Annotated in this window: 103 protein-coding genes, 1 rRNA gene and 1 pseudogene (1 of these 105 running past the window's edge); 41 read left to right on the top strand and 64 right to left on the bottom strand. The window is 59.7% G+C overall.

The window, feature by feature from the left end:
• The 3 genes from CAF73_RS25460 to CAF73_RS25450 all read left to right on the top strand — a co-directional run.
• Positions 1–1738: the 3' portion of a terminase large subunit domain-containing protein gene (locus tag CAF73_RS25460; RefSeq protein ID WP_085704618.1), read on the top strand. Its footprint begins 305 nt before the window's first position; only the last 1738 of its 2043 coding nucleotides appear in the window; its start codon lies off the left edge, out of view; it ends in the stop codon at positions 1736–1738.
• Positions 1665–2519 carry a phage portal protein gene (locus CAF73_RS25455; RefSeq protein ID WP_256574809.1) on the top strand — a complete coding sequence of 285 codons (855 nt, stop codon included), beginning with the start codon at positions 1665–1667 and terminating at the stop codon, positions 2517–2519. The genes CAF73_RS25460 and CAF73_RS25455 overlap by 74 nt, the downstream gene beginning before the upstream one ends.
• A gap of 75 nt (positions 2520–2594) precedes the next feature.
• Complete coding sequence (locus CAF73_RS25450) at positions 2595–2852, top strand: ogr/Delta-like zinc finger family protein (protein ID WP_047293252.1); 258 nt, start codon at positions 2595–2597, stop codon at positions 2850–2852.
• A 55-nt stretch (positions 2853–2907) separates the two neighbouring features.
• On the opposite strand, the gene CAF73_RS25445 is transcribed toward CAF73_RS25450, so the two are convergent.
• Entirely contained in the window at positions 2908–3093 is a 186-nt protein-coding gene (locus CAF73_RS25445; RefSeq protein WP_085704616.1) for a hypothetical protein, read from the bottom strand.
• A 102-nt stretch (positions 3094–3195) separates the two neighbouring features.
• The gene (locus CAF73_RS25440) at positions 3196–3543 is read right to left on the bottom strand and encodes a helix-turn-helix domain-containing protein (protein WP_176247772.1); all 348 of its coding nucleotides are present in this window, start codon (positions 3541–3543) and stop codon (positions 3196–3198) included.
• 91 nt (positions 3544–3634) lie between these two features.
• Here CAF73_RS25440 and CAF73_RS25435 point away from each other — a divergent pair, with 91 nt between their 5' ends.
• The 8 genes from CAF73_RS25435 to CAF73_RS25400 all read left to right on the top strand — a co-directional run bounded on the left by CAF73_RS25435 (position 3635) and on the right by CAF73_RS25400 (position 8751).
• The gene (locus CAF73_RS25435; protein WP_085704612.1) at positions 3635–3835 is read left to right on the top strand and encodes a DNA-binding protein; all 201 of its coding nucleotides are present in this window, start codon (positions 3635–3637) and stop codon (positions 3833–3835) included.
• A gap of 29 nt (positions 3836–3864) precedes the next feature.
• Entirely contained in the window at positions 3865–4338 is a 474-nt protein-coding gene (locus tag CAF73_RS25430; RefSeq protein WP_085704610.1) for a YmfL family putative regulatory protein, read from the top strand.
• The gene (locus CAF73_RS25425) at positions 4335–4700 is read left to right on the top strand and encodes a hypothetical protein (RefSeq protein ID WP_085704607.1); all 366 of its coding nucleotides are present in this window, start codon (positions 4335–4337) and stop codon (positions 4698–4700) included. Before CAF73_RS25430 ends, CAF73_RS25425 begins: the two co-directional genes overlap by 4 nt.
• 76 nt (positions 4701–4776) lie before the next feature.
• Positions 4777–5010: a hypothetical protein gene (locus CAF73_RS25420; RefSeq protein ID WP_047293115.1), complete on the top strand. Its 234-nt coding sequence runs from the start codon at positions 4777–4779 to the stop codon at positions 5008–5010.
• Between the two features lie 2 nt (positions 5011–5012).
• Complete coding sequence (locus CAF73_RS25415) at positions 5013–7808, top strand: toprim domain-containing protein (RefSeq protein ID WP_085704605.1); 2796 nt, start codon at positions 5013–5015, stop codon at positions 7806–7808.
• A 16-nt stretch (positions 7809–7824) separates the two neighbouring features.
• Positions 7825–8118, top strand: coding sequence for a hypothetical protein (locus CAF73_RS25410; protein ID WP_085704603.1), 294 nt, complete (start codon positions 7825–7827; stop codon positions 8116–8118).
• Positions 8119–8182: 64 nt separating this feature from the next.
• Complete coding sequence (locus tag CAF73_RS25405) at positions 8183–8479, top strand: hypothetical protein (RefSeq protein WP_085704601.1); 297 nt, start codon at positions 8183–8185, stop codon at positions 8477–8479.
• On the top strand, positions 8476–8751 hold the full coding sequence (locus tag CAF73_RS25400) for a pyocin activator PrtN family protein (RefSeq protein WP_025111104.1): 276 nt from the start codon (positions 8476–8478) through the stop codon (positions 8749–8751). Before CAF73_RS25405 ends, CAF73_RS25400 begins: the two co-directional genes overlap by 4 nt.
• 1 nt (position 8752) lies before the next feature.
• Here CAF73_RS25400 and CAF73_RS25395 read toward each other — a convergent pair whose 3' ends face one another.
• Positions 8753–9877 (bottom strand): site-specific integrase, encoded by a 1125-nt coding sequence (locus CAF73_RS25395; protein WP_085704670.1) that lies wholly within the window; start codon positions 9875–9877, stop codon positions 8753–8755.
• 102 nt (positions 9878–9979) lie between these two features.
• Between CAF73_RS25395 and dusA the strand changes: the two genes are divergently transcribed.
• On the top strand, positions 9980–10990 hold the full coding sequence (gene dusA, locus CAF73_RS25390; RefSeq protein ID WP_085704599.1) for a tRNA dihydrouridine(20/20a) synthase DusA: 1011 nt from the start codon (positions 9980–9982) through the stop codon (positions 10988–10990).
• A gap of 23 nt (positions 10991–11013) precedes the next feature.
• Here the strand turns inward: dusA and CAF73_RS25385 are convergent, their stop codons facing one another.
• The gene (locus tag CAF73_RS25385) at positions 11014–11847 is read right to left on the bottom strand and encodes an undecaprenyl-diphosphate phosphatase (protein WP_085700470.1); all 834 of its coding nucleotides are present in this window, start codon (positions 11845–11847) and stop codon (positions 11014–11016) included.
• 507 nt (positions 11848–12354) lie between these two features.
• On the opposite strand from CAF73_RS25385, the gene CAF73_RS25380 reads away from it, so the two are divergent.
• The 3 genes from CAF73_RS25380 to CAF73_RS25370 all read left to right on the top strand — a co-directional run bounded on the left by CAF73_RS25380 (position 12355) and on the right by CAF73_RS25370 (position 15826).
• Positions 12355–13095: a winged helix-turn-helix domain-containing protein gene (locus tag CAF73_RS25380; protein WP_085700471.1), complete on the top strand. Its 741-nt coding sequence runs from the start codon at positions 12355–12357 to the stop codon at positions 13093–13095.
• Positions 13096–13389: 294 nt separating this feature from the next.
• Positions 13390–14049: a helix-turn-helix domain-containing protein gene (locus CAF73_RS25375; RefSeq protein ID WP_085704598.1), complete on the top strand. Its 660-nt coding sequence runs from the start codon at positions 13390–13392 to the stop codon at positions 14047–14049.
• Positions 14050–14431: 382 nt separating this feature from the next.
• The gene (locus tag CAF73_RS25370) at positions 14432–15826 is read left to right on the top strand and encodes an undecaprenyl-phosphate glucose phosphotransferase (protein WP_085700473.1); all 1395 of its coding nucleotides are present in this window, start codon (positions 14432–14434) and stop codon (positions 15824–15826) included.
• 158 nt (positions 15827–15984) lie between these two features.
• Here the strand turns inward: CAF73_RS25370 and CAF73_RS25365 are convergent, their stop codons facing one another.
• From CAF73_RS25365 to galE, 6 genes are all read right to left on the bottom strand, one after another.
• Positions 15985–18063 (bottom strand): YjbH domain-containing protein, encoded by a 2079-nt coding sequence (locus CAF73_RS25365; protein WP_085704596.1) that lies wholly within the window; start codon positions 18061–18063, stop codon positions 15985–15987.
• Complete coding sequence (locus tag CAF73_RS25360) at positions 18060–18791, bottom strand: capsule biosynthesis GfcC family protein (RefSeq protein WP_085700475.1); 732 nt, start codon at positions 18789–18791, stop codon at positions 18060–18062. Before CAF73_RS25360 ends, CAF73_RS25365 begins: the two co-directional genes overlap by 4 nt.
• Positions 18792–18820: 29 nt before the next feature.
• Positions 18821–19486 (bottom strand): YjbF family lipoprotein, encoded by a 666-nt coding sequence (locus CAF73_RS25355; protein ID WP_085704594.1) that lies wholly within the window; start codon positions 19484–19486, stop codon positions 18821–18823.
• Positions 19487–19497: 11 nt separating this feature from the next.
• Positions 19498–20613 (bottom strand): polysaccharide biosynthesis/export family protein, encoded by a 1116-nt coding sequence (locus CAF73_RS25350; RefSeq protein ID WP_176247771.1) that lies wholly within the window; start codon positions 20611–20613, stop codon positions 19498–19500.
• 89 nt (positions 20614–20702) lie between these two features.
• On the bottom strand, positions 20703–20939 hold the full coding sequence (locus CAF73_RS25345; protein WP_003226528.1) for a hypothetical protein: 237 nt from the start codon (positions 20937–20939) through the stop codon (positions 20703–20705).
• 227 nt (positions 20940–21166) lie between these two features.
• Positions 21167–22183 carry a UDP-glucose 4-epimerase GalE gene (galE, locus tag CAF73_RS25340; RefSeq protein WP_085700478.1) on the bottom strand — a complete coding sequence of 339 codons (1017 nt, stop codon included), beginning with the start codon at positions 22181–22183 and terminating at the stop codon, positions 21167–21169.
• 379 nt (positions 22184–22562) lie between these two features.
• Here galE and galU point away from each other — a divergent pair, with 379 nt between their 5' ends.
• Both galU and CAF73_RS25330 read left to right on the top strand, forming a co-directional pair.
• Positions 22563–23396: a UTP--glucose-1-phosphate uridylyltransferase GalU gene (gene galU, locus CAF73_RS25335; protein ID WP_085700479.1), complete on the top strand. Its 834-nt coding sequence runs from the start codon at positions 22563–22565 to the stop codon at positions 23394–23396.
• A gap of 47 nt (positions 23397–23443) precedes the next feature.
• Positions 23444–23851 (top strand): mannose-1-phosphate guanylyltransferase, encoded by a 408-nt coding sequence (locus CAF73_RS25330; RefSeq protein WP_085704592.1) that lies wholly within the window; start codon positions 23444–23446, stop codon positions 23849–23851.
• Between the two features lie 3 nt (positions 23852–23854).
• On the opposite strand, the gene CAF73_RS25325 is transcribed toward CAF73_RS25330, so the two are convergent.
• The 8 genes from CAF73_RS25325 to CAF73_RS25290 are packed head-to-tail and all read right to left on the bottom strand — an operon-like array spanning position 23855 to position 33341.
• Positions 23855–25003: an SGNH/GDSL hydrolase family protein gene (locus CAF73_RS25325; RefSeq protein WP_085704590.1), complete on the bottom strand. Its 1149-nt coding sequence runs from the start codon at positions 25001–25003 to the stop codon at positions 23855–23857.
• Between the two features lie 12 nt (positions 25004–25015).
• Positions 25016–26059, bottom strand: coding sequence for an acyltransferase family protein (locus tag CAF73_RS25320; protein ID WP_085704588.1), 1044 nt, complete (start codon positions 26057–26059; stop codon positions 25016–25018).
• A gap of 12 nt (positions 26060–26071) precedes the next feature.
• Entirely contained in the window at positions 26072–27175 is a 1104-nt protein-coding gene (locus tag CAF73_RS25315; protein WP_085704586.1) for a hypothetical protein, read from the bottom strand.
• Entirely contained in the window at positions 27166–28398 is a 1233-nt protein-coding gene (locus CAF73_RS25310) for a polysaccharide biosynthesis C-terminal domain-containing protein (protein ID WP_085704584.1), read from the bottom strand. The genes CAF73_RS25315 and CAF73_RS25310 overlap by 10 nt, the downstream gene beginning before the upstream one ends.
• Positions 28395–29507: a polysaccharide pyruvyl transferase family protein gene (locus CAF73_RS25305; RefSeq protein WP_085704582.1), complete on the bottom strand. Its 1113-nt coding sequence runs from the start codon at positions 29505–29507 to the stop codon at positions 28395–28397. Before CAF73_RS25305 ends, CAF73_RS25310 begins: the two co-directional genes overlap by 4 nt.
• Before the next feature lie 14 nt (positions 29508–29521).
• On the bottom strand, positions 29522–30598 hold the full coding sequence (locus tag CAF73_RS25300; protein WP_085704580.1) for a glycosyltransferase: 1077 nt from the start codon (positions 30596–30598) through the stop codon (positions 29522–29524).
• Positions 30599–30639: 41 nt separating this feature from the next.
• The gene (locus CAF73_RS25295; protein ID WP_085700487.1) at positions 30640–32862 is read right to left on the bottom strand and encodes a polysaccharide biosynthesis tyrosine autokinase; all 2223 of its coding nucleotides are present in this window, start codon (positions 32860–32862) and stop codon (positions 30640–30642) included.
• 38 nt (positions 32863–32900) lie between these two features.
• Positions 32901–33341 (bottom strand): low molecular weight protein-tyrosine-phosphatase, encoded by a 441-nt coding sequence (locus CAF73_RS25290; RefSeq protein WP_011335170.1) that lies wholly within the window; start codon positions 33339–33341, stop codon positions 32901–32903.
• Between the two features lie 291 nt (positions 33342–33632).
• On the opposite strand from CAF73_RS25290, the gene CAF73_RS25285 reads away from it, so the two are divergent.
• Positions 33633–34574 carry a glycosyl hydrolase family 5 gene (locus CAF73_RS25285; protein ID WP_085704578.1) on the top strand — a complete coding sequence of 314 codons (942 nt, stop codon included), beginning with the start codon at positions 33633–33635 and terminating at the stop codon, positions 34572–34574.
• 188 nt (positions 34575–34762) lie between these two features.
• A complete protein-coding gene (gene tal / locus CAF73_RS25280; protein ID WP_085686791.1) occupies positions 34763–35689 on the top strand; it encodes a transaldolase in 927 nt (308 codons plus the stop codon).
• Between the two features lie 73 nt (positions 35690–35762).
• Here the strand turns inward: tal and rssC are convergent, their stop codons facing one another.
• The 3 genes from rssC to CAF73_RS25265 form a co-directional block, all read right to left on the bottom strand.
• Complete coding sequence (gene rssC, locus CAF73_RS25275; protein WP_024013621.1) at positions 35763–36245, bottom strand: anti-sigma factor antagonist RssC; 483 nt, start codon at positions 36243–36245, stop codon at positions 35763–35765.
• Complete coding sequence (rssB, locus tag CAF73_RS25270; protein WP_085700490.1) at positions 36245–37426, bottom strand: two-component system response regulator RssB; 1182 nt, start codon at positions 37424–37426, stop codon at positions 36245–36247. The genes rssC and rssB overlap by 1 nt, the downstream gene beginning before the upstream one ends.
• 322 nt (positions 37427–37748) lie before the next feature.
• Positions 37749–38438: a VacJ family lipoprotein gene (locus CAF73_RS25265; RefSeq protein ID WP_085700491.1), complete on the bottom strand. Its 690-nt coding sequence runs from the start codon at positions 38436–38438 to the stop codon at positions 37749–37751.
• Positions 38439–38623: 185 nt separating this feature from the next.
• Here CAF73_RS25265 and CAF73_RS25260 point away from each other — a divergent pair, with 185 nt between their 5' ends.
• Positions 38624–39244: a phosphatase gene (locus CAF73_RS25260; protein WP_085704576.1), complete on the top strand. Its 621-nt coding sequence runs from the start codon at positions 38624–38626 to the stop codon at positions 39242–39244.
• A 108-nt stretch (positions 39245–39352) separates the two neighbouring features.
• Entirely contained in the window at positions 39353–39616 is a 264-nt protein-coding gene (locus CAF73_RS25255) for a DUF4404 family protein (RefSeq protein WP_085700493.1), read from the top strand.
• 63 nt (positions 39617–39679) lie between these two features.
• Here the strand turns inward: CAF73_RS25255 and queF are convergent, their stop codons facing one another.
• Positions 39680–40510: an NADPH-dependent 7-cyano-7-deazaguanine reductase QueF gene (gene queF, locus CAF73_RS25250; RefSeq protein ID WP_085704574.1), complete on the bottom strand. Its 831-nt coding sequence runs from the start codon at positions 40508–40510 to the stop codon at positions 39680–39682.
• A gap of 61 nt (positions 40511–40571) precedes the next feature.
• Complete coding sequence (locus tag CAF73_RS25245) at positions 40572–41105, bottom strand: plastocyanin/azurin family copper-binding protein (RefSeq protein WP_085704572.1); 534 nt, start codon at positions 41103–41105, stop codon at positions 40572–40574.
• Positions 41106–41259: 154 nt separating this feature from the next.
• Here CAF73_RS25245 and CAF73_RS25240 point away from each other — a divergent pair, with 154 nt between their 5' ends.
• Positions 41260–41940 (top strand): heavy metal response regulator transcription factor, encoded by a 681-nt coding sequence (locus CAF73_RS25240; RefSeq protein WP_011335179.1) that lies wholly within the window; start codon positions 41260–41262, stop codon positions 41938–41940.
• Positions 41940–43277, top strand: a complete 1338-nt coding sequence (locus tag CAF73_RS25235; protein ID WP_085704570.1) for a heavy metal sensor histidine kinase — start codon at positions 41940–41942, stop codon at positions 43275–43277. Before CAF73_RS25240 ends, CAF73_RS25235 begins: the two co-directional genes overlap by 1 nt.
• 123 nt (positions 43278–43400) lie before the next feature.
• Here CAF73_RS25235 and CAF73_RS25230 read toward each other — a convergent pair whose 3' ends face one another.
• The 3 genes from CAF73_RS25230 to CAF73_RS25220 all read right to left on the bottom strand — a co-directional run bounded on the left by CAF73_RS25230 (position 43401) and on the right by CAF73_RS25220 (position 46650).
• A complete protein-coding gene (locus tag CAF73_RS25230) occupies positions 43401–44645 on the bottom strand; it encodes a lipoprotein-releasing ABC transporter permease subunit (RefSeq protein ID WP_085704568.1) in 1245 nt (414 codons plus the stop codon).
• 63 nt (positions 44646–44708) lie between these two features.
• Positions 44709–45392 (bottom strand): lipoprotein-releasing ABC transporter ATP-binding protein LolD, encoded by a 684-nt coding sequence (lolD, locus tag CAF73_RS25225; RefSeq protein ID WP_170929775.1) that lies wholly within the window; start codon positions 45390–45392, stop codon positions 44709–44711.
• A gap of 7 nt (positions 45393–45399) precedes the next feature.
• The gene (locus tag CAF73_RS25220) at positions 45400–46650 is read right to left on the bottom strand and encodes a lipoprotein-releasing ABC transporter permease subunit (protein WP_085704566.1); all 1251 of its coding nucleotides are present in this window, start codon (positions 46648–46650) and stop codon (positions 45400–45402) included.
• A gap of 94 nt (positions 46651–46744) precedes the next feature.
• Here CAF73_RS25220 and CAF73_RS25215 point away from each other — a divergent pair, with 94 nt between their 5' ends.
• Positions 46745–47326, top strand: a complete 582-nt coding sequence (locus CAF73_RS25215) for a PilZ domain-containing protein (RefSeq protein ID WP_085704564.1) — start codon at positions 46745–46747, stop codon at positions 47324–47326.
• A gap of 13 nt (positions 47327–47339) precedes the next feature.
• A complete protein-coding gene (locus CAF73_RS25210; RefSeq protein ID WP_085704562.1) occupies positions 47340–48062 on the top strand; it encodes a glycerophosphodiester phosphodiesterase in 723 nt (240 codons plus the stop codon).
• A gap of 42 nt (positions 48063–48104) precedes the next feature.
• On the opposite strand, the gene sthA is transcribed toward CAF73_RS25210, so the two are convergent.
• Together sthA and CAF73_RS25200 are read right to left on the bottom strand one after the other, a co-directional pair.
• Complete coding sequence (sthA, locus tag CAF73_RS25205; RefSeq protein ID WP_007953019.1) at positions 48105–49499, bottom strand: Si-specific NAD(P)(+) transhydrogenase; 1395 nt, start codon at positions 49497–49499, stop codon at positions 48105–48107.
• A gap of 197 nt (positions 49500–49696) precedes the next feature.
• The gene (locus tag CAF73_RS25200; RefSeq protein WP_176247770.1) at positions 49697–50746 is read right to left on the bottom strand and encodes an FAD:protein FMN transferase; all 1050 of its coding nucleotides are present in this window, start codon (positions 50744–50746) and stop codon (positions 49697–49699) included.
• A gap of 53 nt (positions 50747–50799) precedes the next feature.
• On the opposite strand from CAF73_RS25200, the gene CAF73_RS25195 reads away from it, so the two are divergent.
• Positions 50800–52092, top strand: coding sequence for an MFS transporter (locus CAF73_RS25195; protein ID WP_085704560.1), 1293 nt, complete (start codon positions 50800–50802; stop codon positions 52090–52092).
• A 65-nt stretch (positions 52093–52157) separates the two neighbouring features.
• Here the strand turns inward: CAF73_RS25195 and CAF73_RS25190 are convergent, their stop codons facing one another.
• Positions 52158–53621 (bottom strand): glyceraldehyde-3-phosphate dehydrogenase, encoded by a 1464-nt coding sequence (locus CAF73_RS25190; protein WP_085700501.1) that lies wholly within the window; start codon positions 53619–53621, stop codon positions 52158–52160.
• Between the two features lie 354 nt (positions 53622–53975).
• On the opposite strand from CAF73_RS25190, the gene mfd reads away from it, so the two are divergent.
• Genes mfd through CAF73_RS25175 form a run of 3 tightly spaced genes read left to right on the top strand, consistent with a single transcriptional unit; the run spans position 53976 to position 60704 of the window.
• The gene (gene mfd, locus CAF73_RS25185) at positions 53976–57425 is read left to right on the top strand and encodes a transcription-repair coupling factor (protein ID WP_085700502.1); all 3450 of its coding nucleotides are present in this window, start codon (positions 53976–53978) and stop codon (positions 57423–57425) included.
• A 10-nt stretch (positions 57426–57435) separates the two neighbouring features.
• On the top strand, positions 57436–58002 hold the full coding sequence (locus CAF73_RS25180; protein ID WP_085700503.1) for a CsiV family protein: 567 nt from the start codon (positions 57436–57438) through the stop codon (positions 58000–58002).
• 11 nt (positions 58003–58013) lie between these two features.
• On the top strand, positions 58014–60704 hold the full coding sequence (locus CAF73_RS25175) for a DEAD/DEAH box helicase (protein ID WP_085704558.1): 2691 nt from the start codon (positions 58014–58016) through the stop codon (positions 60702–60704).
• Positions 60705–60818: 114 nt separating this feature from the next.
• Here CAF73_RS25175 and CAF73_RS25170 read toward each other — a convergent pair whose 3' ends face one another.
• The 3 genes from CAF73_RS25170 to CAF73_RS25160 form a co-directional block, all read right to left on the bottom strand.
• The gene (locus CAF73_RS25170) at positions 60819–61556 is read right to left on the bottom strand and encodes an S-methyl-5'-thioinosine phosphorylase (protein ID WP_085704556.1); all 738 of its coding nucleotides are present in this window, start codon (positions 61554–61556) and stop codon (positions 60819–60821) included.
• Between the two features lie 13 nt (positions 61557–61569).
• Positions 61570–62580: a beta-N-acetylhexosaminidase gene (nagZ, locus tag CAF73_RS25165; RefSeq protein ID WP_085704554.1), complete on the bottom strand. Its 1011-nt coding sequence runs from the start codon at positions 62578–62580 to the stop codon at positions 61570–61572.
• A gap of 158 nt (positions 62581–62738) precedes the next feature.
• A complete protein-coding gene (locus CAF73_RS25160) occupies positions 62739–63446 on the bottom strand; it encodes a TetR/AcrR family transcriptional regulator (protein ID WP_085686822.1) in 708 nt (235 codons plus the stop codon).
• Positions 63447–63676: 230 nt separating this feature from the next.
• On the opposite strand from CAF73_RS25160, the gene lexA reads away from it, so the two are divergent.
• Complete coding sequence (gene lexA, locus CAF73_RS25155; RefSeq protein WP_007953044.1) at positions 63677–64285, top strand: transcriptional repressor LexA; 609 nt, start codon at positions 63677–63679, stop codon at positions 64283–64285.
• A gap of 10 nt (positions 64286–64295) precedes the next feature.
• Positions 64296–64769, top strand: a complete 474-nt coding sequence (gene sulA, locus CAF73_RS25150) for an SOS-induced cell division inhibitor SulA (RefSeq protein ID WP_085704552.1) — start codon at positions 64296–64298, stop codon at positions 64767–64769.
• Between the two features lie 86 nt (positions 64770–64855).
• Here sulA and CAF73_RS25145 read toward each other — a convergent pair whose 3' ends face one another.
• The 7 genes from CAF73_RS25145 to CAF73_RS25110 form a co-directional block, all read right to left on the bottom strand.
• On the bottom strand, positions 64856–65089 hold the full coding sequence (locus tag CAF73_RS25145) for a hypothetical protein (protein ID WP_007953047.1): 234 nt from the start codon (positions 65087–65089) through the stop codon (positions 64856–64858).
• A gap of 106 nt (positions 65090–65195) precedes the next feature.
• On the bottom strand, positions 65196–65720 hold the full coding sequence (locus tag CAF73_RS25140; protein ID WP_085700508.1) for a DUF6586 family protein: 525 nt from the start codon (positions 65718–65720) through the stop codon (positions 65196–65198).
• A 171-nt stretch (positions 65721–65891) separates the two neighbouring features.
• Positions 65892–68522, bottom strand: coding sequence for a type I DNA topoisomerase (gene topA / locus CAF73_RS25135; protein WP_007953057.1), 2631 nt, complete (start codon positions 68520–68522; stop codon positions 65892–65894).
• Between the two features lie 114 nt (positions 68523–68636).
• The gene (locus tag CAF73_RS25130; RefSeq protein ID WP_007953059.1) at positions 68637–68873 is read right to left on the bottom strand and encodes a DUF1653 domain-containing protein; all 237 of its coding nucleotides are present in this window, start codon (positions 68871–68873) and stop codon (positions 68637–68639) included.
• 99 nt (positions 68874–68972) lie between these two features.
• Entirely contained in the window at positions 68973–70148 is a 1176-nt protein-coding gene (gene fadA, locus CAF73_RS25125; protein WP_085700510.1) for an acetyl-CoA C-acyltransferase FadA, read from the bottom strand.
• Between the two features lie 29 nt (positions 70149–70177).
• A complete protein-coding gene (gene fadB / locus CAF73_RS25120) occupies positions 70178–72325 on the bottom strand; it encodes a fatty acid oxidation complex subunit alpha FadB (RefSeq protein WP_085700511.1) in 2148 nt (715 codons plus the stop codon).
• Between the two features lie 540 nt (positions 72326–72865).
• Complete coding sequence (locus tag CAF73_RS25110) at positions 72866–73303, bottom strand: hypothetical protein (protein ID WP_085700512.1); 438 nt, start codon at positions 73301–73303, stop codon at positions 72866–72868.
• 103 nt (positions 73304–73406) lie between these two features.
• On the opposite strand from CAF73_RS25110, the gene CAF73_RS25105 reads away from it, so the two are divergent.
• A complete protein-coding gene (locus tag CAF73_RS25105; protein WP_085700513.1) occupies positions 73407–73844 on the top strand; it encodes a universal stress protein in 438 nt (145 codons plus the stop codon).
• Between the two features lie 76 nt (positions 73845–73920).
• On the opposite strand, the gene CAF73_RS25100 is transcribed toward CAF73_RS25105, so the two are convergent.
• A complete protein-coding gene (locus CAF73_RS25100) occupies positions 73921–75843 on the bottom strand; it encodes an ATP-binding cassette domain-containing protein (protein WP_085704550.1) in 1923 nt (640 codons plus the stop codon).
• A 215-nt stretch (positions 75844–76058) separates the two neighbouring features.
• Here CAF73_RS25100 and CAF73_RS25095 point away from each other — a divergent pair, with 215 nt between their 5' ends.
• Entirely contained in the window at positions 76059–77987 is a 1929-nt protein-coding gene (locus CAF73_RS25095) for a transglycosylase SLT domain-containing protein (RefSeq protein WP_085704548.1), read from the top strand.
• A gap of 89 nt (positions 77988–78076) precedes the next feature.
• Here the strand turns inward: CAF73_RS25095 and CAF73_RS25090 are convergent.
• Both CAF73_RS25090 and CAF73_RS25085 read right to left on the bottom strand, forming a co-directional pair.
• A pseudogene (locus CAF73_RS25090) lies at positions 78077–79090 on the bottom strand (Fic family protein).
• A 65-nt stretch (positions 79091–79155) separates the two neighbouring features.
• Positions 79156–80931, bottom strand: a complete 1776-nt coding sequence (locus CAF73_RS25085) for an ABC transporter transmembrane domain-containing protein (RefSeq protein WP_170929777.1) — start codon at positions 80929–80931, stop codon at positions 79156–79158.
• A gap of 259 nt (positions 80932–81190) precedes the next feature.
• Between CAF73_RS25085 and CAF73_RS25080 the strand changes: the two genes are divergently transcribed.
• A complete protein-coding gene (locus CAF73_RS25080; RefSeq protein ID WP_085613114.1) occupies positions 81191–81370 on the top strand; it encodes a PA1571 family protein in 180 nt (59 codons plus the stop codon).
• Between the two features lie 57 nt (positions 81371–81427).
• On the opposite strand, the gene pdxB is transcribed toward CAF73_RS25080, so the two are convergent.
• On the bottom strand, positions 81428–82570 hold the full coding sequence (pdxB, locus tag CAF73_RS25075; protein WP_085700517.1) for a 4-phosphoerythronate dehydrogenase PdxB: 1143 nt from the start codon (positions 82568–82570) through the stop codon (positions 81428–81430).
• 179 nt (positions 82571–82749) lie between these two features.
• Here pdxB and CAF73_RS25070 point away from each other — a divergent pair, with 179 nt between their 5' ends.
• The gene (locus CAF73_RS25070; RefSeq protein WP_085700518.1) at positions 82750–84159 is read left to right on the top strand and encodes an MATE family efflux transporter; all 1410 of its coding nucleotides are present in this window, start codon (positions 82750–82752) and stop codon (positions 84157–84159) included.
• A 48-nt stretch (positions 84160–84207) separates the two neighbouring features.
• Here CAF73_RS25070 and tusA read toward each other — a convergent pair whose 3' ends face one another.
• A complete protein-coding gene (gene tusA, locus CAF73_RS25065; RefSeq protein WP_085700519.1) occupies positions 84208–84459 on the bottom strand; it encodes a sulfurtransferase TusA in 252 nt (83 codons plus the stop codon).
• A gap of 65 nt (positions 84460–84524) precedes the next feature.
• Entirely contained in the window at positions 84525–85598 is a 1074-nt protein-coding gene (gene rlmM, locus CAF73_RS25060) for a 23S rRNA (cytidine(2498)-2'-O)-methyltransferase RlmM (RefSeq protein WP_085700520.1), read from the bottom strand.
• A 222-nt stretch (positions 85599–85820) separates the two neighbouring features.
• On the opposite strand from rlmM, the gene acnA reads away from it, so the two are divergent.
• The gene (gene acnA / locus CAF73_RS25055) at positions 85821–88562 is read left to right on the top strand and encodes an aconitate hydratase AcnA (RefSeq protein ID WP_085704546.1); all 2742 of its coding nucleotides are present in this window, start codon (positions 85821–85823) and stop codon (positions 88560–88562) included.
• 290 nt (positions 88563–88852) lie between these two features.
• Here acnA and CAF73_RS25050 read toward each other — a convergent pair whose 3' ends face one another.
• Positions 88853–89014, bottom strand: a complete 162-nt coding sequence (locus CAF73_RS25050; RefSeq protein ID WP_227233070.1) for a hypothetical protein — start codon at positions 89012–89014, stop codon at positions 88853–88855.
• Entirely contained in the window at positions 89001–89489 is a 489-nt protein-coding gene (locus tag CAF73_RS25045) for an SRPBCC family protein (RefSeq protein ID WP_085704544.1), read from the bottom strand. Before CAF73_RS25045 ends, CAF73_RS25050 begins: the two co-directional genes overlap by 14 nt.
• A 195-nt stretch (positions 89490–89684) precedes the next feature.
• Between CAF73_RS25045 and CAF73_RS25040 the strand changes: the two genes are divergently transcribed.
• Both CAF73_RS25040 and CAF73_RS25035 read left to right on the top strand, forming a co-directional pair.
• Positions 89685–90605, top strand: a complete 921-nt coding sequence (locus CAF73_RS25040; protein WP_085704542.1) for an ADP-ribosylglycohydrolase family protein — start codon at positions 89685–89687, stop codon at positions 90603–90605.
• 55 nt (positions 90606–90660) lie between these two features.
• Positions 90661–91065 (top strand): lysozyme inhibitor LprI family protein, encoded by a 405-nt coding sequence (locus tag CAF73_RS25035; protein WP_085704540.1) that lies wholly within the window; start codon positions 90661–90663, stop codon positions 91063–91065.
• 112 nt (positions 91066–91177) lie between these two features.
• On the opposite strand, the gene peaD is transcribed toward CAF73_RS25035, so the two are convergent.
• From peaD to CAF73_RS25010, 5 genes are all read right to left on the bottom strand, one after another.
• On the bottom strand, positions 91178–92299 hold the full coding sequence (gene peaD, locus CAF73_RS25030; RefSeq protein WP_085704538.1) for a quinohemoprotein amine dehydrogenase subunit beta: 1122 nt from the start codon (positions 92297–92299) through the stop codon (positions 91178–91180).
• Positions 92300–92327: 28 nt separating this feature from the next.
• Entirely contained in the window at positions 92328–92651 is a 324-nt protein-coding gene (gene qhpC, locus CAF73_RS25025; RefSeq protein WP_008016081.1) for a quinohemoprotein amine dehydrogenase subunit gamma, read from the bottom strand.
• A gap of 1 nt (position 92652) precedes the next feature.
• Positions 92653–94083, bottom strand: a complete 1431-nt coding sequence (gene peaB / locus CAF73_RS25020; protein WP_085704536.1) for a quinohemoprotein amine dehydrogenase maturation protein — start codon at positions 94081–94083, stop codon at positions 92653–92655.
• Between the two features lie 98 nt (positions 94084–94181).
• Positions 94182–95762: a quinohemoprotein amine dehydrogenase subunit alpha gene (peaA, locus tag CAF73_RS25015; protein WP_085700528.1), complete on the bottom strand. Its 1581-nt coding sequence runs from the start codon at positions 95760–95762 to the stop codon at positions 94182–94184.
• A gap of 582 nt (positions 95763–96344) precedes the next feature.
• Entirely contained in the window at positions 96345–96545 is a 201-nt protein-coding gene (locus CAF73_RS25010; protein WP_085686895.1) for a hypothetical protein, read from the bottom strand.
• Between the two features lie 357 nt (positions 96546–96902).
• Between CAF73_RS25010 and CAF73_RS25005 the strand changes: the two genes are divergently transcribed.
• The gene (locus CAF73_RS25005; protein WP_085704534.1) at positions 96903–98393 is read left to right on the top strand and encodes an aldehyde dehydrogenase; all 1491 of its coding nucleotides are present in this window, start codon (positions 96903–96905) and stop codon (positions 98391–98393) included.
• Positions 98394–98409: 16 nt separating this feature from the next.
• On the opposite strand, the gene CAF73_RS25000 is transcribed toward CAF73_RS25005, so the two are convergent.
• From CAF73_RS25000 to CAF73_RS24970, 7 genes are all read right to left on the bottom strand, one after another.
• Entirely contained in the window at positions 98410–99705 is a 1296-nt protein-coding gene (locus tag CAF73_RS25000; protein ID WP_085704532.1) for an FAD-dependent monooxygenase, read from the bottom strand.
• Positions 99702–100379: a S8 family serine peptidase gene (locus CAF73_RS24995; protein ID WP_085704530.1), complete on the bottom strand. Its 678-nt coding sequence runs from the start codon at positions 100377–100379 to the stop codon at positions 99702–99704. The genes CAF73_RS25000 and CAF73_RS24995 overlap by 4 nt, the downstream gene beginning before the upstream one ends.
• Complete coding sequence (locus tag CAF73_RS24990; RefSeq protein WP_085704528.1) at positions 100369–102087, bottom strand: ABC transporter ATP-binding protein; 1719 nt, start codon at positions 102085–102087, stop codon at positions 100369–100371. Before CAF73_RS24990 ends, CAF73_RS24995 begins: the two co-directional genes overlap by 11 nt.
• On the bottom strand, positions 102087–103991 hold the full coding sequence (locus CAF73_RS24985) for a sigma-54-dependent Fis family transcriptional regulator (protein WP_085704526.1): 1905 nt from the start codon (positions 103989–103991) through the stop codon (positions 102087–102089). Before CAF73_RS24985 ends, CAF73_RS24990 begins: the two co-directional genes overlap by 1 nt.
• A 248-nt stretch (positions 103992–104239) precedes the next feature.
• Positions 104240–105265: a histone deacetylase family protein gene (locus CAF73_RS24980; protein ID WP_085704524.1), complete on the bottom strand. Its 1026-nt coding sequence runs from the start codon at positions 105263–105265 to the stop codon at positions 104240–104242.
• Between the two features lie 135 nt (positions 105266–105400).
• Positions 105401–106630: a Zn-dependent hydrolase gene (locus CAF73_RS24975; RefSeq protein ID WP_085704522.1), complete on the bottom strand. Its 1230-nt coding sequence runs from the start codon at positions 106628–106630 to the stop codon at positions 105401–105403.
• A gap of 22 nt (positions 106631–106652) precedes the next feature.
• Entirely contained in the window at positions 106653–107963 is a 1311-nt protein-coding gene (locus tag CAF73_RS24970; RefSeq protein WP_085704520.1) for an MFS transporter, read from the bottom strand.
• 163 nt (positions 107964–108126) lie between these two features.
• Between CAF73_RS24970 and CAF73_RS24965 the strand changes: the two genes are divergently transcribed.
• Entirely contained in the window at positions 108127–109062 is a 936-nt protein-coding gene (locus tag CAF73_RS24965) for a LysR family transcriptional regulator (protein ID WP_085704518.1), read from the top strand.
• On the opposite strand, the gene CAF73_RS24960 is transcribed toward CAF73_RS24965, so the two are convergent.
• Genes CAF73_RS24960 through CAF73_RS24950 form a run of 3 tightly spaced genes read right to left on the bottom strand, consistent with a single transcriptional unit; the run spans position 109056 to position 112035 of the window.
• A complete protein-coding gene (locus CAF73_RS24960) occupies positions 109056–109985 on the bottom strand; it encodes a glyoxylate/hydroxypyruvate reductase A (RefSeq protein WP_085704516.1) in 930 nt (309 codons plus the stop codon). The genes CAF73_RS24965 and CAF73_RS24960 overlap by 7 nt on opposite strands.
• Positions 109982–110737, bottom strand: a complete 756-nt coding sequence (locus CAF73_RS24955; RefSeq protein ID WP_011335215.1) for a class II aldolase/adducin family protein — start codon at positions 110735–110737, stop codon at positions 109982–109984. Before CAF73_RS24955 ends, CAF73_RS24960 begins: the two co-directional genes overlap by 4 nt.
• The gene (locus CAF73_RS24950) at positions 110734–112035 is read right to left on the bottom strand and encodes an MFS transporter (protein ID WP_085704514.1); all 1302 of its coding nucleotides are present in this window, start codon (positions 112033–112035) and stop codon (positions 110734–110736) included. The genes CAF73_RS24955 and CAF73_RS24950 overlap by 4 nt, the downstream gene beginning before the upstream one ends.
• 144 nt (positions 112036–112179) lie before the next feature.
• Between CAF73_RS24950 and CAF73_RS24945 the strand changes: the two genes are divergently transcribed.
• Positions 112180–113139 carry a LysR family transcriptional regulator gene (locus tag CAF73_RS24945; protein WP_085704512.1) on the top strand — a complete coding sequence of 320 codons (960 nt, stop codon included), beginning with the start codon at positions 112180–112182 and terminating at the stop codon, positions 113137–113139.
• A 12-nt stretch (positions 113140–113151) separates the two neighbouring features.
• On the opposite strand, the gene mrdA is transcribed toward CAF73_RS24945, so the two are convergent.
• Together mrdA and rrf are read right to left on the bottom strand one after the other, a co-directional pair.
• Positions 113152–115044 (bottom strand): penicillin-binding protein 2, encoded by a 1893-nt coding sequence (gene mrdA / locus CAF73_RS24940; RefSeq protein ID WP_085704510.1) that lies wholly within the window; start codon positions 115042–115044, stop codon positions 113152–113154.
• A gap of 202 nt (positions 115045–115246) precedes the next feature.
• A 5S ribosomal RNA gene (gene rrf, locus CAF73_RS24935) occupies positions 115247–115343 on the bottom strand; the annotation flags it as partial.

Genomic DNA, 115343 nt, shown 5'->3' with positions numbered 1-115343 from the left:
TGCTGACCGTCCGGACGAGCCTGACGAACGCCAGCCAAGCCAACGCCGTGAGCGGCGCGAGGGCGGCGGCAAGAAGCGCGAAAAGAAGGCGAAGAACGACGTCAGCGGCCTGACCGAAGTGGACTTCTTGGATAAGTTCATCTCGAAAATGTACGGCTACCAGAAAGAGCTGTTCGAGGCGAAACAGAATCCACTGACCCGCCGTGTCCGGAACATCCTCAAAAGCCGTCAGGTCGGCCTGACCTACTACTTCGCTGGCGAAGCGTTCATGGACGCGGTGTTGAGCGGTGATAACCAAGTGTTCCTGTCGGCCAGTCGATCGCAGTCGGAGATCTTCCGCAGCTACATCATCCAGTTCGCCCAGCAGTGGTTCGGCATCGAGCTGACCGGTAACCCGATCACCCTGAGCAACGGCGCCGAGCTGCGCTTTCTCAGCACCAACAGCAGCACCGCTCAGGGCTACCACGGCCACGTCTACGTCGACGAATACTTCTGGATTCGCGACTTCGAAAAACTCAGCACAGTCGCCAGCGCCATGGGCACCCACAAGAAATGGCGCAAAACCTATTTCTCGACGCCCAGCGCCGTGTCGCACCAGGCGTACCCATTCTGGTCGGGCGACGAGTTCCGCAACAGCAAACGCGGCAAAAAGGCCGGCGGCGAATGGCCGAGCGAAGCGGCTTACACGCAGGGCGCGCTGTGTCCGGACGGTCAGTGGCGCAAGACGATCACCCTGGACGATGCGATCGCCGGCGGCTGCGATTTGTTCGACCTCGAGCAGCTGCAGCTGGAGTACGACGAAGACAAATTCCAGCAGCTGTTCTATTGCAAGTTCATCGACAGCACGCAAAGCGCATTCAGCCTCAAGGATCTGGAGCGCTGCTATTCGGATCTGTCGTTGTGGGAGGACTACAACCCGGATCTGGATCGTCCGTTTGGCAACAGCCCGGTCTGGCTGGGCTACGACCCGAGCCGAACACGCGACGACGCCACCTGCGTGGTCATCGCGCCGCCGCTCGAACCCGGGGCGAAGTTCCGGATTCTGGAGAAGCACAGCTGGCGGGGCCACTCGTTCACTTACCAGGCCGCGCAAGTCAAGAAGCTGACCGAGCGCTTCAACGTGCAGCACATCGGAATCGATGTCACCGGCGTGGGTTACGGCGTATTCGACCTGGTGCGCGACTTCTACGCCAAGGCAACGCCGATTCACTACAGCCTGGAGGCGAAAAACGCCCTGGTGCTGAAAGCCCAGGACACGATCCAGGGCAGTCGCATCGAGTGGGACGCCGGTTGGACGGACATTGCCCAGGCATTCCTGACCATCAAGCGCGGCGCCACCAACAGCGGCCAGATCACCTACAGCGCATCCCGTACCGAAGCCACCGGTCACGCCGACATTGCCTGGGCGGTGATGCACGCCCTGTCCAACGAACCTTTGAACACCAACAAGCGGCGCCGTAGCCGCTACGTCACGAGTAACCAGAGCAGCCATGGCCAACCGCAAACGCAGAAAGCACCACGTAGCCCAACCACAGCAGCAACCGATGCGCTCGTTTACGTTCGGGGAGCCGGAACAGGTGCTGTCCGGCAACATCGGCGAGTACGTGGGCGTGTTTCCGAGCGACGACGGAAAAATCTACAAGCCACCAGTATCGCGGGCCGGCTTGGCGAAGCTGTTGCGCGCCAACGCGCACCACGGCGCTATTCCGAAGTTCAAGCGCAACCTGCTGTTGCGTGAGTTCATCGCCTCGGCTGGCTGCAGCACTGAGACGATGGGACGCGCCGGACTGGACTACATGGTGTTTGGCGAAGCGTACTTCTACAACGACACCAACGCATTCGGCCAGGTGCTGGAGCTGCAGCACCTGCCGGCGATCAACATGCGCGTAAAGGTCGACGGCGGCTACGTGATGCTGCTGCCGGACAACAAGGAAATGGAGTTCGAGGCGCACGAAATCTCCCACGTCCTGGACTACGACGTGGAACAGAACATTTACGGGATTCCGGACTACCTGGGGGGCTTGCAGGCGTTGCTGCTGAATGAGGCCGCCACCCTCTTTCGCCGGCGCTACTACAGCAACGGCGCGCACGCCGGCTACATCTTCTACACCAACGACCCGGATCTGACAGAAGAGGACGAAGACGAGCTGCGCGCCCAAATCAGCGCCAGCAAAGGTGTGGGCAACTTCCGCTCGATGTTCGTCAACATCCCCAACGGCAAAGAGAACGCGATCCAGATCATCCCGGTGGGCGACTTCCAGGCGAAAGACGAGCTGGAGAAGGTGAAGAACATCACCCGAAACGACGTCATCGCGGCCTGGCGGATGAACCCCGCGCTGGCCGGCATCATCCCGGAGAACACTGGCGGGTTTGGCGACATTGAAAAGATCGATCGCGTGTACACCAGCAACGAAATTCGACCGATTTGCCAGCTGTTCGATCAGCTCAATGACCGGTTACGCGAAGACAGGCGTTTTAGCTGGAAGCCAGCGACAGAAGCAGTTGATACCACTGCATGAAACACCTTTCGGAGCGAATGCCACTACAAATTGTGGCAATATGGTGGCGATCAGCTGCCCCTGGGGAGGGACACTATGAGAGTTGTTTGCAAGTGCGGCCACAAGGGCCGAATTGCTTCACGGGAAGAGGTAACAACGGAGTTCGTGAAGCTGTATTGCCAATGCCTGGACGCAAGGTGCGGGCATACGTGGGTGTCGAACCTGACGTTCTCACACACGCTCAGTCCGTCTTCGCAGACCTTCGAACGCATGTTGATCGATCGGTTTCGCGAGTTGCCCAGGGCAAAGCAGCGGGAGCTTTTCGAGCAGTTGGGATCGCAGGCGGTGGCGTAGGTACAAACCGCCGGGGCTACAGCGCCGGCGATCGGGATCATTCAAAGAATGACGTTCAGCCCCCTATTTTCTCCCTTGGGTTGATTGCCAGTATCTCGGCCAAGCGGCGGACTTGTTGCTGTTCAACGCTGCTTAGCCTGCGATACAGAGCGACCAACCGACGCTCGATGTTGGTGAGCCCGACTAAATCTGGCTCGTTGTAATCGAACGCGGCATGATCGTTCTTCTTGCGATCCAACATGCTTACTACTCCATAAAGTGCATTGCTGAAGCGACTTTATGGGGCGTAAAAAAAGGCGATGGAATGAGAGCTTTCCCGATATTTGTGTTCTTTTGTCGCGGTTTAAGAGCGACGTCGAGCAGCGTCATCTGCCATGGCTTCAAGGAAACGACAAATTGCTCGCTGATCTTCATCAGAAATAGTTCGGAATTGTTTTATCAATTCTTCTTCTGCAGCGCTGAACAGTTGACCCAACGGAGTCGATCGGCGACCGGTTAGCACATAGGCCGCATCTATGCCGCGCTCTTCAAGTGCAGATACGTATCGAAGATCGAGCGAACTTGCGCCCAATTCGTAGTTTTTCTGCGTGCCTCTGCTAACGCCTAGCAGCACACCAAAATCAGTTTGATTCAACCCCAAGCGCTCGCGCTCTTCCCTGAGGCGTTCACCCACTCGATCCGCTATGAGCATTTTTTTAACCATCACCATTGACCTGGTCATTTTTTGACCAAAAATCACCACAGACAAACGCAAACAAACAGAAACGAACAAGGGGTGCACTATGCCCGCCACCGTTACGCACGAGCAAGCCCGGGCTGCGCTTGATCGAAAAGGCGTCAGCATCGCGGAATTCAGCCGCAGACATGGCTTGAACAAAAATTTAGTCAGCGACCTTTTAAACGGTCGGATCAAAGGTCGCCGTGGGGAGGCACATCGAGCAGCCGTCCTACTTGGAATTAAAGACGGCGTGATTGAACAGTAGTGCCACGGAAAGACAGGGAAAAGTAGAAGATGAAAAGTCTGATCCTAGATACCCGCAAGGAAGTCACCAGCGAGATTATTCGAACCTACGCCGGTGGCCGCGAGGCTGCAGCCAACCGCTTGGGAATGAAGTTAAAAAAGTTCGATAACCATGCTTACGAAAACGCTGGCTGCTCGCCCCTCAGTGACGCGCAGATATTCATGCTCGAGCAGGAAAGCGGCACATACCACTTGGCGAACTACGTCGCCTCGATGTACGGGGGGCGCTTCATTCCAGTCGCCGACCCGGAAACACTGGATAACGTCGAACTCTATGCCCGCTCTTTGCAAGTCGCAGCCAAACGCGGCTGCGTTGACCAAGCTATTGCTCAAGCACTTGAGGACGGATCAATCAGCGAAGAAGAAGCCGAACTGATTCTGGACGCCAACAACCTGCATTTGGCAGCACGTCACGCCGAAGTGCTGGCGGCGATCGCACTTTACCGTGAGGGTAGAACTCAATGATTAACGCGCCTGCAGTAAAGGAATATCAGGACATGCTCAAGACCGCAGCGTTGGTCTTTCTTGAACGTCACAAATGCGAACACCTGAGCGACGATCAGCAGCTGCTAAAACGCGCAGTCCAACACCTGGTTGCCGACTTTGACGTGCTGACACCCACCGCAGAAAAAATGGTTCACCTGGCCTACAGCGACCTGTCTGCAGCCAGCGATCGGCAGCGGCTGGATGTTCTGAACAGCACGTCTACACACACTGTTATCACGGACACAGGCACCGGTCAGATTTGGGCCATCCCCGTCAGCCTGATCTATGAACGAATTCTGAACGCACCGGACAACGGGCGCTTCCGCATCACCACTCCGTAATACCCAACCAACAAACCCTCCCGATCCCCCATTCCCGTGGGTTTGGGTGAGCTGCGCCCGAAATTGAGGTTTGACGATGGAAAACGCTCTGAACATCCACGCAAAGCTGCCGCCGGAACAAGCTCAGGCGCTCTTGGCCAACCTGCGTGAACAGTACCGTCTCAGCCTCAATGACCTTTGGTACGCAGACCAATACCGATTCATTCCCGAAGGCCTGCGTCACGGATCGATCCTCGCTAATTGCCCTGTGATGGCCGCCCAGAAACACCTGATCGGCGCCCTCTCCCTCTGCCTTAAGAAAGTGAAGTAACGATGAAAGAGAAACTGCGTAGCGACGTGATCGAGCGCCTGACAAGCGATTACGGCCTCAAGCACCGGGCAAACACCGACTATATGCGCGGCGGCACCTGTCCGAAATGCCGGCAGAAGACGTTGTACACCCGCTTTGACGCTCCTTGGTTGGTGATCTGCGGCAGACCTGAAAAATGCGCTCATACCCTGCATGTAAAGGAACTGTACGAAGACCTGTTTGAAGACTGGAGCAAACGCGCGCCGGCGACAGATCAACACCCCAATGCAACCGCCCGCGCCTATCTGGAATTTGCCCGGGGTTTTCGCCTAGAGCTAATCCAGGGATGGTTCACACAGGAAAGCTATTACTCGGCAGAACACAATGCTGGCAGCGCCACCGTGCGCTTTGCCTTGGAGAAAGGCGGCTGGTGGGAAAGGCTGATCGACCGACCCCACCGTTTTGGAAAGATGAAGGCTCGCTTCAAATCCAAGGACAGCTATCGCGGCGTCTGGTGGTGCCCGCCCTGCGTCGACCTGCTCGAAGCCAAAGAAATCTGGATCGTAGAAGGCATCTTCGACGCGATCGCTTTGGTGCATAACGAAATCGCAGCCGTATCCGCCATGTCTTCGAATGCGTTCCCGGAGGAATCCTTACGGGCGCTCGTTCGTGACCGTGAGGGGAAGCTGCCGAAGCTGGTCTGGGCGCTGGACAACGAACCAGGTGCACATACCTACACCAAACGCTGGGCCAAGCAGGCGCGGGCGCTCGGGTTCGTTTGTGAGGCCGCGCAGATCCCTCTCCGTGACGGGAGGAAGACCGACTGGAACGACCTGCATCAACGTTGGAGTTTCATCGAAGACGAGAGCCAACGCGCCGACCAGATCGCGGCTGACCTGAAACAGGCGCGGCACCTGGGTGCGCTGCTGCTGGCGGAGAGCGCCGCCGAAAAAGCGCTGCTCATGTACGACTGGAACAAGCGCGGTGAATTCCACCTGGGCTTCGGCAGCCGCCTCTACTGGTTCAAGTTGGACATGGAGAAATTCAACCGGGCGATGCAGGACATCGAGGACAGCGAGAACCACGACGACCAGTTGCTCAACCAAGCCCAGCAGCGTGAGAAAGCGCTGCAGCAATCGGGCAGCGTGGTCGAGATTGCCAATTGCTACCCGCAAGCCCTGTATTTCCAGCGCAACGAAGTCACGGACGAGTCCTGGTATTACCTGCGCGTCGATTTCCCGCACGACTCCGAAAGCGTGAAAAACACCTTCACCAGCGGCCAGCTGTCCGCCGCCAGTGAATTCAAAAAGCGCCTGCTCGGCATGGCCGCCGGCGCTATGTTCACCGGCAGCGGGCAGCAGCTCGACAAGCTAATGAAGGACCAACTGTTCGGCATCAAAACCGTATCAACCATCGACTATGTCGGCTACAGCAAGGAATACGCCTGCTACGTCTACGGCGATATCGCGATCAAGGACGGCATTACCTATAAGGTCAACAGCGAAGACTATTTCGAGTTCGGCAAGCTGCGCCTGAAAACCCTGCAGAAGGGTGTGCCGATCAAGCTGCAGCGGGACGGCAAAGACTTCAACGAACAGTGGGTACGGTTGCTATGGACCTGCTTCGGCGCCCAGGGCTTCGTTGCGCTGTTGTTCTTCTTCGGCTCGCTGTTCTGCGAGCAGATCCGCGCCCGTTACCAGTCCTTCCCGTTTCTGGAAGCCACCGGCGAGGCCGGCGCCGGCAAGACCACCCTGCTCAACCTGCTGTGGAAGTTGCTGGGCCGCGAAGGCTATGAAGGGTTCGACCCTATGAAGTCGACCAAAGCGGGTCGCTCGCGCCTGATGGGGCAGGTCTCCGGCATGCCGGTGGTGTTTCTTGAGGCCGATCGCCACAGTGACGATCGGGCGCACGCGAAAACCTTTGAATGGGATGAACTGAAAGACTTCTACGGCGGCGGCACGTTGGCCACCAAAGGCGTCAAAACCGCGGGCAACGAAACGTACGAACCGCCTTTTCGCGGGACCATCGCCATCAGCCAAAACGCCGCCGTGGTGGCTCACGAAGCGATCATGACCCGGATCGTCAAGCTGCACTTTGTACGCCCGAACGTCACCCCGGAAAGCCGCGCTGCAGCGGACAAGCTGAACGCCCTGGACGGAGGCACACTCAGCCATTTCCTGATTCGGGCCGTCAGTAAAGAGTCGGCCGTCCTCGAGCTTTTCGCCCAGCGCATGCCCGAACACGAAGCCAAGTTGCGCCGGCTGCACACCCACTGCTTCGACTGCGGAACCGAGTTTCCAAGCGAACAAGGTAACTGCCGCAGTTGCGGATCCGACCTGCGCGGATACATCCGTGTGGAGCGGATCAGCAAGAACCACGCGCAGTTGCTTTCGCTGCTCGATGCCCTGCGCCTGGTTCTGAAACTGGACGAGCCTCAGGTAGCCGCGACCCAGCGGCAGATCGTCCGAATGGCGATCGAGCGCCAGGCCTCAATCAGCTCCGACCACCCGGCCGTTGCCGAATTCTGGGAAGTCTACGACTACCTCGAATCGCTCAATGATGACCCATTGGTCGATCACAGCAGCGACCCGAGCGTCATCGCGATCAACCTCAACGAATTCAGCGAACGAGCCGCCGAACACAAACAGAAGCTGGCCGACGTGGCCACCCTGCGCGACCTGCTGAAAGAGTCCCGCTCGCACAAGTTTCTGGAAGCAAACAAAGCCGTACACAGCGCAGTCCGCGCAGCGATGAACAGCAGAACACCCTTGGCGCCGAGCCGTCCCACAACGGTCAAGTGCTGGATCTTCAAAGCGTGAAAAGGAGGCTACACCGATGCAAATCCAAGTTTTTATGGGGAATGCCGGCGACGGCAACACGAACAAGCTGCAGGAGATCATTGATCGCCTGAGTGCACTGGGCAAGAGCCAGCCGGTGATTCAAGCCGGGGCTTACGGCGAGGACGGGCTGCTGCAGATTCTTGAAGTTCGTGCGGCAGGTGGCCAGCGCGAAGTCCTGGTGGACTCATGCAGCCCACAGCAGATTTTGAGCGTACTGGAATGGCAATCCTGTACCGAGGAAGACCCGAATTACGCTGACCTGGTTATTCACCTGGCCTGTCGGGACTGACGGAATAGAAGCGATGTCGAGGAGTTGCAGCTCCCCGACATCAACCACCACTGAGGGCAACACCATGGAAGCAAGGCACCAAAGCAGCAGTGATTTAAAGGCTAACACACTCAACAACAGTGACCCGCATGCACGGCATCTGATGGCTATCAGAATCGTAGGTACAGCGCTGTTTGATTATCGCGTACGGAAAACTGAAGCAGCGCGGATCCGGCTTGAATGCCTTACCAATTTCGCTAAGGAGTTGGGCGACATCGATGCGGCAGAGTTCGCTGTCGTCGCTCAACTACTGGCAGGCAAATCAACAACCGACCGCCCCCCAACTGATCGAACTTACTCACTCGAAGGAATCGCACTATGAAAACGCTCTTTGTACTGATGGCCCAATACAATGGCCAAGTGGTAATTCCCTTGGATCGAGTGTGCCAGGATTATTTCACGCACCTGACAACGGATATGTTTCAACGCAAGGTTGGTGCCGGGCAGATAAAGCTCCCGATTACTCGCATGGAGCCGAGCCAGAAAAGTGCGAAAGGTGTTCATATTGCAGACCTGTCGGCCTACCTGGATGAACAGCGCGCTGCAGCAGTCAAAGAAAGCAATCAACTGAACAGCGCGCCGCGCAGCAGCTAATTCACTTCAACGTTTTGGCGCCCAGTTTTACGGGCGCCTGCAGGATGCGCTCGAACCATTCCCAAGTTGCATATACGTCCCCTCGCCCGCGCAAGTGGGTATAACGGCGCATTGAGTTCCAGTCTCGATGGCCCGACACGCTCGCCACTCGCGGAATATCCCAATCCATTTCAAAAAGACGACTGACGCCTTCGTGGCGCAGATCGTGAAAATGCAGATCTTCAATGCCCAAGATTTTGCAGGCCCTTGTCCAGGACGTCGACACGGATTCAGCGCTGTAAGGAAAGATCTCAGGCAACACTTTAGGCATTGTCTGAAGGATCTCCCATGCTTCTGGCGGCAAATGACACCAGACGTCGTTACCGATTTTTTGCCCAGGGTTCTTCATGTCGCGAACCAGAACCCGATGGCCTGCTTCATCCAAGTCATCCCACCGGATCCGGGTAATCTCTTCTTGCCTACGTGTGGAAAACAACGCGAAGCCCGTCAGCTTTAGCATGTTGATAGAAGCCGGACGACGGCTTTGAATACTTCCAAAGTGCGTCAGCAGTTTGTCGAGCTCTCCCAAGGAAGGCCGGCGATCGCGCTCGCGGCTTTTCATGTTGTAACCGAGCTTTTTCAACACTCGGCGGGCGTCCGCCATTGCGTGCGGATCCACCTCATACCCCCATGCGGGCCGGGCGATCGAGAGAACCGCGCCCAGGTGTGCAAGATCGTTACCGGCGGTTTGAGGCTGAACGCCCCCGCCCTCCTTGCCCATGCGCCACAACGCATATTCGACCAGGTGCTGGCTGCTTACATCTCTGTCGTTCAACCTCCCCAGGTAGGATTCGCTGATCGCCTTCAACGTGCCGAGCTTCGTCTTCCCGAGAGGTCGCGCCTTGGTCATCTCGGCCAAGTACCGATCGATCATTTCCTTGACCGTCGCACCAGGTCGGTTTGCCCGCTCGATCGCACCTGGTTCGTCCAGTTCGGTTTCTCTTTTACGCACCCAAGCCTGTGCGGCCTGTTTTCGGGCGAAGGTCTGGCTCTCTTGGTAAACTTGCGCCCCATCGCGAAACAGGCGTATCTGTGCCGTGTAACTGGTGCTGCCGTCGGTGCGTTTCCGTGCTCTGATCGTGGCCATAGTCAACTGGTACAATTTGGAAAGTGATTGGTACATTGTACCAACCGACCTCAGAAAACGCCTATTTACCCCCTGAAACCGGCTTAAAACACGTAGAGCAAAATGGTACAGAATTCAGCTACATACCCAACAAACACCGGCTCTACGCTGTCTAGAAGGTTCTCCGTTGCGCCCATGATGGATTGGACTGACCGTCACTGCCGGTACTTCCTACGCCTGCTGTCGAAAAACGCCCTGCTCTACACCGAAATGGTCACCACTGGCGCTTTGCTCAACGGAGATCACGAACGTTTCCTCCGTCACAACGAAGCCGAGCATCCTCTGGCGTTGCAGTTGGGCGGTAGTGTTCCGCTGGACCTGGCCGCTTGCGCGCGTATGGCGCAGGAGCACGGTTACGACGAGGTGAATCTGAACGTTGGCTGCCCGAGTGATCGGGTGCAGAACAATATGATCGGTGCGTGCCTGATGGGGCATCCGCAGTTGGTGGCGGATTGTGTGAAGGCGATGCGGGATGCGGTGTCGATTCCGGTGACGGTGAAGCATCGGATCGGGATCAATGGGCGGGACAGTTATGAGCAGCTGTGCGATTTCGTCGGCACGGTGCGGGATGCCGGGTGCACCAGTTTTACGGTGCATGCGCGGATTGCGATTCTGGAGGGGTTGTCGCCGAAGGAGAACCGGGACATTCCGCCGTTGCGTTATGACGTGGCGGCGCGGTTGAAGGCTGATTTTCCGGAGCTGGAGATCATTCTGAACGGCGGGATCAAGACGATGGAGGCCTGCCATGAGCATTTGCAGACCTTTGACGGGGTGATGCTGGGGCGCGAGGCGTATCACAATCCTTATCTGCTGGCCGAGGTGGATCAGCAGTTGTTCGGCAGTTCGGCGCCGGTGATTTCTCGGGCCGAGGCGCTGGCGCAGTTGCGGCCTTATATAGCCGAGCATTTGCTGGCCGGCGGCGCGATGCATCACATCACCCGGCATGTGCTGGGCCTGGGCACCGGGTTCCCGGGGGCGCGCAAGTTTCGTCAGTTGTTGTCGGTGGATATCCACAAGGCCAAGGACCCGCTGGCGTTGCTGGATCAGGCGGCGGAGTTGCTGGCCGGGCGTTGAGGCCCGGCCTGAGCGGCTGAGGGTCAGGCGGCTGCGGCCGCCGTCCAGTTGACCCAGCCAAATTGCCAGGTCGCGAGGATCAGCAAGCCGAAGGCGATGCGGTACCAGGCGAAAGTGGCGTAGCTGTGGTTGGCAATGAACTTCAGCAGGCCGCGCACGGCGATCATTGCGAAGATGAACGCTACGACGAACCCCAGGGCGAAGACCGGCAGGTCGCTGCTCTGGAACAGTTCGCGGTACTTGTAGCCGGAATACACCGCAGCGCCGACCATGGTCGGCATCGCCAGGAAGAATGAGAACTCCGTGGCGGCCTTGCGTGACAGGCCGAACAGCAGACCGCCGATGATAGTGGAACCGGAGCGCGACGTGCCCGGAATCATCGCCAGACATTGCACGCAACCGATCTTCAGCGCATCAGCCCATTTCATGTCGTCTACATGGTCGACACTCACTGCATGATCGCGCTGCTCGGCCCACAACATCACGATACCGCCCACGACCAGGGCAACGGCAACGGTGATCGGGTTGAACAGGTATTCATGAATCGTGTCGGCGAATAACACGCCGAGAATGACCGCCGGGAAAAAGGCGATCAGCAGATTGCGAGTAAAACGTTGCGCATTATTCTGGGTCGGCAGGCCTTTGACGATCTCGAAGATCTTCGGGCGAAATTCCCAGACCACGGCCAGAATAGCGCCCAGTTGAATAATGATGTTGAACGCCATGGCGCGTTCGCCGCCGAACTCCAGCAAATCGGCAACAATAATCTGGTGGCCCGTACTGGAAATGGGCAGGAACTCGGTCAGGCCTTCTACCGCCCCGAGTATCAGCACCTTGAACAAGGTCAGTAAATCCATTAATCCTCCGTCGGCACGCTCTTTTACGGCGCGCCGTTAAATGCATTCAGGCATTGAGTATCTGAAGTAAAACAATTGGCAGATGCATACCCATTGCCCGACTCGGGGACGGAGAATATGTCTTATCAAAAGCCACACTCAAGGCATGTTAATAAACGTCCGTATGTGAACTTGTCGACGTTATAGCCAAAAGACGGGCCGCCACATAAAATGTGACCCAGCTCACACTGCTCTGATACGTATGCAGTTGAGTGGTGGCCAAGGGACATAAAAACAGGTCGCGATAATTACAAAATAGTGGCACCATTCCATATTGCCACCATCTAAAGCCCCCAATTTCGTTAGTTAACAGCCCCGAAAAAATCAACTAAAAGCTTGAATCGCTTAATTATTGTTAGAAAACTCGGGAGCCACGTCTAAAATCCGCGCAAATGTTACCAATTGTCAGTCACAGACGAGAACCGGTGCTTTAACATCCCGATGTCAGCACCTTATTCGAGTCAATGCATGATGCTCACAGGTAACTTAGCGACTAGAAGCCCGCGCCGCACAAGCGACGAACCAGGTGTTCTCACTCTGGGTCGTACCCGTGGCGTGGCTGAACACTTTAGCGCGCTAATCGCCAAGCACGTGCAGTCTGATCTGGCCATTGAGGCCGACTCTTACGCTAGTTCATATCAACAAAATGAATATCACGGCTTGTATCGGGCCATATTCATTGTCATCGACAGCCCTCAGGCGCTTGAAGACAACCTGGCATTGGTGGAAAGCCTGCGCAGCGATAACTTGAAGCCGATCATTTGTGCGGTGATCACCGGGCGCGGCGCGTTCAACAAGATCAAGTATTTCCTGGCCGGCGCCGACTTCTGTATCAAACTCAATACCTTGTCCGATGAAAGCGGTGACCTGCTGGGCGAATTCTTCAACAGTGAAGAATGGCAACGCGATACCAGCCTGGTGCTGGACCCTACCCGCATTTGCCTCTCGGACACCAACAAGAAACTCGATATTTCCTTTGCCGAAATGAAGATCCTGCAAGCCTTTGCGCAGACCGGCAATCACATTCTCAGCCATGATGAAATCGCCAGCATCATGGGGCTCAACACCCATTTCTACGATCCTCGGGCGCTGGAAAAATCCATCAGCCGCTTGCGTGGGAAAATCAAGGACGTGTACGGTACGAACGCCATACAGAGCATTCGCGGGTATGGCTATCGTCTGATGCGGGGGTTGATCTCGACCGCCTGATTCAGGGAATCACTCTTTTTGCAGCTTACGAGGGAACGTCTGATGCAACGCACTAAAAATCCGATGTCTCACTGTTTTAACTGCGTCACATATCTAATAAAAAGCTGTCAATTGCATGAGCGCTGCAACACTTAAACATAACAATAAACCATTACTCTAAAAGCAGACCGAGTGGAACTTATCGAGGGCCATCATTGGGCCCAGACCCTGCCTATCGATTATTTCCGAGGAAAACATTGCTCGCCTGCCCATTATTTTTTTCGCCAAATTTGGTGTGTACTTTAGGAGAGAGACATGGAAACCAGCACAACCCTCCCAAGAAAATACTTTGTTGTCGTGACTAATAGCTCGGCGTCGCAACGTGAACTTGAGAACATCCTCTCCAGCGAGCGTTTCAATTCGTTTGGCACGTCTCAGGCACAAATGTTTATTGAAGGTGTTGCTTCGCCCTCTTCCACTCCGATGCTGATGGAGTTCACTTACCCACGCGGCACAAGGAAGCATGTCGCACGCAGCATCGAACATGATACCCAGCGCATATTGGCCACCCTCGAATCGGAATGGCTGGCCGCACAATCGGCGCATTCATTCCACAGTTCCACGGCCATGTCCGAAAACCCCACCGATACTTCCCGCACGATCGAATCCGACACGCCGTGCACCGAAGCCTGGCATCTGGACAATGATCAGGGTGCATTGACGAAAGAAGGCGTCGAAATCAGTCTCACCGGGCTTGAAACCGCACTGGTCCGCAAGATGCTGCACCATGAAGAGCGTGTTGTCAGTCGGGACGATCTGATCCTCAGCATCGGCCGCGAGCCGGAACAATACCGGGGACTGGAAATGTGCCTGAGCCGTCTTCAAGACAAGTTCAAGAACGCCAGCAACGGTGAACGTTTGTTTCGCGCCGTGCGCAATCGCGGTTACTGCCTGATCCAGGAAGTTGTTGCCTAAACAATATTCCTCACGCCAAGACAAACAGATACAAGTGCGATTACAAAAATAAAAAAGCACTCTGTTTGGTTTCACCCCTCCCTGGTTATACCCGCCGCCTGACCCCACCTACGATAGCAAACACAAGATTGATTATTCACCCCCTGCCTTTCGACCTTTTCTAACGTTTGAATATTGAAATTTCAAATAAGTTGGCACTGTGCCATCTTGTTAGAACTCGTCAGACAGCATCCCCGGCAATAACTTAGTCTATTGACTGATGACAGTTCCGCATACCGGCGTTGTTACCTCAGGACACTGGCTCAAACAACAATAACAAGTCTGCTTAACAACTCGGCTTTCTACTGTCGAAACCTGAATGGACGTCTTTTGGGGATATCGTATGGATCTTTCTCTTCGTATCAATCGAAACACCGGCCTCAAGGGACTGACCTTTTGGGGCCAATGGGCGCTGGCACAGAGTTTCATTGTTTCACTGTTGTTCTTTCTGGCTGAACAGCACACCGGAACCGTCGAGTTCTATTACCGGATGTGCACGATCCTCGCGGTACTGGCGTCGGTTCCGGCCTATACATTCAGCGGCGCGTATCGAAAACGAGACAACTATCTGACCGGGCTGGGACGGCTGTTCATGGGTTGGTTCATGACCATGGCCGGGCTGGCGTTCATCGCCTTCATCTGCAAGGCCGATGCACTGTTCTCCCGCCAGGTCATCCTTGAATGGGCGGTGTACGGTTTCCTTGGCCAGGCGCTGCTTTACGCACCGCTGCATGCGTTCTCGAAGTTCTACCAGCGTTCGCGCAAAAGCGAACACAAGACCCTGATCGTCGGCACCGGCGAACTGGCTCTGGGCCTGGCGAAGAAGTTGAGCCAGCACGAAAACCTGCCGCTGGTCGGCCTGGTCAGCAACGGCGATACCCCTGGCCTGGAAGCGGATGCCCCACGCGTCGTCGGCGCTCAGGACGAACTGCTCGAACTGATCCAGGCTCACGACATCCGCCGCTTGTACATCACATTGCCGCTGTCGGAAGCCGCCAAAATCGAAGCGATGTATGTCGACCTGCTGGATGCCAACGTTGACGTGGTCTGGGTGCCAGACCTGAACAGCCTGACGCTGCTCAACCATTCGGTGAAAGTCGTGGACGGTCTGCCGGCGATCTACCTCAACGAAAGCCCGCTGACCAGCCGCCCGACCGCCGCGCTGAGCAAGAGCCTGGTGGAAAAAGCCGTCGCCCTGTTGGCCATCATTCTGTTGAGCCCGGTGCTGCTGGCCGTGGCGCTGGCGGTGAAGCTCACTTCGCCCGGCCCGGTGTTCTTCAAGCAGGATCGCCACGGCTGGAACGGCAAGGTGATCAAGGTCTGGAAATTCCGCTCGATGCGCGTGCACGATGACCGTGAAGTCAAACAGGCCAGCCGCAACGATTCGCGCATCACTCCGGTCGGTCGCTTCATCCGTCGCACGTCACTGGACGAGCTGCCGCAACTGTTCAACGTGCTGCAAGGCCACATGGCACTGGTCGGCCCACGTCCGCATGCCGTGGCGCACAACAACTACTACTCGGGCAAAATCCTCGCCTACATGGCCCGTCACCGAATCAAACCGGGCATCACTGGTCTGGCGCAGATCAGCGGTTGCCGGGGTGAGACAGATACCCTCGACAAGATGGAAAAGCGCGTCGAGATCGATCTGAAGTACATCAACAACTGGTCGCTGTGGCTGGATGTGAAGATCCTGGTGAAGACGCCGTTCACCCTGCTATCGAAGGATATTTACTGAGACGCAGGGCTTGAGAAGGCAACACCGCAAGGGGACGAGAGTCCCCTTTTTTGTGGGCGGGATTTGGGGGTTGGTCGTGGCTGTATCAAGATTCCCCTTCACCACAAACAAAAACGGGAGCCTACAGGCTCCCGCTTTGACTCCACACCCTCCCGAACCTACTCGGTAATCTTCCCGAAGTTGCGGTAGAACATGTCCCCTTCCCGACTGTCCGTCATCGAATGCAGCTGGAAGCTGCGGTTGAGCCGCGCACCACCGTCACGGGTCAGCGGTGCCCACACCAGGTTGGCGCGGCGCATCGTCGACATGCTCATCATTTCGTCGAACGGGATCGACAGGTACAGCCCCTTGTCGAAACTACCCTCGCCATACTCGGCGCTGCCAGCCGTGGTGATGGTCGCCCAGGCGCCAAAGCGCACGCCGTTGAAGAACTCGCGGGAGATATCCACCGTGCCGCCAAAGTCGCCGGCCAGATAACGCCCGACGCTGACGGCCGCCAGCGTGTCGAACGGCAGATCGGTGTAGCCGGTGATATGGCCGGTCCAGACCGAGTAATCACGCAGGCCGAAACCCTGGTCGAACTCACGCTGACGCACGTAGTTCAGGTCCGCACCGATCGACCAGCGCTTGCCGGTCGGACGAAACAGCACCTCGCCCCCGACCCCGGCGAACATCGACTCCAGATAACCGCCGTAGACCATGCCGTACAAATCCTTGTCCAGTTGCTCGGCGTGGCTGACCTGGAACAGCGGCATGGTGGTGTCCGACGTGGTCAGGTACTGACGCAAGTCGGTGCGCACACGGGGCAGGCCGCTGGGTGCGTCGTATTTGAACTTGTCGAAGTTGTTGATCAGGTTCTGACTGAGCAAACCGTTCCACCAGGTGTTGCGGTTGAAGCGGTACTCGGCGTCCAGATCCGCTGTGAACTGATAGAGCAAGCCATCGGGGCCGCCGACGTTCTGTTTGAAGCCCAGGCCGACGCCGTAATTGAAGTGCTGCGGCGCTTCGGTGTAGAGGGTTTTCTCGTTGCGCGGCATCGCCGGGTTGATCTCGGTGGTGCGGTGCAGCGATTCCAGCGGCTCTTCGTTGTTGATCACTTCGCGGAAGGTCTGCCGGGGCACGCTGGTTTCTTCCAGCGGCAGGTCGTAGCGCTTGTTGACCACGGTGAACCAGTCGATGTCGTCGTTGACGCTGTTGTCGAGAATCCGGCTCGCGCGGCCGACGGCCTTGGGCGAATGGAAATAACGCTGCTGCTCGCCGTAGACGATCAGTTCGGAATCGCGCTGGGTGATGCGCTCGACCTTGTAGCCGGCGTTCTGCTGCAAGCGGCGCGACACGTCGGCCCAGTTGACCTCCTCCATCGTCGTGCTCGGGGCCTTCGCCGGCAGCGGTTCGGCCGGCGGATCGAAGGTTTTGGCCGGGGCCTTGCGACTGACGAAATTGGTGTGGAACGTGATGCCGAACATCGCCGTGTTACCCCGCTCCCAGGCCGCGCTCACATCGACGGAATCGGTCACCTTGAACACCGCGCCAAGGTTGATCGGCGAGTCCTGCTTGATGATGTTGTCCTTGGGCTCGTGCTTGTAGTCGTTGCCATCGTATTCGAGTTTCAGGCTGAGGCGGTCCCAGGGTGTCTGGTAACTCACGCCGCCGAAAAAACCAGGTTTGCCGCGAAAGTACGACCCGGCGTTGACGTCACCGGTGCCTTCCAGGTCTGGTCTGGTTTTGAAGCGATCACTGGCCCAACCCAGCGGGTTGTCGAAATCGCCGCGATTACCGATGTAACCCCAGGCGATGCCGGCGCTGAAATCGAAATTGTCATAGCGTTTGTTGGCGACGAAGAATTCACTGGCAAACAAACCGGTACCACCGATGTCTCGAAAGCCCAGCGCCACTTCCGGCGCCCAGTGGCCTTCCTGCCACAGCCGGACCTTGGCGTCGACCGCCTTGTCCTTATAGCTCTGGCTGCCGCTCAGCGCTTCGGAACCGTACGGACGGTTGGTGATGGCGGTGTAGCGAAACGAACCTTCCAGCCAGTCGAGCGGCTGCAACGAAACGCTGTATCGGCTGTACGGTTCGGTGCGGTTGGCGTTGACACTCAACTCACCGGCGGGCGACATGCGCGCGGTCGGGGTCTGGAACAGACCGGCGCCGCCGAAGTCATTCTGGGTAATGCGTGGCTCGGCATGCACCAGGCCACACGGCAGTAACAACACAGCTGCAAAACGCAAATTCAACGAACCACCTCAGCCAACTGCGTGGCAATCAATTCGGCCAACTGCTGATTCAGTTCAGGGACAGGCGGATCCAGATCATCGTTTTTCACCGGCACCAGAATCTTGCTGCCGGCCACGGGCATCTGCCCGCTCTCGCGGTTCCAGTGGGCGATACCGACCCGCCGCGATTCACCGTTGGGCTGGATCAGCCACAGATAATCAGCATCGGCGTCGGCCTCCAGCAACGTGCAGCCCTGCAGATATTCGCGGGCCTCCTGCAACGGCTGATAAGGCAAGCGGCACGGCTCGGCGACGGCGCCCAGCACTTCGACTTCATCGACCCGTTTCGGATAGATCAGTTGATCGCCATCGTCGAGACGGATGTTGCGGGCGAAGCCGACTTCCACCGCCACCGGATCGAGATCGGCGATCTGCCGTCCGGTCACTGGCATCTGTCGGACCTGCTCGGTCAGGCGCTGGGCCAGCGCCGCACGACTCGGCTTGTCAAACAGCATCGCCATTCGATGCAACACATCCAGATCGAACAGCACGCCGACCTTGAGTCGCGTCTGTTCTTCGAGCAGCGACTGACGCAACAGAACGCCCGCCAGCCAGTAGCCTTCGGCGTTCGGTACGGCCTCGCCGATCACATCGCGCAAACGCCCGCCCGCTGGCAATTCGATCGGACCCGGGTTGGCGACATCACCGCTGACGATGACCGCTGCCTCGCTGATCCCGGTGAGCAACATCAGGCACGCCGAAAGCGCTCTGAGCCGCTTCACGGGACATGCCTGCGGTCAGGGGTCAGTTGCACGATCCTGACCCGCAACTGCGAGGTCAGTTGCTGTTCACTCTGCACAATGAAGCCGTCCACCGGATCGACCCAGTAACGATTGGTCGCGCGCAGGCCGATGGCCGGCGCATCAATCTGCTCGTCGACACGCAGCACGGTGTATTGCTTGTCGAGAATCTCGAGGGTTTCCAGGGACTTTCGGGAGAAGCGGCTGTTGAGGATGATCCCGACTTCCTGGCCCTTGTAGAGGTCGATCCAGCGGCGGCTGGTGTAGCCGTCGGTGACTTGGTGCAGACCCCGTTTGAACGGCGAGTCATCGGACAGGCGCGTGCCGTCCAGATCGCCCTCCACGCCCAGGCCGATGCTGCGCATCGCCAGGCCGTCGCGCATCAGCAGCACCTGCTTGCCGGAGGCGACCCAGAACTGCAGATCCTCGCGCTCACGCACCAGCGCCAGCACCCCGGAACCGGACGGCGTGGTCAGTTTGAGCTGGGGATACTTGACCCCGGCCACCTGCTGCGCCGACACATCGAGTTCATCCGGTCCGATGACCGACGCCTTGAGGTTGTTCAACGAAGCGCTCATCAACGGATTGCAGCCACTCAATAAGACGGCCGCCATCAGGCACACGCCCACTTTCAACGTTTTCACAGTCGGCGGCCTTATTTGCTGTTGTTACTGTATTCGCTCCAGTTCTTCGCAGCGGAAGCCCCCGTCCCGACAATCGATGCCGACGGCACCAACTGGCTGATCAGGCGATTCCAGCGAGTCACGTTGGCAGGCCCGACATAGACCACGTCCTGAGGCCGGACTTCGAAGTGCGAAGCGAGCGCCATGGCGGTCGGCGATTCGGCTTCCAGCTGGTAGATTTTCGCCGGCTCCACGTCGAGGTTTTCCACCCCGCGAATCACATACACGGCGTTGCCGTTGGAGGTGGTCTGGCTCAAGCCGCCGACCGACCCGAGCACGTCGGACAGGTTCATGGTGGCGGTCTTGAAACTCAGCGCACGGGGCTGGTTGACCTCGCCCATCACGTAGATGCGCTTGTTGTCGTTGTACGGCAGATACAGCTGATCGCCTCCCTTGAGGTAGACGTTCTGCAATTCGGAATCCTGCTGATTGAGGGCGTCGAGATTGAGCGGATAGACCCGCCCGTTGCGCGTCAGCATCAGCCCGGACAAATCGGCATTGTTGGTATCGACACCGGCCGAACCAAGGGCTTCGACCACGCTCAGCGGGTTGGTCGAAATCGCCTGGGGGCCGGCCTTGGTCACGGCGCCCGAGACCACGACTTTCTGGCTGGCGAAACGCAGCACCGCGACATCCACTTGCGGCTCGGCAATGAACGCCGAGAGACGTTGCTCGATGTCCGAACGCAGTTGCTGGATGGTTTTGCCCGCGGCCTGGACTTCCTTGATGTACGGGTAATACAACGTGCCGTCGGAGCGCACCAGACGGCCGTTGGCATCGATCTGCTGTTGCGCACCCGAAGGGGCGGTCAGCTCGGGATGATCCCAGACCGTGATGTACAGCACATCATTGCTGCCGATGCGATATTCGGCCGGGGTCGCCAACAACTCCGCCGGCACCGACTCACGCTTGTGCGTGGCGCGGTTCATGGCGATGAGCTTGGGGGTGATCTGAATGAGCTCGACCCGGCTGCTTTCGCTGGCGCCCTGGCGCGTGATGCTACTGGTGCTCAGGTACTGGCCGGGGGAGAACATGCAACCTTGCAAAGCGATACTTGCCAACAATAAAAGAGAAAAACGACGGTTCATAATGGCACTACGCTATTCAAGGGCGAATCCAAAACAAAGTCACCCGACTTTCGTCGGGCGACCCTGTACTGCACCAACAGATACTTCAGTTAGTTGTGCGTGCCGGTTGTACCCGTGGTACCGGTGGTACCCGTTGTACCGCCGTTGGCACTTCCACCACTGTTGGACGCCGCTACAGCACTGGCGACCATGGCAGTACTGGCAGCAGGCGCTGTAGAAGCCGCGACACTGCCAGATACATTGGTCACTGCTGTAAGCGGCGCTTCAGCTGCGGATGCCCAGTTGCTCAACATCGTCAACAGGGCAATCGCCATCACTTTTTTCATATCAACTCCTTTCTAACATCGCACCTGAACATCGGGTGTTCGTTAGAGGTGGTAGAGTTCAAGTCGCAAAAAGCGCGAACAAGATCCGTTGTTCTTTCACAGTCTTACCCAACTGATAAAAGTCGAACGGCAGGTTTATATCTACGGACTTGTAATAGGCATTGCCAGTCTAATTTCCCGACGATATCTAACAACCTGACTGAAACTAACATTGCACTAAAACGCCATCATCCCTGATAACCCCGGGGATGATTCGATTGCCAGCGCCAGGTGTCGGTGACCATGTCCTGCAAGTTGCGGGTGGCTTTCCAGCCGAGTTCCTTCGCCGCCTTGGAGGCGTCGGCCCAGCTCTCGGCAATATCCCCGGAACGCCGTGGCATCACCCGGAACGGCACTGGCTGCCCGCACGCCTTCTCAAACGCCCGCAGCACCTGCAACACGCTGTAGCCGTCGCCGGTGCCGAGGTTCCAGGTATGAATGCCGGTGCGGTCGGCGATGGTTTGCAGGGCTTTCAAGTGCCCGTCCGCCAGATCCACCACATGGATGTAATCGCGCACGCCGGTGCCGTCGACCGTCGGGTAATCGTCGCCGAAGATCGACAATTCCTTCAGGCTGCCGACCGCCACCTGGCTGATGTAAGGCACCAGATTGTTGGGGATGCCGTTGGGATCTTCGCCCATCTGCCCGCTGTGATGTGCGCCGATCGGGTTGAAGTAGCGCAGCAGCGCGATGCTCCAGCGCGGTTCGGACTGGCACAGGTCGCGCAGCACGTTCTCGACGATCAGCTTGGACTGGCCGTAGGGATTGGTCGGATTGCCGGTCGGGAAATCCTCGCGGATCGGCATCTGCGCCGGCTCGCCGTAGACCGTGGCGGACGAGCTGAACACCAGCCGGAACACCCCCGCCGCCGCCATCGCCTGGCACAGCGTGATACTGCCGCTGACGTTGGTTTCGTAGTATTCGAGCGGCTTGCGCACGCTCTCGCCCACGGCCTTGAGCCCGGCGAAATGCAGCACGGCATCGATGGCGTGCTGCTGGAAAATCCGGTCCAGCAGGGCCCGGTCACAGACATCCCCGCGAATCATCAGCGCACTTTTGCCGCAAATGGCTTCCACCGCGTGCAATGCCGCGTCGCTGCTGTTGCAAAGATTATCCAGAACTACAACTTCGTAACCTGCTTCAAGTAGTGCAAGTGTGGTGTGCGAGCCGATATAGCCGGCGCCACCCGTTACCAGAATCTTCATAGCGCGGTCCATAGTGGGAAAAGTGCCAACTCGCGTGTCAAGCCCTGTCTGTTTAATGTGTGCCTTGATTCACACAAACAGGGCGACAACAACCAGAAACAAAAACAGTTCAATCACTGGCTATAAATATTTTTACAAGCCAAACTGTATTGCCTGGTACTTATTAGCACTCCCGCGCATTCATCACTATCAACGGATGCCGACTAAAAATAACCAATAACTGTCAAACCGACATCTCATAACATTGTCGTGTTTTACACTCATTGCTATTTGCCACTTCTCTCCCGAGTCAGGTATTAAAGTACAGCTTCAATAACTTGCAACTTTTCGTTATTGCAATAAACGATGGCAGTGCGCCATGAATGACCAGGAAACTTTTATGATCCGTAAATGTTTGTTCCCCGCTGCCGGTTATGGCACGCGTTTCTTGCCGGCCACCAAAGCCATGCCCAAGGAAATGCTGCCGATCGTCAACAAACCGTTGATCGAATACGCCGTGGAAGAAGCACGGGACGCCGGCCTGCAACACATGGCCATCGTCACCGGCCGGGGCAAGCGCGCACTGGAAGACCACTTCGACATCAGCTATGAACTCGAACACCAGATTCGCGGCACCGAGAAAGAGAAATTCCTGGCTGGCACTCGCGAGCTGATCGACACCTGCACGTTCTCCTACACCCGTCAGGTGGAAATGAAAGGCCTGGGTCACGCGATTCTCAGCGGTCGGCCGTTGATCGGTGACGAGCCCTTCGCCGTGGTGCTGGCGGACGACCTGTGCCTGAACCTCGAAGGCGACGGCGTTCTCACCCAGATGATCGAGCTGTACAGGAAATTCCGCTGCTCGATCGTCGCCATCCAGGAAGTCCCGCGCGACCAGACTCACAAATACGGCGTGATCGCCGGCGAGGCGATTTCCGACGGTATTTACCGGGTCAACCACATGGTGGAAAAACCGGCACCACAAGACGCACCGTCGAACCTGGCGATCATCGGCCGCTACATCCTGACGCCGGACATCTTCGACCTGATCGCCGATACCCAGCCGGGCAAGGGCGGCGAAATCCAGATCACCGACGCCCTGATGAAACAGGCGCAGAACGGTTGCGTGCTGGCCTACAAGTTCAAGGGCCTGCGCTTCGATTGCGGCGACGCCGAGGGTTACCTGCAGGCGACCAACTTCTGCTACGAGAACGTTTACCTGAAGGGCCGCTGAGCGGCCCCCATTGATCCATCGCGGCACGCACATCCAACGAGGCAACCATGAACATTGCACAACATTCCGCAGAGATTGAACGTGAGGTGGACAACCTCGGGGTGATGAGCTGGTTATCCCGCCATCAGCCATTGCCAAGCGCCAATGGCCCGTGGCTGGGCACCCTGCTGCTGGTCGACCGCCTCGGCGTGTTTCCCTCCTCCGGGGACATTCGCCGACCGATGCGCGATCCCTGGCCCCTGCTCGCCCACCTGAAACGGATCTACAGCGAACAGGCGCTGGAGGTCGATGACCGCGACGGCCTGAAAGTGATTTTCAGCGACTGGCGTTTTCGCGTGCGGATCTGCTGCAACGACCCAGCGATCATCGTCAACGTGGAAACCCGTTGCGTGACGCAGTTGATGCCGCAGAAAACCGAAGAGCTGCTGAGTCATCTGGATCTGTTCGACAACTGACGGCTATTTCGAAGTCTCGCCACAGTTGTCCTGTGGCGAGACTTTTTGCTGTCCGCCCACGACCCAACGATAGAAGTAATCGGCAATCACCCGCCCGCCGGTGGCCGGCAGCGGATGAATCTTGTCGGGCCCGATCATGGCCGCCGCGTAGCGTTTGACGTCGGTGCCGAACGCGCATTGCAGATTGGCATAACCCAGGTGCTGCGCACGGGCCCAGGGCTCGATGACCTGCGCATACGCCGACATCGGATAGGCGCTGGAGCGGGTGGTGTCCTGACGCAGGATCAGGTTGATGCTCGCCGCCGGTTGAATCTCGCGGAGCATGCCGACCAGACCCTGAACATTGTGCAGATACTGCTCGGGCTTCACGCCAAAACCCTGATCGTTGCCACCGAGCATGATCAGGTAAATGTCTGCGGGAATCTTCGAGACCACGGCTTTCCACTGCGCCTGCCAGCGAGCATCGTCGTGGTAGAAATCAGCGGACGCCGCGCCGGACGCGGCCAGTTTCGATACCCGAACTCCGTTCTGATCGTTGCTCAGCCACAGGCCGAACAAGGTCGGCGCGCCCTTCAGCACTTCCAGTCTGAAAGCCCAATCGGTGACGGCCGATGTGCCGGTCAGCGGGACTTCCTGAACGCCCTCGCCTGCGAGTTTCAACGGTTGCCAGTCAGCGGAAGGTGACCAGCGATAACGCAGCTCACTGGGCTCACCGTTGCCGAGGTAAAGCAGTTTGGCCTGAGTGACGGCGGTGTTGATGGCGGGCGTCGGGCTGGCCTCGACTTGCAGCCAGGCGCCGGGCCGACCAGTCAGGGTGCGGCTGTCGGGGCTGGCCTGGCCAAGGCCGGAGACCTGCCAGTCGCCGCCGAAATACTTCTCGCTGCTGCGGGTGTACTTGAAATGCGTGCCGCCCAGCGCTGCGCCGTGGTTGAAGCCGACATAACCCGGCCCGGCAAACCCGACCTCCCCGGCCACGCGTTGCACCAGTCTGTTCAGGTAGAAATCCTGCCCGGCGCTGTAGCTGTCGCCGATCACCGAGATCGACAACACCTTGCCGGCCTTGCCTTCACGCCACTGGCCAAACCGCTGGCGAGCGTCGCCGACTTGCACCACCGACGCCGCTACCGGCGGAACATCATCAACAGCCAGCATGGATCGCTTCCTTCATCGGGTCTGCGCCACCGGGGCAATGGTCGCCACCGGTTTCTTTTTCGTCGCGGCACGTTCGCCGAGGAACAGCACGGAGGTGAAGTTGAACCGGCTGAAAATCATCGACAACAGCACCGGCCCGAGCAAGCCACACATCACGCCGCAGAACACCAGCACGCTTTCGTCTTTCACACCGAGGCGGCCAAGGATCGAGCGCGAAGTAGCGGCGAACAACACATGAAACAGGAAAATCGAGTAGGAATAACCGCCGAGCCAGGTCAGCGCCTTCGAGCGCATGTCACTGGACAGCAACGCAATGCACGACACGCAGCCCACCGTCAGACCGATCAGGCTGCGGCGGTCGATGATCAGCTCGCGGTCCACCGCCGCCACGTACAGCAGCGTCAATGAGATCAGCACAAACACCAGCGGACCGATCACCTTGAACGTCTGCTTCAGCTCGCTGACTTTTTCCTGGCCGATCATGCCTGCCACGAAGAACGGCAGCAGATAAATCGCCCCGTTGATGCCAAACGCGTCCAGCGCGAACGGCGGCAACAGGAACACCGCCGCCGCAAACGCGAACAACAGGTACAGACGCGTCGGCGTGCGCAGCAAACCGCGCCATTCCAGCAGGCCGACAAACATGAAAATGATGAACACCGCCTGCAGGAACCAGAAGTGGTTGATCGGCACGTAAAACGACAACAGCGCATCCATCACGCTGACGTCCTTGTTCACGCCCGGCCCCACCGCCTGCAGCACCGAGAACGGCACCCCGACGCAAAACAGCGGCACGATCAGGCGCCGCACCTTGCCGCTGAAGAACGCCGAAAAGTCATTGTTGCGAATCTTGTAGATGGAATAGATGTAGCCAGAGATGAAGGTGAACAGCGGCATGCGCACGTACACCATCGAATCGGCGATCACCCGGAACGGCGAGCCGATGTCGATTTTCAAACCACCGCCCAACGGCCCGATCACGTGATAGAGCACCAGCAACAGGCACGCCAGGCCACGCAGGGTTTCGATCTCCAGGGACTTTTTCTTGCTCGACATAAAGCACCCGCCTCAATTCAGGATTCTGGATTCAACCTTCACCGGTTTGTTCGCCCGCAGCATCAATCCCAGGCCCACGAACAACACCGGCACCACCATCGAAAAGTGCCGGGCGAACGAGCCGAAGTCCGGTTCGAACAAGCCTTGAACCAGCAGGAACGCCAGCGGAATCGCGATCAGTTCCTTGGGTTTGGTCTGGATCGGCGCGCCCTTGTAATCAGTCGAGGTGATGACTTTGAACAGCAGCAGCGCGGTCATGATCATCAACGCCACGAAGATCACCTGACCCGGCCCGGACAGCAGGATCAACTCAACGGGGAACGACAACCGGAAGAAAATGATCATCGAGTCCAGGGCCTGCGAGACGAAGTCGCTGCCGCTGAGCCACGAGACGATCAGCGATTTGGAACCCTCCTCGCCCGCCGTGCGCAATTCGTTGTTGCTGGCGCGAATCGACGACACCGGAAAGCCCAGCGCCAGCTGGATCGCCATCGCAACCGCCAGGTAAAACAGGAACAGCATCAGGAAGAAGGTCGTGCGCGACACATACTTCTTCATCACGCAGACGCCGACCCAGGACAGCGAAAACAGAATCCAGTACGGCCGGATCAGCACGCCGTAGATCGCCGCCGAGAGGAAAAATCCGCCGCGATATTTGCGCGTCAGCGAGCTGAACAGAATGCTCAGCACCGCCACCGACACGATGATTTCCTTGGTCAGGTTTTCCAGGAAAAACGAACGGACGACGCCCCACAGGCACAGGGTGCCGAAGATGGCCAGCGGCATGCGCCGGAACACCACCACGGGAATGGCCGTGAGGAAAAAGTTGCAGAACATCCCGTAGGCCCAGGCGTTGGTCAGGTTGATTCCGGTGGGCCGCAGCAGGAATGCCGAACACTCGTAGGACGAGCGGTCCGGCGAGAACGGGTTCCAGAAATTGCAGTTGTCGGCCCGGGCGTAGGACGACCACAGGGTCATCGCGTCCGGGCCCGGATCGCGGGGAATCAGCAGCGGCATGGCCACCGACAGAAACAGCCCGGTGAACAGGATCAGGAACGACAGCGACGAATCGAGACGGCGGCCGCGAAACTCGATGCACGGCAGTTTCAGGCCCATGACACGACAGCCTTTTTCGCGCGCGTGGCGCGGGTCAGCAGGGCAATCACGCCGAGTTGCACGATGATCGCGAAAACGTTGCCCCAGGCCGCGCCGTAAATCGAATAGTGCTTGATCAGCAGGTAACTGACCGGCACTGAAACCAACAGACAAATGGCCGCGCTGGCGAGGGACACCCGACTGTTTTTCGACGCAATCAACCCGCCCCAGACGATGTCGCCAATGGCACGCAGGGCGAAGGAAAAAATCAGCACGCCGAGGATGCCGTTGTCCGGACGCGGAACGCTGGTGGCGACGTAATCGAGCACCACGTTGAAAAACAGATAAATGCCCACCGCGACCACCGCCGACACCGCCAGCGAGCGCGCGACCCATTTGTTCACGAACAACTGCCTGACCGTGAACGGTTGCTGATCGGCCTGATAACGCTTGGCGAGCAGCGGAATGCCGACCACCGCCACCACCGCGTAAGACAACGCCTGCAAGGTGTTGGCCGCCGACCACGCGTACACATATTTACCGAGGCTGGCGTAGGGTTCGAGGTCGATGATCAGAAAGCGCTCGGCGTACTGACTCAGCGCGATAAGGCCAGTGCCGAGGTAAAACGGCAACCCGGCTTTCCACACGGCCGCCGTCGCCAGCGTCCCCTCCTCCCGGCCGTGATGGACCTTCACCACGATCAGGTAACCGGCGACGATCACCAGCACGTTGGCGATGACCCACAGCCACAACACGCTGGCAATTGCGGACACCCAGCCGAGCGCCATCCCGCCCACGGCCAGCAGCGCCCAGAGCCCGGTCTTGATGAAAAACAGCAGCGCACCCGCCGTGGCTTTCTGCGCGGAAAACACGAACGAGTTGATCTCGAACGACAGGTGTTCGGTGAGCAGCACCAGCGTCACGCAGGCGATCAGCGCGGTCGTCGCTTCCAGCGACTGGAACAGCGAATAGATCACCACCGTCAGCACCGACAACGCCAGGCCCACGGCCAGGTACAACAGCAACACCTTGTTCACGACCCGGCGCGAACTGCCGCCCACGCTGATCAGCCGGTTGATTTCGGAACTGAAACCGACGCTGTAGAACTTCGACGCGATCAACGAAGCCGCGACCACCACGCCGTAAAAACCCAGCGCCTCGTAACCGAGGTAATGGGTGATGGCGAGCACCAGCAAGAACTTCGCGCCCAGTGCCCCGCCCCGCAGCAACAGCCGGAATATCATCGAATGACGCCCTTGATGATGTCGTCCATGGCCACGGTTTTCGCCTCGATCTCGCGGCAGGTGTCGGTCAGGCGTTTGCCGAAATTCGACAGCGCATCGGGTGCGTAAACCGTGTCGATGATGGTGTCGACATCGATGTCGCCACCGTTGATGACCCAGTCCTCGACGCCCATGTCCTGATAGGCACCGAAGCCTTTGCGTTCATAGCTGATGTGATACGCCGGCACGCCCGAGAGCAGCGATTCGATTGCGCCGTGCAGGCGTACGGAAATCACCAGGTCCGGCTGGTATTTGGCCAGCGTCGCCTTCAGCGGCAACAGGTCTTCGCTGATACCCAGTTCGCGATAAAACGCGCCGTCATCGTTACCCCGCACAGCGCTCTGTACGGCGCAGACCACTTTGCTTTTGTTCTTCAAACGCTGCAGCAGCACCTTCAGGTTGGCCACGTAGGCGAGCTTCTTTTCCTTGCTCCACGCCGGCGGTTTGCGCAGCACTACGCACACCGTCGCCGGTGTCGAGGCGCAGCGGGTGAACTTGGGTTGCTGAAGAATCTTGCCGGCCAGCGCCTGCACCGCGAGATCCGGAGCGCGGTAGACATTTTCACAGGCATCGAACAGCGCCGAGGAGCGGTTATCGCGCACGAACACTGCATCGGCGCTGGCGTAGTGGCCGACGATCTTGTCGCTGTCGCCGTGGAACGGCCCGATGCTTTGCGGCAGGTACACCGACGGCACTTTGCTGAGGATCGCGGTTTCCAGTTGCTTGGCGTGGCCGAGTTTCAGCTTGATGTGTTCGAAGGCACTTTTCGAGCGCATGTAGCCGCCACCGACGCCGACGATCAGATCGGTTTTCTTCAACAGATCCGCCAACCCGGCGTACGACTGATTGAGGAATACCGCCTGCTTGACCCGGCCCAGGCCCTTGGCTGCCATGACCGGCGCGTCAAAACGCGGGTGCGGCAGGTATTTGAAGGAATCCGGATCGGAAGCCACGACGCTGATCGCGGTGTCTTCGCCAAAGTTGCGCTGCACCAGCGCAATGGCCAGATCGACCAGCAGACCATCGCCGGAATTGGAGGCACTGTAGCCATGCAAAATCGTTACGTTCATGAGCGGAGTTCTACTTAATAAGAGGGAGCGGAATACACGTCGTAGGTCTGACGGATCATCAACGCGGCGCTGAAGCGCTCGCGGACGATGCGTCGACCTTCGATGCCGAGGGCCGACAATGCAGGCTTCTGGATTTGCTTCAGCCGATCGGCCAGCGCCTGGTGATCCCCGGCGGGGAACACGTAACCGGACACGCCATGGGTGACCAGTTCGGGCAACGACGTGCAGTCGCTGGCGATCACCGGCAGGCCCAGCGCCATGCCTTCCAGCGGCACCATGGCAAAGCCTTCCCAGCGACTCGGGACGATCAGCGCATCGGCTTTCTGATACAGCGCGTGCACCTCGGTTGGCGTCACCCAAGTCAGATATTCCACGCCATCCAGCGGCGGACACTCGACGACGTCCTCGTTCACCGCACTGCCCACCACCGTCAGTTTCAGGTCGCTGCGCTGTGCTTCGGTGTAGGCCTTGAGCAACACGTCGAAGCCTTTCTGATAGTCGAGGCGGCCGACAAACAGCAGATGAATCGGTGCCGGATCGTTGACCTTGCGTTCGTCATTCTTGTGATCGATGCCGTTGTAGATCAGCGTCATGCGCTTGCGCTCGATGCCAAATTTCGCGGCCTTGTCCAGCTCGAACTGGCTGACGCAGATGATCCTGTCCGTGACCTTCTGCAGCACTCGCTCGATCCACGCATAGACTTTCTGCTTGATCGGCGAGCTTTCCATCAGGAACGAAAACGCATGGGGGCAGTAGACGATTTTCGGCTTGCGCCAGGGTCGCAGAAGCACGCACACGCAACGCCCGATCACCCCGGAAAAAGTGCTGTGCAAATGCACGACATCGGGTTTTTCCTTGAGCAGGACCCGCGCCAGTTGCCAGGCAAAACGCAGCAGCGACGGCACATTCCGCCCGCTGCGGGCGAAGGTGCGGATCTGCTGTTCATCGATGCCGTGCAGCTCTTTTTTCTGGTCGAGCGGGACCAGGTACACCAGCTCATAGCGCCCGTCTTCCGGCGCCGCCGAAATCGTGCGGATGACCGTCGCCACCCCGCCTTTGATCGTTTCCGCCACGTGCAGTATTTTTTTCACAACCCACCCACTTTCATGCCTGTAAGGACCATCCCCGAGATTCAGGACTGGTCGGACGCGTATTCGTAGTTGTAATAGCTGCCGTTGCCGTAATAGCTGGCCGCGCGCTTCTCGACGCCGTTGAACACCGCGCCCTTCAACTCGATACCGTTCTGGGCGAAACGCCGGATCGTCATTTCGATTTCCTTGGCCGGGTTTACCCCGAACCGCGCGACGATCAGGCTGATGCCGGCTTCGCGACCGACAATCGCCGCATCGGTCACGGCCAGTAGCGGTGGCGTGTCGATGATCACCACGTCATAACGCTCGCTGAGTTGCGCCAGCAGTTCGCGGAAATTGGCGTGCATCAACAGTTCGGAAGGATTGGGCGGGACCTGGCCACGGCTGATGAAATGCAGGTTGTCGACCTCGACCTTGTTGATCGCCTGATCGAGGGTGCAGCGCTTGACCAGCAGATCCGACAAACCGTTGGTGATCGGTGTGTTCAGCGTCTTGTGCAGATGCCCTTTGCGCATGTCGGCGTCGATCAGCACCACGCGCTGCCCGCTCTGCGCCATGACCGCCGCGAGGTTGGAAGAGACGAAGGTCTTGCCGACCTGCGGGCTCGGCCCGGAAATCATGATGCGGTTGTTGGTCGAATCCAGCGCTGCGAAGTGCAGGCAGGTACGCAGGCTGCGGATCGATTCGATGGACAGGTCCGTCGGGTTGCGCAGGGCCAGCAGATACGCCGGCGTGTCCGCTGCGACTTTGGCCCGGACTTTTTTGCTGTCTTCTTCCTGTTGCAGGGCGCTGTAGGGAATCGAAGCGTAGACCGGCAAGCCGAGCTGCTCGATGCCTTCCGGGCCTTCCAGGCCCTTGCTCAGGGATTTGCGCAACAGCACAAGCGCCACGCCGACGAAGGCACCGAGGAAAGTGGCGATCAACACGATCAGGGCTTTTTTCGGTTTGACCGGGCTGGTCAGGTCGACGTCCGCCGTATCCACCAGACGCACGTTGCCCACGGCACCGGCGCGGATGATGTCCAGCTCCTGGGACTTGTTCAGCAACTGGGTGTAGATCTGCGAGGCGACTTCGACGTCGCGAGTCAGGTTGAGCAGTTCCTGCTGCGTGGCCGGCAGGTCCTGAACCTTGCCTTCCAGGGAACGCTGTTGCTGGGTCAATTCACCGATCTGGGTCATCAGCGCACGGTAGGCCGGGTGCTGTTTGGTGAACTTGCGATCCATCTCTGCCTGCTGCAGTTTCAGCTCGGAAATCCGCGTTTCGAGCGCCACGGACTGGCCCAGCACCGATTGGGTTTCCAGCGAGATGTTCACGGTCTTGCCGTGGGTCTGGTAGGCGTTGAGCGCATCGCTGGCCTTGGCCAGATCGCGTTTGACCTGCGGTAACTGGCTTTGCAGGAAGGCCAGGCTCTGCGCCGCTTCGGCGGAAGTGCGGCGTACGTTCTGATCCACGTACAGCGAGGCGATCTTGTTGAGGATCTTCACCGCTTCGGCGGCATCGCTGCTGGCCAGGGCCAGACGGATGATCCCCGATTCCTTGCCTTGCTCGGAGATGTCCAGCGCGTCCTGATAGCCCTGAATGGTCACGATTCGCGGGTAGCGCACCACTTCGAAACGGGTCCCGGGGTTGGCCAACAGTTGCGCAACCTGCCCTTCTACGCCGTCCTGCGCGAAAGCCTCGCCCGCCACGCCATCGACCAGCAGGTTGTCGTTGTCGTCCAGCAACTGGAAACGATGTTGCTCGCCGGCGATCAAGGTGAGTTTCTTGCCCAGCAATTCCTTGGGCAGATTGAGCTTTGCAAACTCCAGGCGTTCACCGCCCCAGGCGTAGCTGCTCAGGCCGAAACGCGGCGGCGCGACGCTGAGTTCGGTCTCACCGCGATAGCGTCGGGAAAGGAAGCCGCCAATCAGCGGAAAGGTATTGGGGGTGACGTCGATGTCCAGGCGCAAGTCGTCGACCGTCTTGCCGATCACCGCGCGGGATTTGATGATGCCGATTTCGGTCACCGACGGCGATTGCCCGCCGAGCATGCTGTTGAGGTCGGAAAAACCGAGCATGTCGTTCTTCTTCGGTTCGACCTGCACCAGCGCGTTGGCCAGATACACCGGCGTGGCCAAAATCGCATAGGCCACACCGGTCATCATGAATGCGCCGGTGAACGCACCGATCAACCACTTCTGGTCGATCAGGCTGCCGAAGATGCCGAGAAGATCAATACTGTCTTGATCGTTGTCGCGGGTGCCGATTACTGACGGTAACTGCATAAGTCTTTCTTACCATTCACTGAACTGAAGAATATTCATCAACGCGCCAGGCGTTGCGCCCATGAGCTAACAGCATCTTCAATCAATGCATGGGCATGAATAAAAGCGGCTTGCCCCTGGCGATACGGGTCCTGTATTTCTCGTTCGCTCTGCCACTTGCCCAGCAGAAACACTTTGCCCCTGGCGTGAGAGGCAATCTTCAGTACTTGATTAACATGTTGTTTTTCCATCACCAGAATCAGGTCTGATTCATTGACGATGTCCGCTGTCAGTTGCCGCGCCTTGAACCCTTCGGCACTGTGGCCGCGTTCTTCCAGCACCTGGCGCGCGGTCGACTCCATGCCTTCGCCGACCCGCGCAGACAGACCTGCTGAGGTCACGCTGATCGCCGAGGGTGTCAGTGCATTGCGCAACAGAAGCTCCGCTGTCGGACTTCGGCAGATATTGCCTACGCAAACGACAAGAATCTTTTTGAACAAGGTTTACTTTCCCGTGTAATGTCAATCGGCCAACATGCCTTGCACATTCGAATGAACCCGCAAGACCTTCCTTCACTCGGAAATAGATTAACCCGTTAATACCGGTGCATTAAGTACCACGGCCTTTAAAAGTCCCCCAACCAGAATTACCGGACTAAAAATAACTGTGATTTTCAGGCGAAAGTTTTCCGACAAAAAATAACATTCGTGCACTTAGTGCCCCTGTTGCTCTCGAAACTTATGTAACGAGATAACCCTCAGCTAGATGTCATTCTCATCAGGAGAGCAGACATGAAATCAGCACATCTCAAACATCTAGGGGCAGCCTTGTTGATGCTTGGAGCAGCCGCCCAGGTTCAAGCCAGCGAGTTGTTCCCGGCGCTGCCAGCGAAAACCATCGGCGTTCAGGTCAAGATTCAGAATTTCACGGCGGCCGATGCCGAGCAGATCAAAGCCGCAGGATTCACTTTTGTCCGTTTCGGCGTCTGGAGCGACAGCCTCGGCGCCAAGGCCTATCAGAAACAGATCAGCGATGCGTTCGCGGCGGCGAAATCCGCAGGCCTGCCGGTTTTGATGACCGTCCGCGCCACTAAACCGTTGACTGGAGACCTCACGACTGCCGGCGAAGCCTTTGCCAACGCCGTCAGCGGGCTGGAAAAAGCCTGGAGTTCGCAACTGGTCGCCATCGAAATCTGGAACGAGCCGGATCTGGGCACCTACTGGCCGACCGGCAACTTCAACACCACGTTCGTGCCGTTCATGAGCGCCATGTGCAAAACCCTGCAGGGGCAACTCCAATCCACGCCTCTGGTCGGCTTTGGCTTCGCCCGGCCGCCCACCGCGGGATCGGCATCCACCGCGGCGCTCAACAGCCTCATCGAGGCTTACCCCAATTGCCTTGATGCCATTTCCTATCACCCTTACGGCATGACAGCCACGCAGATCAGCAATGCCCAGAATTTCATTCAGCAGAACTTCCACTTACCGGGTGTGATCAGTGAATGGGGGATTTCGGCGCTTGCCTCCAACGGTGGGCCGGACGGCCAGGCGACTAAAATCTCTGCGTTCATCGCCGATGTGAAAAGGCTCAAGATCCCGCTGACTTCCATCTACGAATGGAAGAACAGCGACTCGGGAAAAGATGATCGCGAGAAAAATTTCGGTCTGTTGACCTCAGACGGCCAACCGAAACCTGCTCAAACGGCAGTCAGGACACAATTGGAGCTCGAGTAGGCGCTGCAACAGGTCAGTTGCTTTGAACCTGTCGTCTGTTTTGGCATCGTATTGATCGATAACGCGCCCCGCCTTTCAAACAGCCGTTTTCAGGTTGTTGCCGCCGGGGCGCTCGATACGCCGACATGCCCTTGAGTGGCTGTCGACGCTCGGGTAATGTCACCAGACCCATAGGACAGAGCACGCTCATGACTTCCAAGCTGGAACAACTCAAACAGTTCACCACCGTCGTGGCCGACACCGGCGACTTCGAAGCGATTGCCCGAGTCAAACCGGTCGACGCCACCACCAACCCATCCCTGCTGCTCAAGGCAGCGGCGATTCCGGCCTACGCCGAACTGCTGAACGCCAGCGTGCGCGACTGCAAGGGCGATGTCGGCCTGGCCAGCGACCGTTTCGGCGTCGCGGTCGGCCAGGAAATCCTCAAGGTCATTCCGGGCCGCATTTCCACCGAAGTGGATGCGCGCCTGTCGTTCGACAAGGACGCGATCCTCAAGCGTGCCCATCGCCTGATCGAGCTGTACGACAAGGCCGGCGTTGGCCGTGACCGCGTACTGATCAAGATTGCCTCGACCTGGGAAGGCATTCGCGCCGCCGAGATCCTCGAGAAGGAAGGCATCCAGACCAACCTGACCCTGCTGTTCTCCTTCGCCCAGGCCGCTGCCTGCGCCGATGCCGGCGTGTTCCTGATCTCGCCGTTCGTGGGCCGCATCTACGACTGGTACAAGAAGGCCAACGGCAACGACTACACCGGTGCCGACGATCCGGGCGTGCAGTCCGTGACGCGCATCTACAACTACTACAAGGCCAATGACTACAAGACCGTGGTCATGGGCGCGAGCTTCCGTAACCTCAGTCAGATCGAGCAACTGGCCGGCTGCGACCGCCTGACCATCAGCCCGGACCTGATCGAGAAACTGGCGGCCGACACCGGCAAGCTGGAACGCAAACTCGCTCCGGGCCATGCCGGCGAAGCGCGCCTGAGCCTCAACGAAGCGCAATTCCGCTGGTTGTCCAACGAAGACGCAATGGCCACCGAGAAACTGGCCGAGGGCATCCGTCAGTTTGCCCGCGACCAGGAAAAACTCGAGGCGCTGCTGCAAGCCAAGCTGTAATCGGCCAAGCGCAAACGCAAAAAGGGCGAACCCTCACAGGTTCGCCCTTTTTTGTATCTCGCGGTCTGGCCGATCAGTGCCGTTCGAGGGCATTCACCAGGTCATGGAAGGCTTCGCGGTTGGAGTCGTTCAGCCCCATGAGGATCTTGTGCGCTTCGAGCACCTTGACCCGCACTACCTCCTCAGACTGATCCTGGTCCGGCAAGTCATCGAGGCATTCCGGGCATGGCACGGGATGGTTGACGATATTGAACACCTGCTCGAAACCCATCGACTGCAACAGACGCGTGATGTCCTCGTGGGTGGTGACCACGGTCGGCAGCAGGCCGACCTTCTGCCGCGACAGGATCGACAGTTTGGCCAGCAGGCCCAGCGTGGTGCTGTCGATGCTTCGGGTTTCGGTCAAATCGATCACGATCGCGTTGAAATTCAGCGCGGTGAAGATTTTTTCAATAGTCGCATCCAACGCCGAACACAGGGTCAGGCGAACTTCACCGACGAACTTCAGGACGAAGGTGCCATCCTGCTCGGCGAACTGGATTCTACCGGTACTCATTAAAGATTCCTGCTCAACACCAACAGGGCGATATCATCCGGCATCTCCCCTAGCGTGGCCAATCCAAAAACCTGCCGCAGACCATCCAGGCTGCCGCCCGCCAACTTCACCTTTTGCGGTAAAGCGGCTTCTTTCTCTTTGAGTGTGGGCTCTGGTAAAAGATCCAGAATGCCATCAGACATCAGCGTCAGGCTGAACGTCGGTGGCAGCTCGAGCACGTGGTCTTCGTAGGTGGCTTCGTTGAAAAGCCCCACGGGCAGACCGCGCCCCTCGAGGTAGCGAACACTGTCAGGCGTGTACAACACAGGCAACGGCAGATGGCCGCCGATGCTATAGGTCAACAAACCGGTCTCCTCGTCGATGACTCCACCGACCATTGTGACGTGTTTACCCAGCTTACAACTGATCAGCCCCCGGTTGATATGACCGAGGACTTCCGAAGGCTTGAATTCCGGCAGCGTGCCGTTGCGCTTGGATTCGAAGAGCAAGCGCGTGGTCATGAACTTCAGCAGCACGGTAACGAACGCCGAAGAAGCGCCATGACCCGAGACATCCGCCAGGTAGAACGCTACCCGGCGCTCGTCGACCCGGAAGTAATCGACAAAATCACCCGACAGGTACAGCGACGGGATGATCTGGTGCGCAAACCTGAATTCGTCGATGGCCCACGGACTTTCCGGCAGCATGTTCATCTGCACCTGGCGACCGGCATTCTGGTCTTCCTGGAGCAGGTTCAGGCTGGCTTCGAGTTCGCGGTTGGCCTTTTCCAGTTTCTCGCGGTAGCGCTGGTTTTCCAGCAGCAGACGCGAACGATCCAGCGCCCGGCGCACGGAGTGCTCGAGCACCGCCAGATCTTCGAGAGGCTTGATCAGGTAATCCGCCGCGCCCAGGCGCAGGGCCTCGACTGCGTCGTTCATCACCCCGGCACCCGAAACCACGATCACCGGTGTCTGCGGCGACCGCTCAGTGACCTGACGGATGAGTTCGAGACCGCCCATCTGCGGCATGCGCAGATCGCAGATGACCAAGTCGGGCGTGTCTTGCTCGAATACCTGAAGACCCTGCTGGCCGTTACTGGCCTGCAAGACGCTGAAACCACTGTCTTCCAAATAGGCCGCGAGGCTCGCGCGCACTACTTCGTCATCATCGATTATCAGCAGCGTGGCACTGGTTTTTGGCATGTGGGCAAACGGCGCCAGAATTAGGTTGGCGTAGCAGGCGGGGCAACGGCCCGGCGCAGACTACTGGATTCGCTTTCTAGCCTCTCTGCTGCACCGCTTCGGAGCGTTTGCCCCGCACACGATTGCACCAGAGGTGCCCTTCTAAGGCGCAGACGGTACTCCCATCCTTCGACCGTTTCAAGCATGCGCCGATGGTCGCTTGGAGACTTTGTTTGTCAAATCACTCGCAGTTATAAGAACAGCATCAACCGTAACCCAATCATTGGACGCGCCCACAAAAAAGGCGACCTCGCGGTCGCCCTTTTCTGCCGATCAATCGAGATCAGAAATCGTCTTCGACCTGCCCGTCCTTGACCTTGAACTCGCGGTTCTGCAGGTAGGCGTTGCGGATGAAGGTGTACTTGTCGCCGCTGATCAGCTTCTCGCTCGACAGCAGGCTGGCGCGGGTGTCGACGATGTTCAGGCCGAAAATCGAGTTACGCACCGGCACATCGTTGATGTAGCGGTACGGGCCGGTGAAGCTGTCGACGTATTTGGACGGTGCATCGCGCAGGGTGCTCGGGCCCAACAGCGGCAGCATTACATAAGGACCGCTGCCGACGCCCCAGTAGCCGAGGGTCTGGCCGAAGTCTTCGTCGCTGCGGGTGAGGCCCATTTTGGTGCCGACATCGAAGAAACCAAGCAGGCCGAAGGTGGTGTTGAAGATCAGGCGAGCGGTGTCGACGCCAGCGGCAGCCGGTTTGGCCTGAAGAATATTGTTCGCCAGGTTGGTGACATCACCGACGTTGCGGAACATGTTGTGGATGCCGTCTTCCAGGAATTGCGGAGTAACAAATTCGTAGCCCTGCGCCAAAGGCTTCAGCGCATAGGTGTCGACGAAATCGTTGAACTGGAAGATCGGACGGTTGACGCTTTCCCAAGGGTCTTCTTCCGTTGCAGCCTGAGCGGCGAACGGCACCAGCATCACGCTGGCACATACACAAAGCTGAGCAAGAGGATGACTCAAGCGCATAGAAAACTCCTTGGATAGTACGGACGCAGCACCTGGGCCGCGGCGATAAGTGCGTCAGTATAAGACGGAAACGCTACTTTAGGCAGTTCCCCGGTAAATCCCTCCGTAGGACACTTCGTCATTGGCCTGTCATGCAACTGTCACCGATATTGCCTAGCCTGATCGCTATTTCAGGGACGTTTTCCATGCCTCAAGCCGAAGCCTTGCCCGTCACCGCAACGACACTGACCGCGGTGCTGTTCGGACTCAGCGGCTGTCTGGTGGACTTCGGTGCCCGCGCCCGTCATCACACCAGTATCGGCCCGGAACACGCCGATGCCACACCCGGCGCCCTCGACAGCCTGCGCAGCCTTCAGCACCAGCAAATTCCCTGCGCCTGGCTCGATGAGCTGTCCACGGCCTGCACTCAAGTGCTGTCATCGGCGCTGCCGGACTGGATCAAACCGTCGCAACATTCGGCAACAATCAAACCATGGCCGGCGCCCAATGCCTGCTGGCAGGCGTTGATGGGCTTGAATGTCGATCGTCTCGACGGTTGCGTGCTGGTCAGCGGTGAACCGCGCCTGCTGCAATCGGGCCTCAATGCCGGGCTGTGGACCATTGGCCTGGCGTCCTGCGGTTCACTGTGCGGCCTGGCGCCGAGCGAATGGCAGGCCCTGAGCCAGAAGGAACGCGAACAATTGCGTGGCAAGGCGACGGTGCAGTTGTTCGGCCTCGGCGTGCACTCGGTGATCGATCATCTGGGCGAACTCGACACCTGTCTGGCGGACATCAGCCTGCGTCGCCTCAAAGGCGAAAAGCCCTGACCGGGATCATGCAGGTTGGCCAAGAGTGGATTAGTCTTAAGGAGAGCCATAGACCTTTGGCGCACGGCTGCGGTCTATGCCAGTGCCTCTCGATAAAAGGAAACAACCATGCCCGCTCAAGAACTGCAAAAACAGCTCAATGCCCTGCGCGAGCAACTGGATCAAAATCCTCCGCTGACCGAAGCCGAGCGCGCTGATCTACATGCGCTGATGGCACAGATCGAATCCGAAATAAAACTGGAGACCGCGACTCAAGATTCCAGCATCGCCGATGGTGTCAATCTGGCAGTTGATCGCTTCGAACTCGAACACCCTGCCATCGCCGGCACATTGCGCAACATCATGAATTCCCTGGTCAGCATGGGCATCTGAAACCCGCGAATGCAAAAAAGCCCTGCCATCACTGGCAGGGCTTTTTCATGTCCGCGAGGCGGGTTATTGACGAACCAGACGGTGGTTCGGCAGTTGCACGCTTTCGGTGCTGCGGTACGGGTTGATGTCCAGCCCGCCCCGACGCACGTAACGCGCGAACACGGTGAGTTTTTCCGGTTTCAACAGGCGTTGCAGGTCGAGGAAGATCCGCTCCACGCATTGCTCGTGGAAGTCCGAGTGCTGACGGAAGCTGACGATGTATTCCAGCAGGCTGGCGTGATCCAGCGCCGCGCCTCTGTATTCCACCACCACGCTGCCCCAGTCCGGCTGGCTGGTCACCGGGCAGTTGGATTTGAGCAGATGACTGTGCACGCTCTCCTCGACCACACGCGAATCGTCACAGCGCAGCAGTTCAGGACGCGGATGTTCGTAGTTGCTGACGCTGATATCAAGATCGTCGATGCACACGCCCGGCAGCGCGACAACACCTTCGGCTTCGACATCTTTCAGGCTGCGAACCCGCACGCCCACCGGTTTGCCGGCAGCGGCGGACAGATCCTTGACCAGCGTTGCTTCCAGGCTTTCGATATCGGCAAACGGCGTCTGGTTCAGCGAGTTCAGGTACAGCTTGAACGACTTGGATTCGATGATGTTCGGCGAATCCGCCGGAATGCTGAATTCACCGATTGCCACCACCGGTTTGCCCGACGGCAGCAGCCACGACAGCTCGAAGCAGTTCCAGAAATCCACGCCTTTATACGGCAGGGTTTCGGCGGTCAGGCCCAGCTCGGCCCATTTCGCGGTGCGCGGAATCGGAAACAGCAGGGACGGTGTGTACGTGGCGATGTATTCGCTGGACTTGCCCAGCGGCGAATGTTCGGCTGCGGGATGCATGGCGGAAACCTGACTGAAGAATCAGCGGATTCTATCAGCCTTTGCTCCCGCCTTTGAGTGCTTACTGACTGACAGTCAGTTTGCCGACCATTCCGGCCTGGTAATGCCCGGGAATGTTGCACGCAAATTCCAGGTTCACCGCTTTGCTGAAGGTCCAGGTCAACTCGGCGGTCTTGCCCGGCTCCACCAGCACGCTGTTGGGGTCGTCGTGCTTCATTCCATGCCCCATCGAGCCGTGATCCATGCCCGCCATATCGTGGGACATTTCCTTCATGCTGGTCGGCGTGAGCATGCCGCTTTGCTGCATCTGCAACATTTCCTGCTGGTGTTTTGCATGCATCGCCGCGTCGCCAAGGTTGAATTCGTGCAGCAACTGGCCTTTATTCACCAGCACAAAACGAACGGTCTCACCGGCCTTGATCTCGATCGCCTTCGGATCGAAGCTCATGTCGCCCATCACCACTTCAATGCTGCGGGTGGCCTTGGCCGCCGGGGCCGGCTGGCCGAAGTCATAAGTGTGCGCCGGTGATGCCCACAGCGGCGAACTCAGCGCGAGCAGACACGCGGCAAGGGCCAGACGGTTGCGCAAAAACATAGTCGTACTCCAACAAATCAAGGTTCAGCCTGTGGGAAACTCTAGCCCGCCTGCGCTGGCAGCGACCTGACAGGCAGATTACAACTTTGTCAGGTTGGCGCTCACAGCGTGAGCCCACGGTATAACGTCCTCGTTCCCGCAACCCGAGTCGCCCATGAAACTGCTGATCGTCGAAGACCAACCGAAAACCGGCCAGTACCTGCGCCAGGGCCTGACCGAAGCCGGTTTCAACACAGAACTGGTGGCCGATGGCACCACCGGCCAGCAATTGGCGTTGAGCGGCGACTATGCGTTGCTGATCCTCGACGTGATGCTGCCGGGGCGCAATGGCTGGCAGATCCTGCAAGCGGTACGCAGCGCCGGTCTGGAAACGCCGATCCTGTTTCTGACCGCCAAGGACACCGTGGAAGACCGGGTTCACGGCCTGGAACTGGGCGCCGACGATTATCTGGTCAAACCGTTCGCCTTCTCTGAACTGCTGGCGCGGGTGCGCAGTCTGTTGCGTCGCGGCAGTTCCACACCTCAGGAAACCAGCCTGCGCCTGGCCGATCTGAGCCTGGACCTGATCCGCCGCCGGGTCGAACGCAGCGGTCAACGCATCGACCTCACCGCCAAGGAGTTCGCCCTGCTGGAAATGCTCCTGCGCCGCCAGGGCGAAGTGCTGCCCAAATCGCTGATCGCCTCACAGGTCTGGGACATGAATTTCGACAGCGACACCAATGTGATCGAAGTGGCGATTCGCCGACTGCGCCTGAAAATCGATGACGACTTCCCAAACAAGCTGATTCACACCGTGCGCGGTATGGGTTACGTCCTGGAAGAGCGTGCCGACTGATGCGCCGACTGTCCTTGAGCGGCCGGCTGGCGCTGTTGTTCGCTGGCTGCACCGCAGTGGTTTCGCTGGTCGCCGGGGTCGTTTTCAATCGGGCCAGCGAAGGTCACTTCATCGAACTCGACCAGCAACTGCTCGAAGGAAAACTGCTCAGCGTGCGTCAGACGCTGTTGAGTGGTAGCGACGCCGCGCACATCACTGATGAGTTGAGCCAACAAGGCGATGTCACGCTGCGCATCAGTGGCCCTGAGGGGCAGCGCTGGTTCGGCCGCTCGTTGCATGCCCCGGCGAATCTGCCGCAACAGCCCGGCCTGGCCACCATCAACGACAACGGCACCGACTATCGCCTGCTCAACGCTGCGCTTGAACCGGGAAAACCTGATTCCCCGCAATTGACCTTGTTGCTGGACATCACCCACCACCAGCACTTCCTGCAACGCATGCAGCATCTGATCTGGCTGACCGTCGGCCTTTCGGCGCTGGCCACCGCGCTGCTCGGCGCCTGGGCCGCCCGCAGCGGTCTTCGCCCGTTACGCCGCATGAGTGCGGTGGCCCGTGGGATTTCGGCGCAATCGTTGAATGCCCGACTGCCGGAAGCGCGGATGCCCGCAGAACTTGCGGAATTGGCCCACAGCTTCAACGCCATGCTCGGACGTCTCGATGACTCCTTTCAGCGGCTGTCAGCGTTCTCCGCCGACATCGCCCATGAGCTGCGCACACCGCTGTCCAACCTGCTGACCCACACCCAGGTCACTCTCACCCGCCCTCGCCCCCTCGAAGACTATCGCGAAGCACTGCACAGCAACCTTGAAGAGCTGCAATGGATGGCGCAGTTGGTGAACGACATGCTTTATCTGGCCAAGGCTGACCACGGTTTGCTGGTGCCCAAACGTGAACCGCTGGATCTGGCGGAAGAAGCCGATGCATTGCTGGAGTTTTTTGCGCCGCTGGCCGAAGACGCTCAGGTCAGCCTGAGCCGTGATGGTGCGGGGCGGTTTGCGGGTGATCGCGCGATGTTGCGCCGGGCGCTGTCGAACCTGCTGGATAACGCGTTGCGCTTCACCCCGGCCGCCGGCGAAGTGCGTGTGAAGGTGGCCGAGCAGGCGAAATCCTTGAGGGTGACGGTGGAGAACAGTGGCGAAGGGATTTCTGCAGAGTTGTTGCCGCGCTTGTTCGATCGCTTCTACCGGGCGGATCCGGCGCGCCAGGAAGGCAGCAGCGAGCATGCGGGATTGGGGTTGGCGATTACTCAGTCGATCATCCGGGCCCATGGCGGGCAGATTCATTGCGAATCGGATCAGGGCTGGACGCGGTTTGTGATTGAGTTGCCCAAGGATTGAGGCCAGCAGTGCTGGCCCCTTCGCGAGCAAGCTCGCTCCCACAAGTACCGAGTCGCACCACAATTTTGTGAGCACTCCATAACACTGTGGGAGCGAGCTTGCTCGCGAAGGCGGTCTTGAAGCTTACGAATATCTCAAGGCGTGCGCCGGTTCGATCTTCGCCGCCCGCCACGCTGGATAAACGGTGGCCAGGAAGCTGAGGATGAAGCCTGCCGAGCAGATCAGCAGGACATCGCCGCCCTGCAACTCCGATGGCAGGTTGCTGACGAAGTAGACGTCCGAACTGAAGATGTGCTGCCCGGTCACTCGCTCGACCCAGCCCACCATCTCACTGACATTCAGCGCGGCAATCACGCCCAGAACGCCACCGATAATGGTGCCGACGATGCCGATCACCGTGCCCTGCACCATGAAGATCGCCATGATCTGGCGCGGTGTGGCGCCGATAGTGCGCAGGATCGCGATGTCGGCACCCTTGTCGTTAACCACCATGATCAGGGTCGCGATGATGTTGAAGGCTGCCACCGCGACAATCATCAGCAGCAACAGGCCAATCATGGTTTTTTCCATCTTCATCGCGCTGAACAGGCTGCCCTGGGTGTGGGTCCAGTCATCGGCCTTGAAGTCGGCGCCGAGGCCGCTGGCAATGTCCGACGAAACTTTCGGCGCGGCATACAGATCCTTCACCGCCAGACGCACGCTCTGCACCTGATTCGGCTCCCAGTGCTGCATGGTCGCGGCGTCGGAGACGTGGATCAGGCCCATGGAACCGTCGAGTTCGGCACCGACCTTGAACACGCCGACCACGTTCAGCCGCTGCATGCGCGGGGTGATGCCGCCCGGTGCGGTGCTGACTTCCGGGACAATCAGGGTGATCTTGTCGCCGACATTGAGGCGAAAACGCCGGGCGGTGATTTCGCCGAGCACTACGCCGAACTCACCCGGTTTCAAGGCATCGAGACGGCCCTGAACGATGTGCTGGGCAACGATCGACACCTTGCCTTCCTGGGACGGGTCGACGCCACTGATCTGGATTGGCTGCATCATGCCCTTGTAGGACAGCATGCCCTCCATCTCGGTGAACGGCACCGCAGCCGTCACTTCCGGGTTTTTCATCGCAGCGGCGGCGACTGGCTGCCAGTCATCGATCGGCTTGACGCCGACAATGGTCGCGTGAGGCACCATGCCGAGGATGCGCGAACTCATTTCGCGCTGGAAGCCGTTCATCACCGACAACACCACGATCATCGCCAGTACGCCGAGGGCGAGGCCGATCATCGAGGTCATCGAAATGAACGAAACAAAGCGATTGCGGCGCTTGGCGCGGGTATAGCGCGTGCCGATAAAGATCGATAACGGTCTGAACATTCGCTGGGGCACCGTATAAAAATAAAAGACCCGACGCCTTTTCAGGCATCGGGTTTCAACGCGTTAGATTGGCGTCAGGCAGCCTTCATTGAGGTGCAGGACGCGGTCCATCTGGCGAGCCAGGTTCATGTCGTGAGTCACCACCAGAAACGCCGTGCGCATCGAAGTGCTGAGTTCCAGCATCAGATCCTGAATGCCTTCGGCGGTATGGGAGTCGAGGTTGCCGGTCGGCTCGTCGAGCATCACCAGCCCAGGATTGTTCACCAGCGCCCGGGCAATGGCCACACGCTGACGTTCGCCACCGGACAGTTCCGCCGGTTTGTGTTCCAGGCGATGGCCCAGACCGACCCGCTCCAGCAACGCCGTGGCACGCTGACGGGCTTCCGGGATCGCGGTCTTGCCGATCAGCAGCGGCATGCAGACGTTTTCCAGCGCGGTAAATTCCGGCAGCAGGTGGTGGAACTGGTACACGAACCCGAGGGCGCGGTTACGCAGCAGACCACGTTTCTTCTCGCTCAGCGCCGACAGTTCTTCACCGTCGAGCCAGACACTGCCCTTGGTCGGCGTGTCGAGACCGCCCAGCAGGTTGAGCAAGGTACTTTTGCCCGAACCGGATTTGCCGACGATCGCCACCCGCTCACCCGGATGCAGTTCCAGTTGCAGGTTGGCCAGCACTTCCACCGACTCCGGGCCTTCCTCGTAGGATTTGCCCAGGTTGCGGCAGCTCAAGATTGCTTTTTCACTCATGCCCGACTCACTCATAACGTAGCGCCTCCGCCGGCTGGGTGCGCGCGGCACGCCAGGCTGGATACAGGGTGGCGAGGAAACTCAGGACCAACGCAGCGGCGCAGACCATGACCACGTCCTGGCTCTGCACCTGCGACGGCAGGTAATCGATGAAATACACATCGGCGTTGAGGAATTTGTGTCCGATCACGCCTTCGAGGGCCGAAATCGCGGCGCTGACGTTGAGCGCGGCGAAGATCCCGACCACAGCGCCGATGGCCGTGCCGACCACACCGATCACCGTGCCCTGCACCATGAATGTGCGCATGATCGTGCCCGGCGTGGCGCCCAGTGTGCGCAGAATGGCGATGTCGCCCTTCTTGTCGTTCACCACCATCACCAGCGTGGAAATGATGTTGAATGCCGCCACGGCGACGATCAGCAGCAACAGCAGACCGATCATGGCTTTTTCCATGCGGATCGCCTGATACAGGTTGCCGTGGGTACGGGTCCAGTCGCGGGCGTAGTAACGGTCTTCGCCGAGGCGCTGGGCAATGTTCCACGCCTCACGCGGCGCCTGGAACAGATCGTCGAACTTGAGGCGCAGACCTTGCACCTGATCGGGCTTCCAGCGGTGCATTTTCGCCAGATCCTGCAGGTTGGTGACGCCCAGGTAACCGTCCAGCTCACCGGCGCCGACATGGAAGATGCCGACTACGGTGAAACGCTTCATGCGCGGGAACATGCCGGCCGGGGTCACGCTGACCTCCGGCGCGACGAAGGTGACCTTGTCACCGAGGCCCACGCCGAGCTTGGTCGCGGCCTTGTCGCCGATCACGATGCCGAAGCTGCCCGGCGTCAGGTCGTCAAGTTTGCCCTGTTTCATGAAGTTGTCGATGATCGAGACGTTGCGCTCCAGCGCCGGGTCGATGGCATTGAGCAACACCTTGGACACCTGGCCGTTATTGGTCAGCAATCCCTGCATCTGGGTGAACGGCGCAACGGCCGCCACCTGCGGGTTCTGCTTGACCTTGGCGGTCAGGCTCGGCCAGTCGTTGATGGCTTCACCGGACTCGATGGTCGCGTGGGGCACCATGCCCAGCACGCGGGTGCGCATCTCATGATCGAAGCCGTTCATCACCGAAAGCACCACGATCATCACGACCACGCCAAGGGCGAGCCCGATCATCGAAGTCAGGGAAATGAATGACACAAAATGATTGCGACGCTTTGCACGGGTATAACGCGTGCCGATAAATACGAAGAGAGGTCTGAACATGTCGGGGCTTGTTCGGAGGGAAAAGGAACGTCCTTGTGGCGGGGGTCGATAACCAGCTTTACACTCAGACCACCGCCGCTACCATGGGTTCGCCATGTCGACATTAGATGAAGAAGATCGCCGCGAATACTACCGTATCGAGGACATGATCGCACTGGAAATTCGGCCCCTGTCCGCTCCCGAAGCTGCAGGCCAGGAAGTGTTGCAGGATGCTTCCCCATTGTTCAACCTGCTCAGCGAACTGCACCTGAGCGAATTCGAGTCGCAGCACCTGCTGCGCCAGATCAGTGAACGCGACCGTGCCATCTCGGCGTTCCTGAAATCCCAGAACAAACGCATCGACCTGCTCAGCCAGGTGGTCGCCCTGACTGTGCTCGGCCATATCGGCGAGCCGCAACCGGTGATCATCTCCGAGGGCGGGGTCGACTTTCAGCACCCGACCCCGATCGCCACCGGCGCCCACCTGTCGGTGAAACTGGTGCTGATGCCCCAGGCGCTTGGCCTGTTGCTGCGCGCCCGCGTCACCCATTGCGACCGCAAGGGCGACGGCTACGACGTCGGTACCGAGTTCGAGCACCTGACCGACGCCCAGCGCCAGTTGCTTGCCCGCTATATCTTGCAGAAGCAGGCCCAGGAACGACGTCTGGCCCGCGAACAAAATGAATCAGGCATTTAATTAAGGAAGAACCGTGACCCTCATCTACGGCCACCGCGGCGCCAAGGGCGAAGCACCGGAAAACACCCTGACCAGTTTTCAGGAATGTCTAAAGCACGGCGTACGCCGTTGCGAACTGGATCTGCACCTGTCCAAGGACGGCGAGCTGATGGTCATCCACGACCCGACCCTAAAGCGCACCACCGACCGGCGCGGCAAGGTGGTCGAGCACACTGCCGCCGACCTGGTGACCTACGACGCCCGCAAGGGCGGCCCCGGCTGGATCAAGCCGTGCCCGATTCCGACCCTGGAAGAATTGTTCGAGAAATGTGATTTCGATCACTGGCAGCTCGAAGTCAAAAGCGCTTCACGCACCCGCGCAGCCACCACCGTTCTGGCCATTCGTGAAATGGCGGTCAGGCACGGACTGCTCGACAAGGTGACGATCACCTCGAGCTCTCGGGAAGTGTTGAAGGCGGCGCTGGATCTGGTACCGGACGTGTCACGGGGCCTGGTGGCGGAATATGCCTGGCTCGACCCGTTGAAGGTCGCCGCAAACTACGGCTGCGAGATTCTGGCCTTGAACTGGACGCTGTGTACGCCGGAACGCCTGCAAAAGGCGCAACGTCAAGGGCTGCATGTGTCGGTGTGGACCGTCAACGAGCCTGCGCTGATGCGCAGACTCGCCGACTTCGGCGTTGACAGCCTGATTACAGACTTTCCCGGTTTGGCCACTGCCACCCTCGGGAATTGCTGAAATCGGTCTCCCCGGCCGGCTCAGGCCACCGGCCGGAGCCCGTCAAAAAAGCCGGTTGAGGCCGTCGTACGCCGCTACCCGATAGGCTTCGGCCATGGTCGGGTAGTTGAACGTCGTGTTGACGAAGTACTTCAGGGTATTCAGCTCGCCCGGCTGGTTCATGATCGCCTGACCGATGTGCACGATCTCCGACGCCTGATAACCGAAGCAGTGAACGCCCAGCACTTCCAGGGTTTCACGGTGGAACAGGATCTTCAGCATGCCCTGCGGCTCGCCGGCGATCTGTGCACGCGCCATGCTCTTGAAGAACGCCTTGCCCACTTCGTACGGCACTTTGGCCTGGGTCAGTTCCTGCTCGTTCTTGCCGATCGAGCTGATCTCCGGAATGGTGTAGATGCCGGTCGGCACGTCATTCACGAAACGCCAGCTGCCATTGTCAACGATGCTGCCAGCGGCCGAACGGCCCTGGTCGTGGGCGGCACTGGCCAGGCTCGGCCAGCCGATCACGTCACCGGCGCCATAGATGTTCTGCACACAGGTGCGGTAGTTCTCGTCGACTTCGATCTGGCCACGGCTGTTGACCTTGACCCCGATGTTTTCCAGACCCAACTGGTCGGTATTACCGGTACGGCCGTTACACCAGAGCAAGGCGTCGGCCTTGATCTTCTTGCCGGACTTCAGGTGCAGGATCACGCCGTTGTCCACGCCTTCGACGCGGTCATACTCTTCGTTGTGACGCACGGTGATGTTGTTGTTGCTGAAGTGGTAGCTCAACGCCTGGGAGATTTCCGAGTCGAGGAAGCTCAGCAACTGACCGCGGTTGTCCACCAGCTCGACCAGCACGCCCAGACCGCTGAAGATCGAAGCGTATTCGCAACCGATCACGCCGGCGCCGTAAACGATCAGTTTGCGCGGGGTGTGGCCGAGGCTGAGGATGGTGTCGCTATCGTAGATACGCGGGTGGTGGAAATCGATGTCCGCCGGGCGATAAGGACGCGAACCGGTGGCGATGATGATGTGCTTGGCCACCAGTTTCTCGACCACGCCGTTGGCGCAGACCACTTCGATGGTTTGCTCGTCGGCGAAGCTGCCGGTACCGAAGAACACGTCGACGCGGTTACGGGCGTAGTAGCCGGTACGCGAAGCGACTTGCTTGGAGATAACTTTCTCGGCGCTTTTCAACACATCCGGGAAGGAGAACCAGCGCGGCTCGCCGATCGCACGGAACATCGGGTTGGTGTTGAACTGCATGATCTGCCGCACCGAGTGACGCAGTGCCTTGGACGGGATGGTGCCCAGGTGGGTGCAGTTGCCGCCGACCTGGCGACGGCTGTCGACCATCGCCACCTTGCGCCCTGCTTTGGCGGCGTTCATTGCCGCGCCTTCTCCCGCCGGGCCGGAACCCAGCACCACCACGTCGTAGTTGTAGACAGCCATGCGTACTCCTCAGAACAGGCCGCGGTGCCAGCAGCACCGGCGGCTAAATCACGCCGAACGACGGCGCGAAGGAACAATTGGGGGCCAGTAGAAAACCCGGACACAGTCTATAGAAGCGTCAACGCCGCGCACATTAACCCTTGGTCGCGTCGTAGGCTACTTTTGCCTGCACTACAACGCCAGCTTTCGTACTGTTCTCAGTCAACTTTTGCGTCACTGAGCCGTTCGAAAGCGTGACTGGTGCGTGTGACGAAACCTGTATCGGCACGAATCACAAAGAATGCACCAATGTCGTGTTTTTCGGCATAGTCCCAGGCCCTTTCAGGCCCGAGAATCAGCAACAGCGTTGATAGTCCATCGGCCATCAGCGTTGAAGGATGAATGACCGTGACCGACGCCAGATCGTGCAGGACCGGCGCACCGGTCCGGGCATCGAAGGTGTGGGAATAGCGCCGGCCATCCTGCTGAAAATAGTTGCGATAGTCGCCGGAGGTGGAGAAGCCATAGCCATCGATGTTGATGACGCGCTCTGCCACCTGCTGATCATCTCGCGGTTCTTCCAGGGCGATACGCCATGGCGAACCGTCGGGTTTCTTGCCGGACGCCTTGAGCTCGCCGGTGGCTTGCGCGAGATAGTCATGGATGCCCAGGGCTTCGAGTCGCGCAGCAATGGCATCGACCGCGTAACCGGCGGCGATGCTGTTGAAATCCACCTCGACCGCCGCGTCCTTGCACAACCGATCGCCGTCGATACGTAGATGTTGATGACCGACCCGCTGGCGAACCTCGGCCAGTGCCGCCGCGTCCGGGACTTTTTCTTCGCGCCCCTGCGGGCCGAAACCCCATAGATTCATCAGCGGCTCAACCGTGAGGTCGTAGGAGCCTTCGCTTTGCTGCGACAGCTGTTCGCCCATGCGGACCATTTCCAGGATCGGCGCGGGCATGAGCTGACAGCGATCAGCCGGCAACTCATTGAAGCGCGAGATGTCGGAGTCCGCGCGATAAGTCGACATCTGCCGGTCGACATCCGCGAGGATTTTTTCCACTTCGACACGCACTTCCTGCGGGGCAGGCAGATTGGCGTGGCGCACGTACTTGATCGAGTAAGTGCTGCCCATCGTCGGGCCACCAAAAGTCTCGAGGGAATCGCCGTTGCCGCAGCCGGATAAAACCCCGGCCAGCAGCACGAGAATCCCCCACCGTCCAGTTAACAATTCTTCATCTCCCCGCAAAACCGCGCCGGCCATTATGGGCTACGAGCGCAACGCTTTCTTACAAGATTTAGAGCGAGTACCTACCCATGTCTTCCACGACCGGCAAAGGCAAGGCGATTTTTCGCGTTGTCAGCGGCAACTTTCTCGAGATGTTCGACTTCATGGTCTACGGCTTCTATGCCACGGCCATTGCCAAGACCTTCTTCCCCACGGACAGCGCTTTCGCCTCCTTGATGCTTTCTCTGGCCACGTTCGGCGCGGGCTTTCTGATGCGCCCGCTGGGGGCGATTTTTCTCGGCGCCTACATCGACCGGCATGGCCGGCGCCAGGGCTTGATCATCACGTTGGCCCTGATGGCGGCCGGCACCGTACTGATTGCCTGCGTGCCGGGCTACGCCACCCTTGGGGTGGCCGCGCCGCTGATCGTGCTGTTCGGCCGCTTGCTGCAAGGCTTCTCGGCTGGCGTCGAATTAGGTGGCGTGTCGGTGTACCTGGCGGAAATCGCCACGCCGGGCCGCAAGGGCTTTTTTGTCAGCTGGCAGTCCGCCAGTCAGCAAGCCGCCGTGGTGTTCGCCGGCCTGCTCGGTGTAGGCCTCAACCACTGGCTGAGCCCGGAACAGATGGGCGAATGGGGCTGGCGCGTGCCGTTCCTGATCGGCTGCATGATCGTCCCGGTGATTTTCGTCATCCGTCGCTCGCTGGAGGAAACCCCGGAGTTCCAGGCGCGCAAACATCGCCCTACCCTGCAGGAAATCGTCCGTTCGATCGGTCAGAACTTTGGCATCGTCATCGCCGGCATGGCGCTGGTGGTCATGACGACGGTGTCGTTCTACCTGATCACGGCGTACACGCCGACGTTCGGCAAGGCGGAATTGCACCTGTCTGACTTCGATGCGTTGCTGGTGACCGTGTGCATCGGTCTGTCGAACTTCTTCTGGCTGCCGGTGATGGGCGCAGTGTCTGACAAGGTGGGGCGCAAACCCCTACTGTTGGCGGCGACGATTCTGGCGATCCTGACCGCTTATCCGGCGTTGTCGTGGCTGGTAGCGAACCCGAGCTTCAGCCATCTCCTGGTTGTCGAATTGTGGCTGTCGTTTCTGTACGGCTCATACAACGGGGCAATGGTGGTGGCGCTCACCGAGATCATGCCGGTAGAAGTTCGCACGACCGGTTTCTCGCTGGCCTACAGCCTGGCCACCGCAACCTTTGGTGGTTTTACGCCGGCGGCCTGCACTTATCTGATCCATGTGCTGGACAACAAGGCGGCACCGGGGATCTGGCTCAGTGGTGCAGCGGTACTGGGCCTGATCGCCACACTGGTGCTGTTCCGTGGCAACAAGCACGAATTGCGCACGGCACAAGCCGCTATCCCCCGCTAAGGCAAATCGCGCACAAACAAAAACGCCCCGACCAGAGTCGGGGCGTTTTCATTTGCGGCTAAGGCTTAGCGCGGGAACGCTGGCGGATTTACACCGGCCATGTCTTCCATCACGCGAACCACCTGGCAGCTGTAACCGAACTCGTTGTCGTACCAGACATACAGAACAACGCGGTTGTCCTGGGTAATGGTTGCCTCGGCATCCACGACACCAGCGTGACGCGAGCCCACGAAGTCAGTGGAAACCACTTCCTGCGAGCTGACGTAGTCGATCTGCTTGTGCAAATCCGAGTGCATGGCCATCTGGCGCAGGTACTCGTTGATTTCTTCGCGAGTGGTGGCCTTTTCCAGGTTCAGATTCAGAATGGCCATCGACACGTTTGGCGTAGGAACGCGAATCGCGTTACCGGTCAGCTTGCCCTTGAGCACTGGCAACGCCTTGGCAGCTGCAGTGGCAGCACCGGTCTCGGTGATTACCATGTTCAGCGGCGCGGCGCGGCCACGACGGCTGCCCTTGTGGAAGTTGTCGATCAGGTTCTGGTCGTTGGTGAACGAGTGAACGGTTTCAACGTGGCCGTTGACGATGCCGTACTGGTCGTTGACAGCCTTGAGCACCGGCACGATGGCGTTGGTGGTGCAGGACGCCGCCGAGATGATCTTGTCGTCAGGCGTGATGTCGCCATGGTTGATGCCGTGAACGATGTTCTTCAACGCGCCTTTACCCGGAGCGGTGAGAATCACGCGGGCAGCGCCCGGGCAGGCCAGGTGCTGTCCCAGACCGTCGGCATCACGCCATACACCCGTGTTGTCCACGACCAGAGCGTTTTCGATGCCGTACTGGGTATAGTCGACTTCGCTCGGGCTCTTGGCGTAGATCACCTGAATCAGGTTGCCGTTGGCGGTAATGGTGTTGTTTTCTTCGTCGATGGTGATGGTGCCATCGAACGGTCCGTGAACCGAATCACGACGCAGCAGGCTGGCACGCTTGACCAGGTCGTTTTCAGAGCCCTTGCGTACCACGATGGCGCGCAGACGCAAGCCGTCGCCACCACCGGTTTTTTCGATCAGGATGCGCGCCAGCAGACGGCCGATACGACCGAAGCCGTACAGCACGACGTCAGTGCCTTTACGCGCCGAAGCGTTCTGCTGACCAACGACATCGGCCAGTTCTTCGCGAACGAATTGTTCAGCGGTGCGGCCATTGCCTTCAGCGCGGAACTTGAACGCCAACTTGCCCATATCCACCGAAGCCGCGCCGAGCTTCAGCTCGCTCATGGCCTTGAGAAGAGGGAATGTTTCGTGGACGGAGAGTTCGCTGTCGTCGGAAGAGCGGTGGCGAGCAAAGCGGTGGGCTTTGAGAATCGCGATGACAGACTGGTTGATCAGGCTGCGGCCATAGATCGAGCTCACCACGTTGTTGTTGCGGTAGAGCTGACCGATAAGCGGAATCATCGCTTCTGCGAGTGCTTCACGGTCGATCCATTCACCAAGACACTGGTCGGGCTTCTGAGTCACGGTAACCTTCCACATGTAGGGGCAGAAAAAAGGGGCTACATTATGCCGCCGAGAACCTCTCGTAGCAATGCGCGCCTGTCGCGCAATCGGTAACAAAATCCCGTCCAAAAAAATAACGCTCTGCGCCAGCCCAGTAAAACCGGGGCTTCCAGCGCAGTCAGTTTTTCGACGACTGTTAGACGATGTCTGTAACCCTCCGTAACACCTCCGACTTTTGGCACTACATAACCGTAAAAAAAGCGCTGGTTTTTATGGTTACCACTACATTTTTCCCAAACAGCGCAGATAGACGCATCCTGCAACTGACAGGCGGCACCGGACGCCGCTACAATTACCGACTTTGTCGCAACGCCTGGAGCTCAACCTTCCGTGCCTGTTCTGCGTCTACCGCTTCTCCCTGCCGCGGCAGGTAAACAGCACTGGGGCAACCTCCCCGGTGCCGCCCTGAGCCTGGCAATTGCCGAGGCTGCCAGCGCTGCCAAGCGCTTCACGCTGCTTTTGACCGCCGACAGCCAGAGTGCCGAACGGCTGGAACAGGAGCTGAGCTTCTTCGCCCCGGATTTGCCAGTGCTGCATTTCCCGGACTGGGAAACCCTGCCCTACGACCTGTTCTCGCCACACCAGGACATCATCTCCCAGCGCATTGCCAGCCTTTATAGACTGCCTGAACTGGAACATGGCGTGCTGGTGGTGCCGATCACCACCGCCCTGCATCGTCTGGCGCCGACCAAATTCCTGCTCGGCAGCAGTCTGGTGCTGGATGTCGGGCAGAAGCTCGATGTCGAGCAAATGCGCTCGCGCCTGGAAGCCAGCGGCTATCGCTACGTCGACACAGTTTACGAACACGGCGAGTTCACGGTGCGTGGCGCGTTGATCGACCTGTTCCCGATGGGCAGCAAACTGCCGTATCGCATCGATCTGTTCGACGATGAAATCGAAACCCTGCGCACCTTCGATCCGGAAACCCAGCGTTCCATCGACAAGGTCGATTCGGTCAAGCTGCTGCCGGCCAAGGAATTCCCGCTGCAGAAAGAAGCGGTCACTCGCTTCAAGGCACGCTTTCGCGAGCGTTTCGACGTCGACTTCCGTCGCTGCCCGATCTTTCAGGACCTGAGCAGCGGCATCACGCCGGCCGGCATCGAGTACTACCTGCCGCTGTTCTTCGAAGAAACCTCGACCCTGTTCGATTACTTGCCGCAGGACACTCAAGTGTTCTCGCTGCCAGGCATCGAGCAAGCGGCGGAAAATTTCTGGAACGACGTACGCAATCGTTATGAAGAGCGCCGCGTCGACCCATCGCGTCCTTTATTGCCGCCGGCCGAACTTTTCCTGCCGGTGGAAGACTGTTTCGCCCGCCTGAAGAACTGGCCGCGCGTGGTCGCCAGTCAGCAGGATGTGGAAACCGGTGCCGGCCGGGAGCGCTTCCCGGCGCAGGCATTGCCGAATCTGGCGATCGAAGCCAAGGCCACGCAACCTTTGGCCGCGCTTTCGGCATTCCTCGACGAATTCCCGGGGCGCGTGCTGTTTACCGCCGAATCCGCAGGCCGTCGCGAAGTGTTGCTGGAGTTGCTGGATCGCCTGAAGCTGCGCCCGAAAACCGTCGACAGCTGGCCGGACTTCGTTGCAAGCAAGGATCGCCTGGCGATCACCATCGCCCCGCTCGACGAAGGCTTGATGCTGGATGACCCGGCGTTGGCACTGGTCGCGGAAAGCCCGCTGTTCGGCCAACGGGTGATGCAGCGTCGTCGCCGCGAAAAACGCGCCGACGCCAACAACGATGCGGTGATCAAGAACCTCACCGAGCTGCGCGAAGGCGCGCCGGTGGTGCACATCGACCACGGTGTCGGTCGCTATCTCGGCCTGACGATTCTGGAAATCGACAATCAGGCTGCCGAATTCCTGACCCTCGAATACGCCGAGAACGCCAAGCTCTATGTGCCGGTGGCCAACCTGCATCTGATCGCCCGTTACACCGGTAGCGACGATGCGCTGGCCCCGCTGCACCGCCTCGGCTCCGAGACCTGGCAGAAAGCCAAGCGCAAGGCCGCCGAGCAAGTGCGTGACGTCGCTGCCGAATTGCTTGACATCTATGCCCGCCGCGCCGCCCGCGAAGGTTATGCCTTTGCCGACCCGAAGGCCGATTACGCGACTTTCAGCGCCGGCTTCCCGTTCGAGGAGACTCCGGACCAGCAATCCACCATCGAAGCCGTGCGTGAAGACATGCTTGCGCCGAAACCGATGGATCGCCTGGTCTGCGGCGACGTCGGTTTCGGCAAGACCGAAGTGGCCATGCGCGCCGCGTTCATCGCTGTACACGGCGGCAAACAAGTGGCGATCCTGGTACCGACCACCCTGCTCGCCCAGCAGCATTACAACAGCTTCCGCGACCGCTTCGCCGACTGGCCGGTGACCGTGGAAGTGATGAGCCGCTTCAAGTCGGCCAAGGAAGTGAACGCTGCGGTGGCCGAGCTGGCCGAAGGCAATATCGACATCGTCATCGGCACCCACAAGTTGCTGCAGGACGACGTCAAAATCAAAAACCTCGGGCTGGTGATCATCGACGAAGAGCACCGCTTCGGTGTCCGTCAGAAGGAACAGCTCAAGGCCCTGCGCAGCGAAGTCGACATTCTTACGCTGACGGCCACGCCGATTCCGCGCACGCTGAACATGGCAGTGTCGGGTATGCGCGACCTGTCGATCATCGCCACGCCGCCGGCGCGACGCCTGTCGGTGCGCACGTTCGTCATGGAGCAGAACAAGAGCACAGTCAAAGAGGCTTTGCTGCGTGAGCTGCTACGTGGCGGCCAGGTTTACTACCTGCACAACGACGTGAAGACCATCGAGAAGTGCGCCGCCGAACTCGCCGAACTGGTGCCGGAAGCGCGGATCGGCATCGGCCACGGGCAGATGCGCGAACGCGAACTCGAACAGGTGATGAGCGACTTCTACCACAAGCGCTTCAACGTGCTGATCGCCTCGACCATCATCGAGACCGGCATCGACGTGCCGAGCGCCAACACCATCATCATCGAGCGTGCCGACAAGTTCGGCCTGGCGCAGTTGCACCAGTTGCGCGGTCGTGTTGGTCGTAGTCACCACCAGGCTTACGCCTACCTGCTGACCCCGCCACGCCAGCAAATTACCGGTGATGCGGAAAAACGTCTGGAGGCGATTGCCAATACTCAGGATCTGGGTGCCGGCTTCGTGCTGGCCACCAACGATCTGGAAATCCGTGGCGCCGGCGAATTGCTGGGCGACGGTCAGAGCGGGCAGATTCAGGCTGTCGGCTTCACGCTGTACATGGAAATGCTTGAGCGCGCAGTGAAGTCGATCCGCAAGGGCGAGCAGCCGAACCTCGATCAACCGCTCGGCGGCGGCCCGGAGGTCAACCTGCGGGTGCCGGCGCTGATTCCGGAAGATTATCTGCCGGATGTTCACGCGCGCCTGATCCTGTACAAGCGCATCGCTTCGGCCACCGACGAGGAAGGCCTGAAGGATCTGCAAGTCGAGATGATCGATCGCTTCGGTCTGCTGCCGGAGCCGACCAAGAATCTGATGCGCATCACGGCGCTGAAATTGCAGGCCGAGCAGCTGGGCATCAAGAAAGTCGATGGCGGCCCGCAAGGTGGGCGCATCGAGTTCGCGGCGCAGACGCCGGTCGACCCGATGACCCTGATCAAACTGATCCAGAGCCAGCCAAAACGCTACAAATTCGAAGGCGCCACCGTGTTCAAGTTCCAGGTGCCGATGGAGCGCCCGGAAGAGCGCTTTAATACTGTGGAGGCGCTGTTCGAGCGCCTCATCCCGAAAACTGCTTGAAGGACGCCGCATGCGCCTGTTTCGCTCATTGACCTTGCTACTGACACTTGTAGCACCGACGGCGTTTGCCGATGACCTGTATCAGGTCGAAATGATTCTGGTACGTCAGAACGCCGTGCCGGCGATAGTCAGCCGCGCCGCACCGGAAGACTGGGCAGCCGGCGCCCAACGCTTAGGCGATGACAGCAAACGCACCCCGGCATTGAACGATGTTGTGAGCAAACTCAACGCCAGCGGCGAGTACAGCGTGCTGATGCACAAAGCCTGGCAGCAGACGCTGGGCGAGACTCCAGCCAAGGTCGCAGTCAGCGAAGGTCAGGAGCAGTTCGGCCAATTCCCTATCGAAGGCACCATAGAAATGAAGCTCGGGCGCTTTACCGACGTGAACGCCGACTTCTGGGTCAACCAGATCGACGCCAACGGCATGGTCACCGCCAGCGAGCGCCTGAAACAGAACAGCCACACCAAGAACGGCCAACTCAACTACCTCGACAACGGCCACCTGGCCCTGCTGATCAAGATCACTTCACTGACGGCACCCGCGCCTCGGGAAGCGCCTGAAGTCGTTCCGGACTGATCGAAGTCCTTATGCCCCCGCCCCTGAGTAAACCGCTGGCCTCCTCCTGGGTCAGCCGATTCAAGGAACAGAGCCTGGAGCGTGGCCGCCGCTACGCGCTGGAAAACCGGGTGCGATTCGTGCAGGTCGGCGACGCGACCATCACCGCCAGTTGCGAAGGCTCTGGCGGTAACGTCTACCGTCAGACGATTCACCTGCGTGAGTCGGCCAAAGGCACCCTGCTGATGGTCGACGCGACCTGCACCTGCCCGGTACACAGCAACTGCAAACATTGCGCGGCGGTGTTGCTGCAAGTGCAGGAAACCCTCGAATACCCCGCCGCCGCCAAAGACGCCGAACTGCTGGAAAAACTCCAGGCCGTGCTGGAAAACCGCAGCCCGAAGGCACCGCCGCAAGTGCTGGTGGATAACGTGCAACCGGTGCCACGCCTGTGGCTGGCGAGTGTCGAGTTCAGCGCGTTCGAACCACGCAACGGCAAGATGCAGCGCTACATCCAGCATCGCGCAGCGCTGTCCTTCAGTTACCTCGACGAATACGTCAGCGGCCAGAAGAACAGCGACATCCTGATTCGCCAGGAAGCCCAGACCCTGCGGGTGAAACGCCATCCGGACATTGAACAAAGCTACCGCGAGCAGCTGCGAATCCTCGGCTTTCGCATCGCCACCCGGCAGAGCAAGGCTCTGCCGGAAAGCGCCGGCGAACTTTATGAGATGGTCAACGACAGCGCCTGGCTGACGTTCACTCTCAATGATCTGCCGAAGCTGCGCACCCAGGGCTGGGAGCTGTTGGTCGACGATGAGTTCGGCTTCGACCTGACCGCCGTCGACGACTGGTACGCCACCGTCGAGCAGGCGCCGGAGCGGGACTGGTTCGATCTGGAGCTGGGAATCATCGTCAACGGTGAGCGCCTGAGCCTGCTGCCGATCTTGCTCAACCTGATGCGCTCGCATACGGAAATCCTCAATCCGGAACGTCTCGCCCGCCGTCGCGACGATGAACTGATTCTGGTGAACATCCCGCAACGCAACAGCGAGCATGGACCGCTGCAAGTCGCCCTGTCCCTCGGCCGGCTTAAGCCGGTGCTGGCGACCCTTGGCGAGTTCTATTTGCAGGAACCGGGCGAAACCACCCTGCGCCTGAGCAAGGCCGACGCCACGCGCCTGAATTCGCTGGAAGGCATTCCGCTGCTGTGGGAGGGTGGCGAGCAGATTCGCAGCTTCGCCCAGCGCTTGCGTGACATCCGCGATTACAGCGCCAAGCCACCCAAGGGGCTGAATGCGACACTGCGTCCTTATCAGCTCGAAGGCTTGAGCTGGATGCAGTCGCTGCGGCAACTGGAAGTCGGCGGGATTCTCGCGGATGACATGGGACTGGGCAAAACCCTACAGACTCTGGCGCACATTCTCAGCGAGAAGAACGCCGGGCGCCTGGATCGGCCGTGCATGGTGGTGATGCCTACCAGCCTGATTCCCAACTGGCTGGACGAAGCGGCGCACTTCACGCCGCAGCTCAAGGTTGTCGCCCTGTACGGTGCCAGCCGTAAAAAGCATTTCGAGCATCTGGCCGAATACGACCTGATCCTCACGACCTATGCATTGCTGCCCAAGGATGTCGAACGCCTGGCGCAACAGCCGCTGCATGTACTGGTGCTGGATGAAGCGCAGTACATCAAGAACCCGAACAGCAAAGCCGCGCAGGCAGCCCGAGAATTGAACGCTCGTCAGCGCCTGTGCCTGAGCGGGACGCCGCTGGAAAATCACCTGGGCGAACTGTGGTCGCTGTTTCACTTTCTGCTGCCTGGCTGGCTCGGCGACGTCAAAAGCTTCAACGCCGATTACCGCGTGCCGATCGAAAAGCGCGCGAGCGAAGTCAGACTTCAGCACCTCAACGGTCGGATCAAACCGTTCCTGTTGCGCCGCACCAAGGAACAGGTCGCGACCGAGTTGCCGCCAAAAACCGAGATCATCCATTGGGTCGAGCTCAACGAGGCTCAGCGCGACGTGTACGAAACCATGCGTCTGGCCATGGACAAGAAGGTGCGCGACGAGATCACCCGCAAAGGCGTGGCGCGCAGTCAGATCATCATTCTGGAAGCACTGCTCAAACTCCGGCAGGTCTGCTGCGATTTGCGCCTGGTCAACGACGCCACCCTGCCCGCTCGCGGCAGCACCTCGGGCAAGCTCGACAGCCTGATGGAGATGCTTGAGGAATTGTTTGAGGAAGGCCGGCGGATTCTGCTGTTTTCGCAGTTCACTTCGATGCTGTCATTGATTGAGGACGAGCTGAAAAAACGCAATATCTCCTATGCGCTGCTGACGGGACAGACCCGGGATCGGCGCACACCAGTGAAGGAATTCCAGAGCGGCAAGCGTCAGATCTTTCTCATCAGCCTGAAGGCTGGCGGTGTGGGTCTGAACCTGACGGAAGCGGACACGGTGATTCATTACGATCCGTGGTGGAACCCGGCGACCGAGAATCAGGCAACTGACCGCGCGTATCGCATTGGCCAGGAGAAACCGGTTTTCGTCTACAAGATGATTGCCCGAGGCACGGTCGAGGAGAAAATTCAGCATCTGCAGCGGGAAAAATCCGACTTGGCGGCTGGCGTGCTGGACGGGCGCAAGGCCGGGGACTGGAAGTTGCAGAGTGATGATATCGAGGCGCTGTTTGCGCCGTTGCCGGACAAGTTCGACAAGCGCTGAGATCCATGTCGGCTTTCAGATCGATTCGCAGGCAAGCCCGCTCCCACAGAGAAAGCGCTCAACCTGTGGGAGCGGGCTTGCCCGCAAATGACTCGACTCGGTTTTGAGCCCGAATCAGCCCTTGAGCACCCGCGCCAACGTCGACTTCACCTTGCCCATGCCGTCGTGCAACGCCTGTTCGATTTCAGCCATGGTAATCACTTCAGTGGTCTTGCCCGCTGCCGGATTCACCACCAGCGACAAGCAGGCGTAATCCAGATCCAGTTCGCGAGCCAGCGCCGCTTCCGGCATGCCGGTCATGCCGACGATGTCGCAGCCGTCACGCTCCAGTCGTACGATCTCGGCCACGGTTTCCAGACGCGGGCCCTGAGTGCAAGCGTAAACGCCTTGATCGCTGTACTCGCAACCTTCGGCAGCCAATGCAGCAATCAGTTGCTGACGCAGCGGTTCGCTGTAGGGAAAGCTGAAGTCGATGTGTGTGACATGTTCCAGGTCATCGGCGAAATAGGTGTGCTCACGACCACTGGTGTAGTCCACGATCTGATGCGGTACGCAGAAATGTCCGGTGCCCATTGCAGGATGAATACCGCCCACGGCATTGACCGCGATGATCGCCTCGGCCCCGGCCTGCTTCAACGCCCACAGGTTGGCGCGGTAATTGACTTTGTGTGGTGGAAAGCGATGCGGATGGCCGTGGCGAGCGAGGAACAGCACTTCCTTGCCGGCGTATTCACCAATCTGAACCTCGGCCGATGGCGCGCCATAAGGCGTATCCACCGTCAGCGACTGACGAATGCTCAGGCCTTCCAGCTGGGTCAGGCCAGTGCCGCCGATGATTGCGTAAACCGTCATAGCGAAAAAATCCTTAATCGATCAGTTGAGCGTCTTTGAGCGCGCCGACAGCGGTCAGCCAGCGCGGATCCTGACGGTATTCGGTGCTGGCGAACGCCTGACCGCGCATGCGCGCGATACGCGGCGACGGCTTGACCTTCATGCGCTGCGCGGCGCTAAGGGCCAGCTCGGCGGCCGCGCGGTCATTGCAAACCAGACCCATGTCGCAACCGGCACTCAGCGCCGCCTCGATACGACTGGCAGCATCGCCGACCACATGCGCGCCAGCCATCGACAGATCATCGCTAAAGATCACGCCGTCGAACTGCAACTCGCCACGCAGGATGTCCTGCAACCAGCGCCGGGAGAATCCGGCGGGCTGTGCGTCGACTTGCGGATAAATAACGTGGGCCGGCATGACGGCGGCCAAATGCTTGCTGAGCCTGGCGAACGGCACGAGGTCGTTGGCGCGGATCTCTTCAAGACTACGCTCGTCGTTGGGGATTGCGACGTGGGAATCGGCTTCCGCCCAGCCATGGCCGGGAAAATGCTTGCCGGTGGCGGCCATGCCGGCGCTGTTCATGCCTTTTATAAACGCACCGGCGAGCAGCGCGGCGCGCTCCGGATCGCCTTCGAATGAACGGGTACCGACGACGGCACTGCGCTGGTAATCCAGATCCAGCACCGGCGCGAAGCTCAAGTCGAGGCCAACCGCCAGAACCTCAGTAGCCATGATCCAGCCGCATTGCTCGGCCAGGTATTCGGCATTTGGATTGTCAGCGATGGCGCGCATGGCCGGCAGGCGTACGAAGCCCTGACGCAGACGCTGGACGCGGCCGCCTTCCTGATCCACCGCCAATAGCAAGTCCGGACGAATGGCACGGATTGCCGCGCTCAGCTCGCGCACCTGGCGCGGATGCTCGATATTGCGGGCGAAAATGATCAAGCCGCCCACTTCGCGCTGGCGCAACAATTGGCGATCTTCGGCCGTCAGCCAGGTACCGGCGACGTCCACCATCAACGAGCCTTGCAGGCCAGCAGTCATAGAAATTCCTTGAAAACGAAAAACCCGTCTCCCACAAAATCACCGCCAGAGGCATGGCCCGGCGGATCGGTGATTTCAATGAGAAACGGGTTCAGGACGAGAGTCGACATGGGCGGCTAGCTTAGCGGATGTCAGCTGCCGCGCCCACCCATGGACGGTTAAACCTTGGCAGGTGTCGGCGCAGACTTGCTGCGTGGTCGCAACTGCGCGGTAGCCATTGCAGTGTCAGTGACGCCGGTTTCGGCACGCATGCCGGCTGCCAGGAACGGCACCATCAGACGCATCACCTGCTCGATGGAAGTGTTGACACCGAAATCGGTCTCGGCAATCGCGCGCAAGGCCTTGATCCCCGACATGCTGAATGCTGCGGCACCGAGCATGAAGTGCACGCGCCAGAACAGTTCGATCGGAGGAATACGCGGGGCAGCTTCGTTTACCAGCAACATGTAGCGACGGAAAACCTTTCCGTACATGTCTTCCAGATACCGACGCAAGTGGCCTTGACTCTGACTGAATGCAAGCCCCAGCAAACGCATGAAAATCGACAGATCGTTGCCGCTGCGTGGCTGTACCACCAGTGCTTGCTCGACGAGGATTTCCAGCAGCTCTTCGAGCGAAGGCTTGTTCTCTGGCTTGGCCTGGCGGCGTTCCAGCTCTTTGTCGAGGCTGATGCAGAACGGACCGAGGAAGCGCGAGAAAACCGCCTGAATCAGCGCCTTCTTCGACCCAAAGTGATAGTTCACCGCAGCGAGGTTGACCCCTGCCTTGCTGGTGATCAGACGCAATGAGGTTTCAGCGAAACCTTTTTCCGCGAACAGCTGTTCTGCAGCATCAAGAATGCGTTCAACGGTTTCCGACTGGGCCATGGCTACTCCGCCTGACAAACACTTGTTTGAAACATACGTTTCAGCCTATGCCTTGTCAAGCCTGCCAGTTCGTTTTGGGAATGGTCGGTCAGATATTTAACCACAACAAGGACGCCACATTAATCAGCGTCGTCACTGACCGTCCGGCGGCATGGCAAAAAAGGATCATTGCCAAGCCCGCTTCACTGTATATAATCCCAGTCACTGTATAAAAAGACAGAGCGATCAATATGCTTAAGCTGACGCCACGCCAAGCCGAGATTCTGGCCTTTATCAAACGCTGCCTCGAAGACAACGGCTACCCGCCGACCCGCGCGGAAATCGCTCAGGAACTGGGTTTCAAATCGCCGAACGCGGCAGAAGAGCACCTCAAGGCGCTCGCCCGCAAAGGCGCGATCGAGATGACACCAGGCGCCTCTCGCGGTATTCGCATTCCCGGCTTCGAAGCCAAGGTCGACGAATCCACCCTGCCGATCATCGGCCGAGTGGCTGCCGGTGCGCCGATTCTTGCCCAGCAACACATCGAAGAATCCTGCAACATCAATCCGGCCTTCTTTCATCCGCGCGCCGACTATCTGTTGCGCGTCCATGGCATGAGCATGAAGGACATCGGCATTTTCGACGGTGACCTGCTGGCGGTTCACACCACCCGCGAGGCACGCAACGGTCAGATCGTGGTTGCACGGATCGGCGACGAAGTCACCGTCAAACGCTTCAAGCGTGACGGCAGCAAAGTCTGGCTGATTGCCGAAAACCCCGAGTTTGCCCCTATCGAAGTCAACCTGAAAGACCAGGAACTGGTCATCGAAGGCTTGAGTGTCGGCGTCATCCGCCGCTAAAGGAGGCTTTATGCAGTTACCACACGCACCTCAGCAAACACAACTGCCGTTGTTCGAAGCGTTTCTGGGGCAACCGCTCGCCCCCATCCTCAAGGATGTCGTCGAACGTCCGTGGAATACCGAACCCGAAGCCTTCAGCGAGCTTTCACTGCGCGGCGCGGCCGGGAACTGCCTGAGCCTGCTGGCCCCGATTCTTCGCGAACTGAGCGACGATCAGGACGCACGCTGGCTGACCCTGATTGCACCGCCTGCCAGCCTGACCCAGACTTGGCTGCGGGATGCCGGATTGAATCGCGAACGCATCCTGCTGTTACAACCCCGTGGCGCTCAAAGCGCTCAGCAACTGGCCTGTGAAGCATTACGCCTGGGTCGCAGCCACACGGTCGTCACATGGTTGAATCCACTGAGCGCAGGCGCACGGCAACAGTTGATCAGCGCCGCCCGCACCGGTGACGCTCAAAGCCTGAATATTCGCTTGGGGTGATTCAGCAACAACGCGCGCCACGTAAAGCGTAGGGCTTCTCCAAGGATAGAGAAGCCGATCTGTAGCAGTAACTGACAGACAGCAGATCAGTGAAGAACGCGCGGTCCCTCATCCTTGTCGAATTCGCCTTCAACCATACGCCCCGCCATTTGCACACCGACGCTCAACATCGCCTTGGCAATTTCAACGTGCTGGCCCTGCAGAAACGCCTTGGCATCCTCGGAGAAATCCAGAGTCACCAGAGAACCCTCGTCCTCAGCCCTGCGCAGTTCGATTCGGCCGTCTGGTAGCTCGACAATTTCTAGAAAGGACGTTGGCATATAGGTCTGTTCTCCACGAAAGGCAGGGATTATATAGACATCATTCAGGCTTCGCTCGGGATCTTGACCAGCAGCACGCCTCTCGTCGCCGCCAGTCCAGAGCCCCTCAGCACTCGTTCAAGCCTTCACGGAAGCGGATCGCCAGCCCCTTGAGGTTCTGCCGCCAGCTCTCGAGCTCTTCGCGGCTCAGCTCTTCAACTGCCTCTTCCTCATCCAGACTCACCGCCTGAATCAACGGCTGCGTCACATCACCTTTCGGTTTATGTGGAACCCGAGGAGGCTGAAACAGCGCCGAGTGCGCAGCCAGCAATTTAGCCAGCCAGGTCTCTGAATTGCTTGCCAGCTCAATCATCTCTGCCAGCTCAGGGATGGCAATCGACTCCAGCACTTCACGGGTCAACAAGGCTTCCGCCCGCGACGCATTGGCTTGCGGCAGACGATAGAAGCCCGCGATTTCATGACACAACCCCAACAATGCACCATAGAGATGAAACAGTGCGGACTCGCGCCCGGCCTGAATCAGCGCCAGCGAATTCATCGCCCGCCCCTCTTCGGCCCTGGCCAGCGCTTCCAGCGACAAACCCGCGAAATAGATCTTCTGATTGGTACGGGTATAGAGTTCGTGGGCCATGTCGGCACTCTCCACAACGAAATAATTGCTTCACACAGGCCGGACAGTGTCATGGATCAGCCGATCCGACCGCAAGCATTAAACAAAAAGGCCGCATGAAAACCCGAAGGTTGTCATGCGGCCTTTTGAATTGAAGATGCCCGATCAGCGCACCTTCAGTTCAGCGTTTGCTCAAGCCTTGGCTTTTGCCGGACGCTTGTCTTCGACCGTCCACTTGCCACCATCGAAGAACGCTTTCCAGCCTGTTGGCTTGCCGTCGACTTCGGTCTGAACGTATTGTTCCTTGGTCTTGCGGCTGTAGCGGATCACGGCTGGCAAGCCATCCGGATCCTTCTGCGGCGCTTCGCACAGGAAGTGGTACTTCGGATCGATTTCGTCCTTGTGCGGCAGAATCTCGATCACCAGCGGAGCACGGGTCTCGCGGTTTTTCGGGAACTGGCTGGCCGCCAGGAACAGGCCGGACGCACCGTCGCGCAGAATGTAGGTGTCATTGACCTTCTCGCATTTCAGCTCGGGCATCTTCACCGGATCCATCTTCGGCGGCGCCGCATCACCGCTTTTCAGCAGTTTGCGGGTGTTCTTGCACGTCGGGTTGGTACAACCGAAGAACTTGCCGAAACGGCCGGTCTTGAGCTGCATCTCGCTGCCGCACTTGTCGCATTCCAGGCTCGGGCCTTCGTAGCCCTTGATGCGATAGCTGCCTTCTTCGATTTCGTAGCCGGCGCAATCCGGGTTGTTACCGCAGATGTGCAGCTTGCGTTTCTCGTCGAGCAGGTAGGCGTCCATTGCTGTACTGCAGATCGGGCAACGATGCTTGCCGCGCAGTACCAGGGATTCCGACTCACCCTCGTCATCCGCAGCGATTTCATCGCCCGGCACCAGGTTGACGGTGGCCTTGCAGCGCTCTTTCGGCGGCAGGCTGTAACCCGAGCAGCCGAGGAACACGCCAGTCGACGCAGTACGAATCTGCATCGGACGGCCGCAGGTGGTGCACGGAATATCGGTCATCACCGGCTGGTTGGCACGCATGCCGGCTTCCGGATTCTCCGCCACTTCAAGTTTTTTCTTGAAGTCGCCGTAGAACTCGTCCAGCACGTTCTTCCAATCGCGCTCGCCCTGCGCCACGTCATCGAGGTTCTCTTCCATGCCGGCGGTGAAACCGTAGTCCATGAGGTTCGAGAAGCTTTCAGACAGACGCTCGGTAACGATATCGCCCATCTTTTCCGAATAGAAACGACGGTTGTGCAGGGTCACATAGCCGCGATCCTGAATGGTCGAGATGATCGCTGCGTAAGTCGAAGGACGACCGATGCCGCGCTTTTCCATTTCCTTCACCAGGCTGGCTTCCGAATAACGGGCCGGCGGCTTGGTGAAGTGCTGGGACGGATCGAGCTTGATCAGCTTCATCACGTCGCCCTGCGCCATGTCCGGCAGAACGTCATCGTCACCAGGCTTGGTGATTTGCGGCAGCACGCGGGTGTAACCATCGAACTTCAGAATGCGGCCCTTGGCGCGCAGCTCGAAGTCGCCGGCAGCGACGCTGACGGTGGTCGACAGGTATTGCGCCGGCAGCATCTGGCAAGCCAGGAACTGGCGCCAGATCAGCTCGTAAAGGCGCTCAGCGTCGCGCTCCATGCCGGCCAGCTTGGCTGGCGTGGTGTTGGCGTCAGATGGACGAATCGCTTCGTGAGCCTCTTGTGCGCCTTCCTTGCTGCTGTAGACGTTCGGCGACTCCGGCAGGTATTTCTTGCCGAACTCGGTTTCGATGTAATCGCGCGCCATCGCCACGGCATCGGCCGAGAGGTTGGTCGAGTCGGTACGCATATAGGTGATGTAGCCGGCTTCGTAGAGACGCTGGGCCATCATCATGGTTTTCTTCACACCGAAGCCCAGCCGATTGCTCGCGGCCTGCTGCAGTGTGGAAGTAATGAACGGTGCCGACGGCTTGCTGCTGGTCGGTTTGTCTTCACGCTTGACGATGCTGTAGCTCGAGGACTTGAGCTTCTCCAGCGCGGCCGTCGCCTGCGCTTCGTTCAACGGCTTGAAGGCTTCGCCTTTCTCGCGAGCGACTTCGAAACGCACGGTCGAACCTTTGGCAGTGCCAAGGTCGGCATGTACTTCCCAGTACTCTTCCGGGTTGAACGCGCGGATCTCACGCTCACGCTCGACCACCAGTTTCACGGCAACCGATTGCACGCGACCGGCGGACAGGCCACGGGCGATCTTCGCCCACAACAGCGGCGAGACCATGTAGCCGACGACGCGGTCGAGGAAGCGACGAGCCTGCTGTGCATTCACTCGATCGATGTCGAGTTCGCCCGGCTCCGAGAAGGCTTCCTGAATCGCCTTCTTGGTGATTTCGTTGAACACCACACGCTTGTAGCGGCTGTCATCACCACCGATGGCTTCGCGCAGGTGCCAGGCAATGGCTTCCCCCTCGCGATCCAAGTCGGTTGCGAGATAGATGGTGTCAGCATCCTTGGCGAGCCGGCGCAGCTCTTCGATGACTTTTTCCTTGCCCGGGAGGATCTCGTACTTGGCTTTCCAGCCGTGCTCGGGATCGACGCCCATGCGCGAGACCAGCTGCTTGCGTGCCTTCTCTTTCGGCGACAGCGCTGGCGCTTCGCCCGCAGCAGCCTTGCCGCGCTTGGCGGCTGGCTCCTTGCTGGCGCTAGCCGAACCGCTGGTGGGCAGGTCTCGGATATGGCCGATACTCGACTTCACCACGTATTGGTTGCCCAGATACTTGTTGATGGTCTTGGCCTTAGCCGGGGATTCCACAATGACCAGCGATTTGCCCATGGATCAGAAAATTCCTGAATTCTAGAAGTGAAAGGCGGTTGGCGCCTGACGCGGCACCGCTATATATAGTGGCTACAAGGTGAGGTCAAGCGCAGGGTTTTGCGCGCACTCGCCTTACGGCTTCGAAAAAAGGCTCGGTTCGGCTTGCACCAAAGCAAAGCGTGGGACCTGCTCCCCGTCAACCTCGACCGACTCCAGGAACATGCTCAAGGGACGTACCCAGAAGCCGTAATCGCCATACAGGGCTTGGTAAAAGACCACTTCTTCTTCGGTCTCGGAATGCCGCGCGACACTGAATACGCGGTACTGCGGACCTTTGTAATGTTGGTAGAGCCCAGGTTGTATCGGCATGCTTCGGCCCTCACTCAAATTTTTTCAAAATAAAAACAAAAATAAATCCGCAAAAACAAAAACCGGGGCACTTGGCCCCGGCTTCCATCGACGAGACGCTTAAACGCGTTCGAAGACGGTGGAAATGCCCTGGCCGAGGCCAATGCACATGGTGGACACCCCGAAGGTGCCGCCATTCTGCTTCATCACATTCAGCAAGGTGCCGGAAATACGGGCACCGGAGCAACCGAACGGATGACCCAGGGCGATCGCGCCGCCGTGCAGGTTAACCTTCTCATTCATCTTGTCGAGCACTTTCAGGTCTTTCAGCACTGGCAGGGCCTGTGCGGCAAACGCTTCGTTGAGCTCGAAGAAGTCGATATCGTTGATACCCAGGCCCGCACGTTTCAGTGCTTTCTGAGTTGCCGGTACCGGACCATAACCCATGATGGCCGGGTCGACACCAGCTACCGCCATCGAACGAATCACCGCCATAGGCTGGATGCCCAGGTCCTGTGCACGCTGTGCCGACATCACGATCATGCACGAAGCACCATCGGTGATCTGCGATGAAGTACCAGCAGTCACGGTGCCGCCCTTTGGATTGAACGCCGGCTTGAGAGCCGCCAGACTTTCCAGGGTGGTTTCCGGACGAATGGTTTCGTCGTAGTCGAAGGTTTTCAGGAAACCGTTCTCGTCGTAACCCTGCATCGGGATGATTTCGTCCTTGAACTTGCCTTCCACAGTCGCCTTGTGGGCCAACTGATGGGAACGCACGCCAAAGGCGTCCTGCTGTTCGCGAGTGATGCCGTGCATTTTGCCCAGCATTTCGGCGGTCAGGCCCATCATGCCCGAGGCTTTCGCCGCGTACAGGGACATGTGCGGGTTCGGATCGACACCGTGCATCATGCTCACGTGACCCATATGCTCGACGCCGCCAACCACGAAAACGTCACCGTTGCCGGTCATGATCGCTTGCGCAGCGGTGTGCAGGGCGCTCATCGACGACCCACACAGACGGCTGACGGTCTGGCCGGCCGAAGTGTGCGGGATCTGGGTCATCAGCGACGCCATGCGCGCGATGTTCCAGCCCTGCTCCAGGGTCTGGTTCACACAGCCCCAGATCACGTCCTCGACTTCTGCAGGATCGACCTTGGTGTTGCGTTCCAGCAGCTTGCTGATCAGGTGCGCCGACATGTCTTCAGCGCGGGTGTTGCGGTGCATGCCGCCCTTGGAGCGGCCCATCGGAGTACGACCGAAGTCGACAATCACGACGTCTCTAGGATTCAAGCTCATAAGTTCACTCTCACTCTAGTTGGGGGCGCTTAACCGAAGAAGCTCTGGCCGTTCTTGGCCATTTCGCGCAGCTTCGCGGTCGGGTGGTACAGCGCGCCCAAATCAGCGTACTGGTCGGCCAGGGCAACGAACTCGGCAACACCGATCGAGTCGATGTAGCGCAGCGCACCGCCACGGAATGGAGGGAAACCAATACCGTAAACCAGACCCATGTCGGCTTCGGCGGCGGTTTCGACGATGCCGTCTTCCAGGCAACGCACGGTTTCCAGGCACAGCGGGATCATCATCCAGTTGATGATGTCTTCGTCAGTGACTTCTCGCTGCTCGTAGATGATCGGCTTGAGCACTTCCAGCACCGACGGATCGGCGACTTTCTTCTGCTTGCCTTTCTTGTCGGCCTCGTAGGCATAGAAGCCCTTGCCGTTCTTCTGGCCCAGACGCTTGGCTTCGTAAAGCACGTCGATGGCCGAGCGACGGTCGTCCTTCATGCGATCCGGGAAGCCTTCGGCCATCACGTCACGACCATGGTGACCGGTGTCGATGCCGACCACGTCCATCAGGTACGCCGGGCCCATCGGCCAGCCGAATTTTTCCATGATCTTGTCGATACGGACGAAGTCCACACCGGCGCTGACCAGCTTGGCGAAACCACCAAAGTACGGGAACAGTACGCGGTTGACCAGGAAGCCCGGGCAGTCGTTGACGACGATCGGGTTCTTGCCCATTTTCTTGGCGTAGGCAACGGTGGTGGCAATCGCCTGCTCGCTGGACTTCTCGCCGCGGATCACTTCCACCAGCGGCATCATGTGCACCGGGTTGAAGAAGTGCATGCCGACGAAGTTTTCCGGACGCTTGAGCGCCTTGGCCAGCAGGCTGATGGAAATGGTCGAGGTGTTGGACGCGAGGATGGTGTCCTCTTTGACCTTCTCTTCGACTTCCGCCAGAACGGCTTGCTTGACCTTCGGATTCTCGACCACGGCTTCAACAACCAGGTCGACGTGCCCGAAATCGCCGTAGGACAGGGTCGGACGAATGCCGTTGAGCACTTCAGCCATTTTCGCGGCGGTCATGCGGCCTTTATCAACGCGGCCAACCAGCAGCTTGGCGGCTTCAGCCAGACCTTGCTCGATGCCGTGCTCGTTGATGTCCTTCATCAGGATCGGCGTACCTTTGGAAGCCGACTGATAGGCGATACCGCCACCCATGATGCCGGCGCCCAGTACGGCAGCCTGCTTCACGTCCTTGGCGATTTCGTCGTAGGCCTTGGCCTTTTTCTTCAGCTCCTGATCGTTCAGGAACAGACCGATCAAACTCTGCGCGGCAGAGGTCTTGGCCAGCTTCACGAAACCTGCTGCTTCGACTTCCAGCGCCTTGTCGCGGCCGAAGTTCGCGGCTTTCTGGATGGTCTTGATCGCTTCAACCGGGGCCGGGTAGTTCGGACCCGCCTGGCCAGCCACGAAACCTTTGGCAGTTTCGAAGGCCATCATTTGTTCAATGGCGTTCAGCTTGAGCTTTTCCAGCTTAGGCTGGCGCTTGGCCTTAAAGTCGAACTCGCCGGAGACGGCGCGCTTGATCAGCTCAAGGGCGGCATCGTGCAGTTTTTCAGGAGCAACCACGGCATCGACGGCGCCGACCTTCAGCGCGTCCTCAGGACGGTTTTCCTTGCCGGCGGCAATCCACTCGATGGCGTTGTCGGCACCGATCAGGCGCGGCAGACGAACGGTACCACCGAAGCCCGGGTAGATGCCCAGCTTGACTTCCGGCAGACCGATCTTGGCCTTGGTCGACATGACGCGGTAGTCCGCTGCCAGGCACATTTCCAGACCGCCACCCAGGGCGATGCCGTTGATCGCGGCTACGGTCGGAACGTTGAGGTCTTCGAAATCGCTGAAGATCTTGTTGGCTTCGAGATTGCCAGCAACCAGCTCGGCATCCGGCAGCTTGAAGTTGTCGACAAATTCGGTGATGTCGGCGCCGACGATGAACACGTCCTTGCCACTGCTGACGATCACGCCCTTGATCGAAGCATCTGCCTTGATGGTGTCTACGGCCTGACGCAGTTCGTTCAGGGTAAGACGGTTGAACTTGTTGACGGACTCACCCTTGAGGTCGAATTTCAATTCGACGATGCCACTTTCAAGAGCTTTAACCGTGATGGCTTTACCTTCGTAAATCATCAACTGATCTCCACGATATGGAAGCTGAACAGTACACGTCGGACGCAGGCAAATGGCTCGGCAGGACGTTTTCTCGTCGATGCTGACACCCATCCACCCGGCACACCCGCCAACGCGATAGTCGGGATTCTGTAGGAGCAGTCTGCAATACAAACGCTCAATTCATACGCCCGTTTGATTTGGGTACGCCACCTTCACGGAATTTCCGACAATTGTCAATCGCCCAAAATACGGGTTGAAATGCGACTTTGCGGTCATTTCCGTAGGACGCAGCCCGGCCACACACGCTCGCATGTGAGGGCATTCATAAGATTAATAGTTAGAAAATTCGCCCTAATTCACCGCAAGCCTTGTTTAACAGGCTACGCTGGCTGGACTACGAAGGAAAACAGGCGCACGTTTGCTGACCGGATCACACCGGATCAACGCCAAAAAGAATTTCCGGCCTGCCTGGCCAACCCCGCCCGATGAATCATGTCGGGCTTTTTATTGCGCGTCTGCCAGACGTTTCGCACCGTTGCAGCGCGAAAAGTCCGCGAGTCATGCCAGCGCTTTGAGCGTTGCATCGATTTCCAGCAAAACCGACGCGTCACCCTTCTCGCCCCAATAGAGCGCAATCATCTGCTTGTCGGCTTCGACCTTGAAAACGTTGCCCGGCAATTTTTCGAAATGATTCATCAGCAGCGGATCTTCACAGACTTCCTGCCACTGATTGACCCACACGCCCGGAGATTTCTGCCAATAGGTCCAGCACACCGGCTGCTTGCCGCGCCGTGGCCGATGGTATTGCGCACACGGGTTTGGCGGCTCCTGGCTCAGCCAATGTGGCCACTCCTGCGGCGCCAGTTGCATGGCCAGCCCGATACGTCGGGCCTCCGTGCGCAAGGCTATCCGTCCACTTTGTGCACGGGACGGACGCAACCACGCCAGCGGACTCAACACCACCAGCAGGATTGACACCACCAGCCAGACCGTCATATCTCTACTCCCGAATTTGAACGAGCCCATTGCGTCACTTTGGAACCAATGCGCTTGAAACCAGCCATACTTAACAATATTGATCCCTCACGAGGAGCACCTCATGCCCTACCACCATATTCTGGTCGCCGTAGATCTGACCGAAGAGTGCGACCCTGTGATCCACCGCGCCCGAGAGCTGTCGGTGAGCAATGGCGCCAAGCTGTCGCTGGTGCATATCGTCGAACCGATGGCCATGGCCTTTGGTGGCGACGTGCCGATGGATCTGTCACAACTGCAACAACAGCAGTTCGATCAAGCCAAGGAACGCCTGGAACGCCTGAAACACAAGTACACCGAGCTCGAAGGCGCCAACTGCCACCTGACCTACGGCCAGCCGCGCCAGGAGATCCACCACTTCGCCAAGGAACAGGGCTGCGACCTGATCGTGGTCGGCAGCCACGGCCGACACGGTCTGGCACTGCTGCTGGGTTCGACCGCCAATGACGTGCTGCACGGCGCACCTTGCGACGTGCTGGCGGTGCATCTGGTCAAACGCTGATCCCACTCACTTATGAAAAACCAAAAAAGCCCGGCGCCCATCACTGGACGCCGGGCTTTTTAATGCCTGGAAACAATCAGGCGTCCAGCTCGGCCCAACGCTCCACCAGCGCATCCAGCTCAGCCTGCATCTGCTCCAGGGAGGCAATCACCTTGGCCGTCTCGGCTGGCGGGCGCTGGTAGAAGCCAGCTTCAGCCATTTCAGCCTCAACAGCAGCAATCTGCTGCTCCTTGGCGTCGATGTCTCCCGGCAAGGCTTCCAGCTCGCGCTGAAGCTTGTAGCTCAGCTTCTTCTTCGCAGCAGGAGCCGCAGCAACCGGTGCGGCAACCGGAGCCGGTTCGGCAGTGACTACCGCCGAGTTCAGGTCGGCCTTGCCGGATTTGCTTTCGGTCACGCCCAGCAGGCGCGGCGAACCGCCCTGACGGATCCAGTCCTGATAGCCACCGACGTATTCGCGAACCTTGCCCTCGCCTTCGAAGACCAGGGTGCTGGTCACTACGTTGTCGAGGAATGCCCGGTCGTGGCTGACCATCAGTACGGTGCCGTTGAAAGTCAGCAGCACCTCTTCGAGCAACTCGAGGGTTTCCACGTCGAGGTCGTTGGTCGGTTCGTCGAGTACCAGCAGGTTCGCCGGCTTGCTGAACAGTTTGGCCAGCAAAAGACGCGCACGCTCGCCACCGGACAACGCCTTCACCGGCGTGCGGGCACGCTGCGGGCTGAAGAGGAAGTCGCCGAGATAGCTCAGCACGTGGCGGCTCTGGCCATTGATATCGATGAAATCGCGACCTTCGGCGACGTTGTCGACCACGGTTTTTTCCAGATCCAGCTGATGGCGCAACTGGTCGAAGTAGGCCACGTCGATCTTGGTGCCCTCCTCCACTTTGCCGCTGGTCGGTTGCAGACCGCTGAGCATCAGTTTCAGCAGGGTGGTCTTGCCGGTGCCGTTGGCGCCGAGCAGGCCGATGCGATCGCCGCGCTGCAGCACCATGGAGAAATCGCGGATCAGGAACGGACCGCCCGGGTGGGCGAAGCTCACGTTATCCAGCACCATCACCTGCTTGCCGGACTTCTCCGCTGTTTCGAGCTGGATGTTGGCCTTGCCGGTGCGCTCACGTCGCTCGCTGCGTTCGACACGCAGGGCCTTCAGCGCACGCACGCGGCCTTCGTTACGGGTACGACGGGCCTTGATGCCCTGACGAATCCATACTTCTTCCTGAGCCAGACGCTTGTCGAACAGCGCGTTGGCGGTTTCTTCAGCGGCCAGCTCGGCTTCCTTGTGCACCAGGAAACTGGCGTAGTCGCCGTTCCAGTCGATCAGGCCACCGCGATCCAGTTCGAGGATGCGGGTAGCAAGGTTTTGCAGGAAGGAACGGTCGTGCGTGATGAACAGTACGGCGCCCTGGAAATCCTTCAGCGCTTCTTCGAGCCAGGCGATCGCACCGATGTCCAGGTGGTTGGTCGGTTCGTCGAGCAGCAGCAGATCCGGCTCGGACACCAGCGCCTGCGCCAGCAGCACGCGACGACGCCAGCCGCCGGACAACTCGGCGAGGGTCTTGTCGGCCGGCAGTTGCAAACGGCTCAGGGTGCTGTCGACCAGGGTCTGCAGGCGCCAGCCGTCACGGGCTTCGAGATCGTGCTGGACGTGCATCAGTTTTTCCAGATCAGCGTCGGTGACGATGTTCTGGCTCAGATGATGGTATTCGGCAAGCAGTGCACCCACGCCGTCGAGGCCTTCGGCCACCACATCGAACACTGTCCGCTCGTCGGCCACCGGCAATTCCTGCGGCAATTCACCGATTTTCAGACCGGGGGCACGCCACACCGAGCCGTCATCGGGCTTCTGGTCGCCCTTGACCAGTTTCATCATGCTGGATTTGCCAGTGCCGTTGCGGCCGATGATGCACACCCGCTCACCACGGGCGATCTGCCAGGACACCTTGTCCAACAACGGCATCGCGCCGAATGCAAGGGACACATCGCTGAATTTGAGCAGGGTCATGAGCTTCTCCAAAAACCGGGCGCGCATTCTACCTGAATCGGGACCCGAGCAGGCCGGCAATTTCGCCGCTGACGCACTCTGCACAACAATTGTTGCGAACTTGTGCTGCAAGGCCGGCAAAGCTTTCGCCCCTTGCTGGCAAAAGGCTAAGCTACAGGCAATTCAGTGCAGGTTTAGGGCCGGCACTTGTCATGATTTCTCTGCCCGGATGTCTCATGCGCAGTCGCCTCTTCAGTGTTTTGTCATGTTTGCTGCTTTCCGCCGCTGCCGTTCAATCCGCCCAGGCGGTGGACCTGTCCACCCAACGCCAGTATTACGATGAAGCCAAGCGCGCCCTCGCCAAGGGCGACACCGGCCCGTATTTCCGTTACAGCCAGGCTCTGGCCGACTATCCGCTGGAGCCATACCTGGCTTATGACGAGCTGACCGCCCGGCTGAAAACCGCCAGCAACGCGGAGATCGAAAAATTCCTGGCCGAACACGGTGACCTGCCCCAAGCCAACTGGATGAAGTTGCGCTGGCTGCGTTGGCTGGCCGATCGCGGCGACTGGGCGACGTTCGTCAAGTATTACGACCCCAAACTGAATTTCACCGAACTGGACTGCCTGAACGCGCAGTACCAGATCAGCCACGACAAGAAGGCCGAGGGCTATGCCAACGCCGAGAAGCTGTGGCTGACCGGCAAATCCCAACCCGCCGCCTGCGATGCGTTGTTTGGCATGTGGGCCGCCGAAGGTCAGCTGACCGAGCAGAAACGCTGGGAACGCGCCAAACTCGCCGCCCAGCACCGCAACTATCCGCTGGCCAACAGCCTGGTCAACGGCCTGACCACCCTCGCCCCGCGTGGCCGCCTGCTGGTGGATGTGGCGCAAAAACCGGAACTGCTCAACCAGCCGTCGAGATTCACGCCAGCCGATGAGCCGATGTCGGACGTGGTCAGCCTCGGCCTGCGCCGCCTCGCGCGCCAGGACCCGGACAAGGCCATGGCCCTGCTCGACGGATATGCCAGCAGCATGCATTTCTCCCGCGATGAAAAAGTCGCGATCGCACGGGAAATCGGTCTGACTCTGGCCCGCCGCTTCGACAGCCGCGCGCTGGATGTGATGACCAAGTACGACCCGGAACTGCGCGACAACACCGTGTCCGAATGGCGCCTGCGCCTGCTGCTGCGTCTGGCGCGCTGGGACGACGCCTATCAACTGACCCGCCGTCTACCGCAGGATCTGGCCACCACCAACCGCTGGCGTTACTGGCAGGCCCGCAGTCTGGAACTGGCGCAACCGAAAAACCCGGAAGCGCAGACGCTGTACAAGAATCTGTCGCGGGAGCGTGATTTCTACGGCTTCCTCGCCGCCGACCGCTCGCAATCGCCGTATTCGCTGAACAACAAACCGCTGGTGCTCAGTCAGGCGCTGATCAACAAGGTGCGCAACACCCCCGGCGTGCGCCGCGCACTGGAGTTCCACGCCCGTGGGCAGATCGTCGACGGACGTCGCGAGTGGTACCACGTCAGCCGGCATTTCAACCGTGACGAAATGGTCGCCCAGGCCAAACTGGCCTACGACCTGAAATGGTACTTCCCGGCCATCCGCACCATCAGTCAGGCGCAGTACTGGGACGACCTGGACATCCGTTTCCCGATGGCCCACCGCGACACCCTGGTACGCGAAGCCAAGGTGCGCGGCCTGCATTCCAGCTGGGTATTCGCCATCACCCGTCAGGAAAGTGCGTTCATGGACGATGCCCGTTCCAGCGTCGGCGCCAGCGGCCTGATGCAACTGATGCCCGGCACCGCCAAGGAAACCGCGCGCAAGTTCAGCATTCCATTGGCCTCGCCGCAGCAGGTGCTCGATCCGGATAAAAACATCCAGCTCGGCGCCGCCTACCTGAGCCAGGTGCACAGCCAGTTCAACGGCAACCGCGTGCTCGCCTCCGCCGCCTACAACGCCGGCCCCGGCCGCGTGCGTCAGTGGCTGCGCGGTGCCGACCACCTGAGCTTCGATGTGTGGGTGGAAAGCATCCCGTTCGACGAAACCCGCCAGTACGTGCAGAACGTGCTGTCCTACTCGGTGATATACGGTCAGAAACTCAACTCGCCGCAACCGCTGGTGGATTGGCATGAGCGGTATTTCGACGATCAGTGATTGAAGCTCGTATCGCCGATAGATCAACGTAAACAAAAATGCCCGCATCGAGAGATGCGGGCATTTTTATTGCGCCTTTGAACCTTCCGTCACATCAACTTTGCAACTGCCGCGCTGCCAAGATCGGTCAATCGATACTTTTGTGTCGGACTGTTTGGCGTTTCGGGAACTGTCATTTCAATCATTCCATCGGCCAGCGCAGGATTAAGGTAGTTGGCCCGGAAGGTTGCCTTGTGCAACAAGTCCATTTCAGCCATCAACTAGCTGATTCTCAGTGACCGACCTCGAAGAACACGCAAGAGCTTCGCTACTGGGTCGCTTACTAGGTCGGTAGAAGGCTCGCTTTCGATAGCCTCACGCAACGCCAGATTCAACGCATTCAACATGTACTCCACGAACGGTGTTGACTCTGCCAGTCGGTCAGCGGCCGACAACGCCGCATAGTAATCATCCTGCTGCTCACGAATCACCGCCTCAACGGGCAAATACGCCAACACCGGCCGCCACTGGCTGAGGATCAACGTTTGCCAGAGCCGTCCCATTCGCCCGTTGCCATTAGCGAAAGGATGGATGAACTCGAACTCATAGTGGAAAACACAACTGGTAATCAACGGATGCCAGTCCGAAGCATCGAGCCACGCCAGCAAGTCGTCCACCAATTGGGCAATCCGGCTCGGCGGCGGCGCCATGTGGACCAGTTGCTCACCTCGATAGATACCGACACCTGCTCGCCGAAAGCGCCCACTCTCGTCAATCAGCCCCTGCATCAAAAGCTCGTGAGCGCGCAGCAAATCGGATCGATTACCGGGTTTCCAGTCAATCAGGCATTCATAAGCGGCAAAAGCATTGCGCACTTCCTGAATTTCTCGAGGCAAACCCAGCACCCGTTGCCCGGCCAATACAGCAGTCACCTGCTCGACGCTGAGCGTGTTGTTTTCAATTGCCAGAGAAGCCTGGATCGTTCGAATACGATTCCCACGACGCAACTGGGGTGTCTGTCGCCCGCTGTCGGCAGCCGAAAGCCGACCGATCTGCTCACTGATCTCCGCGATCAGTCCGAGCATTCGAGGCGTCAGGGTCAATGGGGGCTGGTAGCGGCTCATATCCCTTCCGAAGGCATCTCAATGGTCGCCATAGTGCCCGATGCCATCGAGCTTGGCAGCCTTATTCAATGTGTTTTCTGACCATCACTGAACTGCAACGCCGCCAACCGCGCATACAGCGGATTACTGGCAATCAACTCCTGATGCGTGCCGATCGCCACCAGTTTTCCCTGATCCATCACCGCGATCCGATCGGCGTTTTTCACTGTGGCCAACCGGTGGGCGATGACCAGTGTGGTGCGGTTTTGCATCAGGCTCGGCAGCGCTTGCTGGATCAGATGTTCGCTCTGGGCATCGAGGGCGCTGGTGGCTTCGTCGAGCAGCAGGATCGGCGCGTCGACCAGCAGCGCCCGGGCGATGGCCAGACGCTGGCGTTGTCCGCCTGACAGGCCGAGGCCGCCGTCACCCAGATGGGTCTGGTAACCGTCGGGCATTTGTTCGATGAAGTCGTGGGCATAAGCGATTTTCGCAGCTTCTTGGACCTGCTCCAGCGTGGCGGTCGGGCAGCCGTAACGGATGTTCTCTTCAACACTGCCGAAGAACAGCGCCGGGGTTTGCGAGACCAGCGCGAAGCAGCGACGCAGGTCCAGCGGATCAAGGCTCGTCAGCGGCACGCCGTCAATCAGGATCCGTCCTTCCCGGGGATCGTAGAAACGCAGCAGCAAGTCATACACCGTGGACTTGCCCGCGCCGGACGGGCCCACGAGGGCGAGGGTTTCGCCGGCGTTGATCGTCAGACTCAAGCCATCGACGGCAAGGTTTTCGGGACGCGAAGGGTAGGAAAAACGCACATCCTGCAGTTCCAGCTCACCTTTGACCCGCTCCGGCAGCGTCACCAATCCCGTGGTCGGTGGCTGGATGATGTTCTCCGAGCGCAGCAATTCGGCGATGCGCTCGGCAGCGCCGGCCGCTCGCTGCAACTCGCCAATCACTTCGCTCAAAGTACCAAAAGCACTACCGACGATCAGGCTGTAGAAAACGAACGCTGCCAGTTCACCCGCAGAAATCCGCCCGGCAATCACGTCCATACCGCCGACCCACAACATTACCGCAACGGCGCCGAGGACCAGCACGATGACCAGAGTGATCAGCCAGGCTCGCTGGAAAATCCGTTTGCGTGCGGTTTCGAACGCCTGCTCGACGGTGCTGGCGAAACGCTGTTCGTCCTGCACCTGATGGTTGTAGGCCTGCACGGTCTTGATCTGGCCGAGGGTCTCAGAAACGTAGCTGCCAATGTCAGCGATCCGGTCCTGACTCAGCCGGGAGAGGTTACGCACGCGGCGGCCGAAGATCAGGATCGGCGCAATCACCAGCGGCAGCGCGATCACCACGATGCTAGTGAGTTTGGCGTTGGTGATAAACAGCAGCACCACACCGCCAATGACCATCAGCAAATTACGCAGGAACAGTGACAGCGACGAGCCGATCACCGATTGCAGCAACGTGGTGTCAGCGGTCAGCCGCGACTGGATTTCCGAGCTGCGGTTGTCCTCGTAAAACCCGGGATGCAGGTACACCAGATGGTTGAACACCTGCCGACGGATGTCCGCCACCACGCGCTCACCGATCCAGGACACCAGATAAAACCGCGCAAAGGTGCCGAGCGCCAGGCCGAAAACCAGCAGCATGAACAGGCCGATGGATTGGTTGAGCAAGTGCGGCGACTGGGTCATGAAACCCTGATCGACCAGCAACTTGATGCCCTGCCCCATCGACAGGGTGATGCCCGCCGTGACGATCAGTGCGAGCAGTGCGCCGAATGCCGGCCAGCGATAGGGCGTAAGGAAATGAATGGTCAGGCGCAGGGCCCGGCGGTGGCGCGAGGAGAGCATCGGGATCATTCAGGTTCACGTCGTGTGCTGATGGATAGGGCCGGCCTACAGAGTCAAATGGGGTGGAACTCTGCAAATCACAATGAGTCAGGTTAATTATGACCGGCAAGACTACCCCCTAGAGGCTATTGGTCTAAGGTCCGGGTTGAGACGGACGGTCATTTCTGTTTGAGTGGAGATGCCGTTCCGGACCGACCGCAGGGAGTTGTCACAGCCTGGTCACCTGACGGATTTAACTTAGGCGCACAACCTGATGAGGAGACAGGCCATGTCCTTGCAAAACAGCAGCGATGACAAGATTGAAGTGATCCGCACCAAGCCCGGCCAACCTCTGGGTTGCTCGATCATCGACGAAAACGGGCGTGAAATTGAGATCACTGAAGACATGATCCAGGACGCATGCCGCGAACTGGAACAGCGATTGGTCAAGCCTGCCGAACAAAAGTGATATCGCCACCGTCTTCCTGACCCGGCCCCTGCAGGCCGGGTTTTTTCTGCCCGTTTTTTATACGACCACAGCACCCAGCGCCGTCACGATCTGGCGCAAGGTCGGCGAGTCTCCTTCGATTCGCACCTTCAAGCCTTCGATCTCGCGCCTTACCGGATACTGTTTGCGCAACACATCGAACGCGGCGCGTTGCTCACCGACACTGCCCAGCAGGGTGCGACGGAAATCCGCGTCGTCCCGGCGCGGGTCGTACACGCCACGGCACAACATCGCCAGCGCCCAGGCCGGATCGCTGTCGGCATGCAGGGAAACTTCCGAAAGCCAAGGTGCTGGAAGCAGATCACCGAGCTGAATGCTGGCGGGCTCACCGATAAATTCGCAGTACGCCTGATAGATCTGCGCCGTGCCGCGCTGTTTGCCATCGAGGCTGTAACCGGCGATGTGCGGCGTCGCCAGTACGCAAAGTTCTGCCAGCGCCACATCGACTTGCGGTTCGGCTTCCCAGACATCAAGCACTGCTTGCAGGTCCTCACGCTCCAGCAGCACTTCGCGCAACGCGGTGTTATCCACCACCGGACCGCGAGCCGCGTTGATCAGCCAGGCGCCGGGCTTGAGCTGCTGCAAACGCTGCTCGTCGAACAAATGCCAGGTCGCGCCATCACCGCTGCGGGTCAGCGGGGTGTGCAGGCTGATCACGTCGCACTGCGCGATGATCTGCTCCAGGCTGACATAATCGCCGCCCTCCGCCGCCTGACGCGGCGGGTCGCAGACTTTCACGTTCCAGCCCAGGCCTTTGAGCACCTTGATCAGGCGCCCGCCGACTTCACCGGCACCGACCACGCCGTAAGTGCGCTCACTCAATTCGACGCCTTCGATTTCGGCCAGGGTCATCAGGCTGCCGAGCACGTAATCGACCACGCCCCGGGCATTGCAGCCGGGCGCGCTGGACCAGGTGATGCCGGCCTCGTTGAAGTAATCGAGATCCAGGTGATCGGTGCCGATGGTGCAGGTGCCGACAAAACGCACCTTGCTGCCTTCCAGCAGTGCGCGGTTGACGTTGGTCACCGAGCGCACCAGCAATACATCGGCCTGTTCGACCGTGGCCCGGTCGATGGAGCGGCCCGGCACCCGGCGGATCTCGCCGAAACCGGCAAAAAAGGCATCGAGCAGCGGGATATTTTCGTCGGCAACAATCAGCATGGCGGGGCTCCTTGGGCGGATCGGCAGTGTAGGCGCTGGGGCTGCGATGAGCCAGCAGGCTTTGACTTCTTGATGAGGCGGGGCGATTACAAATCCGCAACAGAGGATTTTTCCTGACCATAACGTCAACGGCGTAGAATGCCCGGCCTTGCGCATCAACCCCTGTGGACGCTTTGCCTGTGAATTCCGTGACTGACCGCCCCGCTGCCGTTTCCCTCAACCGCCCTGCCCGGGTTCGCCTGGAGCTGAAAAATCTGCTCGGCCTGGCCCTGCCAATCATGATCGCGCAACTGGCGACCACCGCCATGGGCTTCGTCGATGCGGTGATGGCCGGGCGCGTCGGGCCCAAGGATCTGGCGGCCGTGGCGTTGGGCAACTCGATCTGGGTGCCGGTGTTCCTGCTGATGACCGGCACTCTGCTGGCCACCACACCGAAAGTCGCCCAGCGCTTCGGCGCCGGCACCCACAGCGAAATCGGCCCGATCGTGCGTCAGGCCTTGTGGCTGGCACTGGTGGTGGGCCTGATGGCGACCACGATGCTGTTCAGCGCCGAACCGATCCTGCACCTGATGAAAGTCGATCCGGAACTGATCGGCCCGTGCATGCAGTACCTGCACGGCATCGCCAGCGGTCTGCCGGCCGTGGCCATCTACCATGTGCTGCGCTGCACCAGTGACGGTCTCGGTCGCACCCGCCCGGCGATGGTGCTGGGCCTGTGCGGTCTGGCTCTGAATATTCCGCTGAACTACGTGTTCATTTACGGTCACCTCGGCGTACCGGCCATGGGCGGCGTCGGTTGCGGCTGGGCCACGGCGATCGTGATGTGGGTGATGGCACTGGGTCTGGCCGGTTACGAGCGCTGGGCGCCGGCCTACAAGTCGAGCGAACTGTTCAGCCGTTTCGACTGGCCGCAATGGGCGGTGATCAAGCGCTTGCTGGCCATCGGTCTGCCGATCGGCGTCGCGGTGTTTGCCGAGTCGAGCATCTTTGCGGTGATTGCGTTGTTGATCGGCAGCCTCGGCGCCACGGTGGTGGCCGGGCACCAGATTGCGCTGAACGTCAGCTCGCTGGTGTTCATGATTCCGTACTCGCTGGGCATGGCCGTGACTGTGCGGGTCGGCCAGGCTCTGGGCCGTGAAGAGCCCCGCGAAGCGCGTTTCGCGGCAGGTGTCGGCATGGGCACCGCGCTGGCTTACGCTTGCCTGTCGGCGAGCATGATGCTGCTGATGCGCGAACACATTGCGGCAATCTACACGTCGGATCCGATGGTGATTCACATCGCCGCGATGCTGATCGTGTACTCGGCGCTGTTCCAGTTTTCCGACGCGATCCAGGTCACCGCCGCCGGCGCACTGCGTGGATATCAGGACACCCGGGTGACGATGATCCTGACCCTGTTCGCCTACTGGGGCATCGGCCTGCCGGTGGGTTACGCCCTCGGCCTGACCGACTGGCTCGGCGAACCACGCGGCCCGAGCGGCTTGTGGGAAGGCCTGATCGTCGGCCTCAGCTGCGCGGCGCTGATGCTATCGATCCGCCTGACGCGCAGTGCACGCACACGCATTCGCATCAGCCGCTCGATGGGCTGACCGGGCATAAAAAAAGACCTGCACATGCAGGTCTTTTTTGCTTTCAGATCAACCAGACTTCTTGCGGATCCAGTACAGAAAGGTCCCGGCCTCTTCGTGCTGCCCCACCAGTTCATGGTCAAGAAACACGCAGAACTTGGGGATGTCGCGGCGGGTCGACGGGTCGGTGGCGATCACCTTGAGCAGGCCACCGGGCACCAGGTCGCGGATGTGCTGGTGCAGCATCATCACCGGCTCCGGGCAGTTGAGGCCCGTAGCGTCGAGGGTGCCGTCGACCGGCATATTGATCATTTCACTCATGATTCACTCCTGAAACTGGCCGGCATTGTCGCCCAAGGCCGGGTGTTCGGTCACCTGCCGCGCGCTCAGCGGGCTTTGGCTTTCTTCACATCATGGCGGCGCAAATGGCAGGTCACTTCCTCGCGGTCGTGATACAGCTGCTTGCAGCCGATGTCGACCTTGATCCCGCGGGCCTTGAACCCGTCGGCGATGCGCTCGAGCAAGCGCTTCACCTCCGCGTAACGCTGCTTCATCGGCAACTTGAGGTTGACCACCGCTTCCCGGCAATGCCCCTCGCCGATCCACTCTTCGAGCATCGCGGCGTTGCGTGCCGGCTTCTCGACGATGTCGCAGACCATCCAGTCCACCGGTTGCTTCGGTTTGAAGGTGAAACCATCGGCCATCAAGTGCTGCACCAGACCGGTGTCCATCAGACTTTCGGCCATCGGGCCGTTGTCGATGGCGGTCACCAGCATGCCGCGATTGACCAGTTGCCAGGTCCAGCCGCCCGGCGCCGCGCCGAGATCGACGCCGGTCATGTCGCTGTGCAGGCGATCTTCCCACTGATCGCGGGGGATGAAATGGTGCCAGGCCTCCTCCAGCTTCAGGGTCGAACGGCTTGGCGCCTCGCGCGGGAACTTCAAACGCGGAATACCCATCGGCCACATCGCCGAGTTACCGGCATCGGCCAGACCGAGGAACACCTCACGACCGCTTTTGAAGGTCAGCAGCAGGCGCGGCTTGCCGGCGTCCTCCACCAACTTGCCGGCGCCGGTCAGGGCCTTGCGCAGCGGGCCTTCGAACTTCTTGCAGAAATTCGACAGTTCCTTGCCGTCGTTGGTGTCGACGACTTCCAGCCACAAGCTGCCACAGACCGGGAATTCAGCCATGTGCGCGAGGATCACGCTGATGCGGTCGTTTTCCGGCAGATCGATGAAAAACCCGCGCGCCCACTGGCGCGGGAAAATCAGCTCGGCGAAACGCTGACCGCGCATCAGGCGCTCGGCGCCGTCTTCTTCGGTGCAGACAAACTCGGCACAAGCGGTGGCCGGTTTGGCCTTGGCGTAGCCAGCCACGTTCAGCTGAGCGGCGAGGTCGGAAATTTCCGAGCAGACTTCGCCTTCGAAGCCTGGCCGGCAATGCATGAATAGGGTGTTCATTCTTACTCCTGGGCAGAGGGCGATCATTCATCCCCTGCGCGATGCCCAGACCCTGCGTTGAAGCAAAGCCTGTCACGAAAACCGGCGCATGATAGCCGATGTCGGAACCTTGGTTCCTGTCATAGAGTCCAGTTATTAGCCAGCTACCTAAAACAGGGCTAAGTTTTAAGCTCTATTCGTCCCCTCAATCCGTAGCCGTGCGGATTCAAAGGAGTGATCGTAATGCCGTCCCTCGATAGCCTGCACACCCTTAAGACCCTGAAAGTCGATGACAAGACTTACCACTATTTCAGCCTGCCGGATGCCGCCAAGTCCTTGGGCGATCTCGCCAGGCTGCCGATGTCGCTGAAAGTCCTGCTGGAAAACCTGCTGCGCTGGGAAGATGAAAAAACCGTTACCGGCGCCGACCTCAAGGCGATTGCCGCGTGGCTCAAAGAGCGCCGCTCCGACCGAGAAATCCAGTACCGCCCTGCCCGTGTGCTGATGCAGGACTTTACCGGCGTTCCTGCCTTGGTCGATCTGGCCGCGATGCGCGCCGCCATGGCCAGGGCCGGCGGTGATCCGCAGCGAATCAACCCGCTGTCGCCAGTGGATCTGGTGATCGACCACTCGGTGATGGTCGACAAGTTCGCCAGCGCCAGCGCCTTCGAACAGAACGTCGACATCGAAATGCAGCGCAACGGCGAACGCTACGCCTTCCTGCGCTGGGGCCAGAGCGCCTTCGACAATTTCAGCGTGGTGCCGCCGGGCACCGGGATCTGCCACCAGGTCAACCTCGAATACCTTGGCCGCACCGTTTGGACCAAGGATGAAGACGGCCGCACCTACGCCTTCCCCGACACGCTGGTCGGCACCGACTCCCACACCACCATGATCAACGGCCTCGGTGTACTCGGCTGGGGCGTCGGCGGGATCGAGGCGGAAGCGGCGATGCTCGGGCAACCGGTGTCGATGCTGATTCCGGAAGTGATCGGCTTCAAACTCACCGGCAAGCTCAAGGAAGGCATCACGGCCACCGACCTGGTGCTGACCGTGACCCAGATGCTGCGCAAGAAAGGCGTGGTCGGCAAATTCGTCGAGTTCTACGGTGACGGCCTCGCCGACCTGCCGCTGGCCGACCGCGCCACCATCGCCAACATGGCCCCGGAATATGGCGCGACCTGCGGCTTCTTCCCGGTCGATGACGTGACGCTGGAATACCTGCGCCTGTCCGGTCGTCCGCCAGAAGTGGTCAAACTGGTCGAGGCCTACACCAAAGCTCAAGGGCTGTGGCGCCTGCCCGGTCAGGAGCCGGTGTTCACCGACAGTCTGGCGCTGGACATGGGCAGCGTCGAAGCCAGCCTCGCCGGGCCGAAACGTCCGCAGGACCGGGTGTCTCTGCCGAATGTCGGTCAGGCGTTCAGCGACTTCCTCGACTTGCAATTCAAACCCACCAGCAAGGAAGAAGGACGCCTCGAAAGCGAAGGCGGCGGCGGTGTCGCTGTGGGCAATGCCGATCTGGTCGGCGAAACCGATTACGAGTACGACGGCCACACCTATCGCCTGAAAAACGGCGCGGTGGTGATTGCCGCGATCACTTCCTGCACCAACACCTCCAACCCCAGCGTGATGATGGCTGCCGGCCTGCTGGCGAAAAAAGCCGTGGAAAAAGGCCTGACCCGCAAGCCGTGGGTGAAAAGTTCGCTGGCACCGGGTTCAAAAGTGGTCACTGATTACTACAAAGCCGCCGGACTGACGCAATACCTCGATCAGCTCGGTTTTTCGCTGGTCGGATACGGCTGCACCACTTGTATCGGCAACTCCGGCCCGCTGCCGGAACCGATCGAAAAAGCTATCCAGAAAGCCGATTTGACCGTGGCGTCGGTGCTGTCCGGCAACCGCAACTTCGAAGGCCGGGTGCATCCGCTGGTAAAAACCAACTGGCTGGCCTCGCCGCCGCTGGTGGTCGCCTATGCCCTGGCCGGCAGTGTGCGCACCGACATCAGCAGCGAACCGCTGGGCAATGACCAGCAGGGCAATCCGGTGTACCTGCGCGACATCTGGCCGAGCAGCAAGGAAATCGCTGACGCTGTGAATCAGGTCAACACGGCGATGTTCCACAAGGAGTACGCCGAAGTGTTTGCCGGCGACGAACAGTGGCAAGCCATCGAAGTACCGCAAGCTGCGACGTATGTCTGGCAGGCGGATTCGACCTACATCCAGCACCCGCCGTTCTTCGACGACATTGCCGGGCCTTTGCCGGTGATCGCCGATGTGAAAGGCGCGCGAGTGCTCGCGCTATTGGGCGATTCGGTGACCACCGACCACATCTCCCCCGCCGGCAACATCAAGGCCGACAGCCCGGCCGGGCGCTATCTGCGCGAGCAAGGCGTTGAGCCACGGGACTTCAACTCCTACGGCTCACGCCGGGGTAACCACGAAGTCATGATGCGCGGCACGTTTGCCAACATCCGTATCCGCAACGAAATGCTTGGCGGCGAAGAAGGTGGCAACACGATCTACATTCCGACCGGCGAGAAACTGGCGATCTACGACGCGGCCATGCGTTATCAGGCCTCGGGCACGCCGCTGGTGGTGATTGCCGGGCAAGAATACGGCACCGGTTCCAGCCGTGACTGGGCCGCCAAGGGCACCAACCTGCTGGGGGTAAAAGCGGTGATCGCCGAAAGCTTCGAGCGGATCCACCGTTCCAATCTGGTGGGCATGGGCGTGCTGCCGTTGCAGTTCAAACTGGATCAGAACCGCAAGAGCCTGAACCTCACCGGCAAGGAAACCCTGGATATTCAGGGCCTGAGCGGCGTCGAGCTGACACCACGGATGAACCTGGCGCTGGTTATCACCCGTGAAGACGGACGTCAGGAAAAAATCGAAGTGCTGTGCCGCATCGACACCTTGAACGAGGTGGAGTACTTCAAGTCCGGCGGGATCCTGCATTACGTGTTGCGGCAGTTGATCGCCTCGTAACACCTGCAGATGCAGAAACACCGCCAGATCGGCGGTGTTTCTGTGTGGGCAGCGCACTTTTCTGCGGGCGAAAAAAAACCCGCCGAAGCGGGTTTTTCCCAAGACCATTATCGACTCCCTGTCGGCAGCGATCCTTGCTAATGGTCGATCATCCGTGATCCTGAAACACTCCCTGTGTTTCAGTTGATGAGGCTAGGTTACGCTCTGGATCCAATCGGCAATAGTCGAAATAGCTACCATCGCGTGTAAGACATTCGCCATAGCAGGCCTTCCGAAAACCCTTAGGCGTGTCAGACATCGAGTGCAGAAGCCGCCAATCCGGCGAATTTCAGCTGTCCGGCGGCGGCTTTTTGCTCGTCATCCTCCATGAACCACGCGGCAGACAGTCCGGCGAATACCAGCGCACAGCGTCCCAGCCACGGCGTGAACAGGTCGAGATCAGCTACCTTCACGCTCGCGGGAACGGTCGCTTTCCGTCAGGAAGTGCTCAAGTCGACTCAACTGCTCCTCCCAGCCCCGACTGTCCATGTAGTAGGCCTCTTTCTGGCGCACGTCGGGAATGTGCGCAAAACCTGATTCGGAGACCTTCAGCAACGTGCCGTTCTCGTAGTCCTGCAGTTCGAATTTGACCAGCGTGGTCGGTTCCTGGGAGTAGTCGATTTTCGGGTTCACCGCGTACGGGTGCCAGCGGAAGGAGAACAGCTGTTGCGGCTCGACCCGCTCCACCAACACATTCCAGAGCACATGTTCATAACCGCGGTACGTGACCTGCCCTTGCGTCCATTCGCCCGGTATAAACCGCCGGCCTTCCAGCGCAACGCCGAACCACTGGCCGAACGCCTCGGCATCGACCAGGGCACGCCAGACATGCGAGCGCGGCGACCTGAGCATGATTTTACGTTCAAAGCTGTTGGGTACTGGTTTCATACGTCACCTCCTGTTTTGAACAGTAGGCTTGTATGACCACATGTCCAATCCGAAGTTGTATCAATCCGGTGCAACGGTCGGGCTGATTGAAATATCCGGCAGTATTTTGGGGCACCGGTTCGTCAGAATGCGGACGGATCAGCACCGTGAAACTGATAACGTTCGCAACGAATTGAACGACACAAGGACGTCATCATGCAGCCCTCCCTCCCCGAACGTTACCGTGGAGCCCTGCTCGGTCTGGCCTGTGGCGATGCCATGGGAACCACCGTCGAATTCCAGCCTCGCGGCAGCTTCCAGCCCCTGACCGAGATGATGGGTGGCGGGCCGTTTCACTTGAAGCCCGGCCAATGGACCGACGACACCTCGATGGCGTTGTGCCTGGCGGAAAGTCTGCTGAACAAAAACGGCTTCGATGCCGCTGACCAGATGGGCCGCTATCTGAACTGGTGGCAATGGGGTTATTTGAGTTCGACCGGCGAATGTTTCGATATCGGCATGACCGTGAGTCAGGCGCTGGATCGTTTTCAACAAACCGGTGAGCCGTTTGCCGGCTCCACCGATCCCCACAGCGCCGGGAACGGGTCGCTGATGCGTCTGGTGCCCGTTGTACTGTTCTACTTCCCGGATGCCCGGCAAATCAGGCGATTCGCCGCCGACAGTTCACGCACTACGCATTCGGCGCCCGAATCCATCGAATGCTGCCAGCTGTTTGCCGAACTGCTCTGCAGGGCTCTGGAAGGCGAGTCGAAAGCGCAACTGCGCACTCAGCCGCAAACAATCTTCAGCCAGCCCAAGGTGGCGGCGATTGCCCGGGGCGAGTACCTGCACAAGACCGAGCGCGACATTCGCGGCAGTGGCTACTGCGTCGAATCCCTGGAAGCGGCGTTATGGTGCTTCCAGAACACCGACAGTTTTGCCGCCGCCGTCCTGCAAGCGGCGAATCTGGGCGATGACGCGGACACCACGGCTGCCATCGTCGGCCAGTTGGCCGGCGCCCACTACGGCGTGCAGGGAATCCCGTTCGGGTGGCTGGAAAAGCTGCATGACGGAGAGGAAATTGCCGCGACAGCGGAGCGGTTGCTCAACGCCTCCAGACACCGTGCACCTTGTTAGCGCCACGAAGTCGCTAAACTGCCCGGCACGTTCACTCATCAAAGCGAGATGACTCATGTCCCCACGCCTGCTTCTGGCCCTGACACCCTTTCTTTTCACTTCTGTTGCTCACGCTGCCGTGGACTGCGCCAATGCCAGCGATCAAGCGACGATGAATCAGTGCGCCGCACAAGAGAACAAGGCGGCGGACAAGGAGTTGAATACGGTTTATCAACAGATCACCGCCCGGTTGAAGAACAACCCTGATGGCAAGAAACTGCTGGTCAGCGCGCAACGGGCGTGGATCGGCTTTCGCGATGCCGAGTGCAAGTTTTCCGCATCCGGAGTGGCAAGCGGGAGTGTTTATCCGCTGATCTACAACAATTGCATCGCCTCAATAACCAAGACGCGAACCGAAGCGCTCAAACAGTATTTGAAATGTGAGGAAGGTGACATGAGCTGCCCGGTGCCGGGGGCCTGACTTTTCAGGGATTTGGAGAGCCTCTTCGCGAGCAGGCCTGCTCCCCCATTTGAACTGCATTTCAATGGGGGAGCAGGCTTGCTCGCGAGGGCGTCATCCCTGACGTCGCTAATTACCGGACGAAGATCTGTGCCGTAGTAATCGCCATATCCCCACCCGGCAGTTTGATGCTGCCGGTCTGCTTCATGGTTTCGGCATCAAAGATCGCCACATCGTTGAAGGTCCCGGCCAGGTAGATCTTGCTCCCGTCCTTGTTGAACGAAATGCAGTAGTAGGAATGATCCAGTGTCGCCGCCTGAATCAGCTTTTTTTGCTTGATGTCGTACTTGGCCAGACGATTGAGTACACCGAACATCAGGTTCGGATCCTTCGGCGAGCGCATGCCGCTGAAGTAGATCTCGGTCAACGGGCCGAAGTCAGTGGTCTCGGTCTTGCCCGTTTTCAGATCGACGCTGAACAAGCCATAAAGGTATTCGGCGGTGGCCGGGTCCTGTTTTTTGTCCTTGAACTTCGCCGCCGTGTACAGCAGCGAGAAATCGTGGCGATAGGTTTGCTGGTTCCATACGTAAAGCACGTCCGGCGCGCTGTAGTTCGGGCGTTTCCAGTGGCGGCTGGGGATCAGAACGTCGAACTTGCCGCTCTTTACATCGACCTTGTACACATCGGCGCCGGCCACATAGAGCGTACCGTCATCGCCGCTCTGCATGATCGTCAACTGCCGTGGAGCCGGAAAGCTGCGCAACGGTTTGGCGTCCATCCCGGCATCGGTGGCGTAGACGTCCAGCCGCGGCTGTTTGACCTCATAGCGGTCATTGAGCATCTGGGTCGGGTTGGCGATGGTGTACAACTCCTTGCCGTCATGGCTGACGGTAAAGGCGAACATCGACCGCGCCTTCTCCCCAGGCTGCTGGGTGATGCTGGCATGGAACACCTGCTTGCAGCTGTCCAGCTCGACACCGTAGACATCGGCGTAATGGTTGTTCAATACGTACGCGGTCTTGCGATCCGGCGAAAGCTGTACGGTGCCGGGGCCAAAGGCATCGGGCATCTTGCAGGTCTTGTACAGGCTGTCGGTCGCCAGGTCGATGACGTGCAGGTTGTTCGGGTAATTGGTGGTCAACATGTACTCGTGACCGTCTTGCAGCGCGGCGTTTTCATCGGCCAGAACCGGGAGCGAACAGGCGCTCAGAACCGCGAGTGCGGCAAGGCCGCAGGCTTTGTTGAGGCTAGGCATGCTGGAATCCTTCTTCTTGTCCGGGCAGTTACTTGTCTTTCGGGAAGACAGTGCCGAGGTTGCGCCAGTTGTCGTTGGACGCCTGGGCATCCTTGTTCCAGTCCGGGTAGGTGCTCATCATGTCCGGCACCTGGGCCGGCCACCAGCACGGGTCGGAGCAGCCATACAGGTCGGCTTCCATCGGCTGACAAAGCGACGACACCCCGCCGAACGCATCGATTTCCCAGCCCGGGTCGGTGGTCGAGGCGCAGCCAGCGACGGAGCTCATCGCCACCACTTCTTCGATGCGGTTCTCGTCCGCGGCCTGATCCAGCTTCAACGCTTTGTTATTGATTGCCTTGAGATGTTTCATATCAGTGAGCCTTGCGCGGAGTGATGTAGCTGCTGATGAACGCGGGGTTGGCGGCCATGATCCGGGTGTAGACCTCAATGCCGAAGTCGACCCAGTCACGCATCAATTCGCAGTAGTGATACGTCGGGTGGGCCGGGTCACCGTAGCGGGCATAGCTCTCGTGGTAGCAACCGCCGGAGCACAGGTTGCGAATCTGACAGTCATGGCAACCGGTGTTGGTGCGATCCAGGCGCAGGGACAGGAAGTCATTCAACTCGACCTGCTTGACGCCGCTGTGGACGTTGCCGAAGGTCGGCAGCGAGGAGCCGGTGAAGCGATGGCACAGGTTCAGTTCGCCTTTGTGATCGACCGCCAGCATCTTCAGCCCGGCGCCGCACGGCAGGGCCTTTTTGTGGCCTTCATGAATGTCGGTGATCAACTGATGCAGGTTGGAGAACCCGATATTGCGGTGTTCCAGCGCAGCCTCCAGATAACGCCGACCGAGACGTTTCATGCTGGCGAACACTTCGATCAACTCGTCGTTGGTCAGATTGAAGCTGCTGATATCGCCGGACGTTACCGGAGCAAATCCAACCTCGGCAAAACCCAGTTCGTTAAACAGGTGATCCCAGATGGTTTCAACGTCGGTGACGCCGGTGGTCAGGGTCACCCGCGCGCCGACCGGACGGCTGTTGTAGCGAGAGAGCAACATTTCGGCTTTGCGCCGCACCACGTCATAAGTGCCCTGCCCGCCCACGGTGATGCGGTTGCGGTCGTGCACGGTTTTCGGCCCGTCGATGCTCACTGACAAGCCAAAACGGTGGGCATTCAGGTAGTCCACGGTTTCTTCGGTGAGCAGCGTGGCGTTGGTGGTCATCACGAACTCGACGAACTTGCCGGCCTCGGCAAACCGCTTCTCGCAGTAATCGACCATGTACTCGATCAGCTTGCGGTTGCTCAGCGGTTCGCCGCCGAAAAACACCACGGTGAAGCGCTCTTCGTCGGGGGATTCGCGTAGCAGCATTTCGACCGAGGCGATGGCAGTTTCGACGTCCATCTTTTTGCCGGCGGACGGCTTGTCGAGGTCTTCCTTGTAGCAGTAGGTGCAGCTCAGGTTGCAGCCGGTGTTGACGTTGAGCACCACGGTGTTGATCGCCGTGCGTTCGACGCGTTTTACGGCGATGTCCGGCGTCAGCGGCGAGCCGTCGCTGACCAGTTCCAGCGAGATCAGCTCGCGCAGTGTCTCGTTGATTTCCTCGCCATTGAACCGCGCGCCGAGGCGCTGGACCAGATCCTCTGAGGAGCACCCAGGGCCGCGCAGTGCATCAATGATGGTGCCGGTCAGTTCATCGCTGGCGAACAGCGAACTGCTGGGGATATGAAACAGCATGCGGTCGGCGTCGACGTGCACTTCGTGCAGATTACGTTCGACCAGATTCAAGATAGCGCCCATTGCAAACCTCCTGTGCAAGCCCCCCCGCCTGGCGGGACTTGCGGTCATTCCGAAAAGTGTCTGAATCGCTGTCGCTCAGCTCAACTCACGTTTCAACATCAGGGAATGGGTGGATTGTTCCAGCGTTGCACGGTGACTATCAGGTGGCCTTCGCCGGTCAGGGATTTCCCTGCGTCGTCGACGGCGGCAATCACCTTGAGGTTGCCGGCATTGTTGGTGGACATCTTGCGAGCCGGATTCGGCCCGGCATCGCCCGGTGTGAACACGCCCGCGTCGGCCTGCATGGTGCCGGCGAACTTGACGTCCTCGTCCTCTTTGGCGCGCTCGTCGAAGGCTTCGACTTTCCATTGCGCCGGGAACACGCCGATGCGATATGGCTTGCCGTCGGCACCCTTACCCCACGCTTCGGCGTCGAAGCGGCCCTGGACTTTCGGCGTCGAACCACCGCCCTCGCCGATCCGTGCCACCGAGAACTCGGGCACCACTTTGACCGAGGCAATCTTGCTGTACACCGACAGGCTCGGGCCTTTCAGGCTGCCGACGCTGACTGCGCGCAGCCCCGGTCGGGCATTGGCTGCCGCTTTGACTTTGACCTTGATCCGATCGGCGCTCTGCTCGACCACTTCGACCACGTCCACGCCTTTGCCGAAATTCGGCTTGCCGCTCAGACCGCTGCCGATCAGGGTCACTTCAGTTTCGCTGCCGGCCTTCACATAACCAGGCTGTACCGCCAGCAGGCGCTGGGAACCCTGTTTGGCCGCAACGAAATCCAGACCGCGCTCATCGTGCTCGGCCTCGAACATCCGGCCCTGCATGGCGTTGCCTTGCGCGGCAAACACCTGACGCATGGTCACGCCATCGACGGTCACGTTGCCGCGCCATTCGTAGCCGCTGTAGAGGATTGCGCTGCCGTCGCCGTTGAACGGGCTGCCGTCGGCGTACTGACCTTTGACGGCAACCTTGAAGGTGTCACTGCCATCGGCGGTGACGCTCATGGTGCCGGCCAGTTCTCCCTTGCCCGGCAGGTGACCGCTGAAACTCCAGTCGCCCACCAGCGCCTCGGCTTTCGGTGCGGTTTTGACCCACGTCTGCCACGCCGGATTATCCAGCGGATAACGTTTGGCCAGCAGGGGGACCATTTCCTTGCGGGCGATATCGAACCAGTCACGATCACGGGCCAGCGCCTGATACTCCAGCGACGGCCATTGGCCGAGGTGGAAATTCACCAGACGTTCCCACTCCTGGGCCGGACGCCGTTGCAGAGCGACCCGGGCACCGGAATGGCAGCGACCACACATCTGCGCGGTTTTCTCGTCGAACTGCTCAACGGTGTTCAACCGCCGTTCCAGCGCGTAACGCACGCCATCGGTTTCGCTGGGCGCCAGGCCCTGGGTGTCGGCGAGGTATTTGACCAGTGTGCGTCGATCGTCATCGCTGATCTGCAGACCGTGCATGGTCTGCATCCGGGCAATGCTCATCAGCCAGCCTTCCGGGGTCTTGCGCTGGTGGCTGATGCGGCTCAACTGGTCGCCGGCTTCAGGGGTGTGACAGCCCTGGCAGGTTTCCTTGAGGATGGTCTGGGCATCGCGGGCTGCCAGGCTGTACGGCGAATGCAGGGCCACGCAAGCGGCCACGGCCAGCAGGCTGGCGCTCATGCCTGATCGGAGTCTTCTCTTCATCAACGTCGAACCTCGCACGGTGCTTTCTTATTGTTGTGGCTTATCGTTTTTATGGTTTCTGCCGCTCGTGGCGCTGCACGAACGGAGGCAAGCGAAACGTCTGCTGTGAGCAATACACGGAGCGTGCCAGCTTGCCGATAAGCTTTTCAATCAAGCAGTTACGTGAAGATCATGGCGAAATGGCGGTGCCGGCGGTGCTGGCCGGCGTCCCATTTCGCGACAGCTGTTGCAGTCTGAGACAAGCATAGTTGTTACGGCGTCGGCGACATTGCGTCGCGCGACAGTTCGTCCGGAACCGACAGCATCACCTGCGATGAAATCTCCAGGTGACTGATAAACAAGCCCCGCACATGACGGGGCCCTGTATTGGATTGTTGACATGATCCTAGCGAACGGAATTGTCCGGGTGAACCTTGTAACGCCCACAAAACTCGCAAACCGTCGAACATTCAGCTTGCGTGTCGGCCTTGGCTGCCAATGACCCGGAATCACGCAGGGCAGCTTGAATTCGACGCTCGCGGTAAAACGCATACGTGATCAGCAAACTAAAGCCCAATGACCAAAAACACAGAATTAAAGCCGTCATGATTTATCCTCGAGCATGGCAACTGCGAAAGAGGTGGCGATCAAGAAAATACTGCTTGTAGCCATCAAGGCACCTGCCCGAATCGTATCAACATCGGTCAGATCGCCGATCAACAGCGCCGCAAACCCTGTCACCAGAAATCCAGTCCCCACGCCTATCATGAAATTGGTTAGCCATCGAATGGTTAAGTTGTTCATCGACATCCCTGTGAAGACACTGACCCGCCAAATCCATGGCAGGAAAACCCTATACACCAAGCAACTTAGCTCGTACCTCATGCCTCCACCAGTCGGTAGAAACTGTCAGACGCGCGACTTTTCCTACTCCAGAAAAGGCCCGATTTTGCTCAGGCCCCGTCGCAGCGGCATTGGCTTTGTAGGACGCGTATCTTGCTTCTCAATGGGTGTCGCGTTTTGAGACAAATTCACCCTCACTTCCACTGAAACTCTTCCTCCTTCCCCCCGTGCAACCGGGCTGTACGCCACCCTCCAGCATTTGGCACAACCATTGCGAAAGCCCCTCTCGATCCCCATCGAACAACAAGAGGTTTCGCCATGCCCCTGCCCTACCTGCTTCCTGCCACCTCGGCCTTTATCCAGCGTCCGCCGCGCATGCTGATCGGCGGCGACTGGGTCGAAGCCGCCGACGGCCAGACCATGCCGCTGCACAACCCGGCCACCGGAGAAGTACTGTGCGTAGTGCCACGCGCCACGCCGGAAGATGTCGACCGCGCGGTGCTCGCCGCCCGACAAGCTTTCGATGATTCAACCTGGAGCCGCACCCGCCCGCGCGAGCGGCAGAATCTGTTGTGGAAACTCGCCGACCTGATGCAGCGCGACGCCGAACTGCTGGCGCAACTGGAATGCCTGAACAACGGCAAGAGCGCGGCGGTGGCGCAAGTGATGGACGTACAACTGGCCATCGACTTCCTGCGTTATATGGCCGGTTGGGCGACCAAGATTGAAGGTTCCAGCGTGGAGGTCTCGTTGCCGCTGATGCCCGGCGATCAGTTCCACAGTTTCATCCGTCGCGAAGCGGTGGGGGTGGTCGGCGCCATCGTCGCCTGGAACTTCCCGCTGCTGCTGGCCTGCTGGAAGCTCGGCCCGGCGCTGGCCACCGGTTGCACCGTGGTACTCAAGCCCGCCGACGAGACCCCGCTGACCGCGCTGAAACTGGCGGAGCTGGTGCTGGAGGCGGGTTATCCGGAAGGCGTCTTCAACGTGGTCACCGGCACCGGGATCACGGCTGGCTCCGCCCTGACCCACAACCCGCTGGTCGACAAGCTGACCTTCACCGGCTCCACCGCTGTCGGCAAGCAGATCGGCAAGATCGCGATGGATTCGATGACCCGGGTCACCCTGGAACTGGGCGGCAAATCCCCGACCATCGTCATGGCCGACGCCGACCTGAAAACCGCTGCGGCGGGTGCGGCCAGTGCGATTTTCTTCAACCAGGGCCAGGTGTGCTGCGCCGGTTCGCGCCTGTACGTGCAGCGCAAGCATTTCGACAATGTGGTGGCCGACATCAGCGATATCGCCAACGCGATGAAACTCGGCAACGGACTTGACCCGAGCATCGATATGGGCCCGCTGATTTCCGCGCGCCAGCAGGAGCGGGTCTACAACTACATCGAAATGGGCCGCGAAAGCGGCGCGACCATCGCCTGCGGCGGCGAGCAGTTCGGGCCGGGATTCTTCGTCAAGCCGACGGTGATTGTCGATCTCGATCAACAGCATTCGCTGGTGCAGGAAGAGATCTTCGGGCCAGTGCTGGTGGCGATTCCGTTCGATGACGAAGCCGATGCGCTGCGCATGGCCAATGACAGCCCTTACGGTTTGGGTGCCAGCATCTGGTCGAACGATCTGGCGGCGGTGCACCGGATGATTCCGCGGATCAAGTCAGGGTCGGTGTGGGTCAACTGCCACAGCGCGCTGGATCCGGCGCTGCCGTTTGGCGGCTACAAGATGTCCGGCGTCGGGCGCGAGATGGGGTATGCGGCGATCGAGCATTACACCGAGTTGAAGTCGGTGTTGATCAAGTTGTAATGACTGGGCTCATGGCTCAGGGTCTGAAACCCTGAGCCAACAGCCACCCGCGAACGGCTCGCCCCTGCTCGAGCGTCAACCCCGCCAGCACCTGATCCGCCGGCTCATCGCGCAAGCGCCGCACCAGCGGAGCCAGCTCTACGCCTTGCACATGCCAGATCCCCAGCGGCTGATCCGCCGTAATCACCACCTCGGCCTCATCGACAAACCCGTCACGCAGCACCGGCATCCGCTCGATCCGCAACGCGGAAAAATCCACCGCAGCATGGGCCACTTCGGCGTCGGGCCATTGCCGCCGCGCCTGCCAGAACGGTCGATCCAGCCAGCGCTGTTCATCGGCATAAAAGTCCCGGCCAATTCGCGCAAATCGCAAGAACAATTGCTCGACTCGCTGACGGTGAAAACGCTGGGCCAGTGCCGTCCGTTCAGGTTTGCGCAACAACGTGTTGATCACCACCGGCGCCTGCAACGCCGAGGACAGAGACTGAAAAATCCCATTGCCTGACAGCGGGTCCACCGCCATCGCGGCATCGCCAACGCGAATCCAGTTATCGCCACAAACCTGCGCCGCCAGAATCGCCGTGCTGCTGCGGGCATGCAGTTGCAACGCCGATTCCTGCCCGCCGGCAAAGAACGCTTGAGCAAAATCCGAGGCCTGCCGTCGCGCGCGGCAGTGATCGAGCAACTGCGCCTTGCTCGGCAACGCGGCACTGGCGACGTCCACGGTCCATTGCCAATAACACTGGCCGTCGTCCTGCCGCGCCATCCACGCCCAACCGTCTTCAAGGCTTTCCACGGCACTGGCCGTCACCCCCGGCGCGCCTTGCCAGCGATTGAGCAGGCTGACCGTCTCCGGCCCGCGCAGCCCCTTGCCAGACGCCGGCGCCTGTCGGCCCCGGGCTTCTACCAGAAAATCCGCCGTTAGCGTCCGACCGCCATCAAGTTCAACCCGATGACCGTCCGCCGAAGGCTGAACATTCAGGACTCGCCCTTCAATCACCTCGACCCCGGCCATCCGCAAGCTTTCCCGCAAACCGCGATCAAAGGTCGGGCGATCCAACAAAAACTCGATGTTCTGCGCATGCTGTTGGCCGTTCCATGAAACCTGTCGCTGGGACGGCAACGTGGCATCCGCCAGCGCGTGATTCAACCCGGCACCGCGCAACGCCTCCAGTACCCGTTGCGACACACCTTCGAGCGCCGCAAACCGGCGCCATTCGCTGATCAGCGTCACGGCGTAACCCAGCCGTCGCAGCCCCAACGCCACCGCCGCGCCGGCCGGCCCGGCACCGAGAATCAGGATCGCAGTCATGGACCGAAACGCCGTTCAGGGCCGCGATAACCAGCGTGCCGTTTCAGCCAGTCGATCACTTCGGCATTGCTCGCCTGCGGATGCTCCAGCAGATAGCCAGCAATATGCCCGCTCAACGCTGCACACCCCAGACTGGCCCCCGACTGTCCCGGATAAGTGCCGCGTACACACGCCGCAAAATCCGCCTGCGCACTGTCGAGCCATGACCATTGCTCATCCGTGCAACGCGCGTCGCCAGTTACCCGGAGCACCTGCGGATAACTCGCCGGAAACACCGCCGCCCCCTGCGCCGGGCTCGACGCACACAGCAACACACCGCGGGCCACCGCCGCTGCGCAGGCCTCGCGCAACAGGCTGCGATCCTGACGTAAACCCAGGCTCAGATTGATCTGCCGCACGTTCTGCGTCACCAGCCAATCGATGGCCGCAGAAATCTGCAAGGCACTGGTGACGCCGCGCTGATCGAACACCTGAGCCACGCAGATTCGCGCCGCCGGTGCCCGACGCCTGATCGCCTCGATCACCGCGCTGCCATGCCCGAGTGGATCATCGCGCAACTCCGATTCCGCCAGTCCGTCCTCCAGCAATGAGAATCGCCGCCCGGCAATCACCTGAACCCGTTGCGCTGCCGAGTGCCCGCTATCGACCACACCGATTCGCAACTCAGGCTTCATGCAGCACCGTTTTCGAAATGAGCACACCGTCGAGCAATTCAAAGCGCAGGTCGGCATCGGCCAGGGTCGACGGACGATGGCTGATCAGAATCCGCGTGCGCCCGGCAAACAAGCGGTCGATGGCTTCGATCACCTCGCGTTCAGTGGTTTCGTCGACTGCCGAGGTGGCTTCGTCCAGCACCAGAATCAGCGGATCCTGCAACAGCGCCCGGGCAATCGCGATGCGCTGTTTCTGCCCGCCGGACAACTGCTGACCGCGCTCGCCCAACGGGCTGTCGAGACCTTCGGGCAATGACGCGATCAGGCTGTCGAGTTGCGCCAGCCGTGCGACTTCGGCGATGGCTTCGCGGCTGGCGTCCGGCACCGCGTAAGCCAGGTTGTCGGCGAGGCTTCCACGAAACAGCACGATGTCCTGACTGACCACGGCGATGCGTCGACGCAGTTCGAACAACTCCAGTTCACGCAGATCCACTTCGCCGAGCAGCACTCGTCCGGATTGCGGATCGTGATGCCGTTGCAGCAGATCGATCAGCGTCGATTTGCCGACGCCGGAGCCGCCACTCAAGGCGACTTTCAAACCGTAGGGAATCGTCGCCTCGATGCCACTCAACGTGCTTGGACGACCCGGATGGCTGAAGTGCACCGCATCGAAACGCAGCTCCCCCGAAGTCGGAAACGGTTTCGGCGTGACCGGTGAAAACACCGTGGGTTCTTCGCCGCGCAACTCCATGACCCGACCGAGGCTGACGGTCATGCGCTGGATCGCCACGTACAGTCCCAACAGGCTCTGCACCGGTCCGACCGCCATTCCCAGATAGGTGGAAAACGCGATCAGCGCGCCGAGTTGCCAAGTACCCTGCACCACCCAATAACCACCGATCAAAAACGCGCAGGCACGGGACAGCGAGGTCAACGTGCCGGGCACGGCCTGGGTGAAAAACTCGGTGACTTGCAGGCGCAGCAACTGATTCATATAGCCCTGCCCGAGGTTTTCCAGGCGCCGCGCTTCACGCTGCTGCTGGCCGGCGGACTGGATGAATTTCATCACCGGCAGGGTCTCGACCATAAATGACGACATGTCTGCCGAACGCTCACGCAACTGCCGCACATCACGCTCGACCTTGCGCCGCATCCAGCGCAGCCACAGCACGTCGAGCGGAATCAGCACCAGCGCCAGCAGCGACAGTTTCCACGACAGGGTGAACAGCATCGCGATCGCCACCACCAGGCCGATCACACTCGATACCGCCGAGAACAACGAGTCCACGGCGAAGCGTTGAATCTCCGCCACATCGCCGTCGAGCCGCGACATCAAATCACCGATCCGCCGCTGGCCGTAGAAGCTCGGCGACAGCTTCTGCAAATGCCGGTAAAGGTCATCGCGCAGGGCAAACAGAATCCGCCCGGACAGCCGCGTGTGCAGATAGCGGTTGATCCCTGATAACGCCGTGCCGAGCAGGCCGGCGATGATCATCAGCACCGCGATCATGACCAGCATCGGGAAGTTGCGTGCCAGCAGCCCGTCGTCGATCAGCAGCTTGACCAGCCACGGCTGCACCAGCACCAGCAGCGACGCGCAAACCGACAGACCGAGCAGGCCGACAATCGCAAGCCGCTGCGGCCGCACAAACCCATACAACCAACGCAACGCCGCTTGCAGCGCGGCGGGGTTCTGGCTGTCGATCAGCCGCACGAACAGGCGCTGCATCACGGGCGCAACTGTTTGAGTTTGCGGTACAGGGTCGCGCGGCTGATGCCCAGAGCATTGGCCGCAGCCGAGACATTGCCCTGATGGGCGTCGAGGGACTGGCGGATCATCTCCAGTTCGTTCTCGCGAATGCTGCCGGTCTGGGGTTTCTCGGTGGCGCAGAGTTCGTCGAGCATGCTGTCGGGCAGGTGATCGAGGGTCAGCAGCGTTTCCCCCGGCTCGCGCATCGCCAGCGCGGTTCGCAGCACCATTTCCAGTTGGCGGATGTTGCCCGGCCAGTGATACGCGCCGAGCAGGCGATTGAGGTCGTCGTGCAGCACGGCGTTCGGTGCGTCGAGCTTGCTCAGCAGCCGAGTGACCAGCGCGCTGAAGTCATCGCGCTCGCGCAGGGCCGGAAGCATCACGCTGATGCCGTTGACCCGGTAGAACAGGTCTTCGCGAAACTGTTTGTCCTCGACCTGACGCTTGAGGTCGCGGTGGGTGGCGCAGATCAGCGCGACGTCGATATCCTGCTCTTCCCCGGCCCCCAGCGGCGCGACTTTACGATCCTGCAAAACGCGCAGCAGCCGCGCTTGCAGGGCCAGCGGCATGTCGCCGATTTCATCGAGAAATAGCGTGCCGCCATGGGCCTGTTGCAGACGTCCGATCATGCCGCCCCGACGCGATCCGGTGAAGGCACCTTCGCGATAGCCGAACAGTTCCGACTCGATCAGGCCTTCGGGAATTGCTGCGCAGTTCACGGCCACAAACGGTTTGTCGCTGCGGCTGCCGGCCAGGTGCAGGGCGCGGGCGATCACTTCCTTACCGGTGCCGGTCTCGCCAAGCAGCAACACCGGCAATTCATTGGCCAGACCTTGGCGGGCCATGCGCAGGGCACGGGCATAACGGACGTTGTTGCCGGCCAGTGCTTCCAGATCGGGTTGCGCCTTGGCGGTTTTCGCCACGCTGCGCGGCGGGCCGCCGAGGTTGACCGAACGCGCCGGGGCTCGCAGGGTCTTGTAGAAAAATTCGCCCTTGGCGGTCTGCACACTGCCGACACCGCCCTGTTGCAGACGGGTCAGCAACTGCACGCCATCGACCCCGAGAAATTCCTCGCAGCGCTTGCCGACCAGTGCCGAACGCTCGGCCCGCAGCAACTGGCAGGCCTGGGCGCTGACCGCCAGAATCTGCCCGCCGAGACTGACTGCCAGCAGGCCTTGCCACGGCGATTCCAGATACTGCCGGCGACTGTGGAAGGCGAGGACGATCTGATCGGGAAAGCTGTTGTTGAACACCCGGCTCTCGATCTGGCTGACCGCCATGCTCAGCAGCGCGGTGCTGTCGTGAACGCGGCCGAGGGGGCCTTCGCGGGTCAGGTCGAGGACGCCAAGAATTTCGCCCTGAGGGCAATGGATCGGCACCGAGGTGCAGGAAAAATCGGTGAGACGGTCGAGGTAATGTTCGCCGCAATCGATCAGTGTGGGACGCGCTTCGACCAGCGCCGTGCCGAGGGCGTTGGTGCCACGGGCGGCTTCGCTCCAGCAGGCGCCGAGGGTGATGTCCTGCAGACCGCTGCCCTTGAGCCGGTCGGCCCGTCCCTCGACGGCGAGGATAGTGGCGTCGGAATTGGCGAGGATGATCAGGCCTTCCTTGCCCTGACGTTCGGCCAGGTAATCGATGGTCGGTATCGCCGCATCGATCAGCAGGCGATTGCTCGCCAGCAATACATCGAGACTGGCGCTCGATTCCAGCGCCAGCTCATGCTTGCCATTGAAATGCACGCCGTGGCTCAGGCTGCGCCGCCACGAAGCATCGATCTCCGCACGCAACACGCCATCCGGGACTTGCCCTTCGAGATGGAGTTTTTCCCGGGCCAGCCGGGCTTCGTGGTGAGACTTGGGATCGGTTGTTTTTATAAGAGTCATCAAGCGCTCCGGAGCGGTCCGCTTTGCGCTTCTTTATATCAGCGCCCTGACGCCAATGTTTACGTTAACGTCAGGGCGATGGCAAGCACCGTAGGGCGCTAGTGTTCCAGCAGGCGGACCGGCTCAATATTCTTCGCGAGCAAACTCGCTCCCACAGGGACTGGCATTGAACACAAATACTGAATTCAAATCGGTCATCTGTGGGAGCGAGCTTGCTCGCGAAAGCGATTGATCAATCAACTCGACTATCAGGGTTGCCAGACCTCGGCATTCACGAAAAATGCCCGGGCATTGTCTTCGAGACTTTCCAGGTGATAACCGCCCTCCTGCACGATCAGGCATGGCAGGCCCAGACTGCGGATTCGCTCACCCAATGCTGCAAAGCCTTCACGGGTGACGGCGACTTTGCTTTGCGGGTCCAGCTCATAGATATCGAAGCCGAGCGACAGCACCAGCACCTCGGCGCCGAACTCCCGCACCGCCGTCAATGCGACTTCAAGTTGCCCAAGAAAATCCGCTTCGCTTGATCCATGAGCCATCGGCAGGTTGAGGTTAAAGCCCTCCCCTGCGCCGCTGCCGCGTTCGTCGGCGAACCCGGCGACGCCCGGATAGAAGTTGGTCGGATCGCCATGCACCGAGACGTAAAGAACGTCATCGCGGTCGTAGAAAATTTCCTGGATGCCTTGGCCGTGGTGCATGTCGGTGTCGAGCACGGCGACTTTATCGAACTTGTCGCGCAACACCTGCGCCGCCACCGCCGCGTTGTTCACGTAGCAAAAACCGCCCGCCGCTGCGGCCCGTGCGTGATGTCCCGGTGGACGGCAAAGCGCATAAGCCGCCGGCTCGCCATCGATCAATGCCTGAGCCCCCGCCACTGCGCTTTGCGCCGACCAGTAGGCCGAGCGCCAGGTCTGTTCGCCGACCGGGCAACTGCCGTCCGCCAGATAGCGCGCCGCCTGGGCGAGGATGCCGCGCAGGGCGTTGGGCTCACGGACGAAAATGTTCGACATCACCTCGTCGCCCCAGTCTTCGGGGATTTCCTTCCAGCGTGCATGCGCTTCCTGAAGGAACGTCAGATAAGGCGCGCCATGCACCGCCAGCAACGGCGCGAGGCCGGCATCGGCGGGCTGCTCGACACTGAAGCCCAGACCGTGGGCCGCCTGCACCAGACGCTGCGCGCGCTCGGGGACTTCCTGTGGCGTGCGCATCTGCCCGCGCGAGTAATAGCTGCGTGGATGGTGGAGCAATTGTTCGGGATGGAAAAAACTGCGCATGGGATGAACTCCTGTCAGTCAGCATGGTGTTCTACTGTGGGAGCGAGCTTGCTCGCGATGGCGGAGGGTCATCCAACAACTTCGGTGACTGATCGAACGTCATCGCGAGCAAGCTCGCTCCCACAGGGGTCCTGTTTATTCAGCTCGACCGGCGCGGGCCAGCACGGCGTTGAGCAATACATCAGTGCCCTGCTTCACGTCTTCGGGCAACACATCTTCGGCTTCGTTGTGGCTCAGGCCACCCACGCACGGGATGAACACCATTGCCGTCGGGCAGTAACGCGCCAGGTGAATCGCGTCATGCCCGGCGCCGCTGACAATCGACTGCTGAGCGTAGCCCAGCGCATCCACCGCCTCTTGCACCGCCGCGACGCATTCGGCGTCGAACGGCGTGGCCGGGCTGGTCCAGTGCGGGGTAATCGTCAGGTTCAGGCCTCGGCCATCGGCAATCGCCTGCAAGCGGGCGCGCACTTGTTGCTCCATGGCAGCAATCGCTTCGTCACGGTGATGACGCAGATCGACGGTGAAATTCACCAGCCCCGGAATGGTGTTGCGCGAGGACTTGTTGATGCTCAACTCGCCGACCGTGGTCAGGCCCTCCGGCGCAAAATCCGTGGCCAGACCTTCGATTGCCTGGATCATCCGCGCCACACCGTACAACGCATCTTTGCGCAACGGCATTGGCGTGGTGCCGGCGTGGGCGGCCATGCCCTCCACGCGCACATCGAGCCAGCGGATCGCCTGACCGCCCGTGACCACGCCGATGCTCTTGGCGTTGTCTTCAAGGATCGGACCTTGCTCGATGTGCGCCTCAAAATACGCATCCACCGCGCCGCCCAACGGACGTTCACCGGCGTAACCGGTACGCTGCAAAGCCTCGGCAACGCTGATGCCATCGATATCGCGCACCGCCAGCGCGGCGTTCAGATCCATGATCCCGGTGAACACTGCCGAGCCGAACATGGCCGGAGTGAAGCGTGCGCCTTCCTCGTTGGTCCACACCGCCACTTCCAGCGGTTTGCGGGTCTGGATGTTGAGGTCGTTGAGGCAACGCACCACTTCCAGCCCGGCGAGCACGCCGTAGACGCCATCGAAACGCCCGCCTTCGGGCTGGGTGTCGAGGTGGCTGCCCATCATCACCGGCGCGGCGTCCGGATCGGTGCCGGCGCGTCGGGCGAACAAGTTGCCGATGGCATCCACACTCAAGGTCATGCCGGCTTCGCGGCACCAGTGGGCGAACAGTTCGCGGCCGGCCTTGTCTTCATCGCTCAACGCCAGACGGCAGCTGCCGCCTCGGGCTGTCGCACCGATTTCGGCCATGGCCATCAGGCTCGCCCACAGGCGTTCGCCATTGATTTTCAACATAAGGTTCTCCTGAAATTCCGGGTCAGGCACGGGCCATTTCCGCGCGATGGGCACTGGCGTGACGACGGGCGAGAGACAGCACGCAGACCAGCGAAATACCGGCGATCAGGCTGTAGAACACCGCCATCGGCCACCATTGCCCGGTGAACTTGTGCGCGAGCATCGTGCCGATCAGCGGCGTCAGACCACCGGCCACCGCGCCGCAGATCTGATAGGCCAGCGAGATTGCGGTGTAGCGCACGCGGGTCTCGAACATGCCGCTGACGTACCCGGCGATCACCGCGTAGAACGACGCCATGCACACCACCGCCAGCGCGATGCCGAGGATGATCAGCGGCGCCTGGGCCGAACTGACGAGCACGAACATCGGATACGGCGAGGCCATCGAGAGCAGCGAAACCAGGCACAGGAAACGCGTCGCGCCGATCTTCTGCGCCGTCCATGCGGCCAGCGGCTGAATGCAGAACTGGATGATCGCGACGAAGAACAGGCATTCGAGAATCAGCGAACGTGGCAGCGCCAGTTGCTGAGTGGTGTAGGCGATCATGAAGGTATTGGTGAAATACACCCCGGCGATGCCCAGCGTGTTGGCGCCGATGCACAGCAACAGCGGACGCCACGCGGTGCGCAAGACTTCCATCACGGGGGCCTGTTCTTTCTTGATCTGTTTCGTGGCCTGCTCGCGGCTGGCGAGGAATTCCGGCGACTCGTTCACGCCCAGGCGAATCGCCAGACCTACCAGCAGCAACAGCGCACTGGCGAGGAACGGCAGACGCCAGCCCCAGCTCATCAGGTCTGCTTCGGGCAAGCGGGTCACCGCGCTGAAGGCCAACAGCGACAGAATCAAACCCGCCGGGCTGCCCAGTTGCGCGAACGACGCGAAGAAGTTGCGCCGGCCCTTCGGCGCATGCTCGCCGGCCATCAACACCGCCCCGCCCCACTCGCCGCCGACGGCGATGCCCTGGACGATGCGCAGCAGAATCAGCAGCACCGGCGCCGTCGCGCCAATCTGCGCGTAAGTCGGCAACAGACCGATGCACACCGTGACCACGCCCATCATCAGCAGCGTGATGATCAGCGATTTCTTGCGGCCAATGCGGTCGCCGATGTGGCCGAAAATGATCCCGCCCAATGGTCGGGCAAAGAAGCCCACGGCGAAGGTTCCGAACGCGGCCATGGTGCTGAACAGCGGATCGTCGGAGGGAAAGAACAGCGCGCCGAACACCAGTGCGGCGGCGGTGGCGTAGATGTAAAAGTCGTACCACTCGATCATGGTGCCGATGAAGGCTGCGGCCGCCGCACGGCGCGGCTGGTTCGAAGCGTGGGGCTTCATGGGGTCGGGCTCCTTTGATTGTTTTTTTGGCAGGAGGAAAACGCTGATTCCAGGGCACTCTGGCGGTGCCTGTCGTGGGGTGATTTATCGTCCCGGGGCTATGATTAGTCAATTTTCTATTTATTATTCCGATTATTACCTCACCTTATAATCGAGAACCGCCATGGCCGAACGCGACGTACAACGCCTGCTTAACGACCGCTTGGACTGGAATCTTTTGCGCACCTTTCGGGTGATCGGCCAGGAGCTGAGCATCAGCCGCGCCGCCGCGCGCCTGCACTTGACCCAACCGGCGGTGAGCCAGGCGCTCAAGCGCCTGGAGGAGCAACTGGGTCGCCAGTTGATCGCCCGGCGCGGCCCGCGATTTGCCCTCACTGAAGTCGGCGAGCAGATCTTCGAACTGGCCGGCGAGATCTACGGGCAGATGTCCCAGGTCAGCAGCCTGCTGGAACAACCGGCCGATGAAGTGATCGGCAAGGTTCGACTGCTGATCATCAGCCGGATCTTTTCCGAGCGCTTCGATGACTTCCTCGCTGACTTTCACCGGCAGTATCCACGGGTAGATCTGGAGGTGGATGTGATGCGCAGTTCGGACATCGTCAGTGCCCTTCAGGAGAAAACCGCGACCCTCGGCCTGAGCCTTAATCGCCGCCCGCAACCGCGACTGGAACAGCGTCTGTTCCTGCGTCAGCGTTATGCATTTTTCTGCGGCAAACACCACGCGCTGTTCGGCCGAAAGGACATCGGTGAAGGCGATTTGCAACGGGAAAATTTCGTCAGTTTCACCAGTGACCAAATTGGCGGGATGCTTTCGCCGCTGACGATTTTCCGCGATCAACAGGGCTTCAGCGGACGCATCGTTGCCTCATCGCCGAGCCTGGAAGAAGTGCGGCGACTGGTGATCGCCGGGTTCGGAATCGGTTGTTTGCCGGAGCACGTGGTAGCGGCAGACGTCGAGGCCGGATTGCTCTGGCGCCTGCCGCCCCACGAAGGGATTGCCGATGTCGACATTCATCTGCTGTGGAACCGCGACCAGCGCATGAGCCGCGCCGAGACGCTGTTCATCGAACGATTGCAGGCCTGTCTGGCGGATCAGTAACCGAGCAGTCGATCCACGCGGTTGAGCAGCGGTTCACCGGCATTCAGACGGCGGAAGTTCTCGGTGATCTGTTCGGCGATGCAGTCATGAGACGCCGCCGAAGCCATGTGCGGGGTGATGGTCACGCCCGGGGTTTTCCACAATGGATGGTCAGCGGGCAGCGGTTCCTGTTCGAAGACATCGAGCAGCGCACCGCGCAGTTTTCCACGGGCCAGCATCTGTTGCAGATCGTCGATGTTCAGGTGCCCGCCGCGCCCGACGTTGATCAGTGCCGCGCCGTTGGCCAGACGCTCGAAGGTCTGGCGATTGAGAATGCCGCGCGTCTCGTGGGTGAGTGGCAACAGGTTGATCAGCAACTCCACGCCGTCGAGAAATGAATTGAAAGCTTCAGTGCCGTCGAAGGTCTGCACGCCCGATAAATCCTTTTTGCTGCGCGCCCAGCCACGCACCTCGTAACCGGCGCTGGCCAGGTCTTGGGCAATCGCGCTGCCGAGCGAACCGAGCCCCATCACGCCGATTCGGAACTGATGGGCCGGGCGTTGCAGCGGTCGTTCCCAATGCTGGTGGCGCTGCTGCTCAAGGACTTGATCGAAGCCGCGATGATAGTGAATCACCGCCCAGCGCACGTACTCGGTCATGCCCTGGCGGTGGCCAGGATCGACCACCCGGCATACCGGCAGATCGGGGCACGACGGATCGTGCTCCAGGTGATCGATACCGGCTGCAACCGAGTGAATCACTTGCAGGTTGGGTAACGCAGCAAGACTGCCCGGCAGCGGAAACCAGCACGCCGCCATCTGCGCATTTACCGCCCGGGGATCATCGGCCAGCACCGACGAGAGCTGCGGCGCACGGCGGGCAAAGGCTTCCTGCAATTGCTTGAGCAACAGCGAGTCGCGGGACATCAGTGCAACGGTGTTCATGACAGATAGGACTCGCGCTGGGATTCGATCAGGGTCAAGGCGGCCTCCCAGGCCAGGTCGATGATGTTGTCCTGTTCATCGCGGTCGAACTGTTCGGCGGTGTGGGCACAGACTTCCGGCGACGGGAAATGCAGCTCGCAACCGCCGGCAAGCGCCTGTACTTGCGCCTGGCAGGCACGCTCCAGAAAGTGGATTTCCTGAAATGCCTGGGCTACGCCGGATCCGCCGACCAGCAAGCCGTGATTGCGCAGGATCATCGCGCGATGTGGGCCGAGGTCGGCGATCAACCGCTCACGTTCATCCAGCGACAGCGCGATGCCTTCGTAGGTGTGATACGCCAGTTTTCCGTAGAACTTCAATGCATGCTGACTGATCGGCAGCAGGCCTTGTTTCTGCGCAGCGACGGCCATGCCGGCGGCGGTGTGGGTGTGGATCACGCAGTTCAGATCCGGGCGCGCCATGTGGATCGCCGAGTGGATCACGAACCCGGCGGCGTTGACCCGATGCCCGGCGTATTCAGGGTCGACGATGCGTCCGTCCTGATCGATGCGCACCAGATCGGAAGCGCGCATGCGGTCAAAGATCACGCCGTAGCGATTGATCAGGAAATGATGCTCCGGCCCCGGAATCCGCAGGGTGATGTGCGTGTCGATCAGGTCGGTCATGCGAAAGTGCGCAATCAAGCGGTACAGCGCAGCGAGCTCGCAACGGGCTTGCCATTCGATCGGGTCAATGTGGGCGGGTTTACTCACGAATACACCTCTTTGTTGGTATGAAGGACGACCGGGTTGGCCCGCAGACGAGCGAGGCCACAGACACCGATCAGCGACAGGGCCGACAGCAGCGTGAAGAACACCGCCAATGGCAGCCACTGCCCGGAAAACTTGCTGGCCAACAGCGTGCCGATCAGCGGCGTGGTACCGCCGGCGACCGCGCAGCTCAGTTGATAAGCGATGGAGATGCCCGAATAGCGCAGGTGCACCGGGAAGGCCTGGGTCATGTACCCGGCGATCACCGCGTACAGGGCCGAGAGGATCACCACCGCGACGGCAATGCCGAGGGTCATCAACAGGATGTTCTGAGTGCCGACCAGCAGGAACATCGGGTACGGCGTGACCATGCACAGCAGCGCCACCAACATCAGGAATCGCCCTTCGCCGATGCGCTCGGCGAGCAGCGCCGACAACGGTTGCGAGAGCAATTGAATGATCGTCACCAGGAACAGGCAGTCGAGAATGGTCGAGCGCGGAATGCCCTGATATTGGGTGACGTAGGTGATCATGAAGGTGTTGGTGAAGAAGAATCCTGCCGAGCCGATGGTGACGGCGGCGGCCGCGAACAGGATCTGACGCCAGCACTGGCGAATCACGTCTTTCACCGGGTATTTGGCGGTTTCGTTGTTGTCCCTGGCCTTGGCGAATTCCGGCGATTCATGCACCCCGGAACGGATCATCAGACCGACCATCATCAGCACGCCGCTGGCCAGAAACGGCAGACGCCAGCCCCAGGCGAGGAAGTCTTCCGGGGACAGCGACGTCACCAGTCGGAACGCGATCAACGCCAGCAGTAAACCTGCCGGGCTGCCGAGCTGGGCGAACGAGGCGTAGAAGGTTTTGCGTTTGGCCGGAGCGTGCTCACTGGCCATCAACACCGCTCCGCCCCACTCGCCGCCGACGGAGATGCCCTGAATCAGACGAAGAACAATCAGACCGATGGGCGCCCAGATGCCGACGCTGGCATAGCTCGGCAACAGACCGATTCCGGCGGTGGCCAGCCCCATCAGCGCCATGGTCACCAGCAGCATTTTCTTGCGGCCCAGACGATCGCCCAAATGACCGAACACCATACCGGCCATCGGCCGGGCGATGAAGCCAACGGCGAAACTGCCGAACGCGGCGAGCGTGCTGGTCACCGGGTCGCTGCTGGGAAAGAACACTTGCCCGAGCACCAGCGCGGCGGCGGTGGCGTAGATATAGAAATCGTAGAATTCGATGGTCGTGCCAATGAAGGCAGCGGCCGCGGCGCGACGCGGCTGAGCGGTGGTGTGCATGCAAGAACCCTGTGTATTTATAGTTTTAGGCAGGTGTCGAGGCGGGTGACAGTCGCGCTCTGTGGCGCTTGTGGGCTTTATCGCTTCCGTGACAGGATTAGTCAATTTTCAAAAACTTATCTTTACTATTAGTGTGGCTACTACATGACTTCTTCCGCTAATCCCTGGGTCGGACGGCGTTTTCTCAATGATCGGCTGGACTGGAACCTGCTTCGCACCTATCTGGTGATCGGGCAAGAAGGCAGCATGAGCCGCGCTGCCGCCCGATTGCACATCACCCAATCGGCGGTCAGTCAGGCATTGAAACGTCTCGAAGAACAACTGGATTGTGTGCTGATTGCGCGCAGCGGACGGCGTTTTGATCTGACGGAAACCGGGGAAGAAGTCCTGCGAATTGCGACGGATATCTACGGTGACATCTCCCGTTTGGGCACCGTGGTCGAGAAACGCCATGACGACGTGGTGGGCAAGATCCGTATCCTCACCGTCAGTGGTGTCCAGGCGCGGCATTACGATGAGTTTCTTGCGGACTTCCACGAGACTCATCCAAAAATCGAGCTGGAAGTCGAGGTGATGGGCAGTTCGAACATCATCAGTTCGCTGCTGCAGAAGACCGCTACGGTGGGAGTGGGATTGTGTCGTTTACCGCAGCCGAGGCTGGAACAACGGGTTTTGTTTCGTGAGCGCTATGCGTACTTTTGCGGGCAGCGCCATCGACTGTTCGGGCAGCAGAATCTGACGCTGGAGCAATTGGCGGCGGAGAACTTTGTCAGCTTCACCAGTGATCAGCTTGGCGGCAATCTTTCACCGTTGACGCTGTTTCGTGACCAGCAAGGATTTACCGGCAAGATCGTCGCTTCCTCCACCAGTTTCGAAGAGATTTATCGTTTGATCTGCGCAGGGTTCGGGATTGGCTGTCTGCCGACCCACCTGGTACGAAGGGATGTCGAACAAGGTTTGCTATGGCGCTTGCCGCCGGAAGACGGAGTGGTGGATTTCGATATCCAGCTGCTGTGGAATCGCGAACAGAAGATGACCCAGGCGGAAACGGTGTTCCTCGACAGCTTCCAGCACATGCTCAGCTTACGTGAGCCTGTGCTGTGAAGCTGCGATGGATTACACGTGTGGATCGCCCGGCGCCTTGGTCGGCGCAGCGTATTGAGGTTTGAGGTGGCCGTCCTGATCGAGTAGCCAGGCGTCCATGATCTGCCGCACCACGGGACCTGCGACTCGACCACCGGCCTCGCCGTTTTCGATCATCACCGAAATCGCGATTTTCGGATGCTCGGCCGGGGCAAAACCGACGAACAAGGCGTTGTCACGATGGCGCTCAAGGGTTTTCTCGCGGTTGTAGCGCTCGCCCTGCTTGATCGCCACTACTTGCGCCGTACCACTCTTGCCGGCGATGCGGTATTGCGCGCCGGCCGCCGCCGCACGTGCGATACCTCGGGCGTCGTGCATCACCATCTGCATACCGTGGTTGACCTGGTCCCAGTCACGCGGATCCTTGAGCAGGATGTTCGGCATCGGGTGTTCGTCCACCGGCGCCACACCGTCGACGGTCTTGGCCAGGTGCGGACGGTTCCAGATGCCCTTGTTGGCAATCAGCGCAGTGGCTTGAGCCAGTTGCAGCGGCGTGACTTGCATGTAGCCCTGGCCGATGCCGAGGATCACGGTTTCGCCGGGGAACCAGGCTTGCCGACGCGTGGCGCGCTTCCAGGCCTGGGACGGCATCAGACCGGGCGACTCCTCGAACATGTCGAGCGAGACTTTCTCGCCGAGGCCGAACATCGCCATGTAGTCATGCAGGCGGTCGATGCCGAGCTTGTGCGCCAGGTCGTAGAAGTAAGTGTCGTTGGAGCGCATGATCGCTGCGTCCATGTCCACCCAGCCATCGCCACTGTGGTTCCAGTTGCGGTACTTATGATCGAAGTCCGGCAGTTGGTAATAGCCAGGATCGAAGACCCGGGTTTGTGGTGTGACGACACCGGCGTCGAGGCCAGCGATGGCCACCTCCGGCTTGATCGTCGAACCGGGCGCGTACAGGCCTCGCAGCACGCGGTTGAACAGCGGACGGTCGATGGAGTCACGCAGCGCGGAATATTCCTTGGAGCTGATACCGGTCACGAACAGATTGGGGTCGAAGCTCGGGTTGCTGACCATGGCCAGCACTTCGCCGGTCGACGGGTCCAGCGCAACCACTGAGCCCCGACGGTCGCCCAATGCGGCTTCGGCGGCTTCTTGGAGCTTGATATCAAGGCTGAGGACGATGTTTTTGCCGGGTATCGGGTCGGTGTGTTTCAGGACCCGCAGAACGCGGCCTTGAGCATTGGTCTCCACTTCCTCGTAACCGACGTGGCCGTGCAGTTGTGGCTCGTAGAAGCGTTCGACACCGGTCTTGCCGATCGATTGGGTGCCACGGTATTCGACGGAATCGAGGGTCTTGGATTCTTTCTCGTTGATGCGGCCGACGTAGCCAATCGAGTGTGCGAAGTGTGCGCCCAGTGGATAGTTACGAACGAATTGCGGCTCGACATCCAGGCCTGGCAGACGGAACTCGTTGACTGCCAGCACGGCGATTTGTTCTTCGGTCAGTTCATAGAACAGCGTTACGGGTGTAAACGGATGGCGCGACTGCTTCATGGCCTTGTCGAAGACTGTTCGGTCTTCGGGTGGCAGGTGCAGGAGGCTAATGACCTCGTCCAGCTCCTGGTTGACGTCAGTCGCACGTTCTCTTGTGATCGTCAGGTTATAGCTGGGACGGTTATCGGCCAGCAACACGCCATTGCGATCGTAGATCAGGCCACGTGTCGGCGGGATCGGCAGGACATGGACGCGGTTGTTTTCGGAGATGGTCGAGTGATAGTCGAACTCGACGACTTGCAGGATGTACAGGCGCACAACCAGGGCGCAACTGACGGAGAAGACGAACAAGGCACAGGCGATCAGGCGTTTGTTGACCAGTCGTGTCTCTTTTTCGTGATCCTTGATAGGGATGGGTTCGGGCATTTCTGCAGCCACTCTTTGACAAAAATGAGCGCCGATCCTTGGGCGTGACATCAGTCCGTTAAAAAACGAGCTGCACCATACCAAAAACCGGGCGGTCATTTCAGAGGGATTTCCCCAATGGTTGCTGTTACGACGGTCGAGCACTTTCCTGCGGGCAAAACAAAACCCCAACTGCTTTCGCAATTGGGGTTTCGGAATTTAATCTTGACGATGACCTACTCTCACATGGGGAAACCCCACACTACCATCGGCGATGCATCGTTTCACTTCTGAGTTCGGGATGGGATCAGGTGGTTCCA

This window comes from Pseudomonas sp. B15(2017), assembly GCF_002113215.1.
Lineage (GTDB): Bacteria > Pseudomonadota > Gammaproteobacteria > Pseudomonadales > Pseudomonadaceae > Aquipseudomonas.
Note: the sequence above shows the minus strand (reverse complement) of the source record. Positions and strands in the feature narration are given on the sequence as shown.

Excerpts from the sequence above, each read along its gene's own strand:
- CAF73_RS25450 (WP_047293252.1), top strand. The coding sequence starts at position 2,595 with ATGAGAGTTGTTTGCAAGTGCGGCCACAAGGGCCGAATTGCTTCACGG.
- CAF73_RS25445 (WP_085704616.1), bottom strand. The coding sequence starts at position 3,093 with ATGTTGGATCGCAAGAAGAACGATCATGCCGCGTTCGATTACAACGAG.
- CAF73_RS25440 (WP_176247772.1), bottom strand. The coding sequence starts at position 3,543 with ATGCTCATAGCGGATCGAGTGGGTGAACGCCTCAGGGAAGAGCGCGAG.
- CAF73_RS25435 (WP_085704612.1), top strand. The coding sequence starts at position 3,635 with ATGCCCGCCACCGTTACGCACGAGCAAGCCCGGGCTGCGCTTGATCGA.
- CAF73_RS25430 (WP_085704610.1), top strand. The coding sequence starts at position 3,865 with ATGAAAAGTCTGATCCTAGATACCCGCAAGGAAGTCACCAGCGAGATT.
- CAF73_RS25425 (WP_085704607.1), top strand. The coding sequence starts at position 4,335 with ATGATTAACGCGCCTGCAGTAAAGGAATATCAGGACATGCTCAAGACC.
- CAF73_RS25420 (WP_047293115.1), top strand. The coding sequence starts at position 4,777 with ATGGAAAACGCTCTGAACATCCACGCAAAGCTGCCGCCGGAACAAGCT.
- CAF73_RS25415 (WP_085704605.1), top strand. The coding sequence starts at position 5,013 with ATGAAAGAGAAACTGCGTAGCGACGTGATCGAGCGCCTGACAAGCGAT.
- CAF73_RS25410 (WP_085704603.1), top strand. The coding sequence starts at position 7,825 with ATGCAAATCCAAGTTTTTATGGGGAATGCCGGCGACGGCAACACGAAC.
- CAF73_RS25405 (WP_085704601.1), top strand. The coding sequence starts at position 8,183 with ATGGAAGCAAGGCACCAAAGCAGCAGTGATTTAAAGGCTAACACACTC.
- CAF73_RS25400 (WP_025111104.1), top strand. The coding sequence starts at position 8,476 with ATGAAAACGCTCTTTGTACTGATGGCCCAATACAATGGCCAAGTGGTA.
- CAF73_RS25395 (WP_085704670.1), bottom strand. The coding sequence starts at position 9,877 with ATGGCCACGATCAGAGCACGGAAACGCACCGACGGCAGCACCAGTTAC.
- dusA (WP_085704599.1), top strand. The coding sequence starts at position 9,980 with ATGGTACAGAATTCAGCTACATACCCAACAAACACCGGCTCTACGCTG.
- CAF73_RS25385 (WP_085700470.1), bottom strand. The coding sequence starts at position 11,847 with ATGGATTTACTGACCTTGTTCAAGGTGCTGATACTCGGGGCGGTAGAA.
- CAF73_RS25380 (WP_085700471.1), top strand. The coding sequence starts at position 12,355 with ATGATGCTCACAGGTAACTTAGCGACTAGAAGCCCGCGCCGCACAAGC.
- CAF73_RS25375 (WP_085704598.1), top strand. The coding sequence starts at position 13,390 with ATGGAAACCAGCACAACCCTCCCAAGAAAATACTTTGTTGTCGTGACT.
- CAF73_RS25370 (WP_085700473.1), top strand. The coding sequence starts at position 14,432 with ATGGATCTTTCTCTTCGTATCAATCGAAACACCGGCCTCAAGGGACTG.
- CAF73_RS25360 (WP_085700475.1), bottom strand. The coding sequence starts at position 18,791 with ATGTTGCTCACCGGGATCAGCGAGGCAGCGGTCATCGTCAGCGGTGAT.
- CAF73_RS25350 (WP_176247771.1), bottom strand. The coding sequence starts at position 20,613 with ATGAACCGTCGTTTTTCTCTTTTATTGTTGGCAAGTATCGCTTTGCAA.
- CAF73_RS25345 (WP_003226528.1), bottom strand. The coding sequence starts at position 20,939 with ATGAAAAAAGTGATGGCGATTGCCCTGTTGACGATGTTGAGCAACTGG.
- galE (WP_085700478.1), bottom strand. The coding sequence starts at position 22,183 with ATGAAGATTCTGGTAACGGGTGGCGCCGGCTATATCGGCTCGCACACC.
- galU (WP_085700479.1), top strand. The coding sequence starts at position 22,563 with ATGATCCGTAAATGTTTGTTCCCCGCTGCCGGTTATGGCACGCGTTTC.
- CAF73_RS25330 (WP_085704592.1), top strand. The coding sequence starts at position 23,444 with ATGAACATTGCACAACATTCCGCAGAGATTGAACGTGAGGTGGACAAC.
- CAF73_RS25325 (WP_085704590.1), bottom strand. The coding sequence starts at position 25,003 with ATGCTGGCTGTTGATGATGTTCCGCCGGTAGCGGCGTCGGTGGTGCAA.
- CAF73_RS25320 (WP_085704588.1), bottom strand. The coding sequence starts at position 26,059 with ATGTCGAGCAAGAAAAAGTCCCTGGAGATCGAAACCCTGCGTGGCCTG.
- CAF73_RS25315 (WP_085704586.1), bottom strand. The coding sequence starts at position 27,175 with ATGGGCCTGAAACTGCCGTGCATCGAGTTTCGCGGCCGCCGTCTCGAT.
- CAF73_RS25310 (WP_085704584.1), bottom strand. The coding sequence starts at position 28,398 with ATGATATTCCGGCTGTTGCTGCGGGGCGGGGCACTGGGCGCGAAGTTC.
- CAF73_RS25305 (WP_085704582.1), bottom strand. The coding sequence starts at position 29,507 with ATGAACGTAACGATTTTGCATGGCTACAGTGCCTCCAATTCCGGCGAT.
- CAF73_RS25295 (WP_085700487.1), bottom strand. The coding sequence starts at position 32,862 with ATGCAGTTACCGTCAGTAATCGGCACCCGCGACAACGATCAAGACAGT.
- CAF73_RS25285 (WP_085704578.1), top strand. The coding sequence starts at position 33,633 with ATGAAATCAGCACATCTCAAACATCTAGGGGCAGCCTTGTTGATGCTT.
- tal (WP_085686791.1), top strand. The coding sequence starts at position 34,763 with ATGACTTCCAAGCTGGAACAACTCAAACAGTTCACCACCGTCGTGGCC.
- rssC (WP_024013621.1), bottom strand. The coding sequence starts at position 36,245 with ATGAGTACCGGTAGAATCCAGTTCGCCGAGCAGGATGGCACCTTCGTC.
- rssB (WP_085700490.1), bottom strand. The coding sequence starts at position 37,426 with ATGCCAAAAACCAGTGCCACGCTGCTGATAATCGATGATGACGAAGTA.
- CAF73_RS25265 (WP_085700491.1), bottom strand. The coding sequence starts at position 38,438 with ATGCGCTTGAGTCATCCTCTTGCTCAGCTTTGTGTATGTGCCAGCGTG.
- CAF73_RS25260 (WP_085704576.1), top strand. The coding sequence starts at position 38,624 with ATGCCTCAAGCCGAAGCCTTGCCCGTCACCGCAACGACACTGACCGCG.
- CAF73_RS25255 (WP_085700493.1), top strand. The coding sequence starts at position 39,353 with ATGCCCGCTCAAGAACTGCAAAAACAGCTCAATGCCCTGCGCGAGCAA.
- queF (WP_085704574.1), bottom strand. The coding sequence starts at position 40,510 with ATGCATCCCGCAGCCGAACATTCGCCGCTGGGCAAGTCCAGCGAATAC.
- CAF73_RS25245 (WP_085704572.1), bottom strand. The coding sequence starts at position 41,105 with ATGTTTTTGCGCAACCGTCTGGCCCTTGCCGCGTGTCTGCTCGCGCTG.
- CAF73_RS25240 (WP_011335179.1), top strand. The coding sequence starts at position 41,260 with ATGAAACTGCTGATCGTCGAAGACCAACCGAAAACCGGCCAGTACCTG.
- CAF73_RS25235 (WP_085704570.1), top strand. The coding sequence starts at position 41,940 with ATGCGCCGACTGTCCTTGAGCGGCCGGCTGGCGCTGTTGTTCGCTGGC.
- CAF73_RS25230 (WP_085704568.1), bottom strand. The coding sequence starts at position 44,645 with ATGTTCAGACCGTTATCGATCTTTATCGGCACGCGCTATACCCGCGCC.
- lolD (WP_170929775.1), bottom strand. The coding sequence starts at position 45,392 with ATGAGTGAAAAAGCAATCTTGAGCTGCCGCAACCTGGGCAAATCCTAC.
- CAF73_RS25220 (WP_085704566.1), bottom strand. The coding sequence starts at position 46,650 with ATGTTCAGACCTCTCTTCGTATTTATCGGCACGCGTTATACCCGTGCA.
- CAF73_RS25215 (WP_085704564.1), top strand. The coding sequence starts at position 46,745 with ATGTCGACATTAGATGAAGAAGATCGCCGCGAATACTACCGTATCGAG.
- sthA (WP_007953019.1), bottom strand. The coding sequence starts at position 49,499 with ATGGCTGTCTACAACTACGACGTGGTGGTGCTGGGTTCCGGCCCGGCG.
- CAF73_RS25200 (WP_176247770.1), bottom strand. The coding sequence starts at position 50,746 with ATGGCCGGCGCGGTTTTGCGGGGAGATGAAGAATTGTTAACTGGACGG.
- CAF73_RS25195 (WP_085704560.1), top strand. The coding sequence starts at position 50,800 with ATGTCTTCCACGACCGGCAAAGGCAAGGCGATTTTTCGCGTTGTCAGC.
- CAF73_RS25190 (WP_085700501.1), bottom strand. The coding sequence starts at position 53,621 with ATGTGGAAGGTTACCGTGACTCAGAAGCCCGACCAGTGTCTTGGTGAA.
- CAF73_RS25180 (WP_085700503.1), top strand. The coding sequence starts at position 57,436 with ATGCGCCTGTTTCGCTCATTGACCTTGCTACTGACACTTGTAGCACCG.
- CAF73_RS25175 (WP_085704558.1), top strand. The coding sequence starts at position 58,014 with ATGCCCCCGCCCCTGAGTAAACCGCTGGCCTCCTCCTGGGTCAGCCGA.
- CAF73_RS25170 (WP_085704556.1), bottom strand. The coding sequence starts at position 61,556 with ATGACGGTTTACGCAATCATCGGCGGCACTGGCCTGACCCAGCTGGAA.
- nagZ (WP_085704554.1), bottom strand. The coding sequence starts at position 62,580 with ATGACTGCTGGCCTGCAAGGCTCGTTGATGGTGGACGTCGCCGGTACC.
- CAF73_RS25160 (WP_085686822.1), bottom strand. The coding sequence starts at position 63,446 with ATGGCCCAGTCGGAAACCGTTGAACGCATTCTTGATGCTGCAGAACAG.
- lexA (WP_007953044.1), top strand. The coding sequence starts at position 63,677 with ATGCTTAAGCTGACGCCACGCCAAGCCGAGATTCTGGCCTTTATCAAA.
- sulA (WP_085704552.1), top strand. The coding sequence starts at position 64,296 with ATGCAGTTACCACACGCACCTCAGCAAACACAACTGCCGTTGTTCGAA.
- CAF73_RS25145 (WP_007953047.1), bottom strand. The coding sequence starts at position 65,089 with ATGCCAACGTCCTTTCTAGAAATTGTCGAGCTACCAGACGGCCGAATC.
- CAF73_RS25140 (WP_085700508.1), bottom strand. The coding sequence starts at position 65,720 with ATGGCCCACGAACTCTATACCCGTACCAATCAGAAGATCTATTTCGCG.
- topA (WP_007953057.1), bottom strand. The coding sequence starts at position 68,522 with ATGGGCAAATCGCTGGTCATTGTGGAATCCCCGGCTAAGGCCAAGACC.
- CAF73_RS25130 (WP_007953059.1), bottom strand. The coding sequence starts at position 68,873 with ATGCCGATACAACCTGGGCTCTACCAACATTACAAAGGTCCGCAGTAC.
- fadA (WP_085700510.1), bottom strand. The coding sequence starts at position 70,148 with ATGAGCTTGAATCCTAGAGACGTCGTGATTGTCGACTTCGGTCGTACT.
- fadB (WP_085700511.1), bottom strand. The coding sequence starts at position 72,325 with ATGATTTACGAAGGTAAAGCCATCACGGTTAAAGCTCTTGAAAGTGGC.
- CAF73_RS25110 (WP_085700512.1), bottom strand. The coding sequence starts at position 73,303 with ATGACGGTCTGGCTGGTGGTGTCAATCCTGCTGGTGGTGTTGAGTCCG.
- CAF73_RS25105 (WP_085700513.1), top strand. The coding sequence starts at position 73,407 with ATGCCCTACCACCATATTCTGGTCGCCGTAGATCTGACCGAAGAGTGC.
- CAF73_RS25100 (WP_085704550.1), bottom strand. The coding sequence starts at position 75,843 with ATGACCCTGCTCAAATTCAGCGATGTGTCCCTTGCATTCGGCGCGATG.
- CAF73_RS25095 (WP_085704548.1), top strand. The coding sequence starts at position 76,059 with ATGCGCAGTCGCCTCTTCAGTGTTTTGTCATGTTTGCTGCTTTCCGCC.
- CAF73_RS25085 (WP_170929777.1), bottom strand. The coding sequence starts at position 80,931 with ATGATCCCGATGCTCTCCTCGCGCCACCGCCGGGCCCTGCGCCTGACC.
- CAF73_RS25080 (WP_085613114.1), top strand. The coding sequence starts at position 81,191 with ATGTCCTTGCAAAACAGCAGCGATGACAAGATTGAAGTGATCCGCACC.
- pdxB (WP_085700517.1), bottom strand. The coding sequence starts at position 82,570 with ATGCTGATTGTTGCCGACGAAAATATCCCGCTGCTCGATGCCTTTTTT.
- tusA (WP_085700519.1), bottom strand. The coding sequence starts at position 84,459 with ATGAGTGAAATGATCAATATGCCGGTCGACGGCACCCTCGACGCTACG.
- rlmM (WP_085700520.1), bottom strand. The coding sequence starts at position 85,598 with ATGAACACCCTATTCATGCATTGCCGGCCAGGCTTCGAAGGCGAAGTC.
- acnA (WP_085704546.1), top strand. The coding sequence starts at position 85,821 with ATGCCGTCCCTCGATAGCCTGCACACCCTTAAGACCCTGAAAGTCGAT.
- CAF73_RS25045 (WP_085704544.1), bottom strand. The coding sequence starts at position 89,489 with ATGAAACCAGTACCCAACAGCTTTGAACGTAAAATCATGCTCAGGTCG.
- CAF73_RS25040 (WP_085704542.1), top strand. The coding sequence starts at position 89,685 with ATGCAGCCCTCCCTCCCCGAACGTTACCGTGGAGCCCTGCTCGGTCTG.
- CAF73_RS25035 (WP_085704540.1), top strand. The coding sequence starts at position 90,661 with ATGTCCCCACGCCTGCTTCTGGCCCTGACACCCTTTCTTTTCACTTCT.
- peaD (WP_085704538.1), bottom strand. The coding sequence starts at position 92,299 with ATGCCTAGCCTCAACAAAGCCTGCGGCCTTGCCGCACTCGCGGTTCTG.
- qhpC (WP_008016081.1), bottom strand. The coding sequence starts at position 92,651 with ATGAAACATCTCAAGGCAATCAATAACAAAGCGTTGAAGCTGGATCAG.
- peaB (WP_085704536.1), bottom strand. The coding sequence starts at position 94,083 with ATGGGCGCTATCTTGAATCTGGTCGAACGTAATCTGCACGAAGTGCAC.
- peaA (WP_085700528.1), bottom strand. The coding sequence starts at position 95,762 with ATGAAGAGAAGACTCCGATCAGGCATGAGCGCCAGCCTGCTGGCCGTG.
- CAF73_RS25010 (WP_085686895.1), bottom strand. The coding sequence starts at position 96,545 with ATGAACAACTTAACCATTCGATGGCTAACCAATTTCATGATAGGCGTG.
- CAF73_RS25005 (WP_085704534.1), top strand. The coding sequence starts at position 96,903 with ATGCCCCTGCCCTACCTGCTTCCTGCCACCTCGGCCTTTATCCAGCGT.
- CAF73_RS25000 (WP_085704532.1), bottom strand. The coding sequence starts at position 99,705 with ATGACTGCGATCCTGATTCTCGGTGCCGGGCCGGCCGGCGCGGCGGTG.
- CAF73_RS24995 (WP_085704530.1), bottom strand. The coding sequence starts at position 100,379 with ATGAAGCCTGAGTTGCGAATCGGTGTGGTCGATAGCGGGCACTCGGCA.
- CAF73_RS24990 (WP_085704528.1), bottom strand. The coding sequence starts at position 102,087 with ATGCAGCGCCTGTTCGTGCGGCTGATCGACAGCCAGAACCCCGCCGCG.
- CAF73_RS24985 (WP_085704526.1), bottom strand. The coding sequence starts at position 103,991 with ATGACTCTTATAAAAACAACCGATCCCAAGTCTCACCACGAAGCCCGG.
- CAF73_RS24980 (WP_085704524.1), bottom strand. The coding sequence starts at position 105,265 with ATGCGCAGTTTTTTCCATCCCGAACAATTGCTCCACCATCCACGCAGC.
- CAF73_RS24975 (WP_085704522.1), bottom strand. The coding sequence starts at position 106,630 with ATGTTGAAAATCAATGGCGAACGCCTGTGGGCGAGCCTGATGGCCATG.
- CAF73_RS24970 (WP_085704520.1), bottom strand. The coding sequence starts at position 107,963 with ATGAAGCCCCACGCTTCGAACCAGCCGCGCCGTGCGGCGGCCGCAGCC.
- CAF73_RS24965 (WP_085704518.1), top strand. The coding sequence starts at position 108,127 with ATGGCCGAACGCGACGTACAACGCCTGCTTAACGACCGCTTGGACTGG.
- CAF73_RS24960 (WP_085704516.1), bottom strand. The coding sequence starts at position 109,985 with ATGAACACCGTTGCACTGATGTCCCGCGACTCGCTGTTGCTCAAGCAA.
- CAF73_RS24950 (WP_085704514.1), bottom strand. The coding sequence starts at position 112,035 with ATGCACACCACCGCTCAGCCGCGTCGCGCCGCGGCCGCTGCCTTCATT.
- CAF73_RS24945 (WP_085704512.1), top strand. The coding sequence starts at position 112,180 with ATGACTTCTTCCGCTAATCCCTGGGTCGGACGGCGTTTTCTCAATGAT.
- mrdA (WP_085704510.1), bottom strand. The coding sequence starts at position 115,044 with ATGCCCGAACCCATCCCTATCAAGGATCACGAAAAAGAGACACGACTG.